68 protein-coding genes, 4 pseudogenes and 1 other annotated feature (1 of these 73 cut by a window edge) are annotated in these 92,661 nt (G+C 41.1%); of the genes and pseudogenes, 11 read left to right on the plus strand and 61 right to left on the minus strand.

Annotated features, from left to right (window positions below; translation table 11 throughout):
• The 3 genes from lacD to lacA all read right to left on the minus strand — a co-directional run.
• Positions 1-525: the 5' portion of a tagatose-bisphosphate aldolase gene (gene lacD, locus ACVR1G_RS05365; protein ID WP_447452170.1), read on the minus strand. Its footprint begins 456 nt before the window's first position; 525 of the gene's 981 nt are visible here — the first part of the coding sequence; it begins with the start codon at positions 523-525; the stop codon falls past the left edge of the window.
• Between the two features lie 157 nt (positions 526-682).
• Positions 683-1,198 (minus strand): galactose-6-phosphate isomerase subunit LacB, encoded by a 516-nt coding sequence (gene lacB, locus ACVR1G_RS05370; protein WP_447452171.1) that lies wholly within the window; start codon positions 1,196-1,198, stop codon positions 683-685.
• A gap of 30 nt (positions 1,199-1,228) precedes the next feature.
• A complete protein-coding gene (gene lacA / locus ACVR1G_RS05375; RefSeq protein WP_447452172.1) occupies positions 1,229-1,657 on the minus strand; it encodes a galactose-6-phosphate isomerase subunit LacA in 429 nt (142 codons plus the stop codon).
• A gap of 261 nt (positions 1,658-1,918) precedes the next feature.
• On the opposite strand from lacA, the gene ACVR1G_RS05380 reads away from it, so the two are divergent.
• A complete protein-coding gene (locus ACVR1G_RS05380; RefSeq protein WP_447452173.1) occupies positions 1,919-2,683 on the plus strand; it encodes a DeoR/GlpR family DNA-binding transcription regulator in 765 nt (254 codons plus the stop codon).
• A 594-nt stretch (positions 2,684-3,277) separates the two neighbouring features.
• Here ACVR1G_RS05380 and dexB read toward each other — a convergent pair.
• From dexB to ACVR1G_RS05415, 7 genes are all read right to left on the minus strand, one after another.
• Entirely contained in the window at positions 3,278-4,891 is a 1,614-nt protein-coding gene (dexB, locus tag ACVR1G_RS05385; protein WP_447452174.1) for a glucan 1,6-alpha-glucosidase DexB, read from the minus strand.
• Between the two features lie 188 nt (positions 4,892-5,079).
• Entirely contained in the window at positions 5,080-6,213 is a 1,134-nt protein-coding gene (locus ACVR1G_RS05390) for an ABC transporter ATP-binding protein (RefSeq protein ID WP_447452175.1), read from the minus strand.
• A gap of 23 nt (positions 6,214-6,236) precedes the next feature.
• Positions 6,237-7,682, minus strand: coding sequence for a sucrose phosphorylase (gtfA, locus tag ACVR1G_RS05395; protein ID WP_447452176.1), 1,446 nt, complete (start codon positions 7,680-7,682; stop codon positions 6,237-6,239).
• 36 nt (positions 7,683-7,718) lie between these two features.
• Positions 7,719-8,552, minus strand: coding sequence for a carbohydrate ABC transporter permease (locus ACVR1G_RS05400; protein WP_447452177.1), 834 nt, complete (start codon positions 8,550-8,552; stop codon positions 7,719-7,721).
• A gap of 16 nt (positions 8,553-8,568) precedes the next feature.
• A complete protein-coding gene (locus ACVR1G_RS05405) occupies positions 8,569-9,441 on the minus strand; it encodes a carbohydrate ABC transporter permease (RefSeq protein WP_447452178.1) in 873 nt (290 codons plus the stop codon).
• Between the two features lie 10 nt (positions 9,442-9,451).
• Positions 9,452-10,711 carry an extracellular solute-binding protein gene (locus ACVR1G_RS05410; protein WP_447452179.1) on the minus strand — a complete coding sequence of 420 codons (1,260 nt, stop codon included), beginning with the start codon at positions 10,709-10,711 and terminating at the stop codon, positions 9,452-9,454.
• Between the two features lie 60 nt (positions 10,712-10,771).
• Positions 10,772-12,937 carry an alpha-galactosidase gene (locus ACVR1G_RS05415; protein ID WP_447452180.1) on the minus strand — a complete coding sequence of 722 codons (2,166 nt, stop codon included), beginning with the start codon at positions 12,935-12,937 and terminating at the stop codon, positions 10,772-10,774.
• A gap of 125 nt (positions 12,938-13,062) precedes the next feature.
• On the opposite strand from ACVR1G_RS05415, the gene ACVR1G_RS05420 reads away from it, so the two are divergent.
• A complete protein-coding gene (locus ACVR1G_RS05420; RefSeq protein WP_447452181.1) occupies positions 13,063-13,917 on the plus strand; it encodes an AraC family transcriptional regulator in 855 nt (284 codons plus the stop codon).
• Positions 13,918-14,071: 154 nt separating this feature from the next.
• Here ACVR1G_RS05420 and galE read toward each other — a convergent pair whose 3' ends face one another.
• The 3 genes from galE to ACVR1G_RS05435 are packed head-to-tail and all read right to left on the minus strand — an operon-like array spanning position 14,072 to position 17,791.
• A complete protein-coding gene (gene galE, locus ACVR1G_RS05425) occupies positions 14,072-15,076 on the minus strand; it encodes a UDP-glucose 4-epimerase GalE (protein ID WP_447452182.1) in 1,005 nt (334 codons plus the stop codon).
• A gap of 54 nt (positions 15,077-15,130) precedes the next feature.
• Positions 15,131-16,603 (minus strand): UDP-glucose--hexose-1-phosphate uridylyltransferase, encoded by a 1,473-nt coding sequence (galT, locus tag ACVR1G_RS05430; protein WP_447452183.1) that lies wholly within the window; start codon positions 16,601-16,603, stop codon positions 15,131-15,133.
• Positions 16,604-16,615: 12 nt separating this feature from the next.
• Positions 16,616-17,791 (minus strand): galactokinase, encoded by a 1,176-nt coding sequence (locus ACVR1G_RS05435; protein ID WP_447452184.1) that lies wholly within the window; start codon positions 17,789-17,791, stop codon positions 16,616-16,618.
• A 138-nt stretch (positions 17,792-17,929) separates the two neighbouring features.
• On the opposite strand from ACVR1G_RS05435, the gene ACVR1G_RS05440 reads away from it, so the two are divergent.
• Positions 17,930-18,928: a LacI family DNA-binding transcriptional regulator gene (locus tag ACVR1G_RS05440; RefSeq protein WP_447452185.1), complete on the plus strand. Its 999-nt coding sequence runs from the start codon at positions 17,930-17,932 to the stop codon at positions 18,926-18,928.
• Between the two features lie 169 nt (positions 18,929-19,097).
• On the opposite strand, the pseudogene ACVR1G_RS05445 reads toward ACVR1G_RS05440, so the two are convergent.
• From ACVR1G_RS05445 to ACVR1G_RS05495, 11 genes and pseudogenes are all read right to left on the minus strand, one after another.
• Positions 19,098-20,027 (minus strand): annotated as a pseudogene (locus ACVR1G_RS05445) (aldo/keto reductase).
• 164 nt (positions 20,028-20,191) lie between these two features.
• Entirely contained in the window at positions 20,192-21,949 is a 1,758-nt protein-coding gene (locus ACVR1G_RS05450) for a 1-deoxy-D-xylulose-5-phosphate synthase (protein WP_447452186.1), read from the minus strand.
• Between the two features lie 569 nt (positions 21,950-22,518).
• A complete protein-coding gene (locus ACVR1G_RS05455) occupies positions 22,519-24,066 on the minus strand; it encodes a cation:proton antiporter domain-containing protein (RefSeq protein ID WP_447452187.1) in 1,548 nt (515 codons plus the stop codon).
• Positions 24,067-24,413: 347 nt separating this feature from the next.
• A complete protein-coding gene (locus ACVR1G_RS05460) occupies positions 24,414-25,559 on the minus strand; it encodes an acyltransferase family protein (protein ID WP_447452188.1) in 1,146 nt (381 codons plus the stop codon).
• A 665-nt stretch (positions 25,560-26,224) separates the two neighbouring features.
• Positions 26,225-26,377 (minus strand): annotated as a pseudogene (locus tag ACVR1G_RS05465) (23S rRNA (uracil(1939)-C(5))-methyltransferase RlmD); the annotation flags it as partial.
• 321 nt (positions 26,378-26,698) lie between these two features.
• Complete coding sequence (locus tag ACVR1G_RS05470) at positions 26,699-27,037, minus strand: type II toxin-antitoxin system RelE/ParE family toxin (RefSeq protein ID WP_447452189.1); 339 nt, start codon at positions 27,035-27,037, stop codon at positions 26,699-26,701.
• On the minus strand, positions 27,030-27,323 hold the full coding sequence (relB, locus tag ACVR1G_RS05475) for a type II toxin-antitoxin system RelB/ParD family antitoxin (protein ID WP_447452190.1): 294 nt from the start codon (positions 27,321-27,323) through the stop codon (positions 27,030-27,032). The genes ACVR1G_RS05470 and relB overlap by 8 nt, the downstream gene beginning before the upstream one ends.
• Before the next feature lie 998 nt (positions 27,324-28,321).
• Entirely contained in the window at positions 28,322-29,383 is a 1,062-nt protein-coding gene (locus ACVR1G_RS05480; protein WP_447452191.1) for an alpha/beta fold hydrolase, read from the minus strand.
• Between the two features lie 733 nt (positions 29,384-30,116).
• Positions 30,117-31,280: a low temperature requirement protein A gene (locus ACVR1G_RS05485; protein WP_447452192.1), complete on the minus strand. Its 1,164-nt coding sequence runs from the start codon at positions 31,278-31,280 to the stop codon at positions 30,117-30,119.
• 298 nt (positions 31,281-31,578) lie between these two features.
• Positions 31,579-32,580: pseudogene (locus tag ACVR1G_RS05490) on the minus strand (aldo/keto reductase).
• 84 nt (positions 32,581-32,664) lie between these two features.
• Positions 32,665-33,528 carry an aldo/keto reductase gene (locus ACVR1G_RS05495; RefSeq protein WP_447452233.1) on the minus strand — a complete coding sequence of 288 codons (864 nt, stop codon included), beginning with the start codon at positions 33,526-33,528 and terminating at the stop codon, positions 32,665-32,667.
• A gap of 117 nt (positions 33,529-33,645) precedes the next feature.
• On the opposite strand from ACVR1G_RS05495, the gene ACVR1G_RS05500 reads away from it, so the two are divergent.
• Positions 33,646-34,503, plus strand: coding sequence for a LysR family transcriptional regulator (locus tag ACVR1G_RS05500; protein WP_447452193.1), 858 nt, complete (start codon positions 33,646-33,648; stop codon positions 34,501-34,503).
• Positions 34,504-35,268: 765 nt separating this feature from the next.
• Here ACVR1G_RS05500 and ACVR1G_RS05505 read toward each other — a convergent pair.
• On the minus strand, positions 35,269-35,613 hold the full coding sequence (locus ACVR1G_RS05505) for a winged helix-turn-helix transcriptional regulator (protein ID WP_447452194.1): 345 nt from the start codon (positions 35,611-35,613) through the stop codon (positions 35,269-35,271).
• 213 nt (positions 35,614-35,826) lie between these two features.
• On the opposite strand from ACVR1G_RS05505, the gene ACVR1G_RS05510 reads away from it, so the two are divergent.
• The 3 genes from ACVR1G_RS05510 to ACVR1G_RS05520 are packed head-to-tail and all read left to right on the plus strand — an operon-like array spanning position 35,827 to position 37,670.
• On the plus strand, positions 35,827-36,453 hold the full coding sequence (locus tag ACVR1G_RS05510) for a DsbA family protein (RefSeq protein WP_317335063.1): 627 nt from the start codon (positions 35,827-35,829) through the stop codon (positions 36,451-36,453).
• A gap of 1 nt (position 36,454) precedes the next feature.
• Positions 36,455-37,264, plus strand: a complete 810-nt coding sequence (locus ACVR1G_RS05515) for an MBL fold metallo-hydrolase (RefSeq protein ID WP_447452195.1) — start codon at positions 36,455-36,457, stop codon at positions 37,262-37,264.
• A 4-nt stretch (positions 37,265-37,268) separates the two neighbouring features.
• Entirely contained in the window at positions 37,269-37,670 is a 402-nt protein-coding gene (locus ACVR1G_RS05520; protein WP_172051474.1) for a nuclear transport factor 2 family protein, read from the plus strand.
• 475 nt (positions 37,671-38,145) lie between these two features.
• On the opposite strand, the gene ACVR1G_RS05525 is transcribed toward ACVR1G_RS05520, so the two are convergent.
• The 15 genes from ACVR1G_RS05525 to ACVR1G_RS05595 all read right to left on the minus strand — a co-directional run bounded on the left by ACVR1G_RS05525 (position 38,146) and on the right by ACVR1G_RS05595 (position 53,030).
• Positions 38,146-38,577: a hypothetical protein gene (locus ACVR1G_RS05525; RefSeq protein WP_447452196.1), complete on the minus strand. Its 432-nt coding sequence runs from the start codon at positions 38,575-38,577 to the stop codon at positions 38,146-38,148.
• Between the two features lie 111 nt (positions 38,578-38,688).
• Complete coding sequence (locus ACVR1G_RS05530) at positions 38,689-39,066, minus strand: iron chaperone (protein ID WP_447452197.1); 378 nt, start codon at positions 39,064-39,066, stop codon at positions 38,689-38,691.
• Between the two features lie 697 nt (positions 39,067-39,763).
• Complete coding sequence (locus tag ACVR1G_RS05535) at positions 39,764-40,198, minus strand: GyrI-like domain-containing protein (protein WP_447452198.1); 435 nt, start codon at positions 40,196-40,198, stop codon at positions 39,764-39,766.
• Between the two features lie 326 nt (positions 40,199-40,524).
• Complete coding sequence (locus ACVR1G_RS05540; protein WP_447452199.1) at positions 40,525-41,358, minus strand: recombinase family protein; 834 nt, start codon at positions 41,356-41,358, stop codon at positions 40,525-40,527.
• Between the two features lie 473 nt (positions 41,359-41,831).
• Positions 41,832-43,196, minus strand: coding sequence for a 23S rRNA (uracil(1939)-C(5))-methyltransferase RlmD (rlmD, locus tag ACVR1G_RS05545; RefSeq protein ID WP_447452200.1), 1,365 nt, complete (start codon positions 43,194-43,196; stop codon positions 41,832-41,834).
• A 231-nt stretch (positions 43,197-43,427) separates the two neighbouring features.
• Positions 43,428-44,858: an LCP family protein gene (locus ACVR1G_RS05550; protein ID WP_447452201.1), complete on the minus strand. Its 1,431-nt coding sequence runs from the start codon at positions 44,856-44,858 to the stop codon at positions 43,428-43,430.
• A 33-nt stretch (positions 44,859-44,891) separates the two neighbouring features.
• Complete coding sequence (pheA, locus tag ACVR1G_RS05555) at positions 44,892-45,716, minus strand: prephenate dehydratase (RefSeq protein ID WP_447452202.1); 825 nt, start codon at positions 45,714-45,716, stop codon at positions 44,892-44,894.
• Complete coding sequence (locus tag ACVR1G_RS05560; protein WP_447452203.1) at positions 45,707-46,189, minus strand: shikimate kinase; 483 nt, start codon at positions 46,187-46,189, stop codon at positions 45,707-45,709. Before ACVR1G_RS05560 ends, pheA begins: the two co-directional genes overlap by 10 nt.
• Positions 46,182-47,465: a 3-phosphoshikimate 1-carboxyvinyltransferase gene (gene aroA, locus ACVR1G_RS05565; RefSeq protein WP_447452204.1), complete on the minus strand. Its 1,284-nt coding sequence runs from the start codon at positions 47,463-47,465 to the stop codon at positions 46,182-46,184. The genes ACVR1G_RS05560 and aroA overlap by 8 nt, the downstream gene beginning before the upstream one ends.
• A gap of 602 nt (positions 47,466-48,067) precedes the next feature.
• A complete protein-coding gene (locus ACVR1G_RS05570; protein WP_447452205.1) occupies positions 48,068-49,366 on the minus strand; it encodes a polysaccharide deacetylase family protein in 1,299 nt (432 codons plus the stop codon).
• Positions 49,367-50,396: 1,030 nt separating this feature from the next.
• Positions 50,397-50,756 carry a 50S ribosomal protein L20 gene (gene rplT / locus ACVR1G_RS05575; protein WP_004227782.1) on the minus strand — a complete coding sequence of 120 codons (360 nt, stop codon included), beginning with the start codon at positions 50,754-50,756 and terminating at the stop codon, positions 50,397-50,399.
• 50 nt (positions 50,757-50,806) lie between these two features.
• Positions 50,807-51,007, minus strand: coding sequence for a 50S ribosomal protein L35 (rpmI, locus tag ACVR1G_RS05580; RefSeq protein ID WP_447452206.1), 201 nt, complete (start codon positions 51,005-51,007; stop codon positions 50,807-50,809).
• A 38-nt stretch (positions 51,008-51,045) separates the two neighbouring features.
• Positions 51,046-51,579, minus strand: a complete 534-nt coding sequence (gene infC / locus ACVR1G_RS05585; protein WP_447452207.1) for a translation initiation factor IF-3 — start codon at positions 51,577-51,579, stop codon at positions 51,046-51,048.
• 12 nt (positions 51,580-51,591) lie between these two features.
• Positions 51,592-51,719 (minus strand) — a sequence feature (ribosomal protein L20 leader region).
• Between the two features lie 23 nt (positions 51,720-51,742).
• Positions 51,743-52,423, minus strand: coding sequence for a (d)CMP kinase (gene cmk, locus ACVR1G_RS05590; RefSeq protein ID WP_447452208.1), 681 nt, complete (start codon positions 52,421-52,423; stop codon positions 51,743-51,745).
• A 1-nt stretch (position 52,424) separates the two neighbouring features.
• Positions 52,425-53,030: an SAG1386/EF1546 family surface-associated protein gene (locus tag ACVR1G_RS05595; protein WP_447452209.1), complete on the minus strand. Its 606-nt coding sequence runs from the start codon at positions 53,028-53,030 to the stop codon at positions 52,425-52,427.
• Positions 53,031-53,076: 46 nt separating this feature from the next.
• Here ACVR1G_RS05595 and ACVR1G_RS05600 point away from each other — a divergent pair, with 46 nt between their 5' ends.
• Positions 53,077-53,274 (plus strand): ferredoxin, encoded by a 198-nt coding sequence (locus ACVR1G_RS05600; RefSeq protein WP_447452210.1) that lies wholly within the window; start codon positions 53,077-53,079, stop codon positions 53,272-53,274.
• On the opposite strand, the gene ACVR1G_RS05605 is transcribed toward ACVR1G_RS05600, so the two are convergent.
• From ACVR1G_RS05605 to ACVR1G_RS05660, 12 genes are all read right to left on the minus strand, one after another.
• Positions 53,258-53,761, minus strand: a complete 504-nt coding sequence (locus tag ACVR1G_RS05605) for an EbsA family protein (protein ID WP_447452211.1) — start codon at positions 53,759-53,761, stop codon at positions 53,258-53,260. The genes ACVR1G_RS05600 and ACVR1G_RS05605 overlap by 17 nt on opposite strands.
• 383 nt (positions 53,762-54,144) lie before the next feature.
• Entirely contained in the window at positions 54,145-56,736 is a 2,592-nt protein-coding gene (locus ACVR1G_RS05610; protein ID WP_447452212.1) for a GBS Bsp-like repeat-containing protein, read from the minus strand.
• Positions 56,737-57,169: 433 nt separating this feature from the next.
• On the minus strand, positions 57,170-59,002 hold the full coding sequence (lepA, locus tag ACVR1G_RS05615; protein ID WP_447452213.1) for a translation elongation factor 4: 1,833 nt from the start codon (positions 59,000-59,002) through the stop codon (positions 57,170-57,172).
• 388 nt (positions 59,003-59,390) lie between these two features.
• Positions 59,391-59,807 (minus strand): nucleoside-diphosphate kinase, encoded by a 417-nt coding sequence (gene ndk / locus ACVR1G_RS05620; RefSeq protein ID WP_447452214.1) that lies wholly within the window; start codon positions 59,805-59,807, stop codon positions 59,391-59,393.
• A gap of 297 nt (positions 59,808-60,104) precedes the next feature.
• On the minus strand, positions 60,105-60,758 hold the full coding sequence (locus ACVR1G_RS05625; RefSeq protein ID WP_447452215.1) for a TIGR01906 family membrane protein: 654 nt from the start codon (positions 60,756-60,758) through the stop codon (positions 60,105-60,107).
• The gene (locus ACVR1G_RS05630; protein WP_447452216.1) at positions 60,748-61,521 is read right to left on the minus strand and encodes a TIGR01457 family HAD-type hydrolase; all 774 of its coding nucleotides are present in this window, start codon (positions 61,519-61,521) and stop codon (positions 60,748-60,750) included. Before ACVR1G_RS05630 ends, ACVR1G_RS05625 begins: the two co-directional genes overlap by 11 nt.
• Before the next feature lie 16 nt (positions 61,522-61,537).
• Entirely contained in the window at positions 61,538-62,269 is a 732-nt protein-coding gene (locus ACVR1G_RS05635; RefSeq protein WP_447452217.1) for an acyl-ACP thioesterase domain-containing protein, read from the minus strand.
• 9 nt (positions 62,270-62,278) lie between these two features.
• Positions 62,279-63,418, minus strand: a complete 1,140-nt coding sequence (gene hemW, locus ACVR1G_RS05640) for a radical SAM family heme chaperone HemW (RefSeq protein WP_447452218.1) — start codon at positions 63,416-63,418, stop codon at positions 62,279-62,281.
• Positions 63,419-63,605: 187 nt separating this feature from the next.
• Positions 63,606-64,808 carry an aminotransferase class I/II-fold pyridoxal phosphate-dependent enzyme gene (locus ACVR1G_RS05645; RefSeq protein ID WP_447452219.1) on the minus strand — a complete coding sequence of 401 codons (1,203 nt, stop codon included), beginning with the start codon at positions 64,806-64,808 and terminating at the stop codon, positions 63,606-63,608.
• A gap of 16 nt (positions 64,809-64,824) precedes the next feature.
• Complete coding sequence (locus tag ACVR1G_RS05650; RefSeq protein WP_447452220.1) at positions 64,825-65,901, minus strand: hypothetical protein; 1,077 nt, start codon at positions 65,899-65,901, stop codon at positions 64,825-64,827.
• Positions 65,902-65,969: 68 nt separating this feature from the next.
• A complete protein-coding gene (locus ACVR1G_RS05655) occupies positions 65,970-68,588 on the minus strand; it encodes an ABC transporter permease (RefSeq protein WP_447452221.1) in 2,619 nt (872 codons plus the stop codon).
• A gap of 13 nt (positions 68,589-68,601) precedes the next feature.
• A complete protein-coding gene (locus ACVR1G_RS05660) occupies positions 68,602-69,303 on the minus strand; it encodes an ABC transporter ATP-binding protein (protein ID WP_447452222.1) in 702 nt (233 codons plus the stop codon).
• A 324-nt stretch (positions 69,304-69,627) separates the two neighbouring features.
• On the opposite strand from ACVR1G_RS05660, the gene ACVR1G_RS05665 reads away from it, so the two are divergent.
• Positions 69,628-70,194: a TetR/AcrR family transcriptional regulator gene (locus ACVR1G_RS05665; RefSeq protein ID WP_447452223.1), complete on the plus strand. Its 567-nt coding sequence runs from the start codon at positions 69,628-69,630 to the stop codon at positions 70,192-70,194.
• Positions 70,195-70,574: 380 nt separating this feature from the next.
• Here ACVR1G_RS05665 and gtfB read toward each other — a convergent pair.
• The 9 genes and pseudogenes from gtfB to ACVR1G_RS05710 form a co-directional block, all read right to left on the minus strand.
• Positions 70,575-71,894, minus strand: a pseudogene (gene gtfB / locus ACVR1G_RS05670) (accessory Sec system glycosylation chaperone GtfB); the annotation flags it as partial.
• A complete protein-coding gene (gene gtfA, locus ACVR1G_RS05675; protein ID WP_447452224.1) occupies positions 71,887-73,398 on the minus strand; it encodes an accessory Sec system glycosyltransferase GtfA in 1,512 nt (503 codons plus the stop codon). The gene gtfA (ACVR1G_RS05675) and the pseudogene gtfB, both read right to left, overlap by 8 nt.
• Before the next feature lie 720 nt (positions 73,399-74,118).
• Positions 74,119-77,802, minus strand: a complete 3,684-nt coding sequence (gene addA, locus ACVR1G_RS05680) for a helicase-exonuclease AddAB subunit AddA (protein ID WP_447452225.1) — start codon at positions 77,800-77,802, stop codon at positions 74,119-74,121.
• Between the two features lie 278 nt (positions 77,803-78,080).
• Positions 78,081-81,404 carry an ATP-dependent nuclease subunit B gene (gene rexB, locus ACVR1G_RS05685; RefSeq protein WP_447452226.1) on the minus strand — a complete coding sequence of 1,108 codons (3,324 nt, stop codon included), beginning with the start codon at positions 81,402-81,404 and terminating at the stop codon, positions 78,081-78,083.
• Positions 81,405-81,618: 214 nt separating this feature from the next.
• Positions 81,619-82,377 carry an ABC transporter ATP-binding protein gene (locus ACVR1G_RS05690; RefSeq protein ID WP_447452227.1) on the minus strand — a complete coding sequence of 253 codons (759 nt, stop codon included), beginning with the start codon at positions 82,375-82,377 and terminating at the stop codon, positions 81,619-81,621.
• On the minus strand, positions 82,374-83,237 hold the full coding sequence (locus tag ACVR1G_RS05695) for an ABC transporter permease (protein ID WP_447452228.1): 864 nt from the start codon (positions 83,235-83,237) through the stop codon (positions 82,374-82,376). Before ACVR1G_RS05695 ends, ACVR1G_RS05690 begins: the two co-directional genes overlap by 4 nt.
• A 381-nt stretch (positions 83,238-83,618) precedes the next feature.
• A complete protein-coding gene (gene trpX, locus ACVR1G_RS05700; protein WP_447452229.1) occupies positions 83,619-84,626 on the minus strand; it encodes a tryptophan ABC transporter substrate-binding protein in 1,008 nt (335 codons plus the stop codon).
• Between the two features lie 681 nt (positions 84,627-85,307).
• Positions 85,308-88,481, minus strand: a complete 3,174-nt coding sequence (locus ACVR1G_RS05705; protein WP_447452230.1) for an SbcC/MukB-like Walker B domain-containing protein — start codon at positions 88,479-88,481, stop codon at positions 85,308-85,310.
• A 1-nt stretch (position 88,482) separates the two neighbouring features.
• On the minus strand, positions 88,483-89,667 hold the full coding sequence (locus ACVR1G_RS05710; RefSeq protein WP_447452231.1) for a metallophosphoesterase family protein: 1,185 nt from the start codon (positions 89,665-89,667) through the stop codon (positions 88,483-88,485).
• Between the two features lie 224 nt (positions 89,668-89,891).
• On the opposite strand from ACVR1G_RS05710, the gene ACVR1G_RS05715 reads away from it, so the two are divergent.
• Both ACVR1G_RS05715 and ACVR1G_RS05720 read left to right on the plus strand, forming a co-directional pair.
• On the plus strand, positions 89,892-91,544 hold the full coding sequence (locus tag ACVR1G_RS05715; RefSeq protein WP_447452234.1) for an Rqc2 family fibronectin-binding protein: 1,653 nt from the start codon (positions 89,892-89,894) through the stop codon (positions 91,542-91,544).
• Between the two features lie 3 nt (positions 91,545-91,547).
• Positions 91,548-92,201, plus strand: coding sequence for an HAD family hydrolase (locus ACVR1G_RS05720; protein WP_447452232.1), 654 nt, complete (start codon positions 91,548-91,550; stop codon positions 92,199-92,201).
• The last annotated feature ends 460 nt before the right edge of the window (positions 92,202-92,661 follow it).

The following is a 92,661-nucleotide window of genomic DNA, read 5'->3' on the forward strand; positions in this document are numbered from 1 at the left end:
CTTTGCATCGGCAATCTTTTCATCATAAGCCAAAATTTCTAAGAAGAAAGGGATATCTTCTGCCACACATTCAGAACCAACGCGTTCAATATAAGCTTGTTTTTGCTGATTAAGCTCATCAGAACTGTCTACATCATAATAAAGCAAGAACTTAACAGCATCTGCCCCTTGTTCTTTGATACGCTTAGCGGACCAGACATCCAAGCAGTCTGGCAAACGTTTGGTACTTGAGGTATCGTAACCTGTTTTTTCATAAGCCAGCAAGAGACCTGCATTTTCCGCAAGAGCCTTCGTTGCAGGCAGGCCGTACTCTGGATCCAAGAGCATTGATGACGCATAAGGAGTCAATTCTTCCGCAACCAAGACTTTTAACTCTTCCATTTGCGCAACAGTAGGTTCCTCATCCTGATGCTCAGCCATCAAACGTTTCAAGGCACCGCGTTGGTCAAAGGCTAAAGCTGAGATGATTCCCTTATCATCGCTTAATTTCTCCATATACTTACGTTTTTGTTCTGTCAATACCATTTTTACTCCTCTTATATTCTAGATTAAGATTACGGTCTATAATTCTTTATTAATACCCAAAGGAAAATCAAAATCCAACTGAGTGATAGTCTGTGGACAATGCCTGATTACAGTGAAGTCAACAGTACATTATTCTGATTTTTAAAGAGTATAAGCATTAGTCGTGGTACTCTCCGCGATCCCACTTGTCCAAAAATTCTTTAAAGAAATTTGGATCAGCCTGATTAGCATTTGAGCTTTCCAGATGAGAAATTTTTGCAATCAATTTTTTATTTTCGTCGGTTTCTTTGTAGTCAGCCTTGATAAAAGCCTCAATAATATCATTCATTAGAAGACCACCGGTAATTTTTCCACCGAAACTGATAATATTAGCATTAAGTTCTTCTTTAGCATAAAGGGCAGAGGTCATATCACGAACCAATGCAGAACGTACCCCTGGTACTTTATTAGCTGCGTTAGAAATACCAACACCAGTACCACAGATACAAACGCCAAGATCAGCTTGACCGCTGACAACAGCTTCGCCGACCTTTTTCCCAAAGATAGGATAGTGGGTTCGAACATGGTCATAGGTTCCAAAATCAAGTACCTCATACCCTTTTGATTTTAAAAATTCTGAGACAGCCATTTTTTCATCTGTGACGATATGATCACAACCGATAGCAATTTTCATTTTTAGATCCTCCAGTTCAAGTTACTTCTCTTAGCACATCTTATTAAGCATATCCACACGAATTTGGTGGCGGCCGCCATCGTAGTGGCCTTCGACAAAACCTTTAACAATATTCTTAGCTAACTCATCACCGACAATTTCAGCTCCCATAGTAATTATGCGGGCATTATTGTGAGCACGTGTCATATAAGCCGAGCGCTCATCCGATACCTCTGCTGCAATCATCCCTTTAACTTTGGTTGCTACCATGAAGGGACCAGCTCCGTAAGCATCAATTACTATACCTAAATTGTCATCTGTTTCATTAACCTTGCTAGCAACTGCTAAGGTTACATCAACAAAATCCTCTTGAGCTCCATCGTTAACATCAAGGACATCAAAATTTTTTTCTTGCAGATAAGCCTTGATAAGCTCTTTTAGTCTTTCTCCCGCCTTATCGGCACCAAGTACAATAGCCATCTTCGTTCTCCTTTGTTTGTTTTTGTTTGTTACATGGTAATGATAAACCATTACAAACATTTTGTCAAGAAAAAACTGATTATTTTTGTTTGTTTCAAAAACAACTCTGTAATCCCTTCCTTTATTGATTTTATAGTTATTTTAACGAGATATTTTTGTAGGTCTTTTCGAAATAATTTTGTTCTTTTTTGTTTATAAATGTGATATTTAGATTTCGTTATGCTATAATAGCTTCAAAAGAAATGAACAGGAGTTATATGAATGATAAAAAAAGAGCGTTTAAACTGGATACTGGGACAGTTGTCCCAACAAACTATCATCACAGTTAACGATATTATGGAAGCTTTAGGAGTTTCTGATATGACTGTCCGCCGCGACCTGGCTGAACTCGAAAAAGAGCACCGCCTTATCAGAATCCACGGCGGTGCCCAAAGTATCAATAATCTAAATCGACAGGAAAAAACAAACCTAGAAAAGCAATCTGTACAAGTGACAGAAAAAAAACAGATTGCCACATTCACCGCCAAGCGAATCCAAGATGGAGAAACAATCTTTATCGGACCTGGAACGACGCTGGAGTTTCTAGCACAAGAACTAGTAGATCGCAATTTGCGTATTATTACTAACAGTCTGCCCATTTTTGATATCTTAAAAGATAGTTCCAATATTGATCTTTTACTGATTGGTGGCGAATATCGACCGGTTACAGGAGCCTTTGTAGGCTCCCTTGCCAGCACCAATGTTACCTCACTGACCTTCTCCAAAGCTTTTATCAGTGCCAACGCCATCTACAGAGATGCTGTAGCAACTTACAGCGAATCAGAAGGTACCATCCAAGAGCTGGCTCTCAATAAAGCCATAGAAAAGTTTCTGCTGGTTGACCACCAGAAATTTAATTCTTACGATTTCTTTGTTTTTTATAAGACCAGCAATTTTGATTATGTCATCACTGATGGAAAACTAAGCGACAATATAAAGACCGAATATGAGAAAATAACTCATGTTTTAAAAGCCAATGAAGAGTAGCTTAGTTGAGCAAAGTCGGTCAGTTTCACTAGTAACCCTAGCTTTTGAGAAGAAGACTAATTTAAAAAATCAAAACTGCCACCAAAATTTTGTCTCGGTGGCAGTTTTATATCTAAAAGTATAAGTCAAGTATATGTCTATGTTTTATACTCAGAGTTGGAGATAAATAAGGCAGAGAAGCCCAGACAGCATTTAAATACAGCCAATTCAGAAGGAATCGGGATGGGGAATGCAGTCAATAAAGTTAGCATTTATAGGATGATCTATACCCGGCTGCTTTAGTAGTGACAAATAAACTAAGTGACCGATGCCAATCAAGGTCCCAGACATAATATTGACTCTTCGACTGTTATCCTCCCCTAGGAGTTTACGAAAGTGTTCTGGGACATCGTTCAAAAGTATCTATATGATAAGGTTTCAAGGCGACAAACTTAAATACCCTCTTCTCTAGAAGTCATATTTAAGCTGCTGTAGTCTTACCCTCTTAGCTCACTTCCATTCAAATATTTCTGCAAAATTTAGCTAGATAGTAAGACAAGATGGTTTTAGTATCTAGCTTTATCACTATTAAATCGGTTTGCATAAACTTTCAAATCAACTACTGAATTTCAGGCAGAAGGCATCCCAAGGCTGAAGCTTCTGATTAGCAAGAGCTTTTTGGATATCTGTGTTCGTAATGATCGTTTCCTCAAAGGAGCCTGACCAAGTAAAATTTTGCTCTTGATTTGATAGATTGACGACAACCAGATAACTATCTTGACCTAAGACACGTTTATAGGCGAAGACTTTATCCTCTGTTTCTAAAAGTTCAAAATCGGCCTCAATTAGCCAATCATTATCCTTACGAAGTTGAATCAGTTTCTGATAGGTGTAGAAAATAGAATCGAGATCTGCCAAAGCAGCTTCGACAGTGATGGTTTTATAATTAGGATTCACAGGTAACCAGGTGGTTGCTGCACTTGAAAATCCTGCCTGACTAATACTTTCCCACTGCATCGGAGTTCTAGCATTATCCCGCCCAATCATCCTAATCTTGTCCATGATAGAGGCCATATCTTGTCCTTTTTCTAGAGCTTCGTGCGCAAAATTGAGTGATTCAATGTCATTAATTTCTTCAAGGTCAGTAAAAGGATAATTGGTCATACCGATTTCTTCTCCTTGGTAGATATAAGGGGTACCTCGCATTAAATGCAGGAGGATAGCTAGAGCTTTAGCAGATTTTTCCCGATAAGTACTGGTGTCACCCCAAATGGAGAGAATCCGAGGAAGGTCGTGGTTATTCCAAAAGAGAGAATTCCAACCTTGGTCTAGCTCAAGCTCAGTCTGCCACTTATTAAAAATTTCTTTAAGAGCTGGAACGTTGAGTTCCTTTTCATAATCCCATTTAGGAGAATTAGGTTTATGCTGCAGACCAATATGCTCAAACTGAAAAACCATAGAAAGCTCATGATGGTCGGGATTGGAATACTGTTTGGCAATTTCAGGGCTAGCTCCCCAAGTTTCCCCAACTGTCATTAAATCGTGGTAACCAAAGCTCGCTCGATTCATTTCTTTTAAATAATCATGAAGCTTGGGACCGTTGGTCGAAATACCCTGATCAGGAATTTTTCCAATCATGTCAATAACGTCCATACGAAAACCACCGATACCCTTGTTAATCCAGAAATTCATCATATCGTAGACCTTCTGGCGGAGCTGGTTATTCTCCCAATTCAAATCAGGCTGTTTCTTACTGAAAAAGTGGAGATAGTACTGACCTGATTTTTCATCATATTGCCAGGCGGAGCCACCAAAGATAGACTGCAAATCATTCGGTTGATCCCGCCAGATATAGAAGTCTCGCTCTGGGCTACTAGGATTTTCTTTAGCTTCAATAAACCAAGCATGCTCGTCAGATGTATGATTAACCACCAAATCCATGATAATCTTGATCCCTCGTTGCTGAGCTTTAGTTAATAACTCTTCCATATCGGCCATATTCCCAAAGATATCAGCTATACTCTCATAATCTGAAATATCATAACCATTGTCATCCATGGGGCTCTGGTAAACAGGAGATAGCCAAATGGCTGTGATACCTAACCTTTGTAAATAATCCAATTTACTTATAATACCTTGCAGATCCCCAATACCATCACCATTTGAGTCCATGAAAGATCTAGGATAAATCTGATAAACAGTCGCTTTATGCCACCAATGTTTTTCCATAATACTTCCTCACTTCTATTAAAAAACTTTCATAAAAGGTTACTATACCTTTTTAAGGCAAATAAATTATAAAATCCTCAAAAAGATTGGGGGTTACTATTGAATGACTATCGCTAACTGCTCAAGGTACTCCTGAGCAGTTAGGTTATTATAGCCACTATTTTATCAACTGATTAAATAAGAAAGGCTTAGCGGATAACTTTTTCAGTCTCTTTATCAAAAAAATGTCCTTTAGCCACATTAAAAGCTAACTTGACTTCTTGACCTGGCTTATGGAAATCGCGAGCTTCAACCTGAGATGAAAATTCATAAGTTCCGTGTTTGAGATAAAGCATAGTTTCAGCGCCCAGTAACTCGGAGACCTGAACTTCAGCTTTTACAATAGCATTCGAGTAGGTATCAAGGGCGATATGACTGGCGGAAATATCTTCTGGACGAATACCAAAAATAAGCTTTTTATCCAAATAACCCTTAGCTTCTAAGAGTTTAGCCTGACCTTGAGGAAGAGCAACTTCAAAACCTGCTTCCCCAACTAAACAGTCTTTCTTAGCTGTAACTTCAAAGAAGTTCATGGCAGGACTACCTATAAAACCAGCTACGAATTTATTAGCAGGTTGGTTGTAAAGTTCTTGAGGAGTCCCGATTTGCTCAACGCGACCAATGGTTCCTGAACCATCTTTATTCTTAGTCGAACTCATGATGACAATCCGATCGGCTAGGGTCATAGCCTCGGTTTGGTCATGGGTAACATAGATGGTTGTGGAGCCGATCCGACGATGCAGCTTGGCAATTTCGGCTCTCATGGAAACTCGCAATTTGGCATCCAAATTGGACAAGGGCTCATCCATTAGGAAGACTTTGGCATCACGAACGATAGCTCGTCCCATAGCAACCCGTTGACGTTGACCGCCAGAGAGGTCAGCTGGTTTTCTTTCAAGGAACTCGGTTAAGCCAAGAATTTGAGCGGCCTCTTTAACCCGCTGATCAATATCTTCCTTGGAATACTTCCGTAATTTTAAACCAAAGGCCATATTATCATAGACTGTCATATGGGGATAAAGGGCATAGTTTTGAAAAACCATGGCGATATCACGGTCCTTGGGAGCTAAATCATTGACAACTTTGCCATCAATTTTAAGCTCCCCCTTACTGATATCTTCTAAGCCAGCCACCATCCGTAAGGTTGTCGACTTACCACAGCCAGAAGGACCGACAAAGACGATGAATTCCTTATCTTTGATGGAGAGGTCAAAGTCTTCTACAGAATAGTGACTACTATTAGGGTATTTTTTATAAATGTGGTTTAAATTTAATTCTACCATAGGCTTCTTCTGCTAACTCCTTCTCATTCAAATGTAATGGTTTGACCATTCTCAGTGACCTGATAGGTTAAATCTTGCAAATTAATAACAGCTTGAGCTAAAGCACTCTTGTCCTGATTAGAACGCTTGATAACGATGGTGTGGTCGTCTAGAACTTCCGTTTCAAGGCTGCCGTCTAAGTCGAAAGCTTGAGAGTTGTTGCGATAGCTAAACAGTTTGATCAAAGCTTTGACAACTGGCCGTTCAACTTCGTGAGCAATCTCTTCACTGCTATAATAATGACGATTGATATTGCGACCTTCCTTGGTTTTTTCCAAGAGCTTCAGATCGTTCTTCCCAGCCAAAAGTCCAACATAATAAACTTGTGGAATCCCTGGTGCAAAAGCTTGAATGAGACGAGCTAAGAAATACTTCTTGTCATCGTCACCAAGGGCTGAATAGTAGGTCGAGTTGATTTGATAAATATCGAGGTTATTATATTCTGCCGTTGAATATTTGCGATTGACGTTGGCTCCAACCTTGTAGAGTTGATCGGAAGTGTAAGCAATTTCCTCGTCTGTCAAGATATCTTTAACATCTACAACTCCAATGCCATCATGGGTATCCAGCGTAGTAAATTGCTTCATAGGACTTTTAGCCAGCCAATCTGCCAAACGTTGCACCCTACCGCTATAAAGAGAGTAGAGGGTTACCATTGGAAGGGCAAAATCATAAATGAAATAGTCATGCTCAGCAATTTTGAACTGGATAGAATAATGCTCATGTATTTCCGGCAGGATATCCGCCCCTGCTTCCTTGGCGATTGTCTGTACCTTGGTTAGGAGATCCCAAATTTCTGGTTCGACAAAGAAATCATTAGTATCCAATTTCTTCACGGCGTAGGCAAAGGCATCCAGGCGAATGAGATCACAACCATTGACTGCTAGATGCTCGATGGTTTTTTTGATAAAGTCCATGGTCACTTCTTTAGTAACATCTAGATCAATCTGCTCTTCTCCGAAAGTATTCCAGAGATGTTCTTTGGTTCCATCGGCGAAGACAATCTCCTGCATAGGAGCCTTGTCTTTACGTTTATAAATTAAATCAATATCTGCTTGGGTTGGACGGTTTTCCGGCCAGAATTTTTCCCAGCGCAGAAATAAATCCGCATAGTCAGAAGCATCTTTTTTCTCTTGAAAATCCTTATAATACTTAGATTGACGGGAGATATGATTAATCATAAAATCAAACATCAGGTAGTATTTAGTACCTAAACGTTTGACATCATCCCAGTCACCAAAAGCAGAATCCACCTTATCGTAATCAACTGGAGCGAATCCCCTATCTCCTGTCGAGGGGAAGAAAGGCAGGAGATGGACGCCTCCAATTGCATCTCCAAAATAGATGCCGATATTTTCATCCAGCTCTTTTAGGTTCCTACCTAAACTATCTGAGTAGGTAATTAACATCGTTTTATTTGTTAGTGTCATCGCAACCTCTTTTCTAACTCACTTAGCTTTTAGTTATCATTTGACAGCACCATTGCTCATTCCTGAAATGATATGCTTTTGGAAGAGCAGGTAGATGATGGTGATAGTGATAATGCCGACAATATAGGACGCAAAGCTTGGTCCATAGTCATTGAAATACTGACCGGTATAATTGTATTGGAAGAGAGGCAGGGTCCAAAGTTTGGAATCCTTGTTCAAAATCAAGAGGGGTAACATGAAGTCATTCCAGAACCAGAGAGCATTGATAATGAGGGTCGTCGCATGCATAGGTTTGAGTATGGGAAAGATAACTTTGAAATAAGTCGTGAACCTATCTGCTCCATCAATTTCTGCCGCTTCATCCAGACTATCTGGAACGCTCATCTTTATATATCCAACATAGAGAAAAAGAGTCTGAGGGATAGCATAGGTTAGGTAGAGTATAATCAACCCCCATATATTAGCTAAACCAAGCCGATTCATCATCACAGTAATAGGAATCATAATGACTTGAAAAGGTACAAATATTCCAAGAATCAAAAGACTGTACATAACGGCAAAAGCTTTTTTACGAGACATATTGCGAGCAATGGAGTAAGCTGCTGCTGGAATGACGAGCATAACAACAGCGACCGAAACAACGGTGATAATGGTGGAATTCCAGAAGTAACTACCAATACCATCATTTAAGAGTCTTTGATAGTTATCTAAGGTAAAAGGATTTGGCCAGGAGAAAAAATTCTCCATAATATCCTTAGTGGTTTTAAAGGAGCTAAAAACGGTAACCAGTAAGGGTATTAAAATAAGAAAACCGCCAGCGCTGAGAAGGACATAGTTCCAAAAATTATCAAGAGTTTTATGTTTTTTCATTTTCATAGACCTCCTCTTAAATTTCAAACTTTTTAGACAGTCTAATTTGCAAAATAGAAATGATACCGATAATGACAAAGAGAACAAGAGCAATAGCATTGGCATAGCCATAAGAATTATTCTTAAAGGCATAGTTATAGACCAAGAGTCCTAGAGATGTCGTAGAGTCATTTGGTCCACCACCAGTCAGGGCAAAAATTTGGTCAAAGGCAGTTAGCCCTGCTTTCAGAGCCATAATAAAGACAATCGAGATGCTTGGAAGGAGGTAGGGCAACTCTACACTCCAAAAAATCTGGCGACTGCTTGCTCCATCAATTTCAGCTGCTTCAATAATTTCAGATGGAATACTTTGCAGACCCGATAGAAAAATAATAATTGGCATGGCTAATCCTTGCCATAAGAGGACAAAGATAACGGAGAAAATAGCACCTGCATTAGTCCCTAATAAACTGACCTTCAAAAAGTCAATATGCAGGGCAGAACCGATAGCAGGCAGACCGTAATTAAAAACTTGTTTAAAAATCAAGGAAACGGTCAACCCAGACAGAACTGCTGGAAAGAAGAACCAAGCCCTAAAGAAGGTCTGTCCTTTGATTTTTGAATTGAGAGCCCTAGCAATGAAAATCCCCAAAGCAATCTCACCAACGATGAGACAAACAGTCAGAATCAGGGTGAATCCAATAGCGGACAGAAACTTGTTGTCTGTGGCCAAAATCTTATAGTTGTTGAGACCAACAAAATGGAAATTGTAGGTTAAGCCCGTCCAGTCAGTCAAACTATAAAAAGCACCCTGAATCATAGGCAGATAGAAGAAAATAGCCTGTAAAAGTAGAGGAATAATCAGAAATGACCAGCCCCAATATTTGTTGAAAAATTTTCTAAACTGCATGACTTTCCTCCTATTCCGTCGCCTTCATGGGATTAAAGAAGGCATTCAAATCATCGGCATAACCTTGCTTATTACCAGTTGTCAGATAGTTGCTGGTCAAGGTGAAGAAATCGTTCTCGCTGGTCCAATCTTGAGCTAACCAAACCAAGTGACGATTGGTGAAGGCTAACTTATTAAGATTGGCTAACTCGGAATCAGATTTTTCTTTGACACCCTTAACCGCAATTGGCGAGCCATCAATGTCATAGTATTTCTGCATAGCCTTAGCTGTTGTCATATAGGCCACAAACTTATTAGCTGCACTCTTATGCTTACTTTTAGAGGAGATAGAAAGAGCCAAGTCACCTGCGCCGATAGTTAGAGAATCTCCTTTCTTTTCACCTGGAAATGCAAAGGTACCAATTTCAAAATTCGGATCCTGCTGTTTAATAACGGTCAAGGCCCAAGAACCATTTGGCGTCATTAAGGCATCTCCTTTAGCGAAGCTAACTAAGGCATCATTGTAGCTGGCACCTTGCCAATTGGTTTGGAGAGCCCCTTTTTTACGCAGAAGGTCGAGGCGTTCAATATCCTTTTTCATCAAAGGATCACTAGCTTTAATCGAATCAGGTTTTGAAAAACGCAGATAATCATTGACTACTTTTCTGCTACCCGCTGAGGTTGCAAAGGCCAGTTGATTATACCCATTAAGCGTCCAACCTTCAGAACCAGCGATGGCAAATGGTGTTTGCTTGTTTTTGATGATGGCATCAACTAAGCTTTCAAATTCATTCCAAGTTTCTGGCACCTTTAAACCAAGTTTGGCAAAGGCTGTCTTATTATAGTAGATACCATAAACATTAGCGGAGAGAGGAACATTGTAAACTTTTTTCTTGATAGCATACTTCTGGGCATAGTTATTTTTAATATTATTAACATAGGACTTATGGGTCATATCTTCAAAATAACCCGCCTTTGCCCACTCTTGGAAATCAACATTTTGTGGGTAGATATTAATGACATCGGGGACGTCACCTGAGAGCATCCGTGATTTTAAGACATCACCAGGATTGGGTACATCGACAACCTTGACATGAATCTTAGGATTCTCCTTTTCAAAATCCTTGGCAATTGCCTTCAAGGTCTTGGACATTTCCTTTTTCTGATTGAAATATTCAATCGTTACTTTTCCACTAGGCGAGGAATCCTTGTGACAGGCCGTTAAAAATACAGCCGCCAATACTACCATTCCTAAGCCTAGAATGAATTTTACTTGGTTAAACCATTTCATCAATTAGCCTCCATTCTTCCAAAATTCTATTAGGGCTAGAAGACAGGCGATTAAGTCTGTCTAAGTTTCTTTTACAAAATAAAGTTGCTTACTGAGGTAGTCGCCTTGAGGAAGAACCATGGTCAAACCAGCATACATAAGTTCAGCACCCGAATAAGACTTATCCTCATCTACCAATTTATAAGTTGCGTCCGGATCCAATCCCTTTAGCTTGAGGGTTGTTTCCATGGTCTCAATCGTGGACAAAATGCGGACATAAGTAAGAACCACCTGCTTGTCATCATTAAACTGGACAGCCATCTCATTAGCCCCTCTGCTTGGATTAAGAAGGCGGTAAAACCTCCCTTTTTGAACGGTTGGACGGATAGCCTTATATCGCTTAACTTGATTAGCAATTTCTTCCTTTTCTAAGTCAGAAAGCTTGGTTAAATCCAACTCATAGCCGAGATTACCCATCATAGCGACATGGCCTCGTGTTTTAAGCGGTGTAACCCTTCCCATCTGGTGATTGGGAACAGCTGACACATGAGCTCCCATAGAGATTGTTGGGTAAAGATAAGAAGATCCATACTGAATAGACAGGCGAGAAATAGCATCTGTATTATCGCTAGCCCAAACTTGTGGGAAATATCGCATCATTCCAAGGTCATTACGGCCACCACCGCCCGAGCAGCTCTCAAAAAGAACTTGCGGGTGCTTCTTTGTCAGATAATCAATAACCTCGTACAGTCCCAATATGTAAGCATGGGATTGCATTTGTGTCTCCAGATAGGTATCACCATTACCAACATTGGTGATATTACGGTTGTAATCCCACTTGATATAGTCGATGGCATGCCGACGCAAGATATCATCAAAAGTTAGCTTAATATACTCTACTACTTCAGGGTTTGCAAAGTTTAGAACAAGCTGGTTGCGAGAATAGGTGTGGCTGCGTCCAGCTGCCTGAATGACCCAGTCGGGATACTTCCTATAAAGATTACTATCTTCGGAAATCATCTCAGGTTCAACCCAGAGGCCAAATCTCAAGCCTTTGGCATGGATATCAGCAATCAACTGGTTTAAGCTGCCCCCCAATTTTTCTTCATTTACCCACCAGTCACCCAGAGCCCGATTATCATCAAAACGATGGCCGAACCAACCATCATCTAGTACGAAAAGCTCCATCCCTAACTGACTGGCCTCATCTGCTAACTGAAGCAATTTGTCTTTTTGAAAATCAAAATAGGTTGCCTCCCAGTTATTGATGAGAATAGGACGTTCAACATCTGCAAATTGCTGGGGAATGATGTGGGATTGAACAAAGGACTGGCTCTCTTGGCTAAGAGCTGTCAATCCTTGATCGCTATAGCTAATCAGGGCTACAGGAGTATCAAAAGTCTCGCCTGGCTTTAGTTCCCAAGCAAAATTCTCATCATTGATACCTATTCCCAAACGGATTTCATTGAGCTGATTCTGCTGAACAAAAGCTTGGAAATTCCCACTATAGAGGAGTTGCAAGGCTAAAGATTCACCATAATAGTCATTAGCTTCTTGTTCACACAAAATTAGAGCAGGTGTCTGCGAATGGCCAGAAGCCCCCCGATTGGAACTGATGGAAAAAGTTCCCTGTTCAACCGCTTGCCTTCGAACTGTTTTTTCTCTGGCATAGGCTCCTTGGAGACTGATTACATCATAAGGAGCAGCTGGCAAATCACACATGGTCGATAAGATACGGTGAAGGATAACTTTTTCTTTAGAAAAATTTTCAATCCGAATAAAAGTCGATAAGGTGTCTCGCCCAGAATAAGTTGTATAGTAAAGTTTGACCCTTGTTTGGGAAAGGTCATCAACCAAGCTTAATTCCAAGGTTTCAGCCCCCTCAGCTGAATACGGGTTCGGTAAGCCACTGGCCACCACTACGCCTTCTATGACCCTAGCCTCGGTAAATTTGAACTGATTCAAAGCATTATTACCATGCTGCAGGACTAAGGCTGGCTGCCTAAAATCACCAAAACCGTGAGTCCCTAGAATCTGTCGCTGCGTGTCATAGCTATAGGTTCTGACGTTTGGATCGGGATTTCCAGAAAAAGCATGATCGCGTTCATGAACCCTATTAGAAAAATGATATTGGGAGATTTTCCTTCCCAGATGCCTTAACAGTAAATCAGAATTCTTTTGTTCAATAATCATTGAAGAGGTCTGCGCTTCTATATAAAATAGATTACCTTCAATCTTAATTCCCATAGACATACCCTTTCTAAGTAATCTACTCGTTTACTTCTCTATTATAATCGTTGTAAGCGCTTTATTATATAGTCCTATGTTTCCTTTATATGGTATAATGTTGCCTAAAGACAAGGAGGGCTAAAATGAATGTTTTAAATACCTACAATGAATTTGACAGCAACCACATTGACCTCAATATTGACCACTATGGTGCTGAAGCTTGTGATTCTGGCTATTCTTTTGGACCGAGTACCCGTGATAACTATGTCCTACATTTTATCATTAGCGGTCAGGGAAACCTTCGGGTAGACGGAAAATCTGTATCTCTAGGAACGGGAGACTTATTTTTGTTACCCAAAAATCATGTTAGCTTTTACCAAGCTGATAGAAAAGAGCCTTGGACTTACCTTTGGATAGGCTTTAGTGGATCTAGAGCAGACTCCCTCCTCCAACAAACGTCCCTCATGACCGACTACTATGCCCACTCTTCATTAGATTCGGCTATCCTGAAACAATTATTGGAACTTTTTGATAGCGATGATCGTTCTTTAACAACGATCAATGAATTACGGCTTTTGGCTCAGCTCTACCAATTGTTGGCCAGCCTGTTGGAAGAGTTTCCCCCAATTAACCAAGATGACGGTCAACAGATTGAAAATTATAATCGGCAGGTTTTGAAAATTATCCACAGCCAGTATGATCAACCGCTGAAAGTTTCTGAAATAGCCAAAAAATTGAATCTCAATCGGAGCTATCTCTACAAAATCTTTAAAGAACGAACTGGCTATTCCATCAAAAAATATTTACTAAAAGTACGTATGGAAAAAGGAGCTAGCCTACTAAAAAAGACGAACTTAACCATAACAGAGATTGCTCATTCTGTTGGCTTCACCGATGTTTTAGCTTTTAGCAAAGTCTTTAAAAAATACTTCAAGAAAAATCCCAGCTGCTTCCGCAAGGAGCAATTGAAAAAATTAGTTAATCCTCCTAAAGAGTGAATTAAAAAAACTTTACACCTTTCCAGTTTAAAAACAGTAGTTGACTACTTGAAGTCCGCGAGTTTCCTAGTAAATTTCTTTATGAATTTTTAGAATAAAATTACAAAAAACTCCTAGTCGCTAACGTATAGCCAGACTAGGAGTTTTTACCGTTTCATGCATTTCTATCGTCATAACCCTTTGGGTGACTGGAATGCCAAGCCCAAGCAGTTTGGATAATTTTTTCAATATTATCAAATTCAGGTGCCCAGCCGAGAACCTCTCTGGCCTTGGTCGAATCTGCAACCAAAGTATCAGGATCTCCTAGCCGGCGGTCAGTCTTTTCAGCTGGAATTTCCTTACCTGTGACCTTGCGGGCAGCTTCTAAAATTTGCAGGTTAGAAAAGCCTGTCGCCGAACCTAGATTGAAGGCGGTAGATGGATTTCCCTGACGCAAATAATTTAGGGCGAGTAAGTGGGCCGATGCTAAGTCAAAAGGATGAACGTAGTCACGCACATTAGTGCCATCAGGAGTATCATAGTCATCCCCAAAAATCATGATTTTTTCCCGCACCCCTTGAGCCACTTGAAGAATGATGGGCAGCAGATGGGTTTCAGGTCCATGGTCTTCACCGATAGAGCCGTCTGGCTTAGCCCCAGCAACGTTGAAATATCGCAAAGGCACGAACTTAATCCCATAAGCCTGATCGGACCATTTCATAATGGTCTCCATCATCAACTTACTTTCGCCATAAGGATTGATAGGTCTTTGTGGCGTTGTTTCCTTGATAGGAATTTCTTCTGGAATGCCATAAGTTGCTGCGGTTGACGAGAAAACGATGTGCTTGATGTCAAATTCATGCATGACTTCTAAAAGTTTAATCATCCCGGCTGTATTGTTATCGAAATACTTAAGGGGATTCTCCATAGACTCAGCCACCAGAGAAAAAGCCGCAAAATGAATAACGGCATTAAGGTCAGGATGCTCCCTGAAGACCCGCCGCATGAAATTTTGATCTGCTAGATCTCCTTGGTAAAACTTGGCAGATGGATGGACAGCAGCCCGGTGACCTGTCACTAGGCTGTCCACCACTACAACCTCTTCCTGCCCTTTTTGGACTAGGTAATCCACCATGTGAGAGCCGATATAACCAGCTCCTCCAAGAACTAAAATTGCCATTTTACAAGATACACTAGGGCTTAAGCCCTCCCTTTCATCATTTGATTCATTTGCTTAGTCTATGCCAATGGTTTCAAGGAAGCGTCTAAATGCCAGTTGACCATCTGAATTTCGTTTATAGACACCCGCATCTTCCAGCACACGAACAAAAACTTGGCCAACGGCATGCTGCACGACCTGATGCACATTACCAACGCTAACATTGACAGAGCTTTTTAACTCATCCGCCCAAGTCTTGTGATAGTCAGCAATCTCATTATACTGATTTATCAGATAGTTTTCAACCTCAACCAATTCCTCTTTTAGACGAGGTGGGAGAATAGCCAACCCCATGACCTCAATTAGGCCAATGTTTTCCTTTTTGATATGCTGAACATCGGCATGAGGATGGTAGACACCATCTGGATACTGATCTGATGTATGGTTATCGCGGAGAACTATATCCAACTCGAACTGGCTGTTGCGTTTTCTGGCAATCGGAGTTACCGTATGGTGAGAACCTTCTTGACTAAAAGCTACTACATCCACTTCGGGATCGCTATAGTGTCGCCAAGCTTGGAGAATCTCTTCTGCTAAGGCCACAAGACGGCTTTTATTCTTCCCCGTCAAACGAATGACCGACATAGGCCATTTGACAATTCCAGCTTTAATATCAGGAAAATCTTTAAAGCAAAAAGTATAATCAAGCTCTGCCTTCTCCATAGGGAAAACATGACGTCCCCCCTGATAGTGGTTATGGGTCAGTATAGATCCCCCAACGATAGGTAGGTCAGAGTTCGAACCTGCAAAATAACCGGGAAATTTATCCACAATCTCTAGAAGTTGTTCAAAAGTTCTTCTTGTGATCTGCATAGGGATATGCTGGCGATCTAAAAAGATACAATGTTCATTGAAATAAGCATAGGGCGAATATTGAAAGCCCCATTCCTGTCCTAACAAATCTAGGTGAATAATGCGATGATTGGCTCTGGCTGGATAGTCAATCCGACCCTGATATCCCTCATTTTCCATACAAAGTTGGCACTTGGGATAGGAGGACGCCTTAACTTTCTTAGCTGCAGCAATTGCCTTGGGGTCTTTTTCAGGTTTGGATAAATTAATGGTAATTTCAATATCACCGTAAGCCGAAGGCACTTGATAGGCAATATTTTTAGCGATAGCTGCTACCTTAATATAGTCATTAGCCTTGCTTAGTCGGTAAAAATCAGCAATGGCTTGCATCGGAGAGTCGCCATAGGTCTGCCAGAAGTCTTGATTGACCTTACTAGGAGCCGGGGTGATAAAATTCATCAATTCTGCTCCCAGACAGTCCTTTTCTTCTGCTAAAGTTCCCACCTTTCCATTCGCCACAGCCACCTGGAGCAAAGCTTCCTTGAGTTCAATCAAATCCGTCAGCCCGATCTCTTTATTGACGCCGTCTTCTCCGACCAAAGCCAATATTCGATTGTGGAGATAGAGACTGTCAATCTCTTGGTAATCACTATTAGCAATAATTTTCTCTACAAAAGCATCTATTAAGTTTGTCATACTAGATTCCCTTTAATGTTTACGCGACAAGACATGTGCTCCTTGCGAAATCTCTGCAGTATAAAAGGCAGGAGCATAACCAACGGTTTGAGTATAAATCTTTTCTAAGACTTGTGTAAAAGTTTCCACCTTATCTCTGGCGACCAGAGCGATAGCGCAACCACCAAATCCAGCACCCGTCATCCGAGCTCCGAGAACGCCTTCTTGTTCCCAGGCAGCATGAACCAAGGTATCCAACTCAGGACCGGTTACCTCATAATCATGTTCTAAGGAAACATGAGAAGCGTTAATTAAGCGGCCAAATTCTGCTAATTGACCAGACTCCAAAGCTTTACGAGCCTGCAGGGTTCGTTGATTCTCCCAGATAGCATGGCGAGCCCGCCTGATGCGGTCAGCATCTTTAATAAGATAGCAATACTCATCAAAAGTTTTGGCATCTAACTCGCCCAGTGTCTTGATCGCAAGTTTCTTGTTCAGCTCTTCTACTGCCCTTTCGCACTCAGACCGGCGTTCATTGTATTTTGAATCAGTCAATTCACGCCGTTTATTGGTGTTCATGATAACAATCAGATTATCACCTAAATCAAGCGGAACTAGGTCGTATTCCAAGGTGTTAGTATCCAGATAAATGGCCCTTTTATCAGCTCCCATCCCGACAGCAAACTGGTCCATAATACCAGAATTGACACCAATAAAATCATTTTCAGTCTTTTGACCAGCTTTGACTAAGTCAAGACGCTCAAGCTTGAGTTGGTAAAGTTCCTCAGCGACAATTCCCACTAATAATTCCAAGGAAGCAGACGAGGAGAGGCCAGAACCATTGGGAATATTTCCGTTGACATAAAGGTCAAGTCCAGTGTCAATCACATGTCCAGCTTCCTGTAAAAACTTAATCATCCCTTTAGGATAATTGGTCCAACCATCTGCTGAGTCATAAACCAGATGATTTAGGTCAACTTCGATAATTCCAACCTCAGAAAAATTGGCAGAATAGAATCTCAGAGTCTGATCCGACCGTTTGCGAGCAGCACCATAGGTTCCTAGTGAAATAGCTGCTGGAAAGACATGACCTCCATTATAATCTGTATGTTCACCAATTAGATTAATGCGTCCGGGTGAAAAGAAGGTAGCATCTGCTTGCTGCTTAAAAATTTCCTCAAAAGCTTGATTTAAACTTCTACTATCCATAAATTTTCTCCATTCGATTTTTATTAATTTTATTTTATCCAGTGAAATCGCTGTCGTCAATAATTTTACTAAATTTTTACTAATCTTATTACTTGTGCTATACTGGTTATGACTAAAATAAAGATAGGATGGATATCAATGGCAACTTTAAAAGATATTGCCAAGCTTGCAAAGGTTTCTCCTGCTACCGTTTCTAGGGTACTCAATCGTGATGAAACCCTTTCTGTTAGTGAGACAACCAGACACCGCATTTTAAGTGTCGCCGATGAATTGGGTTATACCAGACATCAAAAAAGCGGAAATTTTACTAAAATTCGACAAAAAATCGCTGTCGTCCAGTGGTACAGCCAAGAGGAAGAACTCAATGACCTTTATTACTACGCTATCAGGACTGGAGTTGAAAAAAGGGCCCAAGAACTGGGCTACGATATTCTACGTTTCTTTCAAAGCGAACCCATTCAGCTAGGCCAAGAGGTCGCTGGCCTGATAGCTATTGGCAAATACAGCCAGACACAAATTAAGGAACTGGAAACCTATAGTAATGCTATTGTTTTTGTGGACAGCGACACCTTAACTGCTGGGCATTCCTGTGTGACAACTGATTTTGAACATGCTGTCACCAGCGTTATCGATTACTTCCTTGCTAAAGGTATCAATAAAATCGGCATGATTGCTGGTCAAGAAAAAACTGCCGACAACGCTGCATTGCTTAACGATCCAAGACTGAAAATCTTTAAAACCTATGCCTACGAAAAAAATATCTTTGATGACCGAATCATTTTTAAGGGAGAATTTTCTAGTCAATCAGGCTATCAGCTAATGAAAAAGGCTATTAAAGACCTCAAAGAAAATCTCCCTGCTGCTTTCTTCATTGCCAATGATACTTTAGCTATTGGAGCCTTACGAGCCCTGCAAGAGGCCAATCTCTCTGTACCTAACCGCGTCAGTCTCATCTCCTTTAACGATACCCCTCTGGCTAAAGAGGTTTTTCCCAGTCTCAGCAGCGTTACTGTCTATACAAAAGACATGGGGCGCTGTGCTGTTGATGTCCTCAACCGTCATATCCTGAATAGTGAAACCATCCCAACCTTGACCAGATTAGCCACTAAACTGACACTGAGAAACAGTAGTTTATAGCGATAAAACTTGGAAAGTATTAACGAAAAATTAAAGAAAAAGAAAGGCATGAAATCATATAATCCTTAACCTAGATTTCATGCCTTCTTTATTCATTTCTGTCATCTATTTCACTCCAGTAAAAAACTAATGAAAGCTCTATTCATCCGAACAGAGCCTTCATTAGTTTTTATGGTAAATATTTTCCAGAAGCTAAGTAGAGTTCATACCAATCATGATGGGACAAAGTTACCTTACTTGCCTGAGCGGCCTCTTCAATATGCTGCGGATTCATACTGCCAATGATGACCTGCATCTTTGCAGGGTGACGCAAAATCCAAGCCAAAGCGATGGCTGCTTTTGTAACGCCTTCACGCTGAGCAAATTTTTCCAAAACTTCATTTAGTTCTGGGAACTTAGGATTATTAACAAAAGTTCCTTCAAAGAAACCATATTGAAGCGGTGACCAAGCTTGAATGGTAATATCATGCAGACGACAGTAATCCAGCGCATCGCCATCACGGTTGACAGACATTTCGGTTTCCTTATTGTTCATGTAAAGGGGCTGATCAATGAGCTGCGATTGTTCCAAAGAAAGCTGCAGTTGGTTAAAGACAAGAGGCTGCTTAACATACTTTTTAAGTAATTCAATTTGCAGAGGCATCAGGTTGCTGACACCAAAATAACGAACCTTGCCTGTACGCTCTAACTCATCAAAAGCTTCAGCCACTTCTTCAGGATCAAAGAGGACATCTGGTCTGTGAAGCAAAAGGGAGTCTAAGTAATCCGTCTGCAAGCGCTCCAAACTTTCATCGACGCTGGTTAAAATATTTTCCTTTGTTCAATCAAATTCATTGCGCTCAAAGCGTAAGCCGCATTTAGATTGTAAGAAGATATCTTCACGCTTGAGACCAGTTAGCTTAAAGGCTTGACCAAATTTGCGTTCGGCAGCGCCATCTTCTCCATAACAAGTGGCATGATCAAAGAAAGTGATACCAGCTTCGTAGGCTGTTTTGATAACCTGAGCGGCATCTTGATCGCTCAAATCAGGCATGCGCATACATCCTTGAACAATAGCAGGAACTTCTTGCGGCCCCTTAACAATATTCAATGTTTTCATAATGTCTCCTCCTTATCGGATATAAAAATTTTTATAGCAAAACTCAATAACAGCTAAAAAACTAGTTTAGCAGAGCTGATATCAACGCCATAAACCTATACTACAGCTAACCACATCATAGTACAATCCCTCAAAACAATCAAGCACTGGCACAGCCGCCTTTATCAGTTCAGAGCTGCCAAGATATTATCAACAATGTTATCAAGGGTGATACCATTTTGCGCCAGCAAGGCCTGACGATTATAGCGATCATGGAAGTGCTTATCAATACCATAGTTTTGTACTTTGAGATCAGTATTTCCCAGATAACTAGCGATGGTCTGACCATAGCCACCTTCAAGCAGGCCGTCTTCTAAGGTGACAACTACTTGATGATCTGCTGATAGGGAGTTCAAGAGCGCTTTGTCCAGTCCCGTTACAAATCTTGGATTAACAAGAGTCGCTTTAATGCCATGTTTTTCCTGCAATACTACCGCTAGATCAGAAGCTATATGATAGAAATTACCAAGACCAAATAAGGCAACATCCTCTCCCTTTTGAGTAACTAGATTTTTATTCAAAATGGAATAATCGGTTCCATCAGGCACTCCAGTCTCTTTTACATCACCAACTGGTACACGGATGGCAACTGGGTGTTTTTGCTGCTCAATTGCCCACTCCAGCATTGCTAGGTGTTCTTCTTTATTGGTTGGAGCCAAATAAACCATGTTAGGAATGTGAGACAAGAAAGGAATATCAAAGAAACCAAGATGGCTCTCATCATTCATAGCTTGAGAAGAAGCTCCGTACACCAAGATTGTAGCCGGCTGATTGTTCAGTGCCATATCGTGGGAAAGCTGATCATAAGTACGTTGGAAAAAGGTCGAAGTTACAGCCCAGACAGGTTTAGCGCCATTCTTAGCCAGGCCCGTTGCCATTGTTGCTGCCTGCTCCTCAGCAATGCCCACATCAACAAATTGACGTCCCGCACTCTGACGCTGCTCCATAGACAGAATAATACCAGGCGTTCCGGCATTGAGCACAATGACGCTAGGATCCTTAGCAATCTTATCAGCAACAAAAGCTGTTGTGACGCTATTGTAGGTTGGCCTATCACTGACCTGCTTCAGATACTTCCCTGTCTCTAGGCTAAATGGCCCGCCGGCATGGAAACTCGAACGATTGACTTCAGCCGGTTTAAATCCCTTTCCTTTCATCGTATGAACATGTAGAAGAACAGGGTAATCGGCGTCCTTGACTGTTTGAAAAAGAGCAATTAAGGCTTGGACATCATTTCCTTCATCAAGATAATGATAGTCAAACCCAAGTGCACGGAAGATATTATCTGCTGCTTGGCCTTTAGTTTTACGCAAACTGCGCAAGGCCGTATAAATTCCCCCTTTGGGATTAGGAGCAATCGATTGATCATTATCATTGACAATCACAATGGTATTGGTCCCTGATGTTGCAATCTGGTTAAGGCCCTCGTAGGCAAGACCGCCAGACAATGAGCCATCTCCGATAACAGCTACTATATTGTAAGTCTCATCTTTCAGGTCACGCGCCCGTGCCACACCTGAGGCTAGAGCCAAGGAGGTCGATGTATGACCGACCGTAAATAAATCATGATCACTCTCCTTAGGATTTGTATAGCCCGAAACGTCATTGTAATGATCTGGATCCATAAAGGCTTGGCTGCGCCCTGTCAGCATTTTATGGACATAGGTCTGGTGGGAAACGTCAAAAATAAACTTATCGATCGGCGAATTAAAAACATAGTGCATCGCTACTGTCATTTCAACTATCCCCAGATTGGGACCGTTATGACCGCCGTGTTGACTGAGCTTTTCCAAAAGAACCCTGCGAGCATCATCGACGACTGCTTGCAGTTCATCAGTTGTTAAATCTTTTAAATCAGCGGGTGACTGAATTCTTTCTAACATGATTACAAACCCTTTCTTTATAGACTAATTTTAGTATACCCCTTAGAGTTAACTCCAAGTCAAGTCTGTTCTAAAGCCTCTTAAAACAGTAGTATGAAAGTTTTTTATATAAAAATAATGTTTTCTGACTTTCAATATCTGGCATTTTCAACATAACCTACTAAGTATAATAGTTGACCTCCATCAAATCAGCATTTAGGGCTAGGCACGACAAAGGCAAGGATATTTTAAAATATCCTTGCCTTTGTCGTGTAGGTCTTCGCCGATAGTAAAGTCAGTCGGCCCTTATCAAGAATTTATTCAAAAACTTAATTACTTTTTATTCAACCTCAGGCCGTCTGCAACTTGCCACCTAATTTTATGCGATTTTCTTTGGAAGCAAGTATAAAGCGATAAGAGGTACTAAAATAGAGTCGATTTGCAGGAACTTTCACAAAAAAGAGCTACAGGCTGTCAAGAACAATCCCATAGCTCTCTTTGTTATTTAGATTTAGACTTACAGCTAGCCAGATTCCCCTAGCCATCTTTAAAAATCACAGCTCCTTTATCAACCAGACTAGAGCTGACTTTTAATCATCTTGTTTATAATGCTTGTTTTCTAGCAACCGTAAAAAATGATCATTAGGCACATCACCATCATGATACTTTTTATAGACCTCTTTGACGGACTCTGCCTGCTTAGCATATAAATCTTTTTGATGCGCCAGCTGCTTTTGACGAAAGGCCTGAAATTCTTCACGATTTTTCAGGAGGATATCTCTCAGCTCCTTACGTTCATCAGGATTTTGAATAGAATCGAGACCCCAAGCGATCCGCTTAGCAGCATAATCCTGATACCGCCGAGTCCACTCTCTTTCCTGCTCAAAGTGTTTATGCAAAATAGCGCTGACCTCTCTTGGTGAGTGGAAAATCTCTCTCACTGCACTGATTGGCTCAGCATCCACAACCCTGTAAGCGAGAGCTCCTAAATACGGCATTAGAAAAACAGTAATAGCTCCGGCAGCAATTAAAACAGAGGCAATCTCGCTGGACATAAAATCGTCCTTAACAGCAATTCCAGTGATCCCTACAATCAAAGGCAGGGCTGTTGTGCAGTAAAAGGCGACTGAAAATCGATTGTGCAAGGATAATTTTCGGTCTGAGTCCTTCTCCAAAGACAGAGAAAAAATAATCGGTAGAGCTCGGATTAGAATCAAGGCCAAAATAAAGGCAAGGAGGAGTCCAGGACGTTCAGAAACCGCCATTAAGTCAATTGTACAGCCGGACATGACAAAAAACAGAGGAATCAAAAAGCCATGGGCAATACCATTGAGTTTTTTTTCCAGCAAATGACTGTCCTCAGGAAGCACGAAACGCAGGACAAATCCCCCAGCAAAAGCTCCTAAAACGATGTCAAGATCAAAAATAGCTGAGAAGGCGACAAGCACAATCATTAAGAGAATGGTAATGCGTACAGTCATCTGTGAATTAGTATCTGCCTTAGATTTCAAAAACTCATAAAGAGCACCGCCACCTTGAACTGCGCGGTTTCCTAGGGCGGCTAGCCAAATGCATAACAGCAGCATACCACCTAAAATAGCTGCTGTCTGCCAGGTACTGCGCGCCGAGAGCAAAATAGCCATTGCGATCACCGTCGCTACCTCACCCCAGGTTCCATAAGCAATGATAATATTACCAATATAAGTACCAGTCAACCCCCTCTCTTCCAGAATGGGCATAAGCGTTCCAAGGGCTGTAGTCGTAAAAAGCAAAGCTGTTGCAATCAATCCTTGCTTTCCCGATGCGATATCAGGCATGATAATGGCTACTGCTAAACCAATCGCAAAGGTTACCACCCAAGTGGAAAAGCCTTTCTTTCCTTCTTTACCGATGATAACCTTGGGATCGATTTCATAACCCGCCAGTAAAAAGAGAAAGGCACAGCCTAAATCAGATAAGAGTTTTAAAGCTTCGCTATCTGAATTAATCAGACCAAAAGCATGCGGCCCCAAAAAAGCTCCAGCAGCGATTAAGAGTATAGGCTCTGGCACAATCTGTCTAGGAATCAGACGAGCTACAAGCGGTGTCACTGCTGATATAAAGGTCATAATAGTTAGTGAAATAAATGTTTCTATCATACTACTCCCCACTATCTAAGCCAGACTAATCAAATCAGCCCAACAAATGATCAATCAGTCCGTATTATAACATTTCAGCAGATAGGACGCTAGAAAGAAGGGCTGTAGGGCTAGACTTAAAAATAAACTAGAATCATAGGAGAAGTTAAAAACATGAACAAAAGCCCCTAGCAAACACTTGGAGCACCATAACAAAAATAGAAGCCACCCAATGAGTTCAATTAAATGAATCTACGAAGCATCGCTACTTAGACTATACTGATAAACTGATAAAAACTAGCAACTCTTGTTAGGGGTTAAAAAATTACCACAGGCCCTAATATAGCCTATGGCAAAATATAGCTTATTTATGTTATTTTCTTTTCAGATCTCAACAACAGCCACTTGTTTCGTCTCAAGATAAGGTGCAGTAGTGCATATAAGATATAAGCAAGTACACCGGTCGCAAAGGTATAGATAGTCCATTTTATCAACTGGATAATAAAGATCGTTGGACTGGCTGCCAAAGTCGTTACCCAGTCTCTGAGATTCCAAAGTTCATAATAGAAACGGTTGTCATGGACAAGGTAGACCATAAAGGTCGACTGTCCCAAAAAGGCTATTAATCTGCTGTCTGGTAGCGACAGTCGTCGGAAAAGCTCAAAAATACAAATAGCAACGATAATAACGACTAAACTACTATTATTAAAGTTAGGAATACGCTGGAGAAAGACTTCTGTAGATTCACTTTTTATGTAGGTTTGAATCCTAGTTACAACAGTATTATAACCAGAAATCAGGACCAAGGCATAGACTAGCATAGGAAGGAGGAATAAAACATAGGTCCGTACCCTGGAAAGGACATCAAACCTCCTAACAAACCCTGCAAAGGAATAGAGAAAGACTCCTGTCAAGAAAACCTCTAACCCCGTCGCAAAAGATCTCATAATATGATTGGTCCAAGAAAAAGTTATCAGGGCTAAAAAGACAAGGAGAAAACTGGCATACTGTCTGTAGTCCAATTGTTTGAGAAACTTATTTAAGAACAGTTTCCCAAAAAGAATCACAACAAAATAATAACCGACAAACCAAAATCGCTCATTGATTCGCATAAATCGCTGCAGCCCCGAGAATATATCTGGACGTAGGTGATGCAGCCAAGGAGAAAGGCAGGTCAATAAGGTAGCCGCAAATAAAAGTTGATAGAGCAGCTTCTTAGAAATCTTTCCAATCTGAATAGTATCAGGATCTCTATTGGCCATAAAATATCCAGAAACTAGGATAAATAAGGCATTGCCAATACTGCCAAAGGTCATAATAACATTTAAAATTAACAGGCGGGGATAGAAGACAGGCTGATTAAAGATTTCTACTGCCTCTCTCCCCAAGTCTTCAGGGGATACCAGCTGAACTCTAATACAGTGTCTGACGATATGATACATAATAATCATAAACAGAGCTACAATGCGTAATAACTCTATATTTGAACGTCTTATTTTCTTTTTTATTTCCATCTTAGTCTCTTATTTTACGATTACACTCTCTGCTGACCATCTTCCGATAAGACAGAACTAACTATTGATCTGCAAGGAAGCCTTGACGAATTTTATTGTAGCTGTAAAACTATCACGTTTCAGTTTATCAATAATCTGGCTCGACGTCCATTATTAGACGCATGGGCTGCCAGACATTCACGCAAGTTTTATCATTCGTATTCCGACCCCTTCTCAATCATACTGAATTTTCCATAGTCAACTGACCTATCTGTCTCGCCAAAATTTGACATTTCCCCATCAAATCGATAGACTCGGCAATTATACCATTTTATTTATTAAAAATTACCATCTGCTGTATTGTACTTTCACAATCAACCATTTTTGAATAAACGGTCTAAAAATTTCTAGGCTTTCGCGATCAGGACAACACACTCAGCGGTTCGCTTTTAACCAATCTGGCCTCATGAGAGCACTTGTCAATCACAGACAGATATATTCCAAAGCACCTTATCAACCTAGGGGCTAACCTCTTGTCGCAGGGCAGATCATCTCCTACTACTTCGCTGATAAATCAGCTCGTACAAACAGTGGTGCCACCTCAACATGATATGTATTCGGGAGTCAAAAGCTCCACTGGATCTTTTGAGCACCTTTCCTTAAAATAAGAAAACACGGCGGACAATCTAATTGCATTGTTCCAGTAAAGATACACATTCGGTGTAATATGTATTTAGGAAAAGATCAACTGGCTGCACTTTTTTCAGCTCATATCCTAGTTCTTCTTAAAGTTTGATATCACGCGCCATGGTAGCCGGATTACAGGAACACATAGGTATATAGGGTAAAGGAAAACCGATAGAGATAAGCGTACTCTTTAGTTACTTTGCCATCATTAACAATTAACTTGGTGCCACCAATATTTTGAAGAAGACTATTTCCCTTCAAAATATTTCACCGTTTGTTATGAAATAAGTCCATTGGAATAAACTCTTGGTGCAGGGGTGGGAATGAAACGGTCTGGGGAGAGATCGTTTCAGGTCACCGCCTAGAAATTAGGGAGTGGTGAGAACCAAAATTTTCAATTTTTGGGTTCTTTCCCACTCCCTTACTTTACCTCTTGTAAAGTCACTTTTTTATCATACCAAAATATTCCCTAATTACTTATTAAATAATTTTGCCCAGTTTTGCTTTGAATTCATGATACGAGAAATATAAACATTGTGCTCCTCAATGTAGTAAAAAGCTAAATAATTCTCAATAGGCATATAACGGTAACTTTTGCCGTCATCAGTTAATTCACCATAGCCACGGCTCGCCACACGCGGACAAGCTTCTGGGAAGGTTTCTAAAGTTTCTAAAGCCGATAAAATTAAATCAATTTTACCGTCGGCAGATTGTTGACTATAAAAATTGAGAACAATGTACTCATGAATAGCTTTCAAATCCTGTTTAGCCGCATCGGATAAGGAAACACTGTAACGTTTGCGATTAGTCAAGACCAAATTCCTTTCTTACGTCTGCAAGTGCTGTGACCTTACCTTGAGCAATATCCTGATGGCCTAACAAAATCTCTTTCTTTAAATCTTCAAAAGCAATTTGATACTGTGACTCTGGCAAGTCACTCGAAACAAATTCTTTGGCATCAACAGCACCAGTCGCAATCTTTCTTAATGCAGCATTTAAAACATCTGTAAGACTGATTTGCTCGTCTGCTAAAATATCCTTGGTTTGTTGATAAAAAACAGAATCTGCACGAAAATTAACAGGTTGTGTAGTAGTCATATCAAAACCTCTTGTATATACATTTTGTATTTACATTATAACATATCGTTAATGCCTATTTCAACTAAAAATCCAATATACATCGTTCAGCATAGACACTTTCTTCGCTCCCTTGGTGACGAATACAAAAAAGTTCATTTGGACTATGCTGTCAGTAACCAAACGAACAGAAGTCATCCCAATGAACCATTTAAATGATACCGCTAAATGCCATTACTTACCATACAATATGGAACCATATGTTCCTCCTATTATCGCCGCTATGCGCCAAAGAACTGATACAGCGTCGAAATGTTAACTATTGTAAATTAAGGACAATTCCATTCTTGTCCTTCTAGTGCTTCAAGCTAAACTCGGCATCAATCTCAGCGTCGATTTTATCAACTCTATCAGATACTGCTTGTGAAATTCAAGTAAGAAATCATAATCGAAATCGAAACATATCATAAGGTTCCATCCTGCTAATGAAGGCAATGCACGACAAACGCATGAAGAAAATTTTGTTTTCAGATAACAATTTTATAAAAATAAGTTAACCTTCGTTATAATAAAAGTGGAGGATTTTGTTATAGGTGAGCTACTAAATTTCTTGGTTACAGTTAGAGATACTCGTGAACCATGGAAAATCAAACACCTATTGGCAAATATCGTTCTCCTCATTTTCTTTGCCCACTGGTAAGACCGAATCTCTCACGATCGGTTTTTGGGGATTGCAAATTGTCCACATTCATTTATTGTCACCAAGTCCCAGATATTGCTTCTTTGTGGCGCAGGTGGAATGTTCTCTTTTCTATCTATCGTTTCTGTTTTTATCAGCCTATCAATCATGACACCTTGGATATCCGCAAGATGCTTATATTTTTCGATGTCCGAGACAGTTCGACACTCTCCCTTTTTGCATAAGTCCTACGGGGATATCTATTTTCTCCGCTATTTCTTCCTGCGAAAAGCCATGTATATTACGAAGCATAATAAGATTTGTTTTTAACATAATGTCCTCATTTTGATAGCAGCGAGTTTACCTTTTCAATATAGAAAGCACTATGAACAGTATGAATCACATGGTTACTGTCTTCAGTCTCGACCAACTGACAATTTTCACCAATATAAGCCACCGCTCTCTCGGCTTGTTCGCGGGATGCTGCACACAGATATGTTCCATTCTCGTGAACCATCTCCTTTGCATGAATATAGACACAGGGAACTTCTATTGCTGACAATATTTCTTTGTGTGTCAAACCGTGATTCCAGCTCAGGTCATAGAAGCGTTCACCGTATGCAAAATCATATTGCTTGGCATATTCAAAAACATACCAAATCGAACTTGGTAGAAAGCCTATCTGAACAGCCTTATTAGGGTTCTTCTGATGTTGCTTTTGTGCATAGTTAGCAAGTTTCGGCATGGCATCCGACATATATAGCTGTCCCCAGTAGCAGTGACGGAGGTAATAAGCTTCCCAACACTCTGCCTTATCCGACTCATTGTAATCATGCAAAGGCTTATACGCATCCTTGTAAGCAAAGCTGTCTTCCCAGCCTTCTCCATCAGTAGAAAATACTGGTGGATCTTCCAGCACTGCTCCAGCTATGTTTTGACCGCCGTATGCTGCTACATACGCTGCCGTGATTGCTCCGTTGGAGTGTCCGGCAACAACGGTAGGCTTGCCGATGACATTATTGATAAACCAGATCAGATCGTCACCATTCACATCGAGGTAATACAGACTTTCATCATGTGATGATTCCCCGTGTCCATAAACATCAACAGCGTAAATATGCCAATTTTTACTAAGCTCAGGAAGAACAAGTGCATAGTCTTCCCAGATGCTCATCTGCCCGTGGATTAATAGAAGGGCAGGTTTATCATTGTTCACTTCACCATAATTGATGACATTACCACTCGGAAGAGTAACTTGCTTTTCAACTGCACCTGACGTCTTCAACGCTTTCTCATATTTATCATACCAATGCGTGTTGTGATACCAATAAAGTCCGAAGGCTATCGCAACTATGGCGGCAATACTCAGAATAATAATCAAAATGATTTCTATCGCTATCATTTCGCACCCTCTTTCGATAATTTCTATACTAATTTTACTCGAGGGCATGCATAGTTTCCACCAACCAAACACGGCATATTTGTATGACTTCTGTAAGCTTTAGTTGCATTTCATGCTATAAACAAGCGACCTCCATCATTCTGATTGACTCACCAACACATTCTTATTTTCAAGCCTTCCCAACCTTTACATCTAATCCGCTCACTCAGCGCTAAAAAACATCCAATCCATTAATACTCAAAGAAAATCAATCTAGACGAGGTACAGACAGTACTTGGGTATGGTAAGCTGAAGTCAGCAAAGTACAATTTTGATTTTCAAAGAGTATAACTCAAAACTTGACATCCAATCCATAGCTTAAACTATGTAAAAATAGTCAAAATAGTCAAAATCGGCTCCGAATCAGTACGGTTGATAAGTTCGCATGGAGTGTCAATCACAGCCACTGACGAAAAGTTCAAATCTCAAAAAAGCCTTGAATTCAAGGCTTTTTATCTCTTTCGTCCAAAGGTTTGGCTTTCACGAGCAAAGCTACACATTCAGCGGTTCTCTGTTACTGCATCACTACGTTCTGCGACAGCTATCGCATGGGCAGAACATCTGCTTTTACTTCCTTGGTTTATCAACTCGTACAAGCAGCGATACCACTTCCACGTGATTAGTACCTTGAACGAAAATCTCTTTATATTCTTCTAAATGGATAAAAACTCTGCCATTTCTGACAGAGTAGACGTTATGAAAAATCTCTTAAATTCAGTTTTGGATCTGGGTGGGGGATACTGTTTCTCTCACGGGCATGGTGGCGAATCTTGAAGTAATAGCGACTAGCAAAATGTGTCAGGATAATAACCAGAATAGAAAGAGGCAAGATATGGGCGCCGATGGCCAGTGCGACGATAACGAACAAAAGGATTCCTAAGCCAAATACCAAGTAGTGTTTTCTTTGAAGACGATAGATAGAATGGTTATAAGTGGTCGTCATTAAGGTTCCAGTAAAAAAGAGAACAACACCGATAATAAAGAACCAGAGTCCGAGATTGGCATGGTGATGATCCGCTAAAAACTCCAAGCCAACCGTAAAGGAATTTATCCCTAGGAAAATCAAGACATGGATGTAAAACAGGGGGGTTACATTAGCCTCTTGGTGATCTTCTATTCCGATAAAGGTCTGAGACATATAGAATATAAAGAGGAAAGCCATTGCTAAAAAGAGTAGAGCTCCTTGATAGAGACTAGATGACAAGGGATAGGTGCTAATAATAGCGATAACTGATTCTCCAAAGGTCAGTATGGTCACAAGCTGAGACCTCTCCAAGGCATGGGGGAAGTTGGTCTTTGTTGCTACACCTCTGTATAAATAATGATTGGCCACTCGAGGTAGTATTAGAGGTAGAAAGTAGATAGCAACTACCCAGATATTTCCACTAAATAAACCAAATGCAAATGGCAAAACTGAAAGGATATAAATACAAAGAAGACCCATGGATACCTTCATATCTCGATTAAAACCTAGATGTCGCCCCTTTAGATAGTACTGGATCAGGATGACGACATAACAGGCAATCAAGAGCCAGTTAAAATAGGATGCTCCCGTTTCCAACCATTGTCTCGAATCCATGTTCAGTTCAAAGGCAAGATTGCCCAGGAAAAACATGAGGGCAATGACACTAAAAACATCAATCCTTCGAGAATCCCCGTATTTTTCGTAATAGAAAACTTCATTGATCCAGATGACCCACATCGTGATACTGGCAAGGATGAATGAAAAGATTTCCAGCCAAGTGATATGCTCTAAATGAATGGCTGAAGTCAGTTGTCCAATAGCAAAGACCATTGCCAGGTCAAAAAAGAGTTCATAGTTAGATACGCGCTTGACGCGAACAGATTTTTCAGGCATAAAATCCCTTTCTAGTCTAAATTTTTCTTTACATATTATAACAGAAAAATCTATTCAGTCTAGATAGGTGAATGGCTGTCTGACTTACTGTCCAATATGTTCTAGTTTTTTTACAAATCGCTATGTTTTAGTAAATAGACTACTACCATTGACTTGTCCCTAGCGTATTCCAATCCGGTCCGTAATGCATTAAAAGATGGTGTCAATATGTTTTAGTGCGGTTTGATCTGGCACAAAATTTTGAGCTATCTGTGGGAGACGAAGCTCTCTATTATTTGCTATTCTGACTATCCACACCTTACAAAGCACCAACAATGGCATGCGGTTGATACAATTCCTCGAGGTAGGCCATATCTTCATCCGATAAGATTACTCCAAATGCACCTAGGAAATCATCTAAATACTGCTCTTTAGTTACTCACATAATCGGACTATCCACGCCTTTTTGCCAAAGCCAAGCTAGGGCTATTTTTGCACGCGTTTTTCCGTATTTTTCCGCTAAATGTGCAACTTGCTCTACGATAGGATAATCCTGTTCTTTCTTACTATCATATTTAGACTTGTTGGTCTCATCGGTCTTGCTGCGGGCGGTATCTGCTGACCAATCCCGTACCAGACGACCTGCTGCTAGCGGACTATAGGGAGCCAAACCAACACCTGAATCCTTGCAGAAAGGAATCATCTCACGCTCGTCCTCACGATAGATGAGATTATAGTGATTTTGCATGACGGAAAATTTAGTCCAGCCATTTCTCTCAGCGATATACTGTGCCTTCTGAATTTGCCGGGTGTACATGGCTGAAGCTCCTAAATAATGAACTTTACCACTACGCACTAAGTCATTCAGCGCGGACATGGTTTCTTCAATTGGGGGATTATAATCCCAACGGTGAATATAGAGAATATCAATGTAGTCTGTCCCCAAACGTTTGAGACTGGCTTCAACCTGATGAAAAATAGCCTTGCGTGATAATCCTACTGTATTTGGAGCAGGCGTTTGCCCATCGCCAAATGCACTATCGCCAAAGAATACCTTGGTCGCAATGACCACTTCCTCTCGCTTGGCAAAATCTCGAATAGCTCGACCCAGATATTCTTCGCTGGAACCAAGTCCATAGATATTTGTAGTATCGAAGAAATTGATACCAGTATCTAAGGCTTTCTTTATAATAACTCGAGACTTGTCTTCATCCAAGAGCCAACCTGACTGAAAGCCTTAGCTCGCATCACCAAAACTCATACAGCCTAAACAGATCTTTGAGACCATCAAGCCTGTGTTACCTAATCGTGTGTATTTCATATTGTTGTCCTTTCTATTGTGAAAATCTCAATAAGTCAGTCTGCCAAAACCAACTTTTTTGCTTTTTATTCAAGATGATATAGTTTAGAAGCTTTTCCCCACAAATCCAGCCAAGAGTTCAACGGTTGTAGCGTCGTGGTGGTCGGCAAAGACAGTAGTATCAGTGTTGAGAGTGGCAATTTGTGCCATATCGTCATCCGACAATTCAAAATCAAAGATTGCAAAGTTTTGACGAACACGTTCTGGATTAGCTGATTTAGACAGGCTTACGATACCACGTTGCAACTGCCAACGCAACATGACCTGGGCGGTTGTCTTTCCGTACTTGTCTGCAATAGCTTTCAAGACAGGATTGTTGAAGACATCATTTTTACCTTCTGCAAAAGCACCCCAGCTCTCCATTTGAATGCCTTTTGAAGCGAGATAGTCTTGGTCAGCTTGTTTTTGGTGAAAAACATGGACTTCTACTTGATTGACAGCTGGAATGACCTCATTAAAAAGTGACAAGTTAGCAATCTGGTCATTTTTGAAATTTGAAACGCCAATAGCACGGATTTTTCCTGCCTTGTAAAGTTCTTCCAAAGCACGCCAGGCCCCAAAAGTATCACCGACAGGCTGATGTAAGAGATAAAGGTCAATATAATCCAAATCCAATTTTTTCAAAGATTCAGCGAAGGCTTCCTTAGCCCCCTCGTAGCTCATATGCTGGATAAAGGCTTTGGTCGTAATAAAGAGCTCCTCACGTGGCACACCAGAGGCTTTAATGGCTTTTCCGACTGCTTCTTCATTACCATAGGCTTCAGCCGTATCAATAAGGCGGTAGCCTGTCTTGATGGCTTCTTCTACCACTTGTTGGGTCGTATCGGCATCTTGAATCTGGAAAACACCAAAGCCAACTGCTGGCATTTTTACGCCGTTGTTAAGGGTTACTGTAACTGTGTTTGTCATCATGTTTACCTCACTTGTTTTCTTGATGATATTAGTATAACCTGCTTTAAACGACTTGAAAATTGCTAGTTAGGTATGATAGTATACTATTAACGTATACTTAAGAAAGGAGCTATTATGATTGACAATTACCTCTTAGAAGAATTGGTGGCTTTTGCTAAGTACGGGACGCTGGCCGCCACAGCAGAGCACCTCATGGTGACCCAACCTACCGTCACGCGCGGCATGCAAAAGTTGGAAGATGACCTAGGTGTCGCCCTCTTTGACCGCAAGCCCAACCGCATCAGCCTGACCGAAACAGGCCAACTGGCAGCCAAAGAAGCAGCCAAGCTTCTGAAAGCCCAAGACAACTTCATCCAGACTGTTCAAAATTTCGATCGCCACCACCAAAGTATTCAGATCGGCTTTACACTACCCGGACCACGCCTGGTTTTGCAAACTGAGGTAATTAAAAATGCCACATTATTACTAGGCTTGCTAAAAACGTCTGATATCATACAGCAATTGTTCAATCGTAAAGCAACACTTATCCTCTCCGATCAAGAGCTCTACTCCGACCAAGTAGAGTCGCTTTACCTGACAGATGAATATCTCTATGTCAATTTGGACGCCATGACGACAACCGCCGATAAAAGTGAGACAAGCTTTAACAATTTGGCTGGGCAGAGCTTCTTGGTACTAAGTGACATAGGGGTATGGCAAGAGATTATCGAGAAACACATTCCTCGTGCAAAATTCCTCTACCAACAGAATGACGATAGCTTTGAAGAAATCAATCGATATGCCAACTTCCCTGTCTTTACAACCAACCTAACCAACAAATTACGCAGTGAGGAAATCGACAATTTCGACCGTAGAATTGCCCTAAAAATCACTGACGAGGTTGCCACTGTTCCCATCTATGCCAATTATCTGATTGAAGACAAGCAGCGCCTAGCACCGCTACTTTCAACTATTCGAGAAAAACTGAACTAAACAATCCCCTTAGAGTGAAACTTCTAAAGGAATTGTTTTTGAATTTATTTTTTAGACGCAGTAAAAAGATAAAACTTTCCCCACCTTCTGGAATAGTCAATTGATTGGCAAAGCCTTTTTCTGTCGCAAAACAAGCTAACTCTGAACATGGAAGTGTCCAGTGGTTGATGGCTTCCATATGAACAGATAATAACTGGTCACCATGACCTCCTATAAAGTGGGTACGTTTCTATTCCCTGAAACTCCTTGTCAATGGAAACAAACACGTACCCACAGGGTAAATGGAAATAGATTTTGATCGTTTCTAGCGATCACTTCTACTCATTCCAAAAATTTTCTCACTCTGATACTTCCCCACTCCAATACAAAAAGCCTTGCAATCAAGGCTTTTCATTATCCCTTTCGTTCAAAGGTTTCTAGGATTTTACGAGCAAACCAACTACCTCGACATGTGGTGATAGGAATTACCTATACTATAAAACGAAACGAAGTGGTTAAATTTAGGATTACACTTTTAAACGAAAGTATTTGATGTATGCATGCTTCATTCTTGTATTGGAATGTAAAGTTAGTATAAAACTCTACATGCTAAAATAGAAGTATCCCAGATGGCTGGAAACAGATCGCCTACGATCATATTGCAGTTTATCAATCAGATCTTGACTTTCCTGAAAACAAAGATATATAGAAAAAACTAGGTCCAAATGGAACCTATCCCTATATTAGATATTATTGTCTAACTTTAGGAGTGGTCAAAATTGGAACCTAGTTTTCTTTTTCTTTGACGAACTCGATGTACTTTTGTCCAAAGATATTGATTTGATCAAGGACGCTGGTAAATTCTTTCCCAAGGTCACTCAGGTTATACTCGACCTTAGGTGGGACTTGTGGATAGACTTTGCGTGTGATCAGTCCGTCTTCCTCTAATTGACGCAGTTGCTTGGTTAAGGTTGCTTGTGAAATGCCCTCAATCTGACGGTGGATTTCGTTGAATCGCACGTCGCCATCTTCCAATAAATGTAAGATAATAATAGCCCACTTGCCTGAAAGAACTTTCTGAGTGGTCACATAAGGACAATCGGGAATAGTATGTTTTGTAAATGTTGCCATGATTCACCTTTCTATTGTAGTCTAGTATAGCAGATGTACTATCAAAATGTAAAGTATGTCTAAAAAATAGAGTATCGCAAAAAAATATCATTTTATTTTAGCCCGTAACTATACAATTCTATCTAAAAAGATAGTATCTATTCGAAAAAAACCTACTTTTCAAAAATATTGTATCTTGTATAATAAGAGCATAAACAAGAGAGGAGGACGACAATGAAACTTTATTATATCTGGGATGCCTACTGTGGTTGGTGCTATGGTTTTAACAGTATCTTTACGGATTTCCATGCCCAGCATCCTGAGCTTGAGCTAGAGACGATTTCCGGTGGACTATTTCTTGGTGACAATAGCAGAGCTATTGGAGAGTATGGCTTTTTTGAGTCAGGAAATGCCAAGATTGAAAGCCTGTATCCTGTGACCTTTGGCGAGGGCTATCAGCTTGCTCTTTCTGAAGGCAGCATGTCGCTGGATTCAACTGGTCCAGCAGCAGCTTTTGCCCTATTGCGTGAGCACGTGCCAGTCTCTCGCCAGTCAGAGCTAGCTTTCGCTATGCAAAAAGCCTTTTTTGAAAATGGCAAGAGCTTAAGTGAGGTTGCTACCTATCTTCCCATTTTAAAGGCTTTCGACTTAGATGAAAAACTAGAAGAGCAACTCACCCTTGCATTAGAGAACGGTCAGCATGCCCAGTTAGATTTCCAAAAGGCGAGAGCCATGGGCATCCAAAGCTATCCGACGGTCATCGCTCAAATCGGTGACAAATACTATGATTTCAGAGGGCAAGCCATGACAGCTAGTGACCTTGAGCAACAATACCAAACCTTATTAGATATGGAGAACTAAAATGAAACAAATCAATACTGCAAATTACACCATCACAACTTTCACAACCAATGACCAAAGCTTCTTAGTGACAGCAAGTTTGCTTGAGAAAGATGGGCATGCCTTTTTAATCAATACAACCTTCACAAAGACTAGTGCCCTAGAAATCGTGGCTTATTTGAAAGCCAATCAGTTGGAACTTGATGAGGTCTTTCTCATTCACGGTGACCCAGATTATTACTTTGGAGCAGAGGTGATTAAGGCAGCCTTTCCTGAGGCGATTATCCGAGCGACCAAGGAAACTCAAGAACACATCGTTCAGAAAGTCTTAGGTAAATTGGCCGTTTGGTCAGGTCAGCTTGGGACGGATGCTCCTGTCAATGTGGTCTTACCACAGGCTATTGAGGGAAATGTCATCAACTGGCAGGGTGTAACCCTTGAAATGGTTGGTGATAGTCACCGTATCAACCTTTATGACAAAGACCAGAAAGTGATGATTGGTGGGATTGACACCTTTGATCAAGCTCATGTCTTTTTAGCTGATAGCAAGACAGTTGAGGAAATGCAGACTTGGGCAGCTCGTCTGGAGGATTTGGAGCAAATGGATATTGACCACCTCATTCCAAGCCATAGTAATCCAGAAAGCAAGTTTGACAAGACTGCCTTGAGCTTTACCAAAGCCTACCTCGAAAAAGCTATCCAGGTAGAGTCAGAAAGTGCAGATTCTGCAGCCTTTATGGCAGCCATGAACCAAGCCTTTCCAAATTTACCAAACCAAGGCGTACTGGGACTGAGTGCCAAGGTTGTGATGCAAGAAATGCCATGGGGGTAAGAAAATGACAGAACACGATTATCAAGTTATTTTAGCCAAAACCTACGAACTGACTGGACAGGGGAAACTAGAGGAATTTGCCACCTATCTAGCAGATGATGTCTCTTGGACAGAAGCTGCCGGATTTCCCTATGCCGGGACCTATGTAGGCAAAGAAGCAGTGCTCAACAATGTTCATAAACGTTTGGGCACCGAGTGGATTGGTTATACCGCTGAGCCGCTTCGCTATGCCTTTAATGGTCAGCAGGTCATGGTATACGGTCGCTACAGTGGCACTTATAAAAAATCTCAGAAATCCTTCCAAGCAGACTTTGTCCATCTTTATACCTTTAATGCAGACAATAAAGTCAGCCAATTCATCCAAGTTGTAGACAGCTATCCGGTTGTAAAGGCTATGGAAGGGTAGAAACATAGTCTGGGATAAGATTTTTCCGACTGAGGAAAATCAAACGGCCACATAAACAAGAAACTCCCTTGAGTAACTCTATCCCAAGGGAGTTTTATAGGTTCTCCATCCATTTTGACCATTTCTTACCAGAGTCTATTAAAAATCTCATTGTAAAATTTTCCCGAAATCTTCAAGCACATTCAAAAGGTTAATCTAGAAAAATTCCGTAAGAGTATTCTCTATCCCCTTACAGGAATATGGGTTTGATGCATATTTCATTCTACTAATTTGGACTTCGAACATTTTAAAATTTGATACAGTAGTACTCAATAACTACATCAATGGATTAAAACTTTATTATTCATGACTTATAAAATCCCTCACATTATTTTTTGATATTTTCTATTTAGTTCAAATGAATTAAAATAAAAAACAAGCCATATCACATCGATATGACTTGTCCGTTTTTAAATTGTACTTCTACTTTTTTATCTTAATATATCACTAGCTTATCAACCAGTGTGTTAAATAGTTTTTCATCGTATTCTACATCTAGTTTTTCTTGTTGTTTTAGGATATCTATAAAACTGTCCAACTCTTTTAGTTTTATTTTTCTTTCGTGTAAGGCTAGTTGTTTCTCACTGTGTTCTTTCTGCAGTTCGTGGTACTTTTCAACCAGTTCATCATACTTTTTCTGATAAGCACTTTGATTTTGTGCAACTTTCGCATTCTGACTGACTAACTGTTCTACTTCTTCTTGAATACTGAGTAAGCGAGATGATAAAGTTTCTAGTTCATTTTCTACTTCTTCAGTATGATCCAACGCCGTCATCAGAATTTCTAAGTTCTTAATAATCTCATCTTTATTCGTTATCAACTGACTAATTGCTTGGCTACTCCAGTTTTCTATCTCTTCACTGCTCATATGTGAGTGTATAGCATTTTTCATTACCTTGTAGTTATGAGCACCAAGATTCAACGCTATTTCCCCAACATTTCTATATTTAATACTTTAGCGATCAAACAATTCCAACATCTATCTCCAAAATCGATCAAATCCAGATTTTTCTTCCATTTGAAACACAATCATATTTTTTATTAAATCATAATCAATCGATTCGTTCCATTTTATGCGAATAATATTATCAGTATGACTATAACCTATTTTTTCAATATCATTTAAAAAATGCTTTATTGTAGCTGCTTCGGGACTAATTGCAATAGACTGTTTATTAACACTTAGACCAAATATATATGTTCCGTTATGCGTCACCATTGGTTGATTCCATTTAATAACTGGTTCTAATTCAGGAAATTCATCCAAAATCCAATAAAGAAGATTCTCAACTCTATCTCGTTGTTCTACCACATCAATCTTATGCAAAAACTCCTCAAACACCTGCTGTTTTACCATAATCATTTCTCCTTGTAGGTTTAAAATAATAATCAATTAATATACTATTTTCTTAGTAATTTATTTTTGCCGTATCATATAGACAAGGCTATCTTATCGTGAATTATTATTATTGCTGTAAACAACAATAATAATTCCATCCACCATACAGCGAATGACTCATATACTTTTTATCGTTGTCCTTTTACAGCAAAATAAATGCCACTTGGACTAGCAAAATTAAATGTTAAAAACGGTTCTATTTGAACTGGGCTACACGTATTTGTCTGTGCTGATACTTTTTAACGCAGTGCATAAGTATCACCTCTTTTTATTATAGACTGAGTATACAATATTAAATAATAAAACACAAACATTAACTCTCTGAAAATGTCAGAATTCAAAAATATCGGTTTAATCATGTCTAAACTTGGATAACTACAATCCATTATCAACTTACCTCACTAGATATCGGTGTAATACCACTTATATCAGATCTCATCTATTATGCCACGAAACAACAAAAATACTGCAACCTTTCGGTCACAGTCACTTACAAGTCTACCTCTGAATTCGATAAAAGTAGAGTTATCCCAGCTGCTACAGCAAGTCCACCTAATATCATAGTAGTTTGACCAGTCTCTGTTTTTAAGAAGTCAATTGCTCCATCGACTGCTGCACCAATCCCACGCTTTATTTTTCCCCATAAACTATTATTCTATTGAAAGGATGGAAGAACTTCCGAAATTGGAATCCAAAGTTCCATTCTATAATTCTTATCAAGACGGTTACCAGAGGAGTATACTTCAATACTAGCTGTATTTCCAATTATAAAGTTTTCCTTCGCAAATCTCCACGCAATAGGAATAGTTTTTGTTACTGCTCCTTTTAATTCAAATATTGCATATGTTGTCTTAGGTAAATGAATTTTTTTGAATAACTCCTTATTTTGTGGGATATTTTGAATACAAGTGTAATAAGTAAAAGTACCATCTTCATCTGGACTTGTTGAATACCCAATTGGGGTTGAGTAGTCCAATGAAACAAAATTATAATACTGACACCAGTATTTTTCAAAATTTGAGTCTACTGTAGCTTTATTAGGAATGCCATAAAATGTATTTGGCCCTTTTTCTACTATGTTAACCCGCATACACATTCCCTTTCAAAAATAAATTAATCTACTTTGTTCCCATGCCAATATATTAGCAATATATCTTTAATAGACATAGCTAACATATATCGAACACGATTACATTATAACATAAACAAGTAGAACCACAGAAATTGTAATCTGCAATATCATCCAAACTATTCAAAGATGGACAGCCTACCTTTTGGCACATATCACTCAAAATTGCTTCATCAAACATCTCAGATAAAATCTCTTGAGAAATACAAGAATTCAAGATACTGTTCCTCCTAAATTTTACTTTTACATTATAACACAAAAAACCGCATCCTTTCGGTCGCAGTCTCTTATAAGTCAACTTCTGTTCCTTCAAGAAATGTTACAGTAAGCTGCCCACTTTCGGATATTGTGATGTTGTCGAGAACTTGGCACATGATAGTGCTATCAAAATGGTCTAGGTCAAGAATCTGTTTCATGAACTTAGCATAATGCTTATGCAGAAGATTGTCGCCCTTGCTCAGTTTGTCTAGCTTATCGAGGACATCAGCTTTATGGGATTTAAGGATGCTGACGGCTTTCATAAAAGCCTTCTCTAGCATCTCCTCATCAATGTGGTTGTTGCTACAGCCCATGACACCTGTCACTCGATAGCGGTTATTGCACTGCCAGACCTTCCTTTTTCCTCGGCTGGTTGTCCAGTTCTTTCGACCAAAGGCGTCACCACACTCGGCACAGAAGACCTTAGTTGTAAAAGGATTATCGTCATTTTGCATGATGTAAGCTTTCAGTTGATGTTCTTCTCGAAAGTCTTTCCTCCTTGTCAATTCCAACTGTACTAATTCCCATGTGTCTTTGTCAATAATAGCTTCATGGCTATTTTCTACATAGTATTGGTTAACCTGACCGTCATTTTGAACTCGTTTCTTAGTCAGAAAATCAACGGTAAAAGTCTTTTGTAATAAGGCGTCCCCTTTGTATTTCTCGTTTTGAAGCATTTTGAAAATGCTACTTGGATACCAGTTGGCTTTTCCTGACCAGCCCTTGATACCTTTAGTGTTGAGTTCCTTGGCAATGCTTTCTGGACTGTAGCCTTTTAAGAACTGACTATAGATGTGTTTAACAACCTCAGCTTGTTCTGGATTAATGATCAACCTACCGTTCTCATCCTTGTCGTAGCCCATGAACTTGGTCGTATTGACTTGAACAATGCCACGTTCAAATTTCTTTCGAATTCCCCATGTAGAGTTCTCTGATCGGTTAGCAGCAAATGATGAGGAGGGGAGTCGAACCCCTATCCCGATAACAGAAGATCCAATATTTCAAATTTATTCTATCATGGAATTTTCAAATAAACAACCTTAATTTTACTCCTAAGGTTCTCAAAATTCAAGGCAAATATTCATCTATCTGTATCCATCACCCTCAATAGACTTCTCTAGATCAAGCCTCTCTTGAACTTCCATATAAGAGGGTATATATTTATTCCTATAAAGCCATGCTCATTGGAAATAAATATATACCCTAAGTGTTAATGGAAATAGAAACCCAACAATTCCACATATCAGACCAAGACACACAACTGCTGCTCTTACTCTGATACTTCCCATATATCACAAAAAGCTTTGAAACCAAGGCTTTTTACTATTGCGATTTATCAAAAGATTCTAGGTTTCACGAGCAGAGAAACACACTCCACGTGGTGCGTATTCGGAAATAAGTCCACTGGTTGCACTTTTTTAAGCTTATAGCCTAGTTCTTCATAAAGCTTGATGTCACGCGCCATGGTGGCTGGGTTGCAGGAGATATAGGTGATTTTCTTGGGCTGCATGGCAGTACTTGCTTTAATAAAGCTTTCTGTTAGGCCTTTGCGCGGTGGGTCTACCAGAATGACATCTGGCTGGATGCCTTCTTTGCTCCACTGGGCCATGGCATTTTCAGCTGAATCTGCTACGTAATGGGCATTGGTAATACCGTTTAGCGCAGCATTTTTCTCAGCATCCTTGACTGCTCTTTCAATCACTTCAACCCCATAAACGGCCTTGACTTGCTTGGCAAAGGATAGACCAATAGTTCCGATACCGGAGTAGGCGTCAATCACCACGTCATCGGGAGTCAATGCTGAGAAATCAATAGCTGTTTGATAGAGCTTTTCAGCCATGACAGTGTTGACCTGGTAGAAAGATTGGGCGGAAATGGCATAGCGGTTGCCAAGCATGGTGTCCTCAATGGTGTCTGATCCATATAGGGTGCGGAAGTCAGGTCCAAGGATGGCGTTGGTATTTTTGTCATTGATATTTTGGATGATGGACTTGACGGCTGGGAAGGCGGCAACGATCTTCTCAACCATCTGCTCAATGCGGAAAACTTTTGAACGTGTGGTCACGAGAACCAGCATCATCTGACCTGTGTAGTGTCCACGACGAACAACGAGATTGCGGATAAGACCAGTCTGCTCCTTTTCATCATAAGGTTTGATGTCAAAGCGGCGCAGAAGATCACGGACAAAGAGTATCAGCTGATCAATTTTCTTATCCTGAATATAGAAATCCTCGATAGGCATGAGGTCATGTGAATTCTTGCGGAAAAAGCCTGTTTCCAATTGACCATTGACACGGCGGACAGGTACCTGAGCCTTGTTGCGATAGGCAACAGGATTGTCCATACCAAGCGCATCAGCAACTTTCACATCTGAAATTCCTGCTGTTTTGTAGAGGTTATCAATAACCTGCTTGGTTTTAAACTTAAGCTGCTCACTGTAGGCCAAATGACCAAAATCCGCAATACCTGTGCGCAAATAAGCCGCGTCTAAGTCCTGATTGCGGTAAGGTGATGTGGTCAGGTATTCTTCTACCTTCCCATAGCCAATATTCTTCTTGACCTTGAGCACACGCATGCGGATTCTCTCATTAGGCAGGGCGTTTTCAACGAAAAAGACAAAGCCATCAACCTTAGCAACACCTTGTCCTTCGTGGGTTAAATCAACAATTTCAACCTCTACACTATCATTCTTTCTTAACATGGATTTCTCTTTTCTTGTTTTTGCTCTGCTATTATCAAAAGAAAAGGGGCAGAACTTATCCTCGAAGAGTCTTAAATTCTCACCCCTAATCCTTTATACATCTGCTTTTAAGACGCAGCTGTCTGATTAAGTTTTCTAGCATCTTCCAGCCCAAAAGCAAGGCCTTTAATGAACTATGGGGAAAAGACGGCAAAATAGATTTCTTCCTTGCCCCGTTATATCATAAACACATCAGCGCATTCCCATGTCCTTCAGCTCGCCTCTATAGTAATCAAAATCAATAGACAAACCTGCACCGCCGTACATATCAATATCATCAATCCAGTCACCATTTTCTGGCATAGTACGCTGATCAATCCCCTTAGCCGCATCGGTCATAATAGGGACGCCGTTCTTAAGCAAGAAACTGTAGGGCATATTGGTTGAGGTTAGTGCAAAAATTTTACCAATGGCTTCTGAACCTGAGAAGAGCTTGGAGACATTCTTGGTCTGACTGATAACCTCAGACATCACCTGCTGCTGGCGCTTGGTACGACCAAAATCCCCCTCATCATCCTTGCGGAAACGGGCGTAGTTAAGGAGTGTCCGTCCATCCATCCTCTGCTTACCGACAGTAATCGTCTGTTCGGGTGTAACACCATCCTTAGCATTGAGGTCATCGGGTACCTCTACCTCTGAAACTTCCTGACCATCAACCGTCGCAAATTTGGCATCAATCTTTACCCCCTTAGGAAAGAGGGTATCAATAGCTTCTGCAAAGGTTTCAAAGTCCAGCATCACATAATACTTGATCTTTAAACCAAAGTTATCCTTAAGTGTCTGCCGCATGTATTCAGCCCCTTGGTTGCCATCTTGTTCTCCAAGATTGAAGGCAACATTGAGCTTTTGGTCATAAGAATAATCGTCTGCACTGACCCCATCAATATGAACTAGGGTATCACGCATGAAACTAATCATTTTGACCTTGTTATCGCTATTGCCAACATTAACGACCATAATTGTGTCTGTTCTGGCATCAGACTCTCCTTGGGTTATTCGCTTATCGCTACCTAAAATGAGGATATTAGTGCCATCTGGCGCATCCTCACCGTTGAATTTTTCCTTAACAGCGGCACTGTATTTACCATTGTTTCCATTGACAGCGGCTATCCCTCGGTAGAAACGGTAGCCCATGCCAGTAATCACGACTAGACAGACAAGTCCCAGCGTTACCAGAAGCCGCTTGACCCAGATGCGCTTATTCCTAGGCCTGCGGCCATGGGGTACTCTGGTCTGCTTCCTATCTGATGGACCAGCCACAGCACTTTCTCTTTGCCTCGCCTGTCTGCCTTGATAAGCCGAGTGGCGGTCATCATAGACTGGCAGCCCTTGTTCGGTATAGGCTTGTTCTTCATAACCGTAAGCTCCAGAATCATAGTCATCATAACTATCACCGTAAGACTGCTGGTACCAGTCACTGGCGCTGGCAGGCTCCTCGTCGTAGTCATAGGAACCAGAATCTGAATAGCCCTGTCGCAGACTGCGGTAGTATTGATTATAAGTTTCAACCTTGTTTCTTAGATAATCATACTCAGCCTGCTCCTTAGGTGACAGATAATTAATATTGCGCATCAGATAGTGATAACGCAGCTCCTCATGATGTGTCAGATTGTGGTTTGCCATATCTTCTTTCTTTGTTCCTTATTTATTCCTTCTTCAAATAACATAAACCGCGTAGTCTCCCAAGACCTTATAGCTAATGCCCAAACTAGTCAATTCTTCCAAGGCAAAAGTGACTAGATCCTCAGCTCCCTTGTCCAAATCGACAATGAAGAAGTATTCCCCCAGAACCGTCTTCAAAGGGCGGCTTTCAATCTTAGTCAAATCGATTCCCCGCCAAGCAAAAACAGACAGAGCTTTGTACAAAGCCCCCGGTAGATTATCAGGCAGAGTCAACGCCAAAGATACCTTACTGGTCTGTGTCTCAAGCCTTAATTGAGGTTGCTGATGTCCCAATACCCAAAAACGAGTGAAGTTCTCATCAATTTCCTGAATATCCTGAGCAATGATAGTAAGGCCATACTCCTGTGCAGCCACACTTGGAGCGATAGCGGCATAAGGACGATCGGGATGTTCAGCAATAAAACGAGCGGCATAAGCGGTACTCGCTGTCATTTCAATAAAGGCCTGAGGATAATGCTGGCGGATATACTGCTTGCCTTGGGCAATGGCTTGCGGGTGCGAAAAAATCTTCTCAATTTTTCTATCACTAGCAGCTGCCATTAACTGCTGCTTGATCGGCTGAACTAATTCCGCCACAGCCCTAATTTCTGCCTGATGGAAGAGATAGTCCAGCGTTTCATGTACAGACCCCTCTATCGAGTTTTCCACTGGAATAATAGCAAAATCAACTTGCTTGTTCTCATAAGCCTTGATTACATCCGTAATATTAGCAAAAGATACTAAATCAGCTTGAGGAAAAGCCTTGAGCGCTGCACTATGGGTAAAAGAACCGCTGGGGCCTAAAAATCCTACAGACATCTAATTATCTCCGCTACTTCTTCTGGTGTTTTATCACTAACGTTAATCGTCACAGTTGCCGCTTCTTCATACCAATTCTGGCGTCCATCAAAGATAGCCTTGAAATCTGCCTTACTATTATTAACAAAGAGCGGACGAATATTTTCGCTATCCTTGGCAATTCGATTGTAAAGGGTCTCAAAATCGGCTTTAAGATAGATAGTCTCTGGATTAGCCGCTAAAACCTGCCGGTTGGCTTGACTGACAACAACACCGCCACCCGTTGAAACGACCTGATCTGTTTTGGCCAATTCGGCCAAGGTTTGGGACTCAATTTGTCGAAAAGCTTCCTCTCCCTTTAGAGCAAAAAACTCAGCAATGGACATCCCAATTTTTTGAGTGATCAAAGTATCCATATCCAAAAACTGCGCATCCAATAAGCGTGCAACACTCGACTTACCAGATCCCATAAATCCAATCAAAATTTTAGCCATTGATAAGTCCTCTCAAATCAGCAAAAAAGCTAGGATAACTGGTATTGATTGCCTCTGGCCGCTCCAGCTCAACACTGCCATCCCTGACTAACAAAGCTGCAATAGCTGCCATCATACCGATGCGATGATCACCGTAAGTATTGACTTTAGCACCATGCAAGTCACTTTCCCCTTGGATAATCATACCATCATCAGTCGGTCTAACATCTGCTCCCATACTATTAAGAACATCCGCTACAACCTGAATACGGTCAGTCTCCTTTACCTTGAGCTCTTCTGCGTCACGAATAATGGTTTGTCCCTGTGCCTGTGTTGCTAAGAGTGCAATAATAGGTAATTCATCAATCAAACGAGGAATAATATCACCTGCGATTTCTGTACCGGATAAGTCTGAACTTTCAACTGTAATTGTCGCCGATTTAGCGATGTGGTCAACACAACTGAGAGCAATTTTTCCTCCCATTGCCTTAATAACATCAAGAATCCCAGTTCGGGTTTCGTTAATACCGACATTTTCCAATACAATTTTTGAATGGGGCGTAATCAGACCTGCCACCAGCCAAAAAGCAGCGCTGGAGATATCGCCTGGCACAACAACCGTCTGAGCCGTTAACTCTTGGCCGCCGGAAACATGAATTTCCTTGCCATTAATCTCAAGCTGACCGCCAAACTGAGCAATCATGTCCTCAGTATGGTTGCGAGTCTTCTCCTTTTCGATAATAACAGACTCGCCATCTGCCTGCAAGGCCGCAAAGATCAAGGCCGATTTGACTTGAGCCGAAGCGACAGGTAATTGATAGCGGATCGGTTTTAATGAGTGACTCCCATGGATCCTTAGGGGCGGTAGGTCCTGCTCAGTTTGTCCAGAAATCGTAACCCCCATTTCTCGTAAGGGGATAGAAACACGATCCATAGGACGTTTGGACAGACTGTCGTCGCCGTACAATTCTGCCGTAAAATCTTGACCGGCCAAAACACCGGAAATTAAACGAATGGATGTGCCTGAATTCCCCATATCAAGCCGCTTTGTCGGCTCCTTGAGACCGTGGAAGCCAACACCATGGATTGTAACGAGGTTACCATCGTCCTCAATCTCAACTCCCATCTCTCGAAAGGCTTGCATGGTTGATTGAACATCTTCACCGCGCAAAATATCACGAACAGTCGTTATCCCTTTGGCTAAACTACCAAACATAATAGAACGATGACTGATTGATTTATCCCCGGGAACACGGATTGTTCCTCGTAAATGTCGTACATTGGTTTCAAGTTTCATAAGCGGCTCCAGTACAGCAAATTTATATCCTTATTTTACCATAAAAAAGAGGCAAATTTCAGATGATCGCCATAATTTTCCTCAGCCCTGAATCTTCAACAATACAATCTGCTCCAATATGCAAAAAAGATAGCTATTATCCTTCTTTTACTGTCTTCCCTATCATAAAGCAGCACTGACAGACACAATGACTCCGGCCAGATTGTTCTAACCCTCAAGAGGAGTTGACTAACTTGCCATCAAAAAGAAAGGGGAAATGGGGATTTTAGGATTAGAGTCAACCGCCCGATCCAGACCCTAAAAATAGCTGTGGAGTTTTATGAAGAGCAATTATCAGTGGTTGCTTTTATTGATATTGATGAAGAAAAAATTAATATCCAAAGAAAAGCACGATTAAACTAAACAAGACCAGGAAATAATCGTGATTTCACACATCCGCTTAAGGGGGAAAGCAGACAAGGGGGAGCTGGATATTATAAGTCAACGGCCTATCATAAGATTTTCAAAGGGCATAAAAAAACTGAGACTGTGGCATATTCTCCAATCGTTAGACTAATAATCTAACGATTGGGAGCCCGTTAGCCAACATATCTCAGCCTTTATCAGGCATAACCATACAATTCACTGACAGTCACAAACTTATATCCTTGTGATCTTAGGTATTCCAAAACTGCCGGCAGAGCATTAACTGTCGTTGGGTGAATATCGTGCATCAGAATAACGCTGCCGTCCTTCACCTGTGACTTTACCTGACTTAAAATAGCCTGCGTGTTGCGATTCTTCCAATCCAACGTATCAACATCCCAAAGTACCTGATAGAGATTTGTTAAACTCCGCACCTTATCGTTGGTAGCACCGTAGGGCGGACGCAAAAGCTTAGGTGCCTGACCTGTTGCTTTTTCAATCGCCTGGCTTGTTTGGGTAATCTGCGCAGAAGCTTGATTAGTCGGCAGTTTGTTCAATTGAGGATGATTCCAAGAGTGGTTACCAATGTCATGACCAGCCTTTAACTCTTCTTTGAGGATACTTTCATTACCAGCAATACTTTGCCCAACGACAAAGAAGGTAGCCTTTGCCTTGTACTTTTTCAAAGTTTTAAGAACCTTTGGCGTCGTAACAGGATTAGGACCATCATCGAAGGTCAAAGCAACCACATGTCCTGACATCTTCTCCTGTAAACCAGCCCCATGCTTATAGGATTGGTAGGCCTGCAAGTCACTATCCTTCAAATAGTTAGGATTGAGAATATCATAGAGACTAATAACAGCAATCATAACTTTTTGACCGCCGATAGATAAGACCAATTGCGACTGGCTATAGCTAAAAGTGATCTGTGATAACTTCTCCTTTTTAAAGACCGTCAAGACCTTAGCCTTCTGCTTCTTACTGATCCCTTGGACCTTAAGCGCTGCTTCAATTTTAGGCAATAAGGCTGCCCTTAAATTGGTCGTTCGTGACAGCAGATCTGTCAGTTTCAAAACGGTATGATCCGACTTGAGTAAAAAGGTCTTAAGCGTCTTGCTTTTTCCTTTGCGCAACGATGCTCCCCGCTTGTAGTAAGGGTGTTCATAGAGTTTGGCCCGCTGAACACCTCTCAAAGCAGAATCCGAACAAGCCATACCGATAAATTGATAATCGCCATCCTTAGCCGTTTTAGCTGCCTTGTTCATCGTTTCTTTTAATCCAGCATAGGCTTTTCCTTTATCATTACAAGGATAGTAAAGCCAAGTATCCTGCTGCTTAGCGGCAACAACAGATCCTTGTTTTTTACTAAAAATTTTCTCAGACCTAGCTGTTCGGCCTAAATCCTTCTTAATAGCACCATGCTGGTACAGCATGATTCCTAACAGGCTCACTAGAAATAGCAGGGTTGCCCAGTAGCTATACGATTGCTTATTCACCTTGTCCTCCATTCCAACATCTACTATTATAGGGCAATTAGTCCCGAGCTTCAAGGGGCTGTCAATAATCTATGACAAAAAGCAAGCCAAAAATTCAGCATTAAAATTCAAAACGAGATAGTTTCCAGACGGCTAACTGTCAGTGTTCTCTATCTGAAAATTGTATCAATTCCTGTCTTTTTCAAAGCATGCTGCTTAAAAAATAAATCGTCAATTTAAATAAGAACCTAATGTAATTACATTAAGGTATTTTTCTAAATGATGAGAGTGAGACAGACAGCCATGGTGGCTCAGTCTCATCAATAATACAAAACTCCACCAAAGACTCATCAAAACTTTGATATAATAGCATTATCAACCCGATAGGAGATCATGACTATGAACAGACTGCTAATTCCAATGCTATCGACATTAATGTTAAGTCTCTCAAGAATACTCTTAGCACACCTTTCACAATCAGATTTATTTTTAACAGACCCTGTACATTGGGTTAAATCGCATGGCAAACTGCTCAAATTTTGTGATGAGCTACTAGCCATCGCATCATTTTTATTTAGTGGCTCTGTCATTTTTTTCATACTATACCATAAGCAGGACGACTATTTTATGCTAGCAATAATTAGTAGTAGCTTGATATACTGTATCTTTGCTTGGATAGGTATTGTGTTAATTATTGGAAATAGTGTTTATCCGGTTAACGGCCTTAAAACACTGAAGGCGTCTGAATTACCTACGGCTCTATTACAAATATATTCCAGATTACATTTATCAGATTTATCTCTTGGCATACTAACAATTGCTTTATCTAACTTGAGTCCAAATTTATATATCAAATTAAGCGGTTATGCTGTCGGGGTAATGCAGATTTTGTTTACTTACTACAGTAAGCCATTGAAGTACAAAATCTATACCTTCGCAGTCATTGCATGGACTATCTGGATTATTTTATTTCAATTAATGATTAACTAAAGCCATTAATCTCTTCCACATTTTAAAAACAAAAAATGAGCGCTAGGCTCATTTCTCATTTTTATTTACCAAGTTTTGCTTTAGCTGCATCAGCCAGTGCTGTGAAAGCTGCAGCATCGTTAACAGCTAAATCTGCCAACATTTTGCGGTTAACTTCAATTTCTGCCAATTTCAAACCGTGCATTAATTGTGAATATGACAAACCATTCATACGAGCTGCCGCATTGATACGAGTAATCCATAATTTACGGAAATCACGCTTTCTTTGACGGCGGTCACGGTATGCATAGTAGTAAGAGTTCATTACTTGTTCTTTTGCAGTGCGGAACAAGATGTGCTTAGCACCATAGTAACCTTTAGCTAATTTAAGTACACGTTTACGGCGTTTACGTGAAACAACGCCACCTTTAACACGAGCCATTTATGTATTTCCTCCAGATAATTCTAATAAATTTTTAACAACAATGCAGCTTATTTCATACGAGTAAGCATTGATTTGATACGTTTGAAATCTCCTGAATGCACCATAGCTGCCTTGCGAAGATGACGACGTTGTTTCTTAGTCTTACCGTGGAAACGGTGAGAAGTGTAAGCACGGAAGCGTTTCAAGCCACCTGAACCTGTACGTTTAAAACGTTTAGCTGATGCACGGTGTGTTTTTTGTTTTGGCATTTTAATATCTCCTCTTTAAGTTTAATTAATTGTAAACCCTACTTCTTCTTATCAGGGATTGGCGCCAATTGCATGAACATTTGGCGGCCGTCCATCTTAGCGCGTTGCTCAATAATAGCGATATCTTGCGTCGCTTCAGCAAAATCTGCCAAGACTTGGGCTCCAATATCCTTGTGAGTAATCATCCGCCCACGAAAACGGATAGAAACCTTAACCTTGTTGCCCTTTTCCAAGAACTTACGGCCATTGCGAAGCTTAGTGTCAAAGTCACCCTTATCAATAACAGGACTGAGACGAATCTCCTTAACCGTCACAGTACTTTGTTTCTTGCGCTGCTCCTTTTGTTTCTTTTGATACTCAAACTTGAACTTTCCATAGTCCATAATCTTAGCAACTGGTGGAGTTGCCTGCGGCTGAATCAAAACGAGATCAACATTAGCATCATCCGCCGCTGCCTGTGCTTCAGACAAGGGTTTAATGCCCAGCTGCTCTCCGTCAAGCCCTACAAGGCGAACTTCACGAACGCGAATTTCATCATTTATGAATAGATCTTTCTTTGCGATGACTTTCACCTCTTCATTCTTTGAGAAAAACGAAAGCGGACTTGACAAACCAAGCCCGCACTACATAGTATTTCATCTTCTGAAACTTAACATGTAGAGCCAGACAACGTTAGTCGCAAGGCGAGAAGCTCTCACTTCTGCTTTTCTCATTGTTAGTAGTATAACATCCCAACTAGGGCATGTCAATAATTTTCTTTGCTTTTTCTGAAATAAAATCAACCACACCATCAATCGATACCCCAGTCGTATCAAAAGTAATGGCATCATCTGCTGGTTTTAAAGGAGAGACTTCACGGTGACTATCCTTATAGTCACGCTCAGCAATCTCTTGCTTGAGCTGCTCAAAATTAGCCGCAATCCCCTTAGCCTGATTCTCTTTGAAGCGACGCTCAGCTCGTTCCTCAACAGATGCAACCAAGAAGATCTTTAATTCAGCATCTGGAAGGACAACTGTTCCGATATCTCGCCCATCCATAATAATGGCTCCGTCTGCGGCAATTCGACGCTGCTCATCAACTAATTTTTCACGAACCTGTGCCAGTGCCGAGACAGCTGAGACATGGTTGGTCACATCATTCTGACGGATAGCCAAGGTAACGTCCTCGCCACCTAGGCTGACAGTCTGACTGCCATCAGCCGCTTTCCCAAAAGCAATAGGATATTGGTCAATCAATTTTAATAAGTCATCGACCTGCGACAGACTAATATGATATTTAAGTGCCAAATAAGTGGCACAACGGTACATCGCTCCTGTATCTAAATAAGTATAGCCAAGATGATTAGCAACAATCTTGGCTACAGTACTTTTTCCGCTAGAAGCAGGGCCATCAATAGCAATTCTAATTTGTTTCATCTTAGTTTACATAAACCTCATCGCCGGGATTCGCATACCAGTAGCCTTGAGTCATATGCTCAGGATTCAATTCTCTAAGTTGTTCAACTGAGATACCAGCACGCGCTGCGATAGCTGCCTCTCCCTCTCCCTGTTCAACAGTAATTGTTTCACCATTACCAGATGAAGAAGACTCTTCTGTTGATGAGGACTCGCTACTACTTTCCTCCGATGGTGCTTGGCTGCTTGAGGATTGCTCCTTCTCAGATTTTTGCTTAGACTCTGATTTAGAAGCGCCATAGAAACTTGAAGTAGCCTTTGTTTCATTACTACCTCCATTTGACGTGTAAAAGACAAAGAAGAGAATCGTTACAACAATAACAAAGAAAGCACTAAGTAGAGCTGTCAGGACAGGAGTACTGACAAAGGAAGCACTGCGGTTACTTCCGCGGCTGCCACCTGAGCGGTGTTTCCCAATAACGATATCATCATCTTCCTCTTCTTCAAGTTCAACATCCCTTACTTCTGCGTCTTCAATTTCCTCAGTCTCTGCAATTTCTTCAGTTTCTTCAACGTCTTCGACTTCCTCAGTTTCCTTAATTGGCGTTTCCCATGGTTTTCTTGACATCTCGTCCTCCCTTGTAAAAAAAATAAATCCGTACTAAAATAATACTATGAAAGTTTCAATTATTCCAGAAAAATGTATTGCCTGTGGTCTCTGCCAAACTTACTCCGAGGCCTTCGATTATCATGATGACGGTATCGTCAAATTCACTGACAGCGATCAACTCGAACAAGTTCTGCCGGACAATCAGGCTAACCTTTTAGCAGTGAAATCCTGCCCTACCAAGGCCCTCAGGATTGATTCCTAAGCGAGGGCTTTTCTTTTTTGTCATTTTGGTAAAGTTTAAAATAATCCAGACTGTCTGAATGATCAAGCAGCTCTACTTCTCCCTTGAAAGCTGGATTAAGTGCCAGATCATCTAGGAAATATTTTTTAGGCCACTTGCGCATATAAAATAGTCGAGACTTGCCGTTAGTAAAAATGAGACACAGGGTTGTTCGTGTCACCTCAACCCGCTTGATACTAGCAATATCAACCTTGAGTGGTTTCAAAAAGTTAAGAGAAATAATCCAAAGCTTACTATCTTCACTAATCACAAAATAGCGGTGAAATCCTAATCCGACAAAAATCATGAAGAGAGCAACAAAAGTCAGTCCTGTCCGTGGGACAGAAGCTCTTTCGTAAAATAAAGACATGGCAATAAAAATCGGAATAAAGGTAATAGACCAGTAAATAATAGACCAAGACAATTCCGGCTGCCAATGGTATCTAACTTTTCCAAATATCTTTATCATAGTGGCCCCTCCATACCAATTTATTTTACCATAAAAACAAAAGATTGCCTATCGCAATTTAGAAATTCGGCAAATCATTCTCCCACCGCCATCAAAAACTGCTATGTTCCACCTTGAACAAGATTCCCCTACTCTGACAAGTTTTCTCAACCAATATAAAAAATGAGTTAACTTTTGCAGAGTAAAAGACCACAAGTCACAGAGCAAAAAAGCTGTTACTACCCATTGGATTCATAAAACGCCTTAAACTAAATATATAAGCTGGCCGTAGACACAGATAAAAAACCATAATACTGCGCACAAGCACTATCTTTGTCCCCTAGCAAAAAAGAAGGCAGTTGCCTTCTTTAAACTTATAGTCAAAAATGTCTGTGACTTAACTCTTAGCTGAAACGGCGGATATAATCGATATTTTCATCAAGATTTCCTGCCAGCTTACGCGAAACACTGGTATACTGCCATGCTGCTGCATCAGAGTAGAGACTGTATTCTTGGGCTGTATTTTGAGGCAGGTAGGTATAGCCATTGACATAGTGGGCAATCCACATATTTTGCATCCCCAGCTGCGAGGTATTGAGACTGCCGCCGCGCGTATCCAGCCAGCTAGCCATGGTGTAGTAAACTAAGTTATTGTAGCCCATTCCCTGCATAGCTGCCGTCCAAGCAGCCGTATTAGCATTGATATTATTAAGCATTTCACTGCTTTCCATATCGTTAACCATGACCGTATTTGATGATAATCCATAAGATTTGGCCACATTAACAAAGTAAGCTGCCTCTGCCCTGGCTTCATCAGCATTAGTGTAGCGGGCAAAGTGGTAAACAGATATTTTCATTCCAGCTGCGCGAGCATTAGCAATTTGGCGAGCAGCATAAGGGTTAATGTAGCTGGTACCTTCTGTCAATTTAACAACTACACCCGTAATGCCTTGGTTTTTCAGAGATTGATAATCAGCTACAGAAATATCACCGTTGTGGCTGCTGACATCAACAAAGTAACCAACTGACTGCTCCTTTTGGAGGCTGTATTTTCCTAAATCATGACCGCTTTGACTGCCATCACGATAAGTCACATAAGCATGGACCGTATAATTGCCCTTGATATACCCATGAAGCTTCTCATCAACATAAACAGTCGCTGAACCGTTAGCCACCCCTGCTTCATACCAATGAAGGTTGGCTTGGTTATCCTGAGACCAAACTGCAACGGCAAGCTTGCTAGCCTGCTTAGAAGTTGCTGTATCATTTAACACTACCTGTAAAGTACCACCTGCTTCATCATGGTTTTTAACAGCTAGGTCTGCGTTAGTCGGTACAATTGTTTTATCCACATTAAAGGTTGTTGAGCCAAGTCCTGTCATACTGCTATCTGCCAGAGCACTAACACCATAGATATGAGCAGTGTAGCTTCCTGTTTCATAATTGTGATTTTTCAACTGAACAGTAGCCGTATAGCTACCATCGGCATTTTTAGCGGCATCATACCAGATAAGATCATCTTGATCGTTTTTATTAGTCCAGACAGGGACTTTCACAGCAGTGATATACTGAGGAAGATTCGTGATTTGAATAGCATAGCTTGTGTCGTTTACCTTATTAGCTTTAGCATTAGCACTAGGCTGAGCAATAGTGATAGTTTGAGCATTAAGGCCGACCATTTGGCCATTTTGAAGGGCATAAGTGTGGATATTATAAGTTCCGTAACCACTGTGATTGCTGTAAGGGGCAGTTACCTTCCCATCACGATCGGCACTGTACCATTTTAAATCATCCTGACCGCCTTGTTCGGACCAAACAGCATAGCGAACACTGCCCAGATCAGTCAATGTATTAGAAGAAATTCCCAGTTCAATACCTGCTGAGCCCAGACTAGCTTTTATGTTATGGCGCGCTTCGGCCTTAGGTGCCTCAGCAGTCACCTTATAATCCACGCCTGAAGTCGCAGATAGACCAACCAAACTGCCTGTAATGGCACTTTGGCCATAAACATGAATGTTATAGTGACCCAAATCATTATGATGATCTGCTGTTCTAAAAGACACCGTGTAGGTAGTAGGATCTTTCTGGGTAGCTTGATACCAAATAATATCATCCTGATCATTTTTCTGAGACCAGACCGGTACTCGGATAGCTGTAATATCACTGCTGACATTACCAATCGTTACTGTGTAATTCCCCTTTGATGTCTCTTCAATCTTGGTCGTTACCTTAGATGGAGAAACATCAGCAGTTCTTCCATCACGTCCGATGTCGCGTCCCTTAATATTAGAGTAGGTATGAATGTGGTAAGTACCATAAGACTTGTGCTTAGTTAAATCGATATAGGCCGCTCCCTGAGCATCCGCGCGGTACCAAACCAGATCATCCTGATCACGCTCATCTGACCAAACCGCAAAGTTAACAGATTCATCAGCCGCCTTGGTTTTGTTATAACGAATGGTCATTGTCCGGCCTGAAACCGAAACGCTAGTTGTTTCGGTAGGGGCTTGAGGCTGGGCAGTATTAGAAGTTCTGGCTACTGTTGCCGCAACACTAGCCCGATGAAGAGCGGTATTCGAATCAGGGATCGGAGCGCTTCTTACAGCAGATAGTGCTTGTTCCTGATTACTTTGAAGCTCAGATTCAACCTCAGTCGACTGGTAATTCTCCGAATCAAGGGCTGTATCTGACGTAGACTCACTGCTTGTCACTGCTTTTGAAGAAACCTGTGAATAAACACCAGGACTTACTGGCTCTGTTTCCTGTACAGTTTTCTCATTTTGATGAGTATCATTAGGTGCCTGCTCTGACTCCTGCCCTTGCGAGCTAGTGTCAGCTGGCAAGGCTGCCTGCTCAACAGCTACCTCTGCTGGCTCATTAGCTTTTGCTGCCTGACTTTCCTCTGCAGCGACTGCTGTGCTTGTTCCTAATACTGTTAAGGCCGCAGCACTGGCAATCACCCAATGCTTTTTGGCTTTATACATTCGTTTTCGCATTCTTCCTAATTCCTTTTTAATTTGATTAATGAAGTTAGTTTACCATAATCGACCAATATCCACAATAGATAGAACTTTCAAGGCTTTTGGGAGTTAGTCCAAGACCTCCTAAAGATTACTGAAAAAGGAGACCCACTCTTCAAGGAAACAGCTGCTTTCCTCTCCTCTAACACTCATAGTCCAGATTTCATTAGCTAAAGGAGTCCCTGCCTGGCTGAATTTCCTCTATTGATACTCTTTAAAAATCTCATGATCCCCAATCTAATCTGATGAGATGGTTTTCAAGTTATAGATAGAAACAATCAACTAACTCCACAATTATTTATTCGAAAAATAAAAAGCAAGAGGGGAAACTTTCTTGTAAAGTTAACACCATCTTACTTTCTTTTTATAGCAGATAAACACAATAAGAACTGATGCAAGATTTCTGCATCTATTTTTTCTCTTCTTCATCCATACTGAGGACGCTGAGGAAGGCTTCTTGCGGCACTTCTACTGACCCAATGGCTTTCATACGTTTCTTACCGGCCTTTTGTTTTTCCAAGAGTTTACGTTTCCGAGAAACATCACCACCGTAACACTTGGCCAGAACGTTTTTACGAAGCGCCTTGATATCCGACCGGGCTACAATTTTTTGACCAATAGCAGCCTGAATAGGCACCTCAAACTGCTGACGCGGAATAATCTTTTTGAGCTTCTCAACAATCAGCTTACCGCGTTCATAGGCAAATTCACTGTGGACAATAAAACTGAGGGCATCAACCTTCTCACTATTAAGGAGAATGTCCATTTTAACCAACTTGGACTGGCGATACTCAGATATTTCATAGTCGAAGCTGGCATAACCGCGAGTTGATGATTTAAGTTTATCAAAGAAATCAAAAACAATCTCAGCTAACGGAATTTGATAGATAACATTGACACGGTTATCATCAATGTATTCCATGGTCACAAAATCCCCACGCTTGCGCTGACACAGCTCCATTACTGCGCCAACATAATCTTGAGGAACCATGATTTGAGCCTTGACAAAGGGTTCTTCGATGGTGTCGACCCGGGTAGGTTCTGGAAACTCTGAGGGATTTGATACCTCAATCAGCTCACCATCCGTCGTATTCACATGATAGACAACAGACGGGGCAGTCATGATGAGATCGATATTAAACTCACGCTCCAAGCGTTCTTGAATCACATCCATATGTAAGAGGCCTAAAAAACCACAGCGAAAACCAAACCCAAGGGCTTGAGAGGTCTCTGGTTCAAACTGGAGACTAGCATCGTTGAGCTGGAGCTTCTCAAGAGCCTCGCGGAGGTCATTATATTTATTTGACTCGATCGGATAAAGTCCAGCAAAGACCATGGGGTTCATCTGCTTATAACCATGGAGGGGTTCAGCAGCCGGATTGTCCGCAAGGGTAATCGTATCTCCCACGCGCGTATCTGCTACAGTCTTAATCGAGGCAGCAATATAGCCAACATCACCTGTCGCTAAGTAATCGCGCCCGACAGCCTTAGGCGTGAAAATTCCCACTTCAGTGACATCAAAGGTCTTGCCATTACTCATGAGCTGGATCTTATCACCTGGTTTAACCATACCATTGACAATCCGGATTTGGAGAATAACCCCACGGTAGGCATCGTAAACAGAGTCAAAGATAAGCGCCTGTAATGGAGCTTCAAGATCACCTGTCGGAGCCGGAACCTTTTCTACAATCTGCTCAAGAATTTCCTCGATACCAATGCCTGCTTTGGCGGAAGCCAAAACCGCTTCGCTGGCATCCAAGCCAATGACATCTTCGATCTCTTGGCGCACACGCTCAGGATCGGCAGCAGGTAAGTCAATCTTATTAATAACAGGCAGAATCTCTAGGTCATTATCTAGGGCAAGATAGACATTAGCAAGGGTCTGTGCTTCGATTCCTTGAGCTGCATCAACAACCAGAACTGCACCTTCGCAGGCAGCTAACGAACGCGACACCTCATAGGTGAAGTCCACATGTCCCGGTGTATCGATCAAATGGAAGATATAAGTCTCGCCATCCTTAGCAGTATAGTTGAGCTGGACAGCATTGAGTTTAATAGTAATACCGCGCTCACGCTCCAAATCCATACTATCTAAGAGCTGGGCTTGCATTTCACGGTCTGAGACTGTCTCGGTCTGCTCTAGGATTCGGTCAGCCAGAGTAGATTTTCCATGGTCAATATGGGCAATAATAGAGAAATTTCTGATTTTCTCTTGACGTTTTTTCAATTCTTGAATGTCCATGTCAATTCCTTGTTATCAGTTTTCTAGTAGTACTATTATAGCAGAAAATCAGCTGAGAACCAAAGTAGATTTGTTGGGGAGTCATACTGAAAAAACTCATCAGAACTAAGCAAGTTCTTGGAAGGATCCGTTAATGCTGAATTTTCTACACTAAATCCTATAAGAACTTGGCTAAAGGCCTTGTTAGTTCATCTGTCAAAGTATAGTTGACTTCTTCGGCTAACACTGGCAAGGTAACAACCTAATAAGGTTAACAGACCTAGCAGCACAAATACAGATGTATATCGTGAGATTTCAAAGAGTATCCGTAACTTTTTGCCAATAGACTAAGCAGCACTTAAATAAAAAAACCTAAAGCTGATTGCTCCAGATTTCCTATGAAAATAACTTATTCCCCAAACCAAATACTAATCTCACGTCGAGCGGACTCCAGAGAATCCGATCCATGAGCGATATTTTTTAGCGATTGCCCCGGCTCTGCCCCTAAGGCAAAGTCACCACGGATGGTACCTGCCTGTGCCTTGGCTGGATCTGTCGCCCCCAGCATATCGCGCCAAGCCTGCACAGCTCCAACACCTGCAAGTGTTCCAATAATAACAGGGCCACTCATCATAAAATCAGCAATCGAAGGAAAGAAAGGCTTATCTACCAAGTCTGAATAATGTTTTTCTAAAGTGGTACGCTCAATCTGACACTGCTCCAAGCGTGTCAACTGAAAACCACGGCGTTCAATACGATGCAAAACCTCACCTACCAAGCCTCGCTTGACCGCATCCGGTTTTAAAATAAAAAAAGTTTCTTCCATACCAATCTCCTGTTTCAAATTCTATTTATATTATAACAAGCAATTTCAGAAAATTCCACGATATTTACATCATTGCTCATACTTTTCCCAGACATTCTGAGTAACATCTATCGGAGCATTGCCATATGGGAATTTTGCCGGCTCGTCTTGAGCCAGTAATTAAGTAAGGTTTGGAATAATTCTTCATTCAGTACCAATGCCATACTTCAATCTCCTATTTCTACTTAAAAATAAACTGTCATAAAAGCAGCAGCCAATATAGTCTTATCCCACATGGCTTTATTTAATTAAATCGCTTTACTTGAACACTTTTTCCTTTGAAATATAGTGTTGATAACTTGTCCTCGCTAATAACCAAAGGCTTATCATCAGAGCTTCATAAATCACAAAAAAGATGATAAAGCAATGCAGAAAGTACTCCTCTGGCAGCACCCAAATAACGGGATCCGTATAAGGGTTGAAGAGCCAGTTGTTAGCCCCCGGAAAAAGCAGCTGGTGAAAAAGGGTGAAAAAAGCTTCAAAGCCTATTAAATAGCCCAAAATCCCGATAATAGGAAGCAGGGCAATCAGAGCCAACCAAAGACGGCCAAACAGCCAAAGAGATTGAGACTGCCAGTGTCGTCGCAAAAAATGCAAGGCAGGCCAGAACCCTAGAATAAAGACTGCTTGAGCAAGATGAAAGAGGTGTTTAACGTCGCGGAAATGAGCTAAACCATCCTCAGAAGAAGGAAAGTCTGCCATTTTGAGCTGACCGATCCAAGGCAGGGTCAGATAAGCCATAAGCTGATTGAAATTTTTTAACAGGGCTTGAGTAGACAAATCAACTGTTGGCGCCAGCCTTAACCAGTGATTTTCCAAGGGGTAAACAGCCCATGCCAGGTAGATAGTCGCAAGTACAGCAGCACTCAAGAACCAGATAGCAGATAAACCTGCGTATAACTTATCTTTCATCAAAATCCCACTCATCTAAACTGGCTAAAACATGACTGGGCTGGATCGGCAGTGTGGGAACTTCCTCAGGCTTTGTAAAACCTGTCGTTACCAGAAGGGTCGCAACATCATTCTTAATTCCAGCCATAATATCCGTCATATAGTTATCCCCCACCATGACCGCTTGGTTTCGAGCGACACCCAGACGCTCCAAGGCCTTGTTGATAATGATAGCTTCTGGCTTGCCAATAATAACTGGTTTGATGCGTGTTGCCGCCTCCAACAGCGCCTGAATAGAGCCCGCTCCCGGCAATTGGCCGCGCTCTGTTGGAATATTGAGATCGGGGTTGGTCCCGATGAAGAGCGCCCCTTTTTGAATCGCTAAAGTTGCTGTCACCAGCATTTCATAGGTCAGATCACGATCCAAGCCAACCACGACATAAGCCGGATTATCCTTATCCTCGGTATAACCAGCCTCTGCAAGGGCTGACTTGAGGCCGACCTCACCGATAACGTAGACCGTTTTGCCACGCGCCATATCATTCATATAATCCACTGTTGCTAAGGTAGCTGTATAAATGGTCTCCAGCGGGGTCTCCACATGAAACTGGTCAGCCAGCATATCCTGCACCATCTCAGGGGTGCGCATGGTGTTGTTAGTCACCAGCATATAGGGAATATTTTTCTCCTGTAAACGGTGGATAAAGCGCTCCCCTGCCGGAATACGATCCTTACCGCGGTAAACCGTTCCATCTAAATCAATCAAATAGCCTTTGTAGGTCATCTCTTACCTTTCCATTCTAGTCTTTCTTCCGCCACTCGATCACAGCTTGGGCATGCAAGCCGTCGGCAGTGCGGATTTCGTGTCTAGTGGTCAGACCGTCCTGCTGAACAGCCGACAAAATATCACTACCGTAGTGAATTTCTTTGACATATTTAAGATCAACCGTTTTAGGAACATGTTTCTTAAGAAAGTCTACATCAAGCGCTTCGTACATCCACTCCAGATACTTGCTGTTATTGACATGACCATTCATGTCGAGGTCCAAATAGCGCACATGAAAAAGGGTTTCTGTGGCATCTTTCAGGCTCTGATATTTAGGACCGCGTATCATCTTTTTGATTTTTTCTGACTCATAAGGAGCAACAATCTCTTCTTTGACGGATACGACCTTACGGCTGTCATAGTCCATGAGAACAAAGGTTGATGCGATCTCTATAATTTTATGTCCATCCTCACCATAGATGTAAAAATTACGATAGCAAAAGAGCTTATTATAAGCGACGGCCTCTGTCTCCACAGTAATGGTCTCAGCGTAGCGGGGCAAACGCTCAATATCTAACTGGTAGTCCGTAATGACCCAAACTAGATTAAACCGCTCCAGCAGCCAGTCATCTGTATTGCCCAAGCTTTCGGATTGCAAGCCAGACACCTGCAGGGCATAAGACAGCAAATGGGGCAGCTTAACCTGATGGTTAATATCACTTTCATAAAACGGAATTTGATAATTTACCTTGAATTTTTTTCCCATAAGATTCACTCATTCATTATCTAGTATAAAGGCTTCTGCAACGGTATCCCCTAAAAAGAGGCCTCGTTTGGTCATGCGCAAGCGATCTCCCGTCACCTGCAAGAGACCGTCTCTAATCAAGCCATCCACGATCTGGCCGTAGCGCTCCTGAAAATTTTCTTGGAACTTCTCTTCAAAATGAGAGATAGATAGACCAGATTTCTTACGCAATCCCAGAAAGAACTCCTCTTCCATCATCTCAGCCTTGCTTAGAGTTTCCTCATGCAAACGTGAATGACCTTCTGCTGCAATAGCTTTGAGATAGTGCTGGATAGGACCGCGATTGCGGTAGCGAACACCATTTAAATAGCCCGATGCACCCGCGCCAACACCATAGTATTCCACATTATCCCAGTAGACGAGATTGTGACGACTCTCATAGCCAGGTTTGGAAAAGTTAGAAATCTCATAATGCTCAAAGCCATTCTTCTCCAATTCATTGATAATGTAGTGGAACATATCCGTCTCTAAATCTTCGGTCGGCAGATTGAGACGGCCTCGACGCATCTGGTTCATAAAGACCGTATGGTTTTCCAAAATCAGACTATAAAGACTCATATGGGGAATATCCAATGACAAGGCCTTCTTCACGTTTGCCTTGACCTGCTCCATGGTCTGACCTGGCAGGGCATAGATCAGATCAATCGAGATATTGTCAAAACCCGCTGCCTTAAGGTCACGAATAGTCGTATAAATCTGGGCTTCATTGTGACTGCGGCCAATGCGCTTGAGCTCCTTATCATCAAAGGTCTGTACACCGAGGGAAACCCGATTGACTGCTGATTCTTTAAGGACGGCTATCTTATCTGGCGTCAAATCCCCTGGATTGGCCTCGATAGTAAACTCCTCCAACCTATCCAAATCGAGCTCTTGCTGAAGATTGGTCAAGAGATAGACCAGCTGGTCAGCCGTGATCGCTGTTGGTGTCCCGCCGCCGATATAGAGGGTACGCAATTCATGGATATCATAATGACGAAATTCCTGGATCAGTCTTTCCAGATAATCATCCACTGGCTGGTTCTTAATAAAAACCTTGGAAAAGTCGCAGTAATAGCAAATTTGTGTGCAAAAAGGAATGTGCACATAAGCAGACGTTGGTTTGTTAGACATGGGATTATTATAGCATTTTCACAGACGGAGTTTAAGAAAAAGGGAACAAAATATGAATAGGTGCGAGGTAAACTAAAGGTCTTATAATAAAAAAGCAACTCTAAGGGTACACATCCTATAAGAGTTGCCTCTAAGTATTCTACGAAATTCTATACTTATTGTTCTATATATAAACATAAATAAACAGTTAAAAATTATAAAGTTTTTTAGCTTGTTTTAGCAATTCTATCAAAAGTCGACAGTCATCTAATGTTTGGAATACCGTTACTCCAATCCGTAATCTTGAAGCTCCTCTAGGTACAGCTGGGGATACAAATACTCCTGTATGAATTCCTCCTTTTAACAAATAATCCGCTACTTGCATAGTTGTATCGTTATCTCCAATAATAATTGGAACAACATGAGAAGATACTTGAATATTTACCCCTATCTTATTTAGTTCCTCTACCAAGAATAATACATTTTTTTTAAGTCTTTCTCTTAGTTGATCTCCATATTCCTTGATATAATCAATACCCGCAATAGAGGCAGCAATCGTAGCAGGAGGATTTGCTCTAGATGATGTATAAGTAGGGGCAAAATGTCGAACTTTTTCTGCATCAGTCTTTCTTAATACAGCAAATCCACCAACACTTCCAACACCCTTACTCATAGTTCCAATGTAACAATCAATATCTTCCATAGCATCATAAATTTCAGATACACCTCGACCATTTTCTCCCATGATCCCAAAGGAATGTGCTTCGTCAACAAGAATGCTTGCTTGATATTTTTTTGCAATTTTTACGATTTCATCCATTGGTGCTTCATCACCGTCTGCACTGTATAAACCATCTACCATAATATATTTCTTACCTTGGCAGTCCTTCTCAGAAATTTTCTTTTCCAAGTGTTTCATATTATTATGCTTAAAAACTACATTTTTAGCACCGCTTAATTGTATACCAAGATAAATTGAAGTATGAGCATATTTATCACTAAATACTATATCCTTCTCATCTAGTAATGTGGAAATACACCCAACATTAGCGTGCAGCCCTGACGGAAAGAGTATACTTTCTCTGTCATTATCAGCATATCCCAAATAAGACAGTATTTTTGTTTCTAATGTTCTATGTAAATCGGTATAACCACAGATAACTTGGGAGCCATATGTATTTGTTCCGTAATCATCTATGGCTTGCTTTGCTGCATTCTTTAATACTTGGTTAGTAGCCAGACCAAAATAATCACAACTTCCAAATGCTATAGATTTCATCCCATTATCAAAGACTACTGTATGATCATATTCTTTTATTTTTGGAAAAAACGGATAATACCCTTTTGATTTCCAATCATGAACTTCATCTAAAATATTTAAGTATCTCTCATTCATAATTTTTCCTTTCATTTTAAATATTTGTTATTTACTCATGAATACTCTTCTCATATAGTGCGTAATATTTATATTCAGTACTCTCTCCACCTATGTTCCTCAATTGCCTAGCCATTTTATAGTTGTCTTCTTGAACCCAACCTAAATGAAGTTTTCGTATGCCAGCTTTTTCACTATCTTGATTAAAGACTTTATCATACATTAGTGCATCTATTCCTTTCATTCTGAAATCGGGATCAACACCAAAGAACATACCACGATAAACATCAATATTAGGGAGTTTTGTAAGATCGTATCTCCCATTAGAATAACAAGCATTAATATCTGGAACAATGACTTGAAATCCAATAAACTTTTCATTTAAGGTAACTACCGATGAGTACCTTAGTAAATCTTTAAAAGGATAAGCTGCATTATAAAAGTCTTCCCAAATCATCTCTCGAAATCCCCAGTTTTGTGTCCATGCACGATTGTATAGCGAAGCAATATTTTTTATATCACTTGCTAAATTATCCAAATTAAGCGGGCGTAGTTTAATCTCTGGATTCTTTTTCTTCACAAATTCTGCTGCTTTGCGTATTTTCGTATATGGAGGCTTTACTTCTATAATAAATTCAAGCATCTTTTTTGCAATTTTAAATCCGGCTTGCTTAAGAAGCTTATTATAATATAAAGGATTATATGGCATGAAAAATACCGGTTTTCCTGTACCCTCCAATAACAATCCTCTAGTTGAAGCGACATTATCACTCATAGGACCCATAATTTTCATAGCTCCTTGTTGTTCAGCCCAAGTACATAAAGATTTGATTAACAACTTAACTGCTTCTTCATCATCCATTGTTTCAAAATGGCTAAACATCGCTATTTTTGTATCTTTTTTAGATAAAGGGTCAATCACAATACAACTTCTACTGATAGGTTCATTATCATCGTTTATAATAATAAAAATATTAATATCCAGTTTATCATATCTTTTAATGAAACTATTTAATTCTTCTCTTGTATCAAAAATACGATTATCGTCATCTAGATAAACTTTTTTCTCAAGTTTCATAAATAGCTCAATATTCGCTTCATTAACTCCAGAAATAACCTTGTATTCCATATAATTCCATCCTTTCACTCAAATTAGATTATAACAAGATATTGTTACACATATTTATTACTTTTACATTAATCCACTGACTTCAACGCTTCCAACATATCAACATCTCTCAATCGGCGATTAACAACCCAGCCTAGGCATACTAAAATGATGCTAATCGTTATAATGGGCAGGAGGTAAACATCATAATCTACAGCTGTGGGATATCTATTATCTTGACTCATGATAGCGATAATACCCTTGTGTAAGAAATAGCCGCCCACAAGACCTAGTCCAATCCCGATGATTGATAGAACAATCGTCTCTCTATAAATATAAAGGGTCACTTCCCTATTGTGAAATCCTAGAACCTTAATCGTTGACAACTCACGTATACGCTCAGCAACATTAATACTGGTCAAATTATAAAGGATAACAATGGCTAACAAAGCAGAGATAACTGCTAGGGTCGTCACTGAAGCTCTCAAACTTTTAACAGCTGTATTAACTTGATCGATCAGCGAGATATTTTGAGAGACAGCCGACACACCATTTATCGCTAATGCTTTTGTAGCCTGTTTTGAAACATTTTTTGATGAGGAGTCTTTTAAGTGGAGCAAGACTGTATTATTAATAGCTTTTTCACCAAATACCTTATGGTAATAGTTATCTGACATAAAGATATAATGATTGACATTCATATCAACAACAGCAGACACTTTTATGTGGTACTTCTTGCCATTATCTTTAATGACGAATGTTCCTCCTCTACCGACATGATAATACTGTGCTAATTTTTCTGATATGACTGCTCCTTGGTTAGAAAGAGAAACAGACTTGCCTGATTGAACAGACTTTAAATGAATAAAATCACCAAAATCATCACGATCAGATGCCAGAATGGTAATAGATTTTTTCTCACTCTGTCCTGCAATCTTCTCGTCAATATTGCGAGAATAAATTTCTTGGTAGCTAGAAACTGCATCAGACTTTATAAAATGGTATAAATCCTTATTCTTATCCAGTTCACGGCCGCTTATCACCTGTAAATCATAAGATGTTATCTGTTTGAACTGATGATCTACAATTTTACTTAAGGAGGACTGGATACCAAGACCTGCAAAAAGAAGGGCAACAGATCCCGCAACGCCAAAAATTGTCATCAGCATACGCTGCTTGTACCTAAAAATATTTCTAGCTGTTACTTTTTGGGTAAAACTCAATCGTTTCCAAATAAAACTGAGTCGTTCCAAAAAAATTTTAGAGCCTTTTACCGGCGGTTTAGGAAGCAAAAGCTGTGCTGGCTTTTCTCCAAGTTCTCTCTTAGCTACTAAAAAAGCTGGAAATACAGCACTTAAGAAAGCTAATGCAATTGTTAATAGCGCATAAGTCCAATAAAATCTCTCGTCAAGCCTGCCAATAATCGTCGTTGTTATTGAGTTGCGTGCAACAATACCAGGAAGCAGATAATGTCCCCCAAGAATCCCTAAGCTACTTCCTAACAAGCTGGCAACCAAACCATAACTAACAAATTTTTTGATAATATCACGATTTGAATAACCTAGCGCTTTCAAGACACCTGAGTTAATTCTTTCTTCATTGACAAATCGAGTCATTGTCGTAAATGTTACTAAGGCGGCTACTAGATATAAGACAAGAGGAAATAGATTTCCGATATTGTTGAGAGTCTTGCTGGATGAACGATAGGTCGTATAACCTTCTCCTCCAGACAGGGTTGAACGCGTATAGCTCTTATAGGTAGGAACTTCTAAGTTGTTCAGCTCTGTCTGGATTTTTGCAAGTTCCGATTCTTTTCTGGTGATTTTTTGCTGAGCCTCTTGAGAAGCGATTTGTGTCTCTATCGGAACAGACGATGTACTACCACCTGTTTGCCTCAATTTAGCCTTAGCATCATTAATTTGTTTACGACCTGTAGTAATGGTAGTCTTTAACTTAGATTTTATTGATTCAAAACGATGCTGGCCATTATCAGCTAAAATTTTATCCAGCTGCTCTTGATTTTTAACTAACTGACGATTGTAGTCATCAGAGAACGGACTTAGATGTCTTAAATTTTGATAACGTAGACGAGCTATGGTAGAAGTACGGTTGCTAAAAGCACTGGGAGCTACTACTCCATAAGTATGGAGATTACCATCTCCTGATGTTGAAGAACCCAAAAATTTTTTAGACCAAATCTCAGAAGAATTTACAAAACCAACAATTTTGTAAGTATTATTTTTAAGGAGCGCGTCTCTGTCTTTCGCAAACCTTATCTTATCACCTATTTTATAATCTTTTTTTGAAATAGATGATAGGGCAATCTCATTTTCTTGTCTGGGAAGTCTGCCCGACACCAATTTATAAGAGGAAATTCGCCTATTATTTGAAAAAATACGAACAGCATATTCGGTATTCTTGATAGTGGCATCACTCATTTGGCCGTACTCAACACTAACACCTTTTATACTTTCTAATTCCTTGCGATCAGCACTACTTAACCCTGCACTTGCAATAACAGATAAATCCATAGTCTTCTGACTACTTAAATAGTGATTAGCTGTTTTCTCCATATCCCGAGGTGTCGCTTTTAAACCAGTAAGGACTAGTGAACCAAGCATCAGCAATAACATAATAGATAAGAAGCGTCCCTTTGACGTGCTAAAGGATTTACCTATATTCTTCCAAAATACATGTTTCTTTACCATCAATAAACTCTCCTTAGTATTCTAGTACATCAATATCTTGAGGAGACTCATTTTGTTCGATTGAACTGACCTTGGCATCATGCATATAAATGACACGATCCGCAATAGCTGCTAAGGCTGAATTATGAGTTACAATAATAACGGTTGCCCCTTTATTACGGGACATATCCTGCAAAATTTTTAAGACCTGCTTCCCTGTCTTATAATCAAGCGCACCAGTTGGCTCGTCACACAGTAAAATTTTTGGGTTTTTGGCAACAGCGCGTGCAATCGATACGCGCTGTTGTTCGCCGCCTGATAACTGTGCGGGAAAATTATTAAGCCGATCTCCTAGGCCAACATCTATTAACATTTCTTTGGAATCCCTAGCTCCAGTCACGATTTCTGAAGCCAATTCAACATTTTCTTTAGCCGTCAAATTGGGAACTAAATTATAAAACTGAAAGACAAAGCCAACATCTGTTCTGCGATAATCCGTCAATTCTTTCTGATTGTAGTTGGTAATATCAATTCCATCAATAATCACCTGCCCTTCGTCGTTAGTATCCATCCCTCCTAAAATGTTCAGAACTGTTGATTTTCCTGCCCCTGAAGCGCCTAAGATAACAGCTAGTTCTCCTTGCTCAACTTCAAAACTAACATCATTATTGGCAATAATTTCTGTTTCTCCAGTTTGATAACGCTTAAATGAATGCTTCATTTTAATATAAGACATCGTTTCCTCCATCTAATAGGATAAAAAGTGATTAAGATTTTAGAAAAGCGACCCGTCCGACTGTAGGCAGGATGTTTCTAAATCCTGAACTTTTAAAGGATAGCTGAAATTTCAAGTGCCTAGTCCATTCTCACAGCTTTATTCCCTTTAACACCGTTTATCTTAGCAGAAATAAGGATGGTAAAACAAGACCAAAAAGTTGTCGGTCTGTTAACAAAAATAGACTGCTAAATTGCCTAAAAACAATTTAAACTTCCATTTACTCTATTTTTATTTTACAAGCTGACAACTTTTTTTATATAATCACACTACAAGGAGGCAGATATGGTTTTAGGTAGTCATGAAAATATTATTAACGCTGTCTTTAGGATCGTTTCACAACATCCCAATAAAGAAAAACTCACTTTAACAGAGATTGCTGAGGAAGCCGGTATGACAAGGCAAGCGATTTATAAAAAGCATTATCACAATGTTGATGAGATTTTTGAAGATATCCATACTTCTATTACTCAAGAAGCTTTTGCACAGCTAGAGAAAGTCATGGGAAGTCAAAAATACTTATCCTTTTATGATATTGTCTCTGAAGTCATAATTCCTACAATTTACAAAAATCGGATGTGGGGACGATTTCTTTATAGCAGTATGATGAAAGCAAGATGGGAACAATTTCTGGACAAGGAGTATGCTCCTATACTAGATCATATGGCTACTACAGTCATCAACCACGGCCCCTTCCCCCAAAAAAGTATGATAAAGATTATGAGGGCCTATGTCTTTGCCATTATCGCCGAGTGGATCTCTGAAGATTTTCCAGAACCACCTGAAATATTTGCTAAAAAATTTCAAATGATGATGGAATCTACTCCAAAATTTCTGATTGACGGGCGTTAAGTTCTTAACCTATTAAATCTAAGCCGATGAACTTGTGCCAAAAAGATTAGGTAGGAGCTCAAAAAATCCGCTAATGTTGGTTTTGTACGCCAAATCCTATGGTTTTTTTGCTAATTCCTTTACTAACTCGTCTGCTGAAGATATTCAATTTTGCCAGCCACATCTTAAGATGGCATCTTATAATGAATGGAGTAGAGTCACCTCTTTTCAGACCGTTTTAGATTACTAGAGTGTGACACCAGCATATATCTGCTGGCTATCGGCAGTGCATGGAGAAATCATGAAATTTTCAAAGAGTATAAATCATAAAACACTGTCATTACTGATGGCATACTAAAAGACCTAGCATCTCTAGGTCTTTTGTCATGATCCATTTTCTATCCCAACTCACGCTTGTAATCTTCTGGTATAGCTAGGTTAGCAGCTTTATACTGCGCTTGCAGATCCAGCGTCGTAGCAGCCTGATTGCCGAGAACATTGCGGAGTCTGTCGCGCAATCCCGCATAATCGTCAAGGCTAAAGAAAAGTTCCGGTGCTGAATAGCGCGGATTATGCATCCGCTCCTTGAAACCTAAAATGAGCTGACGGCTCTCAAAAGCTGTCCGAATAGCCGACAGAATTTCATTCCCCTGATTGATATCCAGATAAATATCACAGCGGCCAAAAAGCTGACGAACTGTCAGATTGGTGACGTTAGGATAGAGATGAACATTGCTGTGACGTCCCAAACTTAGGAGTTTACTGGACATCTCCGTAATAGCCGCAATATGCAGAGTCATATCAGGGAAGTCTTCAACGAATGTTTCGATATAATCCAACTGGTCAGAATTGGTGAGAATCAAGGCTTCCTTACGAGCCTGATTATCACGCTGGAAGGGATAGAGCAAACCGACATAAGTGAAAAAATGCCTTTGATCAGGACTTACCAAGCGCAAAATCTGCTCATAGGTCTCACGATTCTGAACCACAATCTTGGTCTTACGCACAGCGGTCTCATCCAACAGGAGCTCCATATTATGAGGAAGCGTATCACCAACTGGCTCCTGCCAAAAGAGTACGTCTTCACCGGCTTGGTTCAATTGATACTTAACTAAGAAAGGCATTCCCAAAGAATTAAAGAGGATCCGCTCCAAATTATAGCCCGATGCTTGGATATAATAGGTTACAAAATCAGCCTTGGATTTGAAGATATAAATCTTGCTTTCATGTTCCAGAATCAAATCACCAGTAACATAATTTTCAACTAGGACCTCTTTCCCTTCTTTATTGTAATAGGATTTTTGAACAGCTTGACTGTCACGGTTGTAAATCGTTTGTGCGAAGCGGTAACCATATTTATTGTAGTGGTCAGTACTGCGTACATGCCCTGCCTCATCCAGCCAGTCAACCGACTGCACAAAACGATTATGGCTGGGCTTGGAAAAGTTGATATTAGCCCGCTTCTTGTTAAGATCAAAAATCTCACCGCTGTTGTTCGTCCCTTTGATCTCCCAAAATGTGGGTACAGGAATTTCATTGAAATGTAAGGGTTTACCTTGGGCATTAACAAAACCAGTGAAAAAAAGGAAAGGGGACGTGACATCATCCGGCAGGAAGCCGTTATCATTAATAGCGATAGTTGTATTTTGATAACCGGACAGAATCAGCGAATAGTGTAAGTCCCAACTATCTTGATTATAATTTTCAAATAAGTTAATCATTGGTCATCTCCTTAATCAGTTGACTCCACTTGTCTTCAACCTTATCTGTCAGATAGTCCTGAGCCATATCATAGGAAACCCGATGCATGTCATCGAGATTGGCTAGGGTGAAAATTTGAACAATCTTAGCACTTAAATGCTCGACGATTTCCTGATCGCTGTCCAGCTCAGAAATAGGCAGCAAATAGCCATTATCACCATCTTTAATAAAGTTTTGATTGCCGTAGCGAACATCAAAACCAATCAGGGGCAGCCCAGAACCAATCGCTTCCAGTAGGGTCAAACCAAATCCTTCACTCTTAGAAGCTGAAAGATAAACCTCATGCTGCATATAAGTATCTGTCAGATCCTGATGTCCTCGCAGTTGGATATAATTCTTGGCCCCCTTCTCCTCAATCAGCTGGCGGAGTTTAGCCTCTTCACTGCCAGAGCCGTAAATATCAAAGTTAATATCTGGAACAAGTTCATGAGCATCCACTACGGCTTCTATCAGCCAATCCACATGCTTTTCTGTAGCCAGACGGGACGCCGTCATGACAGAAAAAGGAATCCGCGGACTCTTGGGATGTCTAATCTTATCCAAACTGCCGACCGGAATTGTGACAATCTTGGGCTGCAGATTTTTATATTTCAAAAATTGATCTGCCAATAGCGTCTTTTGCCTATCTGTAGCCACAATAAACGCATCAACACTGTCAGCATTAGTAAATTGGAAATCATAATAATTATTCCAGAGAATACTGTTAGCATTGGTCCCATTTTCACTAAAATGTTCAGCATGCACAACCACCGCCAATTTGGCGGGTTTAACGTGGCGGAATACGGCCTGACCAATACCAGTCGAACGATCCAGAATGACCAGATCATCTGCTGTTAATTCCAACTCTTGCATAAAGTGCTCAACCAGCTCTTCCTTAGAGTAAGAAAAATGGTTAGGAAAACGATAAAAGGGCTGGTCCCCATCGGTTATTTCGTCGTAAGCAATACTGCCATCGAGATTGTAAAAACTGCGCTTATAGAGCTTAGCTGCATTATCCTTAGGCGCATAGTACTCAGTAAAGGAAATATTTTTGCCATTATTATAGAAATCCTTGCGCACCAAATTTCCATTGGAGACAAATTCAATACGATGGATATACTCCTTGCTGTGGCGACAATAATAGGCCGTCGCAAAGTCGCGATCACCGAAGTAAAACCGCACCAGCTTGTCTTCACGGTCCGTTTTAGTAATATCACGGGTAAACTGCGCCTTTAAATCCGCCTCCGTAAAGGTCGTTGGAGCAGGCGTCTGATCAGTAAAGTAAGTATACATCCAGATAATTTGATCATCACTAAAACCGACATTGCGAGCCATGTCGATGATATTATCCTGACTGAAGAAATCTGTGAAGATGAACTTGGCATCAATATCAAGATTCTTAAAGACTTTTGAACGGTAAGCTTGGGCGTACTCAACCCCGCTGGAAGCCCAACCGATCCCAAGATTGATATTATAAACTGTCATAACTCTGTCTTTCTAAATAGATCTTCTTGTTTTTGTCCAGAAAGAGATCAGCTCTAAAAGACAAATTGCCAACTGGTAAAATTGACCATCAGTCTCGGCTAATTTCCTGCACCTTCCATAATAACACAATTCTGGTCTTTGTGCTCATCAAGAATAGCGGATCTGACTTATTTTCTTAGATCCAGCTCTCTTAAAAAGAAGGGAAAATGGAAGCAATTTCCAGCCCTTCATCATTTCTGACTTTTAATGCAGCTTGATTAAAATACTCAATAGCCAAAGAAAATCGAAGTCCGACACGGTAAGGTCTTAAGAAAAAACGCTGAAGCTTGGAATTTTCTGCACCAAACCTTACAAGGACTTGGTTAAACCCATGAGGCTAAAATCCTTACTAGCTTGTTCTTGCAGCATAAGCGACTGTTTGAACGCACGCTACAACTGGCTGTAGACAGCTTAAACTATCCAGTGGATACTTCAAGGATAGAGATAAGACAGGCAGTGGCTTGTACCACTAAAATACGACTAGTTCAAAAGGTCTGGGGACCGTTTGAGCTGCGCGAGGGTGAGAATATACCCCTAAATTTTCAATTTTGGTTTTTTTCACCACTTCCGTTATCTTGGCTTCAAAGGGTACAAATATGAAATAAAGAACTAGGCTCTTAACCTAGCTCCTATTGCTTATGATTGGTGAATTTACGGCGTTTTCACGGCTAAGCTTCCAGTTCATAGAGCCTGCACAACAACCTCATCGCCGCCTAATAAAATCAGATACTTATCTATCCTCTCTATTTCGAAAGACTGCTCAAGTGCTTGGGCATAGAGGGTCATCTGATCCTGGTAGCGCTGCACTAGTTCGGCAGGATAGCGATAACGATCTGTCTTATAATCAAAGAGTAAAATCCTATCATTATAACGGATGAAGCCATCAACAATCCCTCGAATAACTACCTGTTCTCCCGACTCAGCATCGCGGTGAAGCATAGCAAAAGGCGCCTCGCGGACAAGCTGATTATCAGGATTCATGATCTCCTGTCCTAACCAATGCTGACAGAAAAAAGTCTCTAATTTTTGCAGGTCTATTTGCTGTTTAACGGCTTCATCAGCATCTACCTGAGCTAGGGCAGCCTGCAAATCTGCTAGACGCACGTCTGCCTTTATGGGCAGGCGCTGCATCAGTTCATGGGTAGCAGATCCAATAGCGGCTCCTGTCACGTTTTGATGTCTGCCGAAGTCAGGCAGGGCAAAATCCGCAGCTAGAGGCTGTTTTTCTATAACATCCATGCCCTCATCTTCAAAAAGAGGCTGATAAAATTTCTTAATCTGACTGGGGGTACGAAGGGTGGGCAAATGAATCGCTGGCGCATAGGTTTTGTTCAAGGCCTCGACCCCTTCTAAGGCAGCTAGGGCACGTGCAATAGTGTCAGTCTGACGATTTTGACTGACATCGTCAGCATCCACAGGTAGACTGACCTCCAGCGGAGCTAAATCCTCCAGATCCTGATCGCCCAAATAGCGGATATCAAAGGCTAAATCAACTTCTGGAAAGTTCTGTTCGATAGCCAAAAGCCAGTCCTGAAAACTTGACCAGCCCTCGCGAGCACTGACACTCAGGCGCTCCTGATTTCTGCTGTCCCTGTACTTATCTGCCAAACGCTCCTGACTGCCCTTCCCCACCAGATAAAGCCGATTTTCGGCCCGGGTCATGGCAACATAGAGCAGGCGCATCTGCTCAGAGAGCATGGCGCGGTGGAGCTGACGCTTATTGATAAGGTAGGGCAGAGTATCCATAGAAACCTTGAGCTGCGGGCGTTTAGCCTGAGGAAAACGCTCAGCGACATCAGCAATATACTGGATACCTGCGCCATTGTACCGACTAAGAATCAGTTTGCTATGCTGATCAACCTTATTGAAGGTTTTATCCAAATTTAGCAAAAAGACATAAGGAAATTCCAGCCCTTTACTCTTATGAGCGGTCATCAACTGAACAGCATTTTTAGGTAAGGTAACCTCAACGTCTGCCAAATCATTATCAGTTGCGATAATCTGATCAATCATATTGATAAAACGTGACAGCCCCTTAAACCCTGTCTTTTCAAATTGATTGGCTCGTAGACCCAAGGCATAGAGATTAGCTTGACGCTGCTCTCCACCTGGCAGGGCACCAACATAATCATAATAAAATTTATCCTGGTAAATCTTCCAGACAAGATCATACAGACTTCTGGTTTTGGCAAAAACACGCCAATTATCCAGCACCTGTTTAAAGGTTTTCAATTTATCAAAAAGTTGGTAATGCATTAATTCTGGATGTTGGCCTTTTCGATCCAAAGCTAGCAAGATTTTATCGTAAAAATTACCATGCTCAGCCTGTAAAGCCAGACGGGTCAACTCATCTTCATCAAAATGAAACATAGGAGATTTTAGGAGGGCAACAAGGGACTCATCGCGCAACGGATTATTAATCGTACGCAAAGTCTCAAGCATCACGAGAACTTCAACAGACTGGAGATAATGACCATTCCCAGATTCGGCTACCAGAGGAACCCCGTATTGGTTAAAAGTCGCAAGGATCCTGTCATTTCTAGTGCGAGTCGGCACTAGAAGCGTAATGTCGTCGAAAGGCACGCCTTCTTCCCGGTGCAGACGCAGAATTTCCTTAACAACAATCTTAACTTCACCTACTGATACTTGGGGCAAATCCGCAGTTGGATGATCGGCTGTCTCTGTTTCATCTTCGTTTGCTTGTTCATCATAGATAAGGACCTGCGCCCGGTTAGCTGGAATGGGCTGGCGCTTATCCGCATTGCCTGCTACCAATCTGTGGGGCTCATCGTAAGTAATTTCTCCAATCGACTGGTCCATAAGACGAGAAAAGACGTCATTTGCAGCTTCTAAAACCTCAAGATGGCTGCGAAAATTTTCTTTGAGGACAATCAAAAGACCTGCGCTGCGCCCATCCTCAAAAGTATCACGCCTGTCATAAGACTCAAATTTAGTTTGAAAAATTTTCGGATCGGCCTGCCGAAAACGATAGATAGACTGCTTGATGTCACCAACCATGAAGCGATTATAGCCATTGGACAGAAGATCCAAAAGCCGTTCTTGCATGTGATTATTGTCCTGATACTCATCAACCATGACTTCGTGATACTTCTGCTGGTAGAGAGCGCGTATCTGCGGCTCTGCCTCTAAAATAGCAATGGCTAAGTGGGCAATATCGCTAAATTCAAAAGCATTCTCCTGTTTTTTACGCTCCAGATACTGGGTAGAAAAATCCTCCACAAAAGCCCGCAAAATCTGCAGCAAGGGTAAGGCCTGCGGCTGATAATCACTTAGAACCTGAACCGTCGACAGTGCCTGTTCCAATTCCAAAAAAGGCCTTAAATACTGGGGACGCAACTTGTTATAATCAGCAGCGAAAGCCTTGAGATGCTCATCCTTGTTGTTGCCGATGCGCATCGTTAAGTTTTTACTCAAAACCTTGATAGGCTGCAATTGCCCATGTAGTGTAGTGAGGTCTGCGGCTGGATCAAGTACTGCCAAAGCCTCCAAAAGTGCGTCAAGACTATCTAGATACTTATAAGTCTTTTTAAATTCCTGACGAACTGTCTGAGTGTGATCTGCAAAAAATTGCTGGGCTTGTTCGATCAACCTCCCAAGGTCCTGCTCCTGCAAATAAGGCGCCAAATAAGTAGCCGTCTGCTCTTGGAAGTCTTCTTCATAGGCTTTGAGAAAAGTCTCTTTTAACCAAACAGTTGGATTAGCCGTAGACTGACTAAAGGTATAGACAGCATAGACAATCTCTCTGAAACCAGAAGAATCCTTGCGGTTGCCAGTGAAATTGCGCACTGTCTGTTTGAAAAGCTGGGCATTGGAACCAGTCATATAATCAGCCAGCAAATCCTCATAGACTTCATTTTTCAGGATATCCTGCTCGCTTTTATCCTGCATAATACGAAAAGTCGGTGACACCCCTAGACTGTAGCCGTAGGTATTCACCAGTTTTTGCGCAAAAGCATCCATAGTACCAATGTCAGCATTGGGCAAATCAGCCAGTTGAGCAGACAAATGTTGCTTGAGTGCACGATAAGAGGTCTGAGCAATTTCCTGCATCAGCTTGTCTTCAATTCTCTCCTTAAGTTCTTCAGCAGCTTTGACTGTAAAGGTTGAGATAAAAAGCTGGCTGATAGTGACACCGCGCTTAAGCATATCAATAATGCGTTCAACCATAACAAAGGTCTTACCTGAGCCAGCCGATGCCGAAACTAAAATATTTGTTCCATTGCTGTAAATCGCATCAATTTGCTCTGGTGTCCTCGGCAGCCGTTGCTCTCGCTGGCTGGCTGCGACTTCCTTAGATTTCAGTTCTACTATTTGTTTATCCGTTAAAAATGCTTGTAACTCCACTGAACGTCTCCTTTTAAACAAGATACTAAGCTCTAAAAAAGAGGCTAGCAATTTAAGAAAGTGGTAATATCACCTGCCTACAGACAAGGACATCTGCTTTAATTTTCAAGTTTTAGAGCAGATCTAAATCATATGGTACTAAACTTTAGCCCATTCAAAAAAGCATAGTAATATGACAACGGTGCTGACCACTAAGAAATACTTATAAGCCAGAGTAATCAAAGCGGCATGGGCTACTAGCAGGTATATTTTTTTCTTTCCTACAAACATGGACAGGCTCAGCTCCTTTGAGACATCCGACCGAGATAATCTTCCCGCTTACCCTTAAAGAGGCGGCGGGCATACTTCATGTGAAGATCAGCTTCAAAACCAGTAATACCTTTCAGTTGGTTTCCCTGAACTGAACGGCCATCCCTTGTATAAGGATTGATCGCAAAACGGCCCGACAGAATGGTCTCAGCTGCCTGCTGGTAAAGTCGCTTGGTATAGTCCAGAAGTACATCTAATTCCTCCTGACTGAACTGATTAGCCTTATTAGTATTATAATACTTGCCTAAGCGACTGGCCTCATCGGCAGCATAGAGTCCCTGATATTTAAAACTTTTATCAAGGACCTGAGGAGCATCTGCCAGATTCGTTAATTGATCCAGCTTAATCTGAGGATCTTGCATGTGTAAATACATAGCACCAAAAACAGGGCTATGGAAATCCGCAGGCATCTGCTCTTGCATGGCTAAAATATAAGTGAGCAGCTGCGGCGTTAAACCATTGTAAAAATCACCCAAACGGAACCTTTTATCTCCTGATTTATAATCTACAATGCCTAGACTGTCAGAGAAGCGCAGCTTGTCCACACGGTCGATCTGCCCACGAATAGCCAGCTTATATTGATGGTTAAGGGGGAGAAGATAATCAAAATTCAACTCCAGCGCCTTGAGGTGAGCTGGTGTTTCCTGCCAGTGCTCATCTCCCAAATAGTGCCTCGCACCTGCACGATCCAGTACCTCAACGGTCTCATTATCCCGCAGAATAGTTGCTGTACTGCGGGCAATATCCCAGAGAATGTCCCGACTCAAACGCCCCTCAGCATCGCTGTCATAAAGTTCCCGGTAGACCTCCTCCTGACTAACCTGAGTAATCGCCTGTCTTAGGCGGCTGTCAAAATCAGCTGAATCAACTGGTTTTGCCATGACCTTTTCAAAAATTTTATGCAGGTAAACCCCGTGATGGCGAAAATCTGGGTGAATAGAATCCTCTTCCTCAAGACCTAGTACATGTTGCAAAAAGTAGGCATACTGATTATCGTAAAAAGTTGTCAAACTAGAAGCCGACAGGCGTAAAGGTTGGTCGCTTGGGTAGAGAACCTTCAGTACTTCATTCGAAATAGGAACCACCGTTAGCTCATCTGTAATGCTAGGAATATGCATATCCTTTTCGACTAATTTTTGCCGCAGGCGACGAATCATAACTGACCAGAAAGTCTGCTCATCCTTACTTAAATCAGTCGTTGAGCTAAGCTGATTGGCTGCAATAATACGCGACAGCAAGGCTTTATAGGTCCCCAAATCATCAGGCCTACCTGCAAAACTCGAAACCTCTTGGCGAATAGGCTCCACCCCCAGATCCATTAATTCCTGCAGATAAGGCGAGAGCCTGTCTTCATTTTCATTAAAAAGCTGTGGAACAGATAAAACTAACTGCTCAGTCGCCGCATTTAAAAGAGAAATCATAGCGGCATGACTTTTTTGAACGTTCTCCCGACTGGGCAGATCAAAATATCCCTGCCTATCCACTAAGCCTTCATTGAGATGACTGCGCTCGTCATCGGTAATTAGGCTGGTATTTTTGTGGACACGCGGAAAATTGCTGGCTGTTAAACCGATAGCAAAAACATAAGGGCTGGTATGAGGTTCAATCAGCTCATAGTCCTTGATTGTTACAACATCCAGCGTTGCTGGTACTGTTCGATAACTACTAGCCTGCATCCCTGCCTGCAATAGCGCCAAAAAATCATCCAGTGCAAGGCTTTGACTACCAAAGATCAGGTGTGCTTCCTGCAGGATGTCACTAAAGGACTTCCAAACCTCGACTTCCTTTTCTTGCTCCAATTCAGATTTTCCTTGAGACAAGGTGGCCATATTTTCCGATAAGTTTATCTCTTTCAAAAAGGGGATAAACTTATTAGATAAGAGATTCCTTCCTTGCTGCTTGCGGGCCTTGAAAAGTTCAAGCAGAGGCTCCACAACCTGTTTGCGAGTCCGATTTAGAGAGGCTAGATCATACTTGTAGAGGGTTTCACCCGAACCATTATTTTCCAAGGGAAAATTAGCACTGAAATCACGGCTAAATTTAGTCTGACCTTTGATATCAGCGAATTTAACATATTGCTCAAATTTATCAATCTCATAGTCCGATAAGTCTTTAAAAAGTCCCGACTTGACAAGGTTAAGTACATCTTCAGCCCTAAAATTATAGCGCTTAATGCGTTCCAAACTCTCAACAAGATGGATCAGCGGATGATGACTCATGGGCTCTGCTTTACCAAGATAATAGGGAATAGCGTACTTGTCAAAAATTTTGCCAATCTGAAGCTGATAGGATTCAACATCCCCCAACAAGACCAAAATATCTTTATAACGGACCCCCTGTTGCAAAAGCCGACGAATCTCCCTTGCCACCTGCTCGACTTCTTCTTTCTGACTAACAACGTCCCAGACAGTCACAACTTCCTTATCTTTTGGTAATAGCTGGGGTAGTTCACTAGAAAAATCATGTCTTGCTTCAAGCAGATATGATAAACGAGCTAAACTATCATCTTTGGAGTGTCCAATGTATTGGGCAGACACTCCAAACTTTTGTCCCAAATCTAAGAGGAATTGAACATTAGCTTGATAGAGATTGCCATCCAGGAAAGTTGCTTTATAGGCTTTCTGGCTGGCATAGGTACCAATTATAATCTCCGCTCCTTTGTCATGCAGAGCTGTCACCAGAGCTTCCTCTTCGGCTGAAAAACGGCTGAAACCATCGACAATAACGACAAGGTGTTTCAGCTCATGGTCCAATTCTCCTCCAGTCACGTGTTCCAAAAACTGTGCGATCTTGGTCTGGGACTCAAAATTTTCTTCCTCTAAAATTTGATAGAGATTGGAAAAAATGATGGCTAAATCCTGATATTTGAGGTCTGACTCCAAATCTTTCAAGTCAAAAATACTTAGATTAGACCGCTGCAGTTCATGATAGAGGTCGACCAGCTGCTGAATAAAATTGCTATCCTTGCGCAGACCGCTATAAAGTTTGAGGCTATCGTCCTCCATTTGAGAAAGAACACGGAAGAAAAGCATACTGAGCCCTGTATCAGTCAGAGCTTCTTTGTCTGCAATATCGTTGAGAACGAAATAACGCGCCATTTGGGCAAAGCGCGTAACAGTAATTTGAAAAGAGGCTGAAACGGGCAAATATTCCAAAACCCGACGTTCTTTTTCAAAAGATAGGGAATTGGGGGCAATATAAAAGACCCGACGGCCTGCCTGAGCTTGCTCATAGGCTAGCTGAGCCAGCTGATCCGTCAAATGACTACGAATATCCGTATAAAGTAATTTCATGACAGCCCTCCAAACACTATTTATACTCAATGAAAGTCAAAATCAACGACGTATGACTCTGATTTTTAAAGAGTATTGACTTAACCTTTATTATAACAAAATAAGCCCACAAAAAGAGGCTTGAGCATGGCCCCTGCCTCCATTTTTAACAAGACTACTATTAAGTAGAGTGTTGGTTAAGATAATCTCTTCTAAAAACCAAAAATTGTTTTATCTATTCAAAAAAAGCATAGTAATCGCTGAGCACCATTTGATTTTTAGCTTCTTGAGCTAAGTCCTGAATAATCTTACCATCCTTCATGACTATCAAACGGTTCCCATACTTAAGAGCATCCTCCATGTGGTGAGTAATCATAAGCCCAGTTAACTGATCTCGCGCTATCACTTCATCTGTCAACTCCATCAGAGACTGGCTGGTCTTAGGATCCAAGGCCGCTGTATGTTCGTCCAAGAGTAAAAGATTGGGACGTTTGACGGTAGCCATTAAGAGACTGAGCGCCTGACGTTGCCCACCTGACAAGAAACCAGTCGGCGTTTCCAAATGCTTATCCAGACCATTGCCGATTTGTGCCACTAATTCTTGAAACTCCTTGCGAAAGGCATGAATCTTACGCGGTACTAAACTACGACTTTCTCCGCGATACTTGGCAATTAAGAGGTTTTCGGCGACTGTCATCCGCGGAGCTGTTCCCATTTTAGGATCTTGGAAGACCCGTGCTACATATTTCGCACGTTTCTGCGCTGGCAAGTGGGTCACATCTTCTCCCATAATTTTAACGGAGCCTTCTGTCAGCATCAAGGTTCCAGCAATGACATTAAAAAGAGTGGATTTACCAGCACCATTACCGCCAAGAATTGTCAAAAAATCATGCTCGTAAATATCTAAATCAACGTGATCCAAAATTAACTTGACGTCATCGTAACCGTTATTGACCGCAACCGTAGCATCTTTTAATTCTACAACTTTTATCATCGCGATAACCTAACCCCCTTGAAAAATTTTTCTCTTAATCTTGGAACAATTAAGAAAATAGCTAAGATTAGTGCACTAAAGAGCTTTAAATAATTAGTGTTAAAGCCGAGTGCTACCACTGCCCAGATCAAAATTTGGTAGAGAACAGAACCAATCATGATAGCGATAAACCGCTCTAGCATAGTTAAATTGGAAAACATAACTTCACCAATGATAATGCTAGCTAAACCAATAACAATAACACCGATTCCTTTTGAGACATCCGCATAGCCATCTTGCTGACTGACCAAAGCCCCTGCTAAAGCAATCAGACCATTAGATACGACTAACCCCATCAGCTCCATATTATCTGTATTGATTCCGAAACTGCGGGCCATTTCACGATTATCCCCTGTAGCGATATAGGCCTGTCCCAGACGCGTATTGAGAAAGAAAATAATGCCTACAATAACCAAAATCACAACAATCATCCCTAGAAGGAGAAGATTGAGGCTATCACTAAAAGGCAGAAAATCTTGTAAAAGCTTTTGATTGAGCAAGCCAAGGTTTGAACGGCCCATAACCATCAACATAATCGAATTGCAGGAAGTCATTACTAAAATTCCTGCCAAGATTGTTGGTATTTTCCCTCTCGTATAGAGAAGCCCAGTCACAAAACCAGCCAAACAGCCTGAGCCAACAGCTGCTACAGTAGCCAACAGCGGATTACCCCCCTGTGTAATCAAGGTAACAGCGACAGCCCCGCCCAGTGGAAAACTCCCTTCTGTCGTCATATCTGGGAAGTCTAAAATTCTGAAGGTTAGGTAAATCCCTATCCCTAGAACGGCCCACAAGAGCCCTTGTGAAATTGTTGAAATCATCTCTATCTCCTTATAATATACAAAGGGTGACCACGGATAGAGTCAAAATAAGAATTCGATGCAGAGTCATTAAAGACTCTAGGGGGAATCATTTTTTTTTTGACACAATCCGCAACCCGCGCTTAATTAGCAAGATACAAAGGGCGTAAAAAGCGACTAGGATTTTAGGAAGGTGACGCTATGTGCTAGCACACAAGAAAGCTTGTCTAAATCCCGAGCTTTTAGCCCATGTTCAATTAATTTAAGATACAAAACCGTAAGCGTTCCAAGGGAATTTAGGAAACGAAGTCTGAGAATCTAGCGACATTTGTCTAATTCCACAGGAACGTAAGCAGGTTTGAGCAAGCTAAGATACTATGTTCGTAAATAGACCAACTATCCTTATTTACCAACGACTAGGCCTGATTTTTTAGCCTCCTTCAAGGTCTTATCAGGTATGTTGATTCCCAATTTATCGGCCGCTGTTAGATTGACAGATGGACTACCAGTATCAATAACCTTAACCGGAATATCAGCTACCTTCTTTCCCTTGAGAATCTGGCTAGCAATCTTTCCTGTTTCAACGCCAATCTGGTACTGGCTTTGGTAGACAGAGGCTAGACCCCCATCCTTGAGCATAGTATCAACACTTGGGTAAATAGGCAGTTGATTATTATTAGCAATTGATACTACTGTTGTAAAAGCGCTAGCAATCGTATTATCCTGCGGGATCCAGAGCGCGTCCACCTCTTTAGCGATAACATTCATCGTTGTTGTAATTTCATTAGTTGATGGAACTGCATAGGTCTTTACCTTAAGACCTGCTGCTTGGGCAGCCTTACTGAAACTTTCAACCTGAGACAGTGAATTGTCTTCACTGCTGGCATAGAGAATTCCGACGGTCTTAGTATCTGGTGTCACAGTCTGAATCAGGTTTACCGCATCCTTAATCGGCACCTGATTGGATGTTCCTGTGACATTGCCTGTCGGATGTGTCATGTCGGATACTAATTTAGCACCAACAGGATCGCTAATAGCCCCCATTACAACAGGCGTATCCTTTGTCGCATTGGCTAAGCCTTGCGCTGCTGGTGTTGCAATCCCAATCAAAACATCATTATCACCATCTGCCAGCTGCTTGCTCATAGTTGAAATTTTAGATTGATCCCCTTCAGCATTAAGAAACTGGATCTTAACTTTATTGCCTGTATAGCCTTCTTTGACCAACTGGTCTTTAATCCCATCATAAATTTCATCTAATGCTTCATGAGTCACATATTGGAGAACTCCAACCTTAACGACACGGCTACTAGACCTAGATTGGCCCATTTTTAATTCATCGTGGACGACTAGGCCAAAAGTAAATAGTATTAAAAGTGCCAAAACTGCCCATAAACGCTTATTTTTCATCGAAAACCTCCCAATGAATTCCGTATATTAACAAAAATATGAACCTGTTGAGCTCAAACAAAAACGCCCCACATCCCAAAAGGAATGTGAGGGCGTAAGTCCACGCGGTGCCACCTCACTTAGAAAGACTGCTACAGGCGTCCTTCCCATCTTTATATCGTCCAACAACGATAAGCATGATACGGTGTGCTAAACCCGAGGACTATGGTTTATCCTCAACTCCCTCACTAATCAACCAAGGTCAATTAGTCACCAACAGCCCAATGTTCAAATGCAGCACTACTTGTTCCCAGTTACCACAAGCTCCCTGAAAGCAACTGCATCTTACTTTTCTGTTAGCTTTATTATACACTATATCCCTTTGCTGTCAATAGAAGATTAGAGCCTGCGTGTATTAGAATTTTTTAGGCGAAAGAATAAGCCATAAAAAGGCTGAAACATGGAAGGAGTTAGGGCAAGCAGCCATGATGGCTCTTTACTAAACTGTTATAACTAGTCGATACAGCGAGATTGAGAACTTTTATCCCAGCCTCTCTTGTATGGATCATGGTAAAGTTAGCTTAAGTAAATCCTGCTTTTAAATGGTACTCAGATCTGCTCATCCCACAATCCGTCTACCTTAATAATTTTTCAGCCAACAACTAATAGATTAGCTGTGCTCAGTCTAATCTGGTACAACTCCTACAGCCGTGTTTGGATATGACTGCTGCCGTCAAGAGATTTAGTTATGAGAAGCTGCTGCTGAATAGTATCTTTCATCTCCTTAACATGACTGATAACACCGACCATACGATTCTGTCCAATTTGCTCCAAGACAGAAATAGCCTTATCCAAGGTTTCCTCATCTAGAGACCCAAATCCCTCATCAATAAAGAGAGCCTCGATCAAAGCACCGTTACTAGTATTTTGTACCACTTCAGACATAGAAAGAGCAATAGCCAGGGAGGCAATGAAAGTCTCACCGCCAGATAGAGAACTCGCAGGTAATTCCTTGTTGTTAATACGATTATAAATATTGATATCAAGACCTGATTGACCACCACCAAATTGACGATTGGAGAGAATAAATTCAAACTCTTGATTGCTGAGCAAACCAATATAGTGATTATTGGCATAATCGAGGATTTCCTCTAGGTATCCCTGAATCACATAGGTCTCCAATTTAAGCCGCTGCTGCCCCTTTTCACCACCGCTAATAATATTCTTAAGAGCTGTGAGCTGACTAAACTGTCCCATCTGATGATCAGCCTCAGTCATAAGATCCTGAATTTGTTCAACCAAATCTCGCACCTGTTCATAGCTGCGCTGACTGATTGCTAAAGCCTGTCCTGCATGATTAAAAGCTTCTTGAGCCTGCTCATTTTGTCTGGCTAAAAAGTCTAGGTCCGGACGTTTTTCACCTTTTAATGTTTGATCGAGATGGGACAAGTCTGTCTCTAGAAGTTGACGAGTTTGCTCATACTTAGTCACCCAAGTCTGAAGTTGACTGAGCTGACCATCACGAACAGCCTCAAGCCAATTTTCCAATTCCTGACGTTCGTGAGTCAAAGCTGATTCATCACCAAGAGCCGTATTTAATGCTTCTGTCACCTCTTTCAGCTCTCCACGATCCCTTTTCAAGTGCTCCTTTTGGGTTGTGAAGCGCCCTGCCAAACCAGATAAATGCTCCTTATGTTCGGCTACTAATCTTTGCGTCTGTTCTAGTTTAGAGCGGAAGGATTGATAATCTTGCTGGATCTCAGCAATTTGCTTTTTATAATCTGCTTCTGCCTGTAAGTTAGGAAAGGCTCGCTGCAACTCTGCCAAACTTTGCTTAAGTGTCTGTATTTGACCTTCCAAGCTAGATTGCTGGCGTTCTCCTTCTTGTTCTTTCTGTTTGACCTCCTCAAGTTCTTGAGCTAAGTCATCTAAGGAAATCAATTCTTCCTTGCGCCTTTCTTGTAGCTTGTGATAGCTAGCTCGGAGCTGTGCCAATACTAACTGTCCCAGGCTCGTACTATAGGTATCTTCCCAGACTTTTTCAGAAAGTGATGAATCTAGAAGAACCTGCAAAGATCGATAGTCTCTTGCTAAGCGCTGACACAGTTCTTCCTGTTGGAGTAATTTATCCTGTTTTTCCCCAGTTAGCTGTTCCTGTCTAAGCCGACTGGCTTGGAGGGATTGTGTCAATTGGCGATGCTTCTTATCCAGCTCTTCAACAGCTTGCATAAGAATAATCAGGTTGTCTGCCTCGACTTCTTGACTAGTCACCGCAGGATGCTCCAGAGAGCCGCATATAGGACAGGGTATCCCCTCTTGTAAATCAGCCTGCAGTTGGGCAATCATAAGTTGGCGCTGATCCTTCCTTTTTTCTACTAACTTGGCCTGTAACTGACTCTGTTCCTGCTCCTGACTTGCTTGCTCTTGAATATTTTCTTCGAGTTGATAGTCAAGCTGCCGGATCTGATTTCGTAACTCTTCCAAAGAAGAAAGGGCAGGATCTAACTTATTTTCAATTAAATGCTGCGCTTGAACAATCTCCTCACGTGCCTCTTCCAAATTTTCAGTAGAGATTAAATTCTGCTCTATTTCAGCCTGTTTTCGATTAAGATTAAGTCTTGTTTGCCTTAAAATTTCCAGCTGTTTGAGAAGGTCAGTTAATTGTCTTTCACAGACTTGTCTAGAGGCCTCTTGCTTGGCAAAACTTTTAGCGTTATTAAGCGCCAGCGCTAAGGTCTGGATAGAGGCGTAACGATCCTCTTGTTCAGTCTCTTGTGCTTCTAATTGATGCAACTGCACTTCGAGCGGCTCCAGCTGAACTTGCTCTTCCTGCAGAGCCTGATTCAACTGAGCAGCCGAGACTTCCAGCTGACTTATAGAAGTTTGCTTGGCATTTTCCTCCTTAATCAGTCCAGCCAAATCCGAAGCAAAATTCAACTCTTCCAGTCGTTTTTGGGATGACCGCCACTGCTCTTCTTTAGCAACAATATCTGTCTGATACTGTTGCTGCTTGGCATCGCGCTCACGAAATTTAGTCATCAGTCCCTTGGCATTTTGATAGACCGTTTCTGCCTGCTTGGCTGTTGCTTGAGCTTCAACCTGACACTTTTTCGCTTCTAGCATAGTAGCTTGATAAGCCTGTAAAAATTCTTGGGCTAAACGCAAACGCTCCCTATCTGACTCAGCAGCGAAAGCTGAGCGTTCTTTTTCCGTCCATATCTGACTCCTGTAGTGGGAAGCCAAACTATCCAACAGTCTAGTCTGTTCCTGATGGACCTGCGACCATTTTGCTGCTAGGGCCTGCTCAAAATCTGCAAAAATCTGAGTACCAAAGATCTGTCGCAAGATGGGAATCTTTTCGGAGGTTGGGGCTTTGAGAAACTCACTGAATTGGTACTGAGGTAGAAGAATAATCTGCTTGAATTGACTAGCTTTTAACTGTAAAAGCTTCTCTACCGCCCTAGTCGTATCGTTCGGTTTGCTAGCGAGCTTTTCCAACTCGACTCCCCCAATACCATCAACAACCACTAGGCTAGCCTCTTTTGTAGCAATCCCCTTGCCTCGGTCAATCTTCAATTTGGGTTTCAAATCCAATAGGCGCTCAGCACGATAGATCTGATTATGCTGTTCAAAATAGAAAACCACCCTAGTCTTTGGCTCCCTAATGCCTGCAAAAGTAGAGCGCAACTCACTGATAGTACGGTCACTGGAAGTCTCATTGAATAAGGCATAGGTCATAGCATCAAAAATACTAGACTTACCTGCTCCTGTCCGCCCACTGATTAAAAAGAGGGAACTTTCATCGAAAGAAGCAAAATCAACTGTCTCCTGACGAAAAGGGCCAAAATTTGTCATCTCAATACGAATAGGCCTCATCTTAGTCCTCCTTGATACCTGTCAATAATTCTGAAACAAGGCTCCTTTGATAGTCGGTCAAAGACTGACCGCCTGTCATATCTTGAAAAAATCGCTCGATAACGATATCTTCAGCTAGAACTTCCTTGCCCTGCAAAGCTTTTGAGCGAGGCTGCCGCACGCGCGGACTCGTCTCCCTAATACGCACATCAACGATTTCTGATCCATAAATCTCCTCAAGCTGAGCGCGTAGATTAATCCCCTCCAGCTCATTACGCTCTTCCACTAAAATCTCAAAGGCAAACCGAGCTTCATATCTTGGATACTGGTCGTAAAAATCCTTAGAGACCAGCTTTTTATAAGGGGCTTCCAAAACTAAAAGTTCTTTGTAAGGAGGCAAGGGAATAAAAGTTTTTTCAAAGTGCCCAAAATCAGTCTCAACCAAGTAGACGCCTTTTGTGTCTTTACGCTTAGCTTCATCTTTATTAAAGATCAAGGGACTGCCACTGTAGACTACTCTTTCTGTCGGACTGGCAAAGCGGGTATGAATATGGCCTAGAGCCACATAATCGAAATCCGCAAATAAATCGCTAGGCAAGGTAGATAACCCCCCTACTGTTCGAGCTGTTTCGGACAGCATTTGTTCACGCAGCTGCTGGTCATTTCCCTGTTTAGCCACAGCAAAATGACTAACTAAAATATGCACCTTACCTTCTGCAAAATGAGACCTCATATCCACAAAAACCTGCTCAAGAGCCTGATTGATCTCACGAATTTCTGGATCTTGATAGTAAATGCGGGCATCAATAGGATCAATAAAGGGAAGAAGAAAAATCTGACTGTCCTCCGTCTCAATCGGCTCAAAAGCATCTTCCAAACGTGAAACCAAATGAAAATGCTGACGCTTAAAAAAAGCTTGACCGAACTCTAAACGCTTGGCACTATCATGATTCCCCGTAATCGCATAAACTGGAATCTGCTCTTCAAATAGCAGCCTTGTCAAGATTTCATCAAAAAGTCTAACAGCTTCTACCGGTGGCAAACTTCTATCGTACAGATCTCCCGCAATAATAATTCCATCAACTGCTTCACGCTTAGCAATCCCTATAATCTCCTCCAAGATAAATCGCTGGTCATCTAAGAGGCTCATACCATTTTGATTTAGCTGACGACCAATGTGCCAATCTGCCGTGTGTAATAATTTCATATCCACTTGTCCTTATCCTATTTCCCTTATTATAACACTCGTTCGTTATTTTGTAAACTAACACCGCTCTGTGAATTCTCAGTATCCTTATGCCTTCACCTGCCAATTCTATGCTATAATAGAAAAAGTTACTATCAAGACAAGATTTAGGGACTGAGTGCTGCTCGGACAATTATTTTAACTCCAGTAGGTGAGCAGTTTCTATGCACAGAAAGGAGAAAACCATGTCTTTTGATGGCTTTTTCTTACACCATCTGACTCAAGAACTTACAGAACACCTTCTTTACGGTCGGATCCAGAAAGTTAACCAGCCCTTTGAGCATGAGCTCGTTTTGACTATTCGCAACAACAGGCAAAATTACAGGCTTCTTCTATCTTCACACCCCGTCTTTGGTCGAGTACAGATAACAAAGGCTGAATTTCAGAACCCGCAAAGTCCTAATACCTATACTATGATGATGCGCAAATATTTACAAGGAGCGGTAATCGAAGACATTCAGCAAGTTGAAAATGACCGTATTTTAGAACTGTCCATCTCCAATAAAAATGAGATCGGTGATCATATCAAAGTTGCCCTAATTATTGAAATCATGGGGAAACACAGCAATATTGTCCTAATTGATAAAGGCGAAAATAAAATCATCGAATCTATCAAGCACGTTGGCTTTTCCCAAAACAGTTATCGAACGATTTTACCGGGTTCAACCTATGTAGCACCACCTAAGACAAATGCCGACAATCCTTTTACGCTAACCGATGAAAAGCTGTTTGAAATCCTGCAGACTCAAAATCTGTCCCCTAAGAATCTGCAGCACCTTTTCCAAGGACTAGGACGGGATACAGCACAAGAATTGGCTGACAGATTGGAACAAAACAAGCTTAAACAATTCCGAGCTTTTTTCAGCCAACCGCTAGAACCTAGCCTGACCTCCAAAAGTTTTTCTGCTATTCATTTTAGCGACAGTCGGGAAGGTTTTGACAGTCTATCTGAACTGATGGATTTTTACTATCAAGATAAGGCTGAACGCGACCGCGTAGCCCAACAGGCCAGCGATTTGATTCACCGCGTTCAAAATGAACTGGAAAAAAATAAAAAAAAGCTCATTAAACAAGAAAAAGAATTACAGGCAACTCAAAAGGCCGAGGACTTCCGCCAAAAAGGCGAGCTGCTGACAACCTATCTCAATCAGATTCCTAATAACAAGGATCACGTAGAACTGGATAACTACTATACGGGAAAAAAGGTGGTCATTGCCTTAGATGTCAGCCTCAGCCCCAGTCAGAATGCCCAAAAGTATTTTAAAAAATATCAAAAGCTTAAGGAAGCTGTCAAACATCTCAAGGGGTTGATTGAAGAGACCAAACAGACGATTAGTTATTTTGAAAGTGTAGAGCTGGCACTTTCGCAAGCCTCTCTGGATGAGATTGCCGAAATCCGCGAAGAACTAGTGCAAACGGGCTTTATGAAACGCCGAGCAGCTGACAAGCGGCAAAAGCGTAAGAAACCTGAGCAATACTTAGCCAGCGATGGCCAAACCATTATAATGGTCGGTCGCAATAATCTGCAAAATGACGAACTCACCTTTAAAATGGCCAAAAAAGGAGAACTTTGGTTTCATGCCAAAGACATTCCAGGTAGCCATGTCATTATTAAGGATAATCTCGAGCCGTCAGATGAGGTCAAAACCGATGCTGCCGAACTGGCAGCTTACTTCTCCAAAGCTCGTCTCTCTAATCTTGTTCAAGTTGATATGATTGACAATAAAAAACTCCATAAACCAACAGGGGGAAAACCTGGTTTTGTAACCTACACTGGTCAAAAAACTCTGCGAGTAACCCCTAATGCAGATAAAATTCTCAAGATGAAATTGAAGTAACATATGACCACTTACGACACTATTATCTTTGATCTCGATGGTACACTAACAAATCCCGAACAAGGCATTGTCAACAGTCTGATTTATGCCCTCAGTCAGTTTGATAGAACCGTAACAGATAGGCAAGAACTCCTTAAATTTATTGGGCCACCTTTAAGCTACTCTTTTAAACATTTCTGCGGCTTCTCAGATAGTGAAACCCAGCAAGCCATCGCCTTCTATCGACAATACTTTTCAAATAAAGGCTGGTCAGAAAACCAGCTACTGCCTGGGGTCAAGCAGCTACTTGATAGTCTAAAAAAGAGTAAAAAACAACTGCTTGTCGCTTCATCAAAACCAGAGCCTTTCGCTATTAAGATTCTTCAGCATTTTGAAATAGCCCACTACTTTGAATATATCGCCGGAGCCACACTAGATGACAGTCGCAGTCAAAAGGCAGATGTCATCGCCTACCTTCTCAATGAAGCTCAAATTAGTAATCCTAATCAATGTGTCATGGTTGGTGATCGCAAGCACGATATTTACGGCGCCCAACACAACCACATGGATGCTATTGGTTTGCTCCTAGGCTTTGGCAGCAAACAAGAACTAGAGGCAGCCGGTGCTACTGCTATCGCTAGAAATTTCAAAGAACTAGAAAAACGCTTACTCTCATAATAATCCTAAAAGAGGCTGGGAAAAACTCATCCAGTATTCCTATTCCTGTTTGAGAATAAGCTCTTGGCGCAGCGGTTAGGAGCAAGACTTGTTGACGCCCCCAAGAAGTCTGCCCTCTGCACCGTTCATTAAGTACTTCAGCACCAATGAATTACTACTGACAGGTCTTACTTTTCCACAAACCCAAAGCAGAAAACCTAAACGTACGTTCATCCCAAATTTGCTAGGCTGAGAACAAGCATTCCTAAAAACGATTGGCACACACCAGTATAGTAGGCGGTTTTATTTGTTTCGCAGCGAAGAACCCAAAATAGGCCCCGAAAATCACAATAGATCGAGTAGAGGCTAATCACTAGCCCCTCTCACACCACCGTGCGTGCCGTTCGGCACACGGCGGTTCAATTAACTTTTAACGCATGTCGTTCTAAGTAGTAATCCAAGCATGAAACCAGTCCTCGTT

The organism is Streptococcus dentasini, from assembly GCF_053206945.1.

Coding starts and splice junctions, on each gene's coding strand:
- ACVR1G_RS05610 (WP_447452212.1), bottom strand. CDS start 56,736: ATGCGAAAACGAATGTATAAAGCCAAAAAGCATTGGGTGATTGCCAGT.
- ACVR1G_RS05525 (WP_447452196.1), bottom strand. CDS start 38,577: ATGAGCAGTGAAGAGATAGAAAACTGGAGTAGCCAAGCAATTAGTCAG.
- ACVR1G_RS05595 (WP_447452209.1), bottom strand. CDS start 53,030: ATGTCAAGAAAACCATGGGAAACGCCAATTAAGGAAACTGAGGAAGTC.
- hemW (WP_447452218.1), bottom strand. CDS start 63,418: ATGTCTAACAAACCAACGTCTGCTTATGTGCACATTCCTTTTTGCACA.
- ACVR1G_RS05520 (WP_172051474.1), top strand. CDS start 37,269: ATGACAGAACACGATTATCAAGTTATTTTAGCCAAAACCTACGAACTG.
- ACVR1G_RS05510 (WP_317335063.1), top strand. CDS start 35,827: ATGAAACTTTATTATATCTGGGATGCCTACTGTGGTTGGTGCTATGGT.
- ACVR1G_RS05500 (WP_447452193.1), top strand. CDS start 33,646: ATGATTGACAATTACCTCTTAGAAGAATTGGTGGCTTTTGCTAAGTAC.
- ndk (WP_447452214.1), bottom strand. CDS start 59,807: ATGGAAGAAACTTTTTTTATTTTAAAACCGGATGCGGTCAAGCGAGGC.
- ACVR1G_RS05440 (WP_447452185.1), top strand. CDS start 17,930: ATGGCAACTTTAAAAGATATTGCCAAGCTTGCAAAGGTTTCTCCTGCT.
- ACVR1G_RS05690 (WP_447452227.1), bottom strand. CDS start 82,377: ATGATAAAAGTTGTAGAATTAAAAGATGCTACGGTTGCGGTCAATAAC.
- ACVR1G_RS05485 (WP_447452192.1), bottom strand. CDS start 31,280: ATGCCTGAAAAATCTGTTCGCGTCAAGCGCGTATCTAACTATGAACTC.
- ACVR1G_RS05710 (WP_447452231.1), bottom strand. CDS start 89,667: ATGAAATTATTACACACGGCAGATTGGCACATTGGTCGTCAGCTAAAT.
- ACVR1G_RS05460 (WP_447452188.1), bottom strand. CDS start 25,559: ATGGAAATAAAAAAGAAAATAAGACGTTCAAATATAGAGTTATTACGC.
- ACVR1G_RS05645 (WP_447452219.1), bottom strand. CDS start 64,808: ATGAAAGGAAAAATTATGAATGAGAGATACTTAAATATTTTAGATGAA.
- ACVR1G_RS05530 (WP_447452197.1), bottom strand. CDS start 39,066: ATGGTAAAACAGCAGGTGTTTGAGGAGTTTTTGCATAAGATTGATGTG.
- lepA (WP_447452213.1), bottom strand. CDS start 59,002: ATGGACATTCAAGAATTGAAAAAACGTCAAGAGAAAATCAGAAATTTC.
- rpmI (WP_447452206.1), bottom strand. CDS start 51,007: ATGCCAAAACAAAAAACACACCGTGCATCAGCTAAACGTTTTAAACGT.
- aroA (WP_447452204.1), bottom strand. CDS start 47,465: ATGAAACTTGAAACCAATGTACGACATTTACGAGGAACAATCCGTGTT.
- ACVR1G_RS05655 (WP_447452221.1), bottom strand. CDS start 68,588: ATGGTAAAGAAACATGTATTTTGGAAGAATATAGGTAAATCCTTTAGC.
- ACVR1G_RS05550 (WP_447452201.1), bottom strand. CDS start 44,858: ATGGCAAACCACAATCTGACACATCATGAGGAGCTGCGTTATCACTAT.
- ACVR1G_RS05695 (WP_447452228.1), bottom strand. CDS start 83,237: ATGATTTCAACAATTTCACAAGGGCTCTTGTGGGCCGTTCTAGGGATA.
- ACVR1G_RS05400 (WP_447452177.1), bottom strand. CDS start 8,552: ATGAAAAAACATAAAACTCTTGATAATTTTTGGAACTATGTCCTTCTC.
- ACVR1G_RS05560 (WP_447452203.1), bottom strand. CDS start 46,189: ATGGCTAAAATTTTGATTGGATTTATGGGATCTGGTAAGTCGAGTGTT.
- ACVR1G_RS05450 (WP_447452186.1), bottom strand. CDS start 21,949: ATGTTAGAAAGAATTCAGTCACCCGCTGATTTAAAAGATTTAACAACT.
- ACVR1G_RS05660 (WP_447452222.1), bottom strand. CDS start 69,303: ATGTCTTATATTAAAATGAAGCATTCATTTAAGCGTTATCAAACTGGA.
- ACVR1G_RS05435 (WP_447452184.1), bottom strand. CDS start 17,791: ATGGATAGTAGAAGTTTAAATCAAGCTTTTGAGGAAATTTTTAAGCAG.
- ACVR1G_RS05705 (WP_447452230.1), bottom strand. CDS start 88,481: ATGAGGCCTATTCGTATTGAGATGACAAATTTTGGCCCTTTTCGTCAG.
- galE (WP_447452182.1), bottom strand. CDS start 15,076: ATGGCAATTTTAGTTCTTGGAGGAGCTGGTTATATCGGCTCTCACATG.
- ACVR1G_RS05420 (WP_447452181.1), top strand. CDS start 13,063: ATGAATGTTTTAAATACCTACAATGAATTTGACAGCAACCACATTGAC.
- ACVR1G_RS05625 (WP_447452215.1), bottom strand. CDS start 60,758: ATGAAAGATAAGTTATACGCAGGTTTATCTGCTATCTGGTTCTTGAGT.
- ACVR1G_RS05650 (WP_447452220.1), bottom strand. CDS start 65,901: ATGGAATACAAGGTTATTTCTGGAGTTAATGAAGCGAATATTGAGCTA.
- ACVR1G_RS05410 (WP_447452179.1), bottom strand. CDS start 10,711: ATGAAATGGTTTAACCAAGTAAAATTCATTCTAGGCTTAGGAATGGTA.
- ACVR1G_RS05415 (WP_447452180.1), bottom strand. CDS start 12,937: ATGGGAATTAAGATTGAAGGTAATCTATTTTATATAGAAGCGCAGACC.
- ACVR1G_RS05480 (WP_447452191.1), bottom strand. CDS start 29,383: ATGATAGCGATAGAAATCATTTTGATTATTATTCTGAGTATTGCCGCC.
- ACVR1G_RS05720 (WP_447452232.1), top strand. CDS start 91,548: ATGACCACTTACGACACTATTATCTTTGATCTCGATGGTACACTAACA.
- ACVR1G_RS05505 (WP_447452194.1), bottom strand. CDS start 35,613: ATGGCAACATTTACAAAACATACTATTCCCGATTGTCCTTATGTGACC.
- lacB (WP_447452171.1), bottom strand. CDS start 1,198: ATGAAAATTGCTATCGGTTGTGATCATATCGTCACAGATGAAAAAATG.
- rplT (WP_004227782.1), bottom strand. CDS start 50,756: ATGGCTCGTGTTAAAGGTGGCGTTGTTTCACGTAAACGCCGTAAACGT.
- rlmD (WP_447452200.1), bottom strand. CDS start 43,196: ATGTTAAGAAAGAATGATAGTGTAGAGGTTGAAATTGTTGATTTAACC.
- ACVR1G_RS05635 (WP_447452217.1), bottom strand. CDS start 62,269: ATGGGAAAAAAATTCAAGGTAAATTATCAAATTCCGTTTTATGAAAGT.
- ACVR1G_RS05535 (WP_447452198.1), bottom strand. CDS start 40,198: ATGCGGGTTAACATAGTAGAAAAAGGGCCAAATACATTTTATGGCATT.
- pheA (WP_447452202.1), bottom strand. CDS start 45,716: ATGTCTGTAGGATTTTTAGGCCCCAGCGGTTCTTTTACCCATAGTGCA.
- cmk (WP_447452208.1), bottom strand. CDS start 52,423: ATGAAACAAATTAGAATTGCTATTGATGGCCCTGCTTCTAGCGGAAAA.
- ACVR1G_RS05605 (WP_447452211.1), bottom strand. CDS start 53,761: ATGATAAAGATATTTGGAAAAGTTAGATACCATTGGCAGCCGGAATTG.
- gtfA (WP_447452224.1), bottom strand. CDS start 73,398: ATGACAGTTTATAATATCAATCTTGGGATCGGTTGGGCTTCCAGCGGG.
- trpX (WP_447452229.1), bottom strand. CDS start 84,626: ATGAAAAATAAGCGTTTATGGGCAGTTTTGGCACTTTTAATACTATTT.
- lacA (WP_447452172.1), bottom strand. CDS start 1,657: ATGGCTATTGTACTTGGTGCCGATAAGGCGGGAGAAAGACTAAAAGAG.
- ACVR1G_RS05665 (WP_447452223.1), top strand. CDS start 69,628: ATGGTTTTAGGTAGTCATGAAAATATTATTAACGCTGTCTTTAGGATC.
- ACVR1G_RS05390 (WP_447452175.1), bottom strand. CDS start 6,213: ATGGTAGAATTAAATTTAAACCACATTTATAAAAAATACCCTAATAGT.
- ACVR1G_RS05540 (WP_447452199.1), bottom strand. CDS start 41,358: ATGGGCTACGACAAGGATGAGAACGGTAGGTTGATCATTAATCCAGAA.
- rexB (WP_447452226.1), bottom strand. CDS start 81,404: ATGAAATTACTTTATACGGATATTCGTAGTCATTTGACGGATCAGCTG.
- gtfA (WP_447452176.1), bottom strand. CDS start 7,682: ATGACACTAACAAATAAAACGATGTTAATTACCTACTCAGATAGTTTA.
- ACVR1G_RS05630 (WP_447452216.1), bottom strand. CDS start 61,521: ATGACCTACAAAGGCTATTTGATTGATTTAGATGGAACGGTTTACCGC.
- galT (WP_447452183.1), bottom strand. CDS start 16,603: ATGACAAACTTAATAGATGCTTTTGTAGAGAAAATTATTGCTAATAGT.
- ACVR1G_RS05515 (WP_447452195.1), top strand. CDS start 36,455: ATGAAACAAATCAATACTGCAAATTACACCATCACAACTTTCACAACC.
- dexB (WP_447452174.1), bottom strand. CDS start 4,891: ATGGAAAAACATTGGTGGCATAAAGCGACTGTTTATCAGATTTATCCT.
- ACVR1G_RS05715 (WP_447452234.1), top strand. CDS start 89,892: ATGTCTTTTGATGGCTTTTTCTTACACCATCTGACTCAAGAACTTACA.
- ACVR1G_RS05495 (WP_447452233.1), bottom strand. CDS start 33,528: ATGACAAACACAGTTACAGTAACCCTTAACAACGGCGTAAAAATGCCA.
- ACVR1G_RS05600 (WP_447452210.1), top strand. CDS start 53,077: ATGAAAGTTTCAATTATTCCAGAAAAATGTATTGCCTGTGGTCTCTGC.
- ACVR1G_RS05380 (WP_447452173.1), top strand. CDS start 1,919: ATGATAAAAAAAGAGCGTTTAAACTGGATACTGGGACAGTTGTCCCAA.
- relB (WP_447452190.1), bottom strand. CDS start 27,323: ATGACTACTACACAACCTGTTAATTTTCGTGCAGATTCTGTTTTTTAT.
- ACVR1G_RS05455 (WP_447452187.1), bottom strand. CDS start 24,066: ATGATAGAAACATTTATTTCACTAACTATTATGACCTTTATATCAGCA.
- ACVR1G_RS05405 (WP_447452178.1), bottom strand. CDS start 9,441: ATGCAGTTTAGAAAATTTTTCAACAAATATTGGGGCTGGTCATTTCTG.